We start from the raw sequence: 91,065 nt of genomic DNA on the forward strand, positions 1-91,065 counted from the left end.
TCCCTGGTGCGGCGCCAGTCGGTGAGGGCGGTCCGGACCACCATCCGGGCGGGCCGATCCGGGTCGACGTACCGGAAGATGAAGGAGGTGGTGACGATCGCCAGTGCGATCTCCCAGGCGGGGAAGAGCTCCACGGTGAAGGTGAACGCCCAGTGGATGAACATGTAGAGCGGTACGAGGAGGATGAAGACCCCGTACTGGGCATATGGCAGGTGGATCGGCAACGTGTAGCCGGGCGGGCCGAGGTAGACCAGCCGGGCGCGGTAGATGTCGTCGTCGGTACGCAGCCGCATCCTGTGCCCCGCGCTCTATTCGAACATCAGGTTGATGAGGTAGTCGCCGACGAAGAAGAGCGTCGCCGCTCCGGCGATGAACGCCAAACCCACGATCGCGATCGCGGAGCTGGTCAGGACCTTGGAGATCTCACCTTTGCTGGCCCGGCCGATGAAGATCACGCCCAGCACCGCCAGCAGGATCGGCGCGACCTTGCTGGCAAGGAAGGAGACAACGCCCTCGGTGTTGAAGCCGGTCGGTGCCGGGTCCGGCTCACCGGCCGGCGCGGCCAGTAGCGGCAGCGTGTCGACAACGGAGGCCATGGCGGCGTTGACCGTGTCGACGAGCGTTGTTTCGATCATGGGAACCTCCCCGGTGTGCGGCCGGCGAAGCCGGGGCACTGCAGTTGTCCAGCCTCACGGACGTGTCGGGTCGTGCCGCGAGTTTCGACCCTGCGTCCGGCGATCACCGCGTACGGTGAAGATTTGTGGGCTTTTTGTCCAACTTCAGCCCTTCTCCTCGGCGTTGCCCTCGCTGACCACCAGCAACTGCAAAGCGTACGGGCCACCCCTGTCTGGTACAAGCTGCGTGCAACTCGACCGACAGCGCCGCCGTGCCGCCGTTGTCTGGTTCGAGAGTACCCAGCATGCCCTCTGCCGGCCGACACCGAGCCGCGCCGGTACCGTCCTACCCGTGACCGATCTGCTGCGGCCGGCCCGGCCGGTCGTGATGGGCGTTCTCAACGTCACGCCTGACTCCTTTTCCGACGGCGGGCGGTACGCCGACCTCGACGCCGCCGTCGCCCACGGCGTCCGGCTGCACCGCGACGGCGCCGACCTGATCGACGTCGGCGGTGAGTCGACCCGGCCGGGCGCGGTGCGGATCGACGCCGCGACCGAGGCGGCCCGGGTGCTTCCGGTCGTCCGGGCGCTCGCCGCCGCCGGCGTACCGATGAGCATCGACACCACCCGGGCGACGGTCGCCGCCGCCGCGCTGGCCGCCGGGGCGGTGGTGGTGAACGACGTCTCCGGCGGTCTGGCGGATCCACGGATGGCCGAGGTGGTCGCCGAGGCCGGCTGCCCGTGGATTCTGATGCACTGGCGCGGGCACTCCGACCGGATGCAGGACCTGGCGCACTACCGCGACGTGGTCGGCGAGGTCCGCGCCGAGCTCGCCGCCCGGATCGACGCCGCGCTGACCGCCGGGGTGGCCGCCGACCGGCTCGTCGTTGACCCCGGTCTTGGCTTCGCCAAGCGGGCGGAGCACAACTGGCAGCTCACCGTCCGTCTGCCCGAGCTGCTCGACCTCGGTTGCCCGTTGCTCTTCGCGGCCAGCCGCAAGTCCTACCTGGGCCAACTGCTCGCCGACCCGGCAGGCCAGCCACGGCCGGTCGACCAACGGGCTGCGGCGACCATCGCCACCAGTCTGTTGGCGGTCGCCGCCGGCGCCTGGGGAGTCCGGGTACACGACGTCCGGGACACCGTCGACGCGCTGGCGGTGTGGCAGGCCAGCGGACGCCCCAGGATCGTCCCGGACGCCGACGAGCCGCCGGGGAGCCGTCAATGACCGACCACCAGCCCGCCGCAGGGCCGTCGCCCAATCTGGGTGCCGTGCGGCCGTCAACGACCGACCGGATCGTGCTGACCGGGCTGCGTGCCCGTGGTCGGCACGGCGTCTACCCGCAGGAACGGGCCACCGGGCAGGACTTCGTCGTCGACGTCGAGCTCACCGTCGACCTCGCGCCGGCGGCCGCCTCGGATGACGTCACCAACACCGTGCACTACGGCGAGCTGGCCGACCGGCTGGTCGCGATCGTCAGCGGCGAGCCGGTGAACCTGATCGAGACGCTGGCCGACCGGCTGGCCGCCCAGTGCCTGGCGGACCACCGGGTCTGTTCGGTCACGGTGACCGTGCACAAGCCGCAGGCGCCGATTCCGCACCCGTTCACCGACGTCGCGGTCGTGCTGACCCGGAGCCGACCGTGACCCGGGCGGTGCTTGCGCTGGGCAGCAATCTCGGTGACCGGTACGGGCGGTTGCGCGCGGCGGTACGGTCGCTGGACGACGTACTGCTGGTCGTCTCCGGGGTTTACGAAACCCCGCCATGGGGCGACCCGGCGCAGCCCGACTACCTCAACGCGGTCGCGCTGGCGGCCGACCCGGGTGCCGCGCCGGCCGATTGGCTCGACCGGTGCCGCGGCCTCGAACGGGCCGCCGGGCGGGTGCGTGACCCGGACCGGCCGTACGGGCCCCGCAGCCTGGACGTGGACGTCGTCGCCGTGTGGACCGACGACGACACCCCCGTGTTCAGCGACGATCCTGAGCTGGTGCTGCCTCACCCCCGGGCACGGCTGCGGGCGTTCGTGCTGCGACCGTGGATCGACATCCAGCCGTACGGCCACCTGCCCGGCCACGGCTGGCTGACCGACCTGCTCAACCACGATCCGGTCGCCGGGGACCTGCTCGAACTGCGCCCCCGACCGGATCTGCCGCTAGAGTCGACCCAGTGAACGTGCGTCTGTCGATCACCTTGCCGGGGTTGATGCTGCCGTGACCGGACCGGGAGTCAGTCCGCGTGGACGGGAGCCTGACGAGCCGCGGATGGGGCCTACCAGGTCGTCCACCCTGGTGGTGGCGGCGCTGGCCGCCGCGGCGGTCGGCTGGCTGGTGATCAGCAGCTGGTACGTACGGATGCCGGTCCTACCCTGGCTACCCTCCGTGACTTTGGCGGCATTGGCCGTGTTCGAAGGGTACGCGGCGCTGAACACCCGGGCCCGGGTCGACCGCCAGCCTGGGCACGATCCGGTCAACCCGCTGCTCGCCGCCCGCTTCGTGGTGTTGGCCAAGGCGTCCTCCCTCGCCGGGGCGATCTTCGCCGGCTTCTACGCCGGTCTGGTGCTGTGGCTGTTCATCCAGCCGACCCGGGCGGCGAGCAACGACCTGCCGACCGCCGGCAGCGGTCTGGTCGCCGCAGTCGCGCTGGTGGCGGCGGCGCTCTGGCTGGAGCGGGCCTGCCGGGTCCCGAACCGCCCGGAGGACTCCGACGCCCCGGACCAGCCGGCCGACTGACCCCTTCCGCTGCCTGACTGACCAGTCTGTCAGGCCGGTCCGCCGGGCCGGTGCCAACCCGGCATCGACCCGGTCCCGGGCATCTCGGCCGGATACGGGGGGTGACGGCCGGACCCGGTCGCGGGTACGGTGCCTGCGACCGGTACGGCTGCCCGGGCCACCGCGCGGACGCCACACGCTGGTCGATTGAGCGACCAGAGGAGACGCGGTATGGCGTACGACGATTCGCCTTATCGCCGGCGGAACGCGAGCACCTCGGATCCGACCGGCCACCGTCAGCCCGGCGACACCCGCTACGGCGACACCCGCTACGGCGACACCCGCTACGGCGACACCCGCTACGGCGACGCGCGGTATCCGGCGGCCGAGCCCGGTCGGCGCGGCCCGGCCGGCCACTCGACGAGCTCCTTCTCCACCGTTGCGGACTTCTCCACCACCGGACGCTCCACCACTGCGGACTTTGCCGCGACCGGGAACTCGCCCGCTGCCGCGGACCGGCCCACGCATGGCTCCTCTACCACCCGGCACAGCCGCCGTCGCCTGACGTCCACCGCGCTCGACGACGTCTTCGACGACCCCTACCACGGCGAACGCGGCCGGGACCGACTCGGCGTGCACCTCGTCTGGGAACTGATCCTGCTGCTGGCGGTCGGTGGGATCGGCTATCTCCTCTACCAGGTCGACCCGGGCCTCACCAGCGCCGGCACCCGCGATCCGCTGCTGGTCTACGCGACCGGGCTCGGCCTGTTCGCGCTCGCCGCCGGGATCACGCTGCGCGCCGGGGCGCCGAACCTGGCCATCGGACCGGTGGCGGTGGCCGCCGCGCTGCACTTCGCCGAGAACGGCGACAACGGCGTGGTGCCGGTGCTGGTCACCGGCACCATCTGGGCGGTGGTGCTCGGCGCGGGGACGGCGCTGCTGGTCACCGGCCTGCAGGTGTCCGGTTGGGCGGGCAGTCTGGTCGCCGCCTGCGTGGCGGTCGTCTTCATCCAGCAGCGGTCCGGCCCGGTCGACCTGCAGGGTGCCTTCGACCCGACCGGCCAGGCGTTCGTGCTCTTCGGCGGCTTCGTCGTGCTGGCGTTGCTCGGTGGATCCCTCGGCACGATCAAGTCGATCCGGCGGGGGGTCGGGCGGTTCCGCCCGGTTGCCGATCCGGCCGATCGGCGGGGCGGCGTCGCCGCGCTGGTCACCAGCGGTGCGCTGATCCTGTCGATGGTCTTCGCGGTGGTCGGCGGGGTGCTGCTGGCCGCCGTCGGCAACGGCCCGGTCAGCCCGTCGGTGGGGCTGGAGTGGACGGCGGTGGCGATCGGTGCGGCGCTGCTCGGCGGGACCAGCGTATTCGGCCGCCGGGGCGGTGTCTTCGGGTCCGTGTTGGCGGTGATCGGCCTGACCCTCTTCATCAGGTACGCAGAGCTGCGCGACCTCGACATCGCGCTGTACGCCACCGGTGCCGTCGCGGTGGTGGTCGGGCTGGCGGTGACCCGTCTGGTGGAGACGTTCGGCCGGCCACGGTCGACGTCGGTCGACGACGCCGACGAGGCCCAGGAAGCCGAGCAGACCGCAGGCGAGTCGACTGGTGAACCCGAGCCGGTCTACTACGACGGTCAGCTGGCGGACTGGTCGGAGCCGGCCCGGGCCGAGGCCGGGTGGCCATCCGACCCGCCAACCGGCGGCCAGCAGTCCTGGTCGGCCTCCCTGCCCGCCCAGCCGGCGCCGGCCCGGGACCGCTGGGACACCAGCGACAACTGGGACACCAGCGACAACTGGGGCGCCGACGACCACTGGGGCACCGAGAGTCGCTGACCCACGCCGGCTCGCCTGGCCTGCCGCCGGCCTGTCTGACCCGCCGACAAGCCCGCTAGCTGCCGAGCCAGCGACGGGCCGGCGGGTTAGGCTCGCAGGCATGACCGAATCGCCGGCCGCGAACCACGCCACGCCGACCTTCGAGGAGCTCGATCAGCTCTCCACCGAGCAGTTGCGGGAGCAGGCGTTCGAGCTGGCCCGGCAGCGTAAGGACCTGGGCTTCTTCTGGTCGATAACTCAGCGGCTGTCCCGGGCCGACGACGCCAGTGAGCTGGACGGCGCGCCGAACTCGATCGGCCCGACCGTCGAGGACGCGGTGGCGCTGTGGCGGGAGTTCACCGGCCACGAGTACGGCGAGTCGGAGCCGTTGCTACGGGCAGCGTTCATCGACTACCTGCTAAGGCCCGGGCAGCGGAGCTGACGCAGGTCAGCCGGCATCGGGTCAGCTGGCGTCGAGGATCCGGCGTCGGCTCACCACGCCGATCGGCTGGTCGGCGTCGTCGACCACCCGGGCGTGCTCCGCGCCGGTGACCAGCAACCGGGCCAGCGCGTCGTAGAGCGAGGTACCCAAAGCGAGGGTGGGCAGCCCGGCCGGAACCGGGTCCGCCGGTTCGTCGTCGAGCAGTTCGCGGCTCACCGGGGTGACCGCGAGCCGGCGGATCGCCCGGTCGGCGCCGACGAACTCGGTCACGAACGGGGTCGCCGGCCCGCCGAGTAGTTCGGCCGGTGCCGCGTACTGCTCCAGCCGGCCGCCTTCGGACAGTACGGCGATCCGGTCGCCCAGCCGTACCGCCTCGTCCAGGTCGTGGGTGACCAGCACGATTGTCTTGCGTACCTCGGCCTGCAGCCGGAGGAACTCCTCCTGCAGCCGGCCGCGGGCGATCGGGTCGACCGCGGAGAACGGCTCGTCCATCAGCAGAACGACCGGGTCGGCGGCAAGCGCCCGGGCGACGCCGACCCGCTGGCGTTGTCCGCCGGACAGTTCGTGCGGGTAGCGCTTGCCGTACCGGCCCGGTTCCAGCCCGACCAGGTCGAGTAGTTCGTCGGCGCGGCGCCGGATCCGGTCCCGCTGCCAGCCGAGCAGCCGGGGGACCGTGCCGACGTTGGCCCGGATGGTCTGGTGCGGGAAGAGCCCCACGTGCTGGATCACGTACCCGATCCGGCGGCGCAGCAGTACCGGGTCGACCTGGGTGACGTCCTCGTCGCCGAGCATGATCCGCCCGGTGGTCGGCTCGATCAGCCTGTTGATCATCCGGAGCACGGTGGACTTGCCGCAGCCGGACGGGCCGATCAGCACCACCAACTGGCCGGCGGGGATCTCCAGGGAGAGGCTCTGTACGGCGCGTGTCCCGTCCGGGAACCGCTTGCCGATGTCGGTCAAGGTGATCGCTGCCGCGCCGTCGGCGTCGGTGTCCCGCACGGTACCGTCCACCTGTGTCCTTCCACCTGCTCGCCGGCCGGGCTGACCCGGGTAACCCGTGGTTCTCCGGTCAGTACATCCAGGACAACTGGTCGACGATCGTCGCCGCGTTGACCGAACATGTCGCCCTGACGGTACAGGCGGTGCTGATCGCCGCGCTGCTGGCGGTGCCGCTGGCGGTGGTCGCGTACTGGTTCCGGTCGCTGACCGGGCCGATCCTCGCCCTCACCGGCGTGCTCTACACCATCCCGTCGCTGGCGCTGCTCGCCTTCGTCGCACCCTACGTGGGTGCGACAAATCCCGCGTCGGTGCTGATCGCCCTGGTGCTGTACGCGTTGCTGCTGGTCGTGCGCAACTCGCTGGCCGGGCTGAGTCAGGTGCCGGCGGCGACCATCGAGGCGGCCGACGGGATGGGGTACGGCCGGTTCGGTCGGCTGCTGCGCATCGAACTGCCGTTGGCACTGCCCGGCATCATGACCGGCTTGCGGCTGGCCACGGTCTCCACGGTCGCGCTGGTCACCATCGGCTCGCTGATCGGCTACGGCGGCCTCGGTGATCTGATCTTCAGTGGCTTCCGGAACAACTTCTACAAGGCCCAGATCCTCACCGGTACGCTGCTGAGCGTGGCGCTGGCCCTGCTGCTCGACCTGCTCCTGGCGGGTGCCGGTCGGCTGCTGACGCCCTGGGCCCGGCGGGTCGCCCCGTGAGCCGGCGGACCGTGGCGGCGAACCCGATCGAGCAGGCGGTGACCTGGCTCAACGACCCGCTCAACTGGACCAACCCGGGTGGGGTGCTGGACCGCCTCGGTGAGCACCTGACCATCTCGGCCGCCGCGGTCGCGGTCGGCTGCCTGGTGGCCTGGCCGGTCGGACTGTGGCTCGGGCACATCGGCCGGGGCGGCGGCCTGGTGGTGCTGGTGTCGAACCTGACCCTGGCGGTGCCGACCATCGCCCTGCTGTCCATTCTGCCGTTGACCTTCCTGGGTTTCGGTAAGCCGCCGGTGATCCTGGCGTTGGCGGTGTTCGCCGTACCGCCGCTGCTGGCCAACGCGTTCACCGGGATCCGGCAGGTCGATCCGCAGGTGCGGGAGGCAGCTCGGGGGATGGGGCTGTCCGGCTGGCAGGTGCTGCGCCGGGTCGAGTTGCCGCTCGCGGTGCCGTACCTGGCGGCCGGGTTCCGGACCGCGGCGGTGCAGGTGGTGGCGACGGCGGCGCTGGCGGCGTTCGTCAACGGCGGAGGTCTCGGGCAGATCATCAGCGCGGGCTTCGGGTTGGGCATCTCGATCGGCGGCGGCCAGATCCTCGCCGGCGGTCTGTTGGTGGCGACCCTGGCGCTGATCACCGAAGGGCTGCTGGCGGTGCTCGAACGGGCGTTCACTCCGCGGCCGCTGCGCCGGCCCGGCCGGCGGGCGAACGAGCAGGCCAGCGCGGTCGGTTCGGGTTGAGCGCGTCGCTTTCCGTTTGGGCCGGATGACGATCCGGTGACAACCGATCTTCATCTGTTGTCGGACCCTACGTTGAGGATGTTCGGTAGAGGGAACGGGTGACGGCATGCCGGCACGGGCCGGGGCCCCGTCGCGGCTGCCGTGCTGCCCGCAGCACGCTCGCGCGGGCATGTGCCGCGCCCGTCGGACACGCGGCCGGCCCGATGGGGTCGCGCCGGGACACAGGAGGCGGGCAATCATGCATGCACGGACACGTATCGCCCTGAGCGCGGTCGGCGCGCTCACCGCGGCGGGGTTCCTCGCCGCATGTGGCGAGGCGGGGTCTTCCGGCACCGAGGCGCCGGATGCCGGCGCGTCCGGTGCTGGCTGCGCACCGGTAGCCGGAGACCAGCTAGTGGTGCTGACTGACGACAAAAAGCTGCAGAACACCGACAACATCGTGCCGGCGGTCAACGCCGACGCGGCATCGCCGCAGGTCGTCGCCGCCCTGAACAGGGTGTCGGCCGCGTTGGACACCGAGAAGCTGATCGGGCTCAACCGGGCGGTCGACGTCGACCGGCAGACGCCGCAGGCCGCGGCCGAGGAGTTCGCCGCCGCCGAGGCCCTGACCGACGGTATCGAGACCGGACCGGGCGGTGAGTTGATCGTCGGCGCGGCCAACTTCAGTGAGAGCGAGACCCTGGGCGAGTTGTACCGGATCGTGCTGACGGCGGCGGGTTACGACGTCACCGTGCAGCAGATCGGCAACCGTGAGCTGTACGAGCCGGCGCTGGAGACCGGGGAGATTCAGGTGGTGCCGGAGTACGCGGCCACCATGGCGGACTTCATCAACAACAAGGTCGCGGGGGAGAACGCCCCAGCGATCTCGTCGCCGGACCTGGACGAGACGATGACCGGGCTCCGCGAGGTCGGCGAGCAGGTCGGCATCGTCTTCGGCGAGCCGTCCGCGGCACAGGACCAGAACGCGTTCGCGGTGACCAGTGCCTTCGCCGACGAGTACGGCGTTCGTACGCTTTCCGACCTGGCGGAGAAATGCTCCGGTACGGCGACCGTCCTGGGCGGTCCGCCGGAGTGCCCGCAGCGTCCCAAGTGCCAGGAAGGGCTGGTCGAGGTGTACGACTTCCGGGCCGGCGAGTTCAGCTCCCTCGACGTCGGTGGGCCGCAGACCAAGACCGCGTTGACCACCGGCGAGATCAGTGTGGGTCTGGTGTTCTCGTCGGACGGGGCGTTGGCGACCGGCTGATTTTCCTGGCCGGCGCGGGCTTTCGCCGGCCACCCGGGCTGTGGAGCCTACCTTCTCGGACAGCAGGCGGTACCCGTTCCGTTGATCTGTAGTTGTCGGTAGGCTCCACAGCCATGTCCGCTCCCGAGGCCGAAGAGGAGCCGCGCCGCACGGTTCCGCTCAAGTGGCTTACCTGGGGTGGCCTGGGCCTGGCGCCGCTGGCTGCGCTTTTGCTGTTACTCGGCGACGGCGACGGCTCGTTGCGACTGGCGATGGTGATCGCTATCGCGTCGGTGGTGTTGATCGGATTGTCAATCACCTTGCGTGGCGGTGTGGAAACTATGCGCGCCGACATGGAGGATGCGCTCGTCGAGGAAATGGATGTGCTCCGCGAGGACGTGCGCAACGACATTTCCACCGCCGTCCGGGCGACGCACCGCGCCTTCGGCGAAAAGATGCAGGTGGTTCAGGACGACGTCGAGGCGCTTAGTGGCCAGCTGGACGTGGTCCGTGCCGAGATCGCCCGCAGTGAACCGGCCCGGGAAAAGCCGGGCGGTGACCGCGCCGGCTACGACCGGTTCGATCAGGCTGCTCCGGCGTCCGCCGTACCGGCGGCAGTGCCGGCCTCCGGCCCGACCGGGGCTGCTGGCTACGGCGGCCAGTACGGCTCCGGCAGCCAGTACTCATCCGGCGGCCAGGCCGGTCGCGCCTCGGTCCCGGCGGTCAGCGGCACCGTACTGCCCCGCCAGCAGGGGCCGAACGGCGTCGTTCGGCAGCCGGAGACCGTCCAGGTGAGCACCCGGCACGTTGTCGACCCACGGGCCGACGACGAACCCGCCGGCACGGTGTACGGCGGGACCCGGTACGGCGGCCGGGGCGGCGAGTCCATTGACGGTGAGTGGTCCGCACCGGCGACCCGTGGGCGGCGTTCCGCCGAGCCGGACGAGGAGTCGTGGGCCGAACGTCGGCTGCGCGACCAGCCGGAGGAGCGCTGGTCGTGGAGCGGCGGCCGGGACGACAGCGGCGAGCAACGGTACGGCGACCGACCCGTCGACCGGTGGGACGTCGGGCGGGCCGACGGCTTCAGCACCGGGTCGCCGGCCGAGCGGTGGCAGCCGGCCCGCGACGACGACTACCCGCCGGCCCGGTCCGGAGTCGGTGCCCGTAACGGCCGGTACCCGCAGGACCGGGGTGACCTGCCGGGGCCGGGCGGTGACCGGGTTGCGGACGAGCCGCCGTGGCGGGACGCCCGGTGGGACCAGCGGATGGCCGACCCGCCGCCGGACGGCCCGGGGATCAGCGGGACCGGCCGGCGTGCGGCGCTGCCGGCGTTGCCGGCCGGCAGCGGCGCCGAGTCGCCTCCAGCCTGGTCGTCGCCGGCCCGCGATCCACTCGACGACGAGCCGGTCCGGCGCAGTCGCCGGTACCGGGACGACGAGGACGACGTCGGTCGGCGGTTCCGCGACGAGGAACCGCCCCGCCGGTACCGGGACGACGAACCGGCGGATCCGGGCCGGCGCTACCGCGACGACGCGTCCGGCCGGCGCTACCGCGACGACGAACCGCCCCGCCGGTACGCGGAGGAGGGCACCGCCGGCCGCCGGTACCGCGACTACGACGACGAGCCGGGCCGCCGGTACCGCGACTACGACGACGGTGCCCCGGGCCGGCGCTACCGGGACCCGGACGACGGTGGCCGGCGGTACCGTGACGACGACGGCCGCGGCCGCTACCGTGACGACGTCGACTTCCCCGACGACCGCCGCTGGCGGTAGGCCGGCGTCACTTGTCGATGTCGCCGACCACGAAGAACATCGAACCGAGGATTGCCACCAGATCCGGCACCAGGCTGCCGGGGATCAGCGTCGCCAACGCCTGCACGTTGGCGTAGGAGGCAGTCCGCAGCTTGAGCCGCCACGGGGTCTTCTCCCCCCGGGAGACGAGGTAGTAGCCGTTGACCCCGAGCGGGTTCTCGGTCCACGCGTAGGTGTGGCCCTCGGGTGCCTTGACCACCTTCGGCAACCGTACGTTGACCGGCCCGCTCAGCTGGTCGACCCGGTCCAGACAGCGGCGGGCCAGGTCGAGTGAGGCGTACACCTGGTCGAGCAGCACCTCGAACCGGGCGTGGCAGTCGCCGGCCCGGCGGGTGACCACCGGCACGTCCAGCTCGCCGTAGGCGAGGTACGGCTCGTCGCGACGCAGGTCCAGGTCCAGCCCGCTGGCCCGGGCGACCGGTCCGGAGGCGCCGAACGCCGCGGCCGTCGCCGCGTCGAGCACCCCGACCCCGACCGTACGGGCGAGGAAGATCTCGTTGCGCCGAATCAGCCGGTCCAGGTCGGGCATCCGGGCCTCGACCTGGCCGATCGCCTCCCGGGCCCGGCGGGTCCAGCCGGCCGGCACCTCCTCCTTGAGGCCGCCCACCCGGTTGAACATGTAGTGCATCCGTCCGCCGGAGACCTCCTCCAGCACGGCCTGCAGCGTCTCCCGCTCCCGGAACGAGTAGAACACCGGGGTGAGCGCGCCGATCTCCAGTGGATACGAGCCGAGGAACATCAAGTGGTTGAGCACCCGGTTCAGTTCGGCCAGCGCGGTCCGCAGCCAGGTGGCCCGCTCCGGCACCTCGATGCCCATCATCCGTTCAACGGCGAGCGCCACACCCAGCTCGTTGGCGAACGCGGACAGCCAGTCGTGCCGGTTGGCCAGCATGATGATCTGCCGGTAGTCGCGGACCTCGAACAGTTTCTCGGCGCCACGGTGCATGTAGCCGATCACCGGCTCGCAGGAGACCACCCGCTCGCCGTCGAGGACCAGCTTGAGCCGGAGTACGCCGTGCGTGGACGGGTGCTGCGGGCCGATGTTGAGCACCATGTCGGCGGTGTCCAGCCCGGCGCCGGTGCCGACGGTCAGCTGGCGGAGTCCGTCGGCCGACCCGGCCGGGGGCAGCGAACCGGTGTCGGTGTCCATGCCGGCCATCGTCGCACGCCGGCTCCCCGCCGCGCGGTCAGCGGCGGCGCCGGGCCTGCCCTCCTGCCGGGCCTGCCCTCCTGCCGGGCCTGCCCTCCCGCCGGGCCTGCCACCTCAGACGGGACTCGGTTGTCAGGCCAGCAGGGATTCGACATCGACGGCCAGCCCGACGGGTTGGACCAGCCACCAGTGCCCGCCCAGCCCATCCGGGTCGGTGAGTTCAGCGGCGGTGCCGGCGGCGGCCAGCGCGGCCACGTAGCCACGCGGGTCGGTGCCGGCCAGGGCCAGCGGCGGTCGGCGGCCGTGCACCCCGAGTCGGTGCAGCGCGTCCCGTTGCTGGCACAGCAGGTGGCCGGCCCCGCCAGCGGCCGCCGATCCGGCGGCGGCGACCGCGTCGATCGCCACGTGGGCGGTGAGGTCGCAGGAGCCGTCGGGGACCGGGGCCACCGTACGGCCGGCCCGGAAACCGGCCAGGGTGCCGGTGACCGGGCGGTCGGCGTACCGGTGGCCGTAGTCGACCGCCACGGCGACGCCCCGGCGCAGGGTCCGTACCGCCGCGGCCCAGGCCTCGTCGCGGGGTCGACCGATCTCAGCCTGCGCCCCGTCCGGCAGCGGCGGCCACCAGCGGGCCAGCCAGGCGGAGTCGGCGGCTCCGAGTTCCCCGCCGGGGTGCTGCCGGCCGGTTGCCGGGTCGACCAGCAGACAGCGGAGCCGGTCACCGTCGCGAACGGCCAGATCGAGCGGTACGTTGTCCAGCCACTCGGTGGCGACGAGCAGCCCGGTGGTTCGCGTCGGCGGTGCGGCCCGCCATTGGACCGGTTCGGGCAGGCCGGCCGGCCGGGGTGCCGGGTCGACGCCGGTCAACCGGATCCGGTCGGCGAGCGTTCCGGGCGTGTCTGCGAAGGCGCCCGGCAGGTCGGTGAGTAGCCGGTGCACGGCGCCGAGCAGCTCACCGCCGCCGGCTCCGACGTCGACCAGGTCGACCGGGTCCGGGTGGCCGAGCAGGCGGTCGACCTGACCCAGCAGCCGCAGCACCGCCCGGGCGAACGGCGTACCGGTCTGCGCGCTGGTCGAGAAGTGCGCTGCGGGCACCGGGGTGCTGCCGGTCACATAGAAGCCCTCCGGCCCGTACAGCGCGGTGGAGATGGCGTCCTGCCAGGTCAGCACCGGGCCACCCTAGACCAGCGGGTGAAGGTTTTCACACACCGTTGTTTCCGGCCCGTTGCCCCGGCGCATACTGGCATCGACCGGTACCCCCGTTTCGAGGACTGGATCACATCATGAGCGCATCGGCGCGCCCGACGACGGTGGAGGTTCCCGCCGCCCGGGTGACCGGCCCTGCTGTCGGGGTCGTGGGCGCCGGTCGGGTCGGCGCGGTGCTCGCCGCCGCCCTGACCGCCGCCGGCCATCGAATCACCGCGGTCTCCGGCGCCAGCACGGCCAGCCGGGACCGGATCCGTCGGCTGCTGCCCGGCGTCGAGCCCCGGCCGGCGGCCGACGTCGCCGACGCCGCCGAGCTGCTGATCCTCGCGGTGCCCGACGACGTGCTGCCGACCGTGGTGACCGACCTGGTGACGGCCGGCGCGCTGCGGTCCGGCCAGGTCGTGGCACACACCTCGGGGTCGCACGGTCTCGCCGTGCTGGCCCCGGCCGCGGCGACCGGCGCCGCCCCGCTGGCGATGCACCCGGCGATGACCTTCACCGGCGAGCGCGGTGACCTGGACCGGCTGCCGGGGATCAGCTACGGGGTGACCGCCGTCCGGCCGCTGCGGCCGTTGGCCACCCGCCTGGTGGCGGCGCTGGGCGGCACCGTCGAGTGGGTCGCCGAGACGGACCGGGTGCTCTACCACGCCGCCCTGGCACACGGCGCGAACCATCTGGTCACCCTGGTCAACGAGGCCGGCGACCGGCTGCGCGACGCCGGGGTCACCGACCCTGCCCGGGTGCTCGCGCCGCTGCTGCGCGCCGCCCTGGACAACGCCCTGGCGCACGGCGACGCCGCGCTGACCGGGCCGGTGTCGCGCGGCGACGCCGGCACCGTGGCCCGGCACCTGGACCGGCTGGCCGAGACCGCTGCGGAGAGCCTGCCCAGCTATCTGGCGTTGGCCCGGCGTACCGCCGACCGGGCGATCGCCGCCGGCCGGCTGCCGGCCGCCGCCGCGGTGCCGCTGCTCGACGTGCTGGCCGGTCGGGAGCCGGCCGCCACGTCGGGCCGACGTCGGGAGCGGGTCCGATGAGTGCGATGAGCCAGGCCTCGGCCGCGCCGACCACCCCGACCGCGCCGGCCGGGCTGCAGGTCGTCTGGACCCGCGCCGAACTCGCCGCGCTGCGCGCCGGCTGGTCCGGCTCGGTGGCGGTGGTGATGACGATGGGCGCCCTGCACGACGGGCACGCCGCCCTGCTGCGTGCGGCGGCGGCCCGCGCCGACCAGGTGATCGCCACGATCTTCGTCAACCCGCTGCAGTTCGGGCCGACCGAGGACTTCGACCGGTACCCCCGCACCATCGACGACGACCTGGAGGTGTGCCGGCGGGCCGGGGTCCGGGCGGTCTTCGCGCCGGGCCGGGCCGAGGTCTACCCGGACGGTGCGCCGCAGGTTCGGGTCAACCCCGGGCCGGTGGGGGAGATTCTGGAGGGGGCGAGCCGCCCGGGCTTCTTCCACGGCGTGCTCACCGTGGTGCTGAAGCTGCTCCAGATCACCCGACCCGACCTGGCCTTCTTCGGTGAGAAGGACTACCAGCAGCTCACCCTGGTCCGGCGGATGGTGCGCGACCTGGATCTGCCGGTGACCATCGTCGGCGTGCCGACCGTCCGTGAGCCGGACGGGCTGGCCCGGTCCAGCCGCAACCGTTACCTGTCGCCCCGGCAGCGGCAGGTGGCGCTGGGGCTGGCCGGCGCACTGCGGGCCGGCGCGGCGGCGGCCGCCGCGGGCGCTTTGGCCGACGAGGTGCTGGCCGCCGGCCGGGCCGCCTTCGACCGGCACACCGGCGGTGTCGCCGAGCTCGACTACCTGGCGCTGACCGACCCCGAGCTGGGGCCGGCGGTGCCCGGTCCGGCCCGGCTGCTGATCGCCGCCCGGGTCGGTGACACCCGGTTGATCGACAACGCCCCGGTGGAGCTGACCGGCTCCCGATCGGAAGGATCCTGATGCTGCGCACCATGCTCAAGTCCAAGATCCACCGGGCCACGGTGACCCAGGCCGATCTGCACTACGTCGGTTCGGTCACCGTCGCCGCCGACCTGCTGGACGCCGCCGACCTGCTGCCCGGAGAGCAGGTGGCGATCGTCGACGTGACAAACGGTGCCCGGCTGGAGACGTACGTCATCGAGGGGGCCCGGGGTAGCGGGGTGATCGGCATCAACGGGGCGGCAGCCCACCTGGTGCATCCCGGCGATCTGGTGATCCTGATCGCGTACGGGCAGTTCACCGACGCCGAGGCCCGCGTATACCAGCCCCGGGTGGTGCACGTCGACGCCGCCAACCGGGTGATCCAGCTCGACGCCGACCCGGCCGGGGCACCCGCCGGGGTGGTCGGCGACCCGGTCCGCGGCGACACCGCCGTCGACTGGCCGGTGGTCGCCGGCAGGCCTTAGCGTGGTGATGGTTGCCGGTAGGCCTTAGCGTGGTAGTGCCGCCACGGCGGGGCGGACCGACGCCCCGGCCGGGTGGGCAGCCGTCGACCGGAAGCCGGGCGGTGACCGTACGGTCACCCGAAGGCGTCGTATGCTCGGCGGTCCGGACCGCCTGCCAGCCAGCCCGTGGGAGGGACTCGATGCGCCGATGGACCGCCGCTGTCGCGGTCGGTGGAGCGCTTGCGCTCGGCCTGACCGGGTGTGGCCTGCCCGCCGGGGTGGACGGTGAGCTGACCAACAGCTGGCAGCCGATTCCCGAACCGAGCCCGTTCGTGCCGCCGGCCGAGGTCTGCCACCCGGGGGACTTCGCCGAGACCGCCTACCTGTCGTCGTACAGCCCGGTCGACTGCGCGGCCCCGCACCGGGTGGAGACGGTCCACGTCGGCACGTTCGGCGCCGAGGCGGCGGAGGCGACCGCGCCGCCGGCGCAGGGTTCGCCCGAAATCCGCGTCGCGTACGCCGAGTGCGACTCCGCGACCAGCGAGTTCGTCGGTGCCGACTGGCGGCTCGGCCGGCTCTGGGTGGGGGTGGCGGTGCCGTCCCCGGCAGCCTGGGAAGGCGGCGCCCGCTGGTTCCGCTGCGACGTCACCGAGGTGACCGACGTCGAGGACAACGGCGGTACGGCGTCGCGCACCGCGAGCCTGCGGGACGCGCTGGCCGAGCCGTCGCCGCTGCACCTGACCTGCTACGCGGTCCGCAACGACGACAACGGCGCGATCGACACCATGCCGGCCGCGGAGTGCGACGAGCCGCACAACGCAGAGTTCGCCGGGGTCTGGCAGGCACCGGACATCGAGTATCCGACCCAGGACCGGGACTGGGCCCAGTTCCACACCGAGTGCCGCAAGGTGATCGGCCGGTACGCGGACGTACCGCTCGACGGCAACCTGCAGTTCCGGACCGGGGTGATCTCGCTGCCGGGCGGTGCCGCCGAGTGGGCGGCCGGCAACCGGGGCGTCCGCTGCTACCTGTGGCTCGACGAACGCAACGTCGAGCGGTCACTCAAGGACGCCGGCACCGAGGGCCTGCCCATCCAGTACGAGTAGTGACCGACCTCATGTCGGCCGCCGCCTGGCGCCCACCCGGGTGCACCGGCACACATCCGTCCGCCCCGGCTGCCCGCCACCGGGGCCGACGCGGTTGACTCTGCCCATGCGACTGCGTATCCCGGACCTGCCCGAGCTGCCCGGCCGGCTCGCCGCGCCGGACCCCGGCTGGGTGGAGACCACTGACGTGGTGGTCGTCGGCTCCGGTATCGCCGGTCTGACTGCCGCGCTCTATCTGCGGGAAGCCGGGCTGCACGTCACCGTCGTGACGAAGGTCAACATCGACGACGGGTCGACCCGGTGGGCGCAGGGCGGGATCGCCGCTGTGCTGGACCCGCTGGACACCCCGGCCGCGCACGCACAGGACACCGAGACGGCCGGCGTGGGGCTCTGCGACCCGGATGCGGTCCGGGTGCTGGTCGAGGAGGGACCGGCCAGGATCCGGGAGCTGATCCGGGTCGGCGCCGAGTTCGACCGGGACGCCGACGGTGTGCTGCTGCTCACCCGGGAGGGCGGTCACCGGGCCAACCGGATCGTGCATGCCGGCGGTGACGCCACCGGCGCCGAGGTGCAGCGGGCGTTGCACGCTGCGGTCCGTCGGGACCCGTGGATCCGGCTGGTCGAGCACGCCCTGGTGGTCGACCTGCTGCGCGCCGCGCCGGCCGCCGACGGGGAGCCGGCCCGGGCCTGCGGGGTCACGCTGCACGTGCTCGGCGAGGGCTCCCCGGACGGGGTGGGCGCGATCGTGGCCCGCGCCGTGGTGCTGGCCACCGGCGGGATGGGGCAGATCTTCGCCACCACCACCAATCCGGCGGTCTCCACCGGCGACGGGGTGGCGCTGGCGCTGCGGGCCGGCGCGGCAGTGGCCGACCTGGAGTTCGTCCAGTTCCATCCGACGGCCCTGGTGGTGCCGGGCGCCGCCGGCGGCAGCGGCCAGCAGCCGCTGGTGTCCGAGGCGCTGCGCGGCGAGGGCGCGCTGCTGCTCGACCCAGACGGCAAGCGGTTCATGCTCGGCCGGCACGAGCTCGCCGAGCTGGCACCGCGCGACGTGGTCGCCAAGGGCATCCACCGGGTGATGTCGGCGGTCGACGTCGACCACGTGCAGCTCGATGCCCGACATCTGGGCGGCGAGTTCCTGGCCCGGCGCTTCCCGACGATCGTGGCCTCCTGCCGGGCCATCGGGATCGACCCCGCCGAGGAGCTGATCCCGGTGGCACCGGCCGCCCACTACGCGTCCGGCGGCGTCCGCACCGATCTGCACGGCCGCACCACCATTCCCGGCCTGTACGCCTGCGGCGAGGTGGCCTGCACCGGGGTGCACGGCGCCAACCGGCTGGCCAGCAACTCGCTGCTGGAGGGCCTGGTCTTCGCCCGGCGGATCGCCCGGGACATCACCCGCGACCCGCCGCCGCAGCTGGAGCCGGCCGGCGCCGGCCGGGTGGCTGACCAGGCCGACGGCTGGTTGCTGCCGGAGCAGGCCCGGCAGCCGCTGCAACGGGCGATGAGCCGGGGCGCCGGGGTGCTACGTTCCGCCGCGACGCTCGACGGCACCGCCGCCGAGCTGCGCCGGCTCGCCGGTGGCCGGGGCACGCCGGGCACCGCCGGATGGGAGGCGACTAACCTGGTCACCGTCGCCACCGCGTTGGTGGCGGCGGCGTACGCCCGGCAGGAGACCCGGGGTTGTCACTGGCGTGACGATTTCCCGTCGGCGGCCGAGAGTTGGCTGGGGCATCTCATCAGCGCGCTCGGCCCGGTCGGGCAGCCCACTCTCACCTGGGAGCCGTCATGCGTAGCGAGGTGACCGTCGCCGCGTCGCGGGCCTGCGGTCTGGACCCGGACGTTGTCCACCGGGTGGTGGCCACCGCGTTGGCCGAGGATCTCGGCCCGGACCGGCTGGACGTGACGTCGGCGGCCATCATCGACCCGGGGCAGTTCGGCACGGCCGAACTGGTGGCCCGCTCCGCCGGGGTGGTGGCCGGTCTGCCGCTGGTCGCCGCCGTGTTCGACGCGGTGCCGTCGGCAGGCACGCCGGTCGAGGTGCGGCTGCACCGCTGCGACGGTGACCGGGTACCGGCCGGTACGGTGCTGGCCACGTTGACCGGCCCGGTCCGTACCCTGCTCACCGGCGAGCGGACCGCGCTCAACCTGATCAGCCGGCTCTCCGGGGTGGCCACCCACACCCGGGCCTGGGCGGACGCCCTCGCCGGGTCGAAGGCGACCGTGCTGGACACCCGCAAGACCACCCCCGGGCTGCGGCTGCTGGAGAAGTACGCGGTCCGGGTCGGCGGTGGTGGCAACAAGCGGATGGGTCTGTACGACGTGGCGATGGTCAAGGACAACCACAAGCTGGCCGCTGGCGGGGTGGGCGCCGCGTACCGCCGGGTGCGCGAGGCCTTTCCCGGCGTACCGGTGGAGGTCGAGGTGACCACATTGGCCGAAGCGGTCGAGGCGGTCGAGGCCGGGGCGTCGTTCCTGCTCTGCGACAACATGTCGCCGGAGCTGCTGAGCGCGGTCGTCGCCGAGGTGGGTGACCGGGTCGAGGTGGAGGCCACCGGCGGGTTGACCCTGGCCAATGCGGTCCGGTACGCGCGAACCGGGGTGGACTACCTGTCGGTCGGGGCGTTGACCCACTCTTCGCCGATCATGGACATCGCGTTGGATCTGCGACCGGCCGGTGCTGGCGCGTCGGCCGGTGCCGGCCGACGCGCCGGTTGACCGTCGAGGGGACGACATGCTGCTGTGCATCGACATCGGTAACACCAATACGGTGCTGGCCACGTTCAACGGGGACAAGCTGGTGCACTCGTGGCGGATCAAGACCGACGCCCGGTCGACCGCCGATGAGCTCGGCCTGATGTTCCGCGGGCTGCTCGCCGGGGACTCGGTGGAGCTCACCGGGGTGGCTGCCTGCTCGACCGTACCGGCGGCGTTGCGTTCGTTGCGGACGATGCTCGGCCGCTACTACGGCGACATTCCCAGCGTGATCGTGGAGCCGGGGGTGCGGACCGGGGTGCAGTTGGCGATCGACAACCCCAAGGAGGTCGGCTCGGACCGGGTGGTCAATACGCTCGCCGCGCACACCTTGTATGGTGGCCCGTCGATTGTCGTCGACTTCGGCACTACCACCAACTTCGACGTGATCAGCGCCCGGGGTGAGTTCCTCGGCGGGGCGTTCGCTCCCGGCATCGAGATATCCTTCGACGCGTTGTCGGCCCGCGCCGCCCAGCTGCGCAAGGTCGAGCCGACCCGGCCCCGGTCGGTGATTGGTAAGAACACCGTAGAGTGCCTGCAGTCCGGCATGTACTTCGGTTTCGCCGGCCAGGTGGACCGCATCGTGGAGCGGATGGCGGCAGAGTTGGGGCAGCTCAGCGCGGTTATCGCGACGGGTGGACTGGCCCCGGTGGTGATCGGTGAGTGTCGCACCATCACCCACCACGAACCGATGATCACCCTTATCGGCCTGCGGATGGTGTACGAGCGGAACACCTGATCCCCGTCGCGGCCTTGTCAGCTGCGTCACAGAACCTTGGTTGAGTACGCTCGTGGCCGGACCGTGACCACGAGGTCGCACCGTTGTCCGTACCCCCTGTGTTGAGGATGCCCACCGTGACCGAGCACGTGACCGTACCCGACGATTCCGCAGCGGATCTGCCCGAGCAGATGCGGGTGCGCCGGGAGAAGCGGGACCGGCTGCTGGCCCAGGGCACGGAGCCCTATCCGGTCGGGTTCCCCCGGACCACCTCGCTGGCGCAGCTGCGGGAGCGCTTCGGCGACCTGCCGACCGACACCGCCACCGGCGAGCAGGCGGCGGTCACCGGCCGGGTGATCTTCGTCCGGAACACCGGCAAGCTCTGTTTTGCCACTCTGCGTGAGGGTGACGGGACCGAGTTGCAGGTAATGCTGTCCCGGGACCGGGTCGGTGCCGAGCGGCTGGAGGACTGGAAGCGGCTGGTCGACATCGGCGACCACGTGGGGGTGGCCGGCGAGGTGATCACCAGCCGCCGGGGTGAGCTCTCGGTGCTCGCCGATTCGTGGCAGATCACCGCCAAGGCGCTGCGTCCGCTGCCGGTGGCGCACCGGCCGTTGAGCGAGGAGGCCCGGGTCCGGCAGCGGTACGTCGACCTGATCGTCCGCCCGGAGGCGCGCCGGACCGTGCGGACCCGGGCGACAGTGCTGCGTACCCTGCGCGACTCGTTCCACCAGCGGGGCTTCACCGAGGTGGAGACGCCGATGCTGCAGGTGCTCCATGGCGGCGCGGCGGCCCGGCCGTTCGTTACGCACAGCAACGCTCTTGATGTTGATCTGTATCTGCGAATCGCTCCTGAGCTATTCCTCAAGCGCTGTGTGGTCGGCGGCATCGACCGGGTGTTCGAAATCAACCGCAACTTCCGCAATGAGGGGGTTGACTCCTCGCACTCGCCCGAGTTCGCCATGTTGGAGACCTACGAGGCGTACGGGGACTACGACACCATGGCGCGGCTGACCCAGGATCTGGTCCAGGAGTGCGCGAGTGCGATCAGTGGGTCACATGTGGTCACCCATGCCGACGGGTCGGAGTTTGACCTTGGCGGCCAGTGGCGTACGGTGACTCTGTACGGAGTGTTGTCGGAAGCTCTCGGTGAGGAAGTCACTGTACGGACCGACCGAGCGCAGTTGCTGCGTTACGCCGAGAAGTTCGATGTAGCTGTGGACCCGAAGTGGGGTCTGGGCAAGCTGGCGGAGGAACTCTTCGAGGAATTGGTCGTGCCGACTCTGCTCCAGCCGACCTTCGTGCGGGACTACCCGGTGGAGACCAGCCCGCTGACCCGGGCGCACCGCGCCGAGCCGGAGCTGGCCGAGAAGTGGGACCTCTACGTGCGCGGGGTCGAGCTGGCGACCGCGTACAGCGAGTTGGTCGACCCGGTGGTGCAGAGGGAGCGGCTGGTGGCTCAGGCGCGGCTGGCCGCCGGCGGTGACCCGGAGGCGATGCGCCTCGACGAGGACTTCCTCCGGGCCATGGAGTACGGAATGCCGCCGGTCGGGGGCATGGGAATGGGAATCGACCGGTTGCTCATGGCCCTGACCGGCCTGGGTATTCGCGAAACCATCCTCTTCCCTCTGGTCCGTCCAGAGTAGTCGGCCAGATTTTTTCGGGGAGTTTGCGCGTCCTATTGACGGCTGGCGCATCTTTCGGGCTATTGTGCTCTTGATTGCGGGAGAACGTGCTCGGAAGGACAACGGCCTGTGGCCAAGCAGATCATTCACAAGCTGGTCGACGATCTGGACGGCGGAGACGCCGACGAGACCGTCAAGTTCGCCCTCGACGGCGTCCAGTACGAGATCGACCTCTCGGAGAAGAACGCGGACAAATTGCGGCAGGTTTTCGCTCCGTACGTGGCTGCTGGTACCAAGATCGGCCGCGGTGGCGTGGTCGTAGGTGGTCGGGCCGCGCGGGGTCGGGGCGGTGCCGCCGCCGACCGTGAGCAGAACCGGGCGATCCGGGCCTGGGCGAAGAAGGAAGGCAAGGAGATCTCCGACCGCGGGCGCATCCCGCAGGAGATCGTGGACGAGTACCACGCCAAAGCCGGGCGCTGATCGTCCCAGGTGTGCCGCTGCCGACCAGCCCTCGTCGGCCGGTCGGAGCCAGTGACACGAGGTACGGATGTCCCATCCGTACCTCGTGTACCTTTTTGAGCGAGTTTGGCGGTTGCGGCACAATCCTGCGGCGATACTGCCCTAGCCAGAGCGTGGCAGGTTGTCCACAGTCTGTGCGCCGGTTGTCCACAAGCCTGTGGACAACCGGTCGGGCGGTGGCGGTACGGACGGCGCGTCCCGGTGAGCCGACGCCGCGCCCGGTCACCGGACCGAGCGGATTTCGCTCACCGCGTAGCGCCGAAGCCTCGGGGAACAGCCAGCGACCCGGCACAGTTGGGGTAAACGTTGCGGATCGCCCCTGCTCCGGCCCGACACGGCAGGAGCGGAGTCGGCCCACGGCGATAGAGTGATGGCACGAGCTTCCGCCTGGAGGCTCGTGCGCTGGCCCGCCAAGACCACTGGCGCACGGCACGTGAGGAGCACGAGGGCATGTTCGAGCGGTTCACCGACCGAGCGCGACGGGTTGTCGTCCTGGCTCAGGAAGAAGCCCGGATGCTCAACCACAACTACATCGGCACGGAGCACATCCTGCTCGGCCTCATCCACGAGGGTGAGGGCGTGGCGGCGAAGGCCCTGGAGAGCCTGGGCATCTCGCTGGAAGGTGTGCGTCAACAGGTCGAGGAGATCATCGGCCAGGGTCAGCAGGCGCCGAGCGGGCACATCCCGTTCACGCCGCGGGCCAAGAAGGTGTTGGAGCTGTCGCTGCGGGAGGCGCTGCAGCTCGGCCACAACTACATCGGCACGGAGCACATCCTGCTCGGCCTGATCCGCGAGGGCGAGGGCGTCGCCGCCCAGGTGCTGGTCAAGCTCGGCGCCGACCTCAACCGGGTCCGCCAGCAGGTCATCCAGCTGCTGTCGGGCTACCAGGGCAAGGAGCCGGCGGCGGCGGGCGCGGCGGCGGGCGAGGCCGCCCCGTCGACCAGCCTGGTGCTGGACCAGTTCGGTCGTAACCTGACCCAGGCGGCCCGGGAGGGCAAGCTCGACCCGGTGATCGGCCGGGAGAAGGAGATCGAGCGGGTGATGCAGGTGCTCTCCCGCCGTACCAAGAACAACCCGGTGCTGATCGGTGAGCCCGGGGTCGGCAAGACGGCCGTGGTGGAGGGCCTGTCTCAAAAGATCATCAAGGGCGAGGTGCCCGAGACGCTGAAGGACAAGCAGCTCTACACCCTCGACCTCGGTGCGCTGGTCGCCGGCTCCCGCTACCGCGGTGACTTCGAGGAGCGTCTGAAGAAGGTGCTCAAGGAGATCCGCACCCGGGGCGACATCATCCTGTTCATCGACGAGATTCACACCCTGGTCGGCGCTGGCGCGGCCGAGGGCGCGATCGACGCGGCGAGTATCCTCAAGCCGATGCTGGCCCGCGGTGAGCTGCAGACCATCGGGGCGACCACCCTCGACGAGTACCGCAAGCACCTGGAGAAGGACGCCGCGCTGGAGCGCCGGTTCCAGCCGATTCAGGTGGGTGAGCCGTCGCTGGCCCACACCATCGAGATCCTCAAGGGCCTGCGGGACCGGTACGAGGCGCACCACCGGGTGAGCATCACCGACGCCGCCCTGGTCGCCGCCGCGACGCTGGCCGACCGGTACATCTCCGACCGGTTCCTGCCGGACAAGGCGATCGACCTGATCGACGAGGCCGGTGCCCGGATGCGGATTCGCCGGATGACCGCGCCGCCGGACCTGCGTGACTTCGACGAGCGGATCGCCCAGGTGCGTCGCGACAAGGAGTCCGCGATCGACGCGCAGGACTTCGAGCGGGCCGCGCAGCTGCGGGACAAGGAGAAGCAGCTGCTCGGCCAGAAGGCGCAGCGGGAGAAGGAGTGGAAGGCCGGCGACCTCGACGTGGTCAGCGAGGTCGACGACGAGCAGATTGCCGAGGTGCTCGGCAACTGGACCGGTATCCCGGTCTACAAGTTGACCGAGGAGGAGACCTCCCGGCTGCTGCGCATGGAGGACGAGCTGCACAAGCGGGTCGTCGGCCAGTCCGACGCGGTCCGGGCGGTGTCGAAGGCGATCCGGCGGACCCGGGCCGGCCTGAAGGACCCGAAGCGGCCGTCCGGCTCGTTCATCTTCGCCGGCCCGTCCGGTGTCGGTAAGACCGAGCTGTCCAAGGCGCTCGCCGAGTTCCTGTTCGGCAGCGAGGACGCGCTGATCCAGCTGGACATGTCCGAGTTCCACGACCGGTACACGGTGTCCCGGCTGGTCGGTGCCCCGCCCGGGTACGTCGGCTACGACGAGGGCGGCCAGCTGACCGAGAAGGTCCGGCGTCGGCCGTTCTCGGTGGTGCTGTTCGACGAGATCGAGAAGGCCCACCCGGACGTGTTCAACACGTTGCTGCAGATCCTGGAGGACGGGCGGCTCACCGACGGCCAAGGTCGGATCGTCGACTTCAAGAACACCGTGATCATCCTGACCACGAACCTGGGCACCCGGGACGTGGCCAAGGCGGTGTCGCTGGGCTTCCAGGCGTCGGAGGACAACGACTCGAACTACGACCGGATGAAGCAGAAGGTCAACGACGAGCTGAAGCAGCACTTCCGGCCGGAGTTCCTCAACCGGATCGACGACACCATCGTGTTCCACCAGCTGAACCCGACCGAGATCCTGTCGATCGTGGACATCATGATCTCCCGGATCGAGACCCAGCTGCGGAACAAGGACATGAGCATGGAGCTCACCGACAACGCCAAGAAGTACCTGGCGAACAAGGGCTTCGACCCGGTGCTGGGGGCCCGGCCGCTGCGCCGGACCATCCAGCGCGACATCGAGGACAACCTGTCGGAGCGGATTCTGTTCAACGAGCTCAAGCCGGGTCAGATCGTGGTCATCGACTGCGAGGGTGATCCGGACGACATCGACAAGTCCAAGCTCGTCTTCCAGGGCGCCGACCGGCCGGTCGCCGTACCGGACGCGGTTCCCGCCGACCTCGGCGGTGCCGCGGCGGCCGGCGCGGACGAGTAAGACCGGCAGCCGATTGAGCAGTGCGGCACCGGCGGCGCGCGCCGCCGGTGCCGCACTGCGTTGGCTGCGCCAGTCGTCAGCCCCGGAAAGCCGTCCAGCCCGGTCGGGCCGCCGTCAGCCCGGAGGCCGTCAGCCCTGACCGGCCAGCGTGTACCCGGTCGGCGGCGCGCCGTCGCGGGCCACCGGCTCCACCAGACCGTCCTCGATCAGGCTGGCCAGGGCCCGACGGCGCTGCAGATCGTCGCCCCACACCACGTCCAGCCGCTGCTGCGGCACCGGCCCAATCGCCTCTCGCAGCACCGCCAGCAGCAGGCCACGGACCTGCCGATCGGTGCCGGCGTACCGCTGTGGTCGGCGGGTCGGCCCGCTCGGTACCGGCCGGCCGGCCGCCCGCCACGCGCAGCGGCCGGCCATCGGGCACACCTCGCAGCGCGGTGTCCGAGCCACGCAGACCACCGCACCCAGCTCCATGAACGCGGCGCTGGCCCGGGCCGCCCGAGCCGGCTCGGCCGGCAGCAACGCGGCGGTGGCAACGAGATCGGCCGGTCGGGTCGCCGGCCCGGCGTCGGCCGCCCCGTCGACCGCCCGCGCCACGAACCGCCGGACATTGGTGTCCACCACCGGGTGCCGCTGACCGTAGGCGAACGCGGCGACCGCTCGGGCGGTGTAGGTGCCGACTCCTGGCAGCGCCAGCAACTCGTCCAGACCGGTCGGCACCTTGCCGTCGTACCGCTCGGTCAGCACCGTGGCGCACTCATGCAGCCGCAACGCGCGACGCGGGTAGCCGAGCCGGTTCCACATCCGGATCGCCTCAGCCGGCGAGTCGGCGGCCAGCGCTGGCGGGTCCGGCCATCGGTCCAGCCAGGTGCGCCACGCCGGCAGCACCCGGACCACCGGAGTCTGCTGCAGCATCACCTCGCTCACCAGGATCGCCCAGGCACCAACCCCCGGCTCCCGCCAGGGCAGGTCACGGGCGTTGTCGTCGAACCACTCGATCGCCGTGTCGGCGAAACTCACGTCACGCATGGCGCCGCCGATCCTGCCATGCCACGTTGCCGGCTCCGCCCCAGGCCGTTCCCGTCCCCGCCCCAGGCCGTTCCTGTTCCCGTCCCCGGACGGGGCCCGGGTACCGGGCCGCCCGGTCGGGCCGGCACCCGGTCGGGCAGACTGCTGGCATGAACGAACTCGCGATCACCGTGATCGGGCGCGACCGGCCCGGCATCGTCGCGGACGTCGCGGAGGTGCTGGCCGGCGTCAGCGCCAACCTGACCGACTCGACGATGACCCGGCTGCGCGGCCACTTCGCGATGACCCTGGTCTGCGCCGGTCCGGCCGAGGCCGCGGTGCAACAGGCACTGCGGCCGCTCACCGCCGACGGCCAACTGCTGGCCACCGTACGGCCGGTTCCGGCGGACGGTCAGCAGCCGGCGGGTGGCGAACCGCATCTGCTCAGCGTGCACGGCGCCGATCGGCTGGGCATCGTCGCGGCGGTGACCCGGGTGGTCGCCGAGGCAGGCGGCAACGTCACCGACCTGACCACCCGGCTCACCGGCCCGCTCTACGTGCTGGTCGCCGAGGTCGAGCTGCCCACCGGTACGGCGGCCGAGGTCGGCCGGCGACTGTCCGAGACGGCTCGGGCGCTCGACGTCGAGGTGACCCTCCGGCCGGTCGATTCGGACGTGCTGTGAGCACGGTCAGCCGTACCCTGGCCGACTGGACCGAGACGGTACTCGGCGTACCGGGGCGGGTGGTTCCGGTGGTCGCCGCGCCCGACCAGGTGCTCAGCCGGGCCGGTGAGGCGGTGGACCCGTGCGCTGCCTGGACGGTCCAGGTCGCCGCCGACCTGGTCGCCACGATGCGGGTCTCGCCCGGCTGTGTCGGCCTGGCCGCACCGCAGATCGGGATCAGCGCGCAGGTTTTCGCCGTCGACGTGACCGGGCACCCGAAGACGGTCACCGGGCACGGCACATTCGTCCTGTGCAATGCCCGGCTACTCGAGGCCACCAGATGGCGGCCGGGCCGGGAGGGCTGCATGTCGGTGCCGGATCTCACCGGTGATGTCAAACGGGCCACCCGGGTCGTGGTGGAGGCGCAACTGCCCGGCACCGGTGAGCCGGTACGCCTGGTCACCGACGGGTTCGAGGCGCGGGCCGCCCAGCACGAGATCGACCACTGTGCCGGTCTGCTGTTCCTGGACCGGGTGGCCGGGGCGCACGCCGTCTTCCCCCGTAAGACATATCTCTGACCGGGTGCCCCGGGCCTCGGCGCGTCGCGGCCGATCGGTCCGGTCTTGCCGATACGGTGTGCCATCATGCGACTGACGGTTGGCCCGCTGCCACCCGCCATCTACTGGCGGCGACGTGCCGTCGTGCTCGGAGCGCTGCTGCTCCTGCTGTTCATCGTGGCCTACTCGTGCATCGGCTCCGACCAGACTGGCCGGTCGCAGGCCGATCCCACCCCGACCCCGTCCGGTGAGCTGCTCACCCCGACCACCTCGTCCCCGCAGCCGGCGGATGGTGACACCAACGACGGCGACGACCCCGACACCGTCGGCAACGGCGACGCTGGCGACGCAGGTGGTGGCAGCACCGGCGGTGGTTCGGGCGACGACGGCACGACCGGCGGCGGGCAGCCCGGCGTCGGCGACCAGAACCTCCCTGGCGGCCCGGCCGGTCCGGCCGCCGGCACCTGCACCGACGACGAGATCCTGCTGACTGCGGCAGCCTCGCAGGCCACCGCCCAGAAGGGCGTCACCCTGGCCTTGCGGTTGCGGGTGCAGAACGTGTCCAGCCGTACCTGCGACCGGGATGTGGGCGCCGACCCGCAGGAGCTGTACCTCAAGCGGGGCGCGGAGCTGATCTGGTCGTCGGACACCTGCGGAGCTGCCCGGGGCACCGACGTGCGCGCCTTCGGGCCCGGCGCCGCCCGCGACTACCAGGTGGCCTGGAACGGTAGGGCGGCGAGCGAGTGCGCCAACAACGTCGCGGCCGGTGAGCATCCGGCTGCCGGCGAGTATCAGCTATTCGCCCGACTCGGCTCGAAGGTCAGCGAGCCGTTTGTGATCACCATCACCGGCTGACGCCCGGGTACGTCCCTCGCGCAGTTACGCCGATTCCGGCACGGCCTGGACGTGGCGCTTCAGACGTGGCGCGTCAGACGTAGCGCTCCAGGATCGACGCTTCGGCCAGCCGGGACAGACCTTCCCGTACGCTGCGTGCCCGGGCGTCGCCGACGCCGTCGACGGCCTGCAGGTCCTCCACTGTCGCCCCGAGCAGCCGTTGCAGACTGCCGAAGTGGTTGACCAGCCGGTCCACCACCGACACCGGCAGCCGGGGCACCTTCGCCAGCAGCCGGAAACCGCGCGGGCTGACCGCCGCGTCGAGCGCCTCGGTGGAGGCGGCGTACCCGATCGCCTTGGCCACGGCGACCAGGTCGATCAGCTCGGTGGCGGTCAGCAGATCCAGCTCGACCAGGGCCTCGTCCAGGGTTCGCGCCTTGCGTACGGTGGGCAGGTAGTCGCGGATCACCAGGGTCCGGTCGGCGTCCACGCCGGCCATCAGCTCGTCGAGCTGCAGCGCCAACAGCCGGCCGTCGGTGCCCAGCTCGACGACGTACCCGGCGATTTCGTCGGCGATCCGTCGGACCATCTCCAGCCGCTGCACCACCGCGACCGCGTCGCGGACGGTGACCAGATCCTCGATCTCCAGGGCGGAGAGTGTGCCGGACACCTCGTCCAGCCGCAGCTTGTACCGCTCCAGGGTGGCCAACGCCTGGTTGGCCCGGGACAGGATGGCGGCCGAGTCGTCCAGCACATGCCGCTGACCGTTGACGTAGAGGCTGATGATCCGCATCGACTGGCTGACCGAGATCACCGGGTAGCCGGTCTGTCGGGCGACCCGTTCTGCGGTGCGGTGCCGGGTGCCCGACTCGTCGGTTGGAATGGACGGGTCCGGCATCAGATGCACGGCGGCCCGGACGATCCGGGTGCCGTCGCTGGACAGCACCACCGCGCCGTCCATCTTGCACAACTCGCGGACGCGGGTGGAGGAGAACTCGACGTCGAGCGGGAAGCCCCCGGTGCACAGCGAATCGACCTGCTTGTCGTGGCCGAGCACGATCAGCGCGCCGGTCCGGCCGCGCAGGATCCGTTCCAGCCCGTCACGCAGGGCGGTACCGGGCGCCATCAGCGCCAGGTTGGCCCGCAGCGGATCTCCGGTGGCCGCCGGGCTGGTCAGCGCCGAGGTGCCGGCGCTGATGGTGCGTGCCGGGGTGCCGACGGCACCGGTGCGCGCCGGCGTACCGACGGCACCGACCCGGCCGGCCGCGCCGGCACCGGGGCCGGCGTTGGCAGTCTTGTTCGCATCGCGGTCGATCGCCACGGGCAACAGTCTACGGACCGCCGTGCGGTGGGTGCTCCCGCGGTTACTGTCGTACCGGATCAGCCGGCTGAGGCGCGCGCTGCGGCCTGCAATGCCGCCCGTACGTCGTTGACCTCGCTGACCTGCATGTTCGGCGGCAGCGGGTCGCTGCCGGAACCGGCCGTACCGGGCGGTACCAGCGCGTACCGGAAGCCGAGCCGGGCAGCCTCGGCCAGCCGCCGGGCGACCGCGCCGACCCGGCGCACCTCACCGGTGAGCCCGACCTCGCCGATCGCCACCAGCTGCGGGGAGACGGCCAGGTTGAGCCCGCCGGAGGCGACCGCCAGCGCCACCGCGAGGTCGGCGGCCGGCTCCACCACCCGGATGCCGCCGACCGTCGCTGCGAACACCTCCCGGTCGTGCAGGGTGAGCCGTTCGGTACGCCGTTGCAGCACCGCCAGCACCATCGCCAGTCGGGCACCGTCGAGCCCGGACACGGTACGCCGGGGCGAGCCGGCGACGGTCGCCCCGATCAGCGCCTGGACCTCGGTGACCAGGGCCCGCCGGCCCTCCATCGCCACCGTGGCGCAGGTGCCGGGGACCGGTTCGGTGTAGCGGGTGAGGAACAGCCCGGACGGGTCGGGCAGGCTGCTGATGCCGCCTTCGTGCATCTCGAAGCAGCCGACCTCGTCGGCCGCACCGAACCGGTTCTTCATGCCGCGTACCATCCGCAGCGACGAGTGCTTGTCGCCTTCGAAGTGCAGCACCACGTCGACCAGGTGCTCCAGCACCCGGGGGCCGGCGACCTGGCCGTCCTTGGTGACGTGGCCGACCAGCACGGTGGCGATGTTGCGTTCCTTGGCCGCCGCGACCAGCGCGGCGGTGACCGCCCGGACCTGGGTGACGCCGCCGGGGATACCGTCCGAGCCGGGCATCGAGATGGTCTGCACCGAGTCGAGCACCAGCAGACCCGGCCGGACCGCGTCGAGGTGACCGAGGACCACCCCGAGGTCGCTCTCCGCCGCCAGGTAGAGCCGTTCGTGCAGTGCGCCGATCCGCTCGGCGCGCAGCCGTACCTGGCTGGTCGACTCCTCGCCGCTGACCACCAGTGACGGACTTCCGGCACCGGCGGCCCACTGTTGGGCGACGTCGAGCAGCAGGGTCGACTTGCCGACCCCGGGCTCACCGGCCAGCAGTACCACCGCGCCGGGCACCAGGCCGCCGCCGAGCACCCGGTCGAGCTCGCCGACGCCGGTCGGCCGGGCCTTGGCGGGTGCGGCGCTGATGGTGGCGATCGGCCGGGCCGGTTCGGTCGGCATCCGGGTGCTGACCACCCGGCCGGAGACCACCGGGCCGCTCACCACCGATTCGATCACCGATCCCCATTCACCGCATTCCGGGCACCGGCCCACCCATTTGGGCGGCTGGTGCCCGCACGCGTCGCATTCGTACGCGGGCCGGGGCTCACGCGACGCGGCCCGGCTGCGCGGCGCGGCGCCACCGCGCCCCGCTCCGGTGCCGCCGGCGCCCCGGGGGATCGACCGCGAGCTCAGTGCTCTTCCTCGTCGTGCTCGGCGGGCGCGCGGGGGGCCGGGGTGAGCGGCATGTCCACCGGCGCGGCGACCACCAGCGGCGCGCCGCCGGTGCTGAACTCGAAGGCCAGATTCACCGAGTACCCGGCGGCGAGTGGGCCGGCCAGCCCGGTCACCCGCAGCGGTTGGGTGTCGTCGGTGCTGAACAGCGCCCACTCGTTGGCCGGCAGTTGGACGATCGCGTCCCGGCCCGGGTCCGGCTGCGGCACTTCGACGGTGCCGGGCTCCGGCGACGGGGTCGGCCCGCTGGTCTGTTCGGAGCCGCCGATCACCACCGTCTCGGCCCCGACCACCGTCGCCCAGTCATCGTCGGTGACCGGGGCGGCGCTGATCCGTACCGTGACCGGGTCGTTGGTGTTGTTGAACAGCCCGACCTCGACCGGCGCGCTGCCGCCGGCCGGGTAGCCCTCCACTCCGGGGTAGGGCACCGAGAGGTCGCGTACCGACACCGCGCCGTCCGGCGACTCGAGGTTGACTCCGTTGATCGCCGTCGCCTTGGTCGCGGTCTCCGCGAGCTGGCCGGCACCGCAGCCGCTGAGCAGCAGGCCGCTGGCCACGGCAGCGCCGGCGAACAGCACCGCGACTCGGCGGTGTCCCCTGGTCGAGGGCGTCACGTCGGTCCTCCTTGTCACGGCGCGGCGACGAGCCCCGCGCAGGCCGGCTCCAGGGTAGTTGGCGGTGATCCGCGCCCCGCCACGGACCCGATAATCCGTGACCGGCGGCGCTCACCTGACCGGGCCGGCCCGGCGGCGCTCACCCGACCGGGCCGCTGGCCACCAGCAGCACCACGTCGATCACGGCGACCACCAGCACCGCCCGGAAGACGCCGTCCGACCGGCCGGCCCGCCGGGCGGCCCGCCGGGCCGCGTACCAGCCGGTCGGCAGAATGACCGCGGTGCCGGCGACCGCGGCGAGGCCGGCCCACGACGGCGGCCCGGGCGGGCCGACGACCAGCGTCACGGTGGCGGCGAAGAGCAACCCGGCCGCCGCGACCCCCGAACCGGTGGCCCCGAGCCGGTGCGGCAGGCCCCGCACGCCGGTGCGGGCGTCGTCGGCCAGATCCGGCAGTACGTTGGCGAAGTGCGCGCCGCCGCCGAGCAGCCCGGCGGCGGTGACCAGCCAGGCCGGTGGCGCGGGCGCGCCCGGCAGGGCCAGCACGATGAAGGCAGGCAGCGCCCCGAAGGAGAACGCGTACGGCAGCACCGACACGGCGGTGGACTTCAACGGCCAGTTGTAGGCCAGCGCGCTGAGCAGCGCGGCGGTGATGCACAACGTCGCCGCCGGCCCGGTCGGCGCGGCCAGCAACGGGGTGGCCAGCGCGGCGGCCAGACCGGCGACGCCCACCGTGCGCCGGCTGACCACGCCGGTCGCGATTGGCTTGTCGGCCCGTCCGGCCTGCCGGTCGCGACCGGCGTCCAGCCAGTCGTTGGTCCAGCCGACGGCGAGCTGGGTGGCCGCGACGGTGGCGGCGACCAGCACGATCCCGGCCGGACGGTGACCGACGCCCCAGGCCAGCAGGGCGGTCACGGTGGTGACCGCGACCGCCGGTTCGGGGTGGCTGGCCTTGATCAATGCGGACACGCGGCGCGACATATCCGCCAAGTGTGGCCGTTACCGGCTGGTCATGCCACGCTCAGTCAATGCCGGATCTGCCGCCGAACGATCCCCGCCAGTACGACGTGCTGGCCGACGAGTGGTGGCGGCCGGCGGGCGCGTTCGAGATGCTGCACTGGATCGCCGAGGCGCGGGCCCGGCTGATCCCACCGGCGGCCCGGCCCGGGGCGGTGCTGGTCGACGTCGGTTGCGGGGCCGGTCTGCTCGCCCCCCATCTGCGCGGCAAGGGCTACCGGCACGTCGGGGTCGACCTGGTCGGTTCGGCGCTGCGGCTGGCGGCCCGGCACGGTGTCGACCCGGTACGCGGTGACGCGACCCGGCTGCCGCTGGCCGACCGGGTGGCCGACGTGGTCTCCGCCGGGGAGCTGCTGGAGCACGTACCGGATCTGTCGGCGGCGGTCGCCGAGGCGTGCCGGGTGCTGCGGCCCGGCGGGCTGCTGGTGCTGGACACCCTGAACGCCACATTGGCCAGCCGGCTGATCGCGGTCGAGTTGGGCGAACGCCTGCCGGTCGCGCCGCGCGGTATCCACGACCCCGCGCTGTTCGTCCGTCCGCAGCGGCTGGTCGCCGAGTGCGCCCGGCACGGCGTACGGCTGGCGGTGCGCGGCCTGAGACCGAGCGTTTCCAGCCTGATCGATTGGCTGATGCGCGCGCCGTTGCACCGATCGGCTCCCGACCGGGCACTCTGGAAACCCCGGCGGCGGATGGTGCCGACCTGGTCCACCTCGGTGCTCTACCAAGGCAGGGGGGTCAAGGCGGGCTGAGCGGACGAGCAGGTGAGCAGGTCGACGGCGGAAGGGGCGGCAATGGTTGCGGATGCACTGGCGGCGGCGCGGCGGGTGGTGCCACGGTTGGCGGCGCGGGCGGGTGAACACGACCGGGCCGGCACCTTCCCGGTGGCGGACTTCGCCGACCTGCGGCAGGAGCAGCTGTTCGGGTTGATGGTCCCGCAGCGGCTGGGCGGGCGGGGCGCCGGCTTCGCCGACTACGCCGAGGTGGCGTACGAGCTGGCCCGGGGCAACGGCGCCACCGCGCTGGTGTTCAACATGCACGCCTCGGTGACCGGCGCGCTGGGTGCGGTCGACGACAACCTCGCCGAGGCGATGGGGCTGCCGGACGAGGCGTTGGCGGCCCGGGACCAGTTGCTCGCCGACGCGGCCGCCGGCGCCTGGTACGCGGTGGCGATGAGCGAGCGGGGCGCCGGCTCCCGGCTCTCCCAGTTGTCCACCGTCTACCACCGGGTGGACGGTGGATACCAGATCAAGGGGGCCAAGGCGTTCTGCTCCGGGGCCGGTCACGCCTGCGGGTACCTGGTCGCTGCCCGGCACGCCGACGACCAGTCGGTGGTGTCGCAGTTCCTGGTCCCGGCGGATACGCCCGGCCTGCGGGTGGAGCAGAGCTGGGATTCGCTCGGGATGCGGGCCACCTGCTCGCACGACCTGCACCTGGACGTGACCGTCGGCCCGCGGGCCCTGCTCGGCGGGGTGGAAGGGCTGGCCCTGGTGGTGGCCCAGCTGATGCCGCACTGGATGGTGGCCAGCTACGCGGCGGTCTACGCCGGGGTGGCCCGGGCGGCGGTGGACGCGGCGGTGGAGCATCTCACCGAGCGGGGGTTGACCCACCTGCCGGCGGTCCGGGCCCGGATCGGCCGGGCGGACGCGGCCGCCGCCGCAGCCCTGCTGACGGTACGGGAGGCGGCCCGTCGAGTGGACGCCGAACCGGGCGACCCGGCGACCAACCAGTGGGTGTGGCGGGCCAAACTGGTTGCCGGCGGCACGGCGGCCGAGGTGGCGTCGTCGATGCTGGAGGCGGCCGGGACCTCGGCGACCCGCCGGGGGCATCCGCTGGAACGGCTCTACCGGGACGCCCGCTGCGGTGCGCTGCATCCGCCGACGTCGGACGTCTGCGCCGACTGGCTCGGTGTGGCGACGATCGGCGGAGACCCGGACCGCGACGGATCGGCACCCCGGTGGTGAGCCGGTCGCCGGACCCGGTGGCGGGCCGGTCGTCGGCCGCGGTGGTCGGGCTCGGGCTGGCGTTGCCGCCGTCGGCCAGCCAGGACGAGCTGTGGCGGGACTTCTTCGCGGCTCGGTACGACGGCGGCACCCGGGCGCTCGCGGAGCGGATCTTCGCCAACTCCGGGGTACGTACCCGGCAGGCGGCGGTGAGCCCGTTGCTGGAGGACGTCGCGGACTGGCCGACCGAGCGGCGGATGCGCCGCTACCAGATCGAGGCGTTGCCGCTGGGCAAGGAGGCGGTGGACCGGGCGCTGACCCAGGCCGGGCTGACCGCCGGGGAGATCGGTCTGTTCGTGGTCTGCTCGTGCACCGGGTACGCCACGCCCGGCCTGGACATCATTCTGGCCCGGGACGTCGGCATGGCCGCCGACACCCAGCGGTTGTTCGTCGGGCACATGGGCTGCTACGCGGCGCTGCCCGGGTTGGGCGCGGCCGCCGATTTCGTCACCGCCCGGGGCCGGCCGGCGCTGCTGCTCTGCGCCGAGCTGACCAGCCTGCACATCCAGCCGCCGGCCCGCCGGGTGGACACTCAGCAGATCGTGGCGCACGCGTTGTTCTCCGACGCGGCGGCGGCGGTGGTGCTGACGCCGACCGACGGGCCGGGCGGCCCGCCGCCGCCCGGCGGTTACGCCGTACGGGAGGTCGTGTCGGCCACTGACGCCTCCACCGCCGACCACATGACCTGGGAGGTGACCGACCTCGGTTTCCGGATGGGTCTGTCGCCCCGGGTGCCGCAGGTGTTGTCGGTGCACGTACGGGCGCTGGTCGGTGATCTGCTGGCCCGGCACGGACTGGCCGTGTCGCAGGTGGACGGTTGGGCGGTGCACCCGGGTGGGCCGCGGATCCTCAACGTGGTGCAGCGGGAGCTGGGGTTGTCCGACGCGGCGATGTCGGCGTCCCGGGAGACGTTGGCGGCGTACGGCAACTGCTCGTCGCCGACCGTACTGCTGATCCTGGACCGGTTACGGCGGGCGGGACCGCCGCCGCGTCACGTGGTGATGCTGGCGTTCGGTCCGGGCCTGACGCTCTACGCCGCGCTGCTCAACCGCTGACCCGCCGCGCGCGGCAGCGGGCTGGGTCAGGGGCCGACCAGCAGGGCCAGATCGGCGCGGTACGTCTCGACCGAGTCGGCCTGCGGCACCAGCCGGATGACCTCGCCGGTCTCGGTGAGCAGCAGCACGGTGGCGGTGCCGACGGTTGCCGGGATGTCGACGAAGTTTCGGATCCCGGCGGCCGGGTCGGCCAGCAGATGGGTGCCGAGGCTGTCGGCGAGCGCCGGCGGCAGGGTGCCGGGGGAGGTGGCGCCGCTGGTGACGGCGATTACCGAGACCCCGGCCGGGACGGCGGCGGCCGCGGCGGTGATCTGGTCGGCGCACTCACAGCCCTCAACGAGCAGGATCGCCGCCGGCAGTAGCGAGCGGACCGGGACCGATGCGCCGGAGTCGTCGATCAGGTCGAGCGCGGGCAGCGGGCGGTCGGGCAGGGGAGCGGGAGCCGATGGTGTCGGGCTGGCGGTGGGCTGGGGCCGGTCGGACCAGGCGACGGAGAACATGCTGATCATTGCGGCGAGAACGGCCACCAGCATGATGATCAACGGCAGCCGGAGGGCGGCGATCTCGTGTGGCCGGTGCCCGCGGCCGCCGGCCCGGCCGGTGTCGCCGGGGTGGATGCCGAACCGCCGGTGCCAGTGGTCCCGCCGGCGGGTGCGGTGCAGCTCCCGGCGGACCTGCGCCGCTTCTTCGGCGAGCGCCCCGGGATCGTCCGGGATGACGATCGGGCCCCACTCGGGCGGGATCTCGGGCAGGTCGTCGGGCGCCCCGGCGCCGTCCGACCACCCATCACCGTTGTTGCCTGTCCTGCCCACAGCACCCCCAGCCGCTCGCCCACCGGGTCGATCGGGGTCTAGGTATCAGGGTCTCGCAACGAACGCGGTTCCGCCAGTGCCGGGGCGCGGGAAGCGGCCGGACGATATGCTGGAAGTGCCGAAACGCGTCCCATCTGGCACGTCCGACCAGTTAGCTGACTGCTGATCTGGTTGTTACTTAGCGTGTTCAAAATCTACTGGCGGTTGCGTGTCAAGCTCGAGAAAGACCTCTCACAGCCCCTCTGACCTGCGCTTACGGCTCAGACTGTGACGGGACATCGGTGCCTGAGCGTGTTACCCTAGACACAGCGAAAGGGGCTTCGAACCTATGGTTTTCAGTGTCGGCGAGACCGTTGTTTACCCCCACCACGGGGCCGCACTCATCGAGGCAATCGAGACTCGTGTCATCAAGGGCGAGGAGAAGCAGTACCTCGTCCTCAGGGTTGCGCAGGGTGACCTGACGGTGCGAGTTCCCGCCGAGAACGCCGAGATCGTCGGCGTGCGCGAAGTGGTTGGCGAAGAAGGCCTCGGCAAGGTCTTCGATGTCCTCCGCGCCCCGCACACCGAGGAGCCGACCAACTGGTCGCGGCGATACAAGGCCAACCTCGAAAAGCTGGCATCCGGAAACCCGCTCAAGGTCGCCGAGGTCGTTCGTGACCTGTGGCGTCGGGAGCGGGAGCGAGGGCTGTCCGCAGGCGAGAAGCGCATGCTCGCCAAGGCCAGGGACATCCTGGTCGGTGAGGTCGCGCTTGCGGAAAAGAGCACTAAGGACGAGGCAGAGACCTTGCTCGACAAGGTGCTCACCGACGCGTAGGCAACTCTCCACCCATAGATAGTCTGTTGCCACCTGCACCGAGGACCGCGACGTGACCGCGCACTTCCAGCAACGCGGTGACGTCGCGGTCCTCGTTCCTGCGGCGGGTTCCGGGGTACGGCTCGGACCCGGCGCACCCAAAGCACTCCGACCACTCGGCGGCGTACCGCTGCTGGTGCACGCGGTGCGTCGACTGGCCGCCGCCTCCTCGGTCGCAGTGATCGTGGTCGCCGCCCCACCCGACGACGTCGCCGCCGTCCGTGGCCTGCTCGCCCCGGTCGTCGCCGGTCTGCCGCTGATCGTGGTACCGGGCGGCGCACATCGGCAGGCCTCGGTGGCCGCCGCGCTCGCCGCCGTTCCCGCCGGCCCGCAGATCGTCCTGGTGCACGACGCGGCCCGCGCCCTCACCCCACCCGACCTGGTCGACTCGGTCGCCGCCGCGGTCCGGGCCGGCGCCGACGCCGTCATCCCGGTGCTCCCGGTCGTCGACACCATCAAGTCGGTGGACGCCGACGAGACCGTCCTGGCCACCGTCGACCGGTCGACGCTGCGGGCCGTGCAGACCCCGCAGGGGTTCCGGCGCGACGTGCTGGCCGCCGCCCACGCCGACGCCGTCGATCCGCACACCGACGACGCCGGTCTGGTGGAGAAGCTCGGCGTACCAGTGCTCTGCGTGCCCGGTTCAGAACGGGCGCTCAAGATCACCCGCCCGTTCGATCTGGTGATCGCCGAGCACCTGCTCGCCACCGAACCGGCGACCCGTACCCTGCCCTCATGATCGCCCTGCAGACCGAGCCAGCGCGATGATCGTTCCCCGGGTGGGTGTCGGCACCGACGTGCACGCCTTCGCCGCCGACCGGCCCTGCTGGGTCGCCGGCTTGCACTGGCCGGGCGAGACCGGGCTGGCCGGGCACTCCGACGGCGACGTCGCCGCGCACGCCGCCTGTGACGCGCTGTTCTCCGCCGCCGGCCTCGGCGACCTCGGCGCCAACTTCGGTGTCGCTGAACCGCAGTGGGCCGGTGCCGCCGGGGTCGACCTGCTGGCCGAGGCGGCCCGCCGGGTGGTCGCCGCCGGCTTCGTGATCGGCAACGTCTCGATCCAGGTGATCGGCGTACGGCCGAAGATCGGTCCCCGGCGGGCCGAGGCGCAGCAGCTGCTCAGCGCCGCCGCCGGCGCGCCGGTGACCGTCTCCGGCACCACCACCGACGGGCTCGGGCTGACCGGCCGGGGCGAGGGCCTCGCCGGCCTGGCGGTCGCGCTCGTCTATCCGTCCGGACCGCCCGGATAGGCTCGACAGGTGTCGAGCGAGTCTTCCCCCGAGCCGCCCACCGACGTCGACGGCTACCTGCAGCGCGCCGGGCTGCTGGCCGACCTGGGCCGCTACGACGAAGCCGCCGGTGAGATCGGGTTCGCGGTGGCCCTCGACCCGGACAGCGTGGCCGCCCGGATCATGCTGGCCCGGGTGCATCTCGCCGCCGACCGCCCGGAGCAGGCCCTCGCCGCGATCGACGCGTGGGCGGACGACGTGCCGAACCCGTGGTCGGCCGAGGCAGCGGCGGCGACCACACCGGCCGACGCCGATGACGCCGGCACCGGCGCCGCTGCCCGACCCGGCCCGCCGGACCGGGTCGCCCTGCTGGTGGTACGCGGGCTGGCGCTGATCGACCTGCTGCGGTACGCCGACGCCGCCCGGCTCGCCACCGACCTGCTGGCGACGTATCCGGACGACGCGTACGCCCAGCGCAGCGGGGCGGCGATCCTGGCCGGCTCGCGCAACGGCCAGCCGGCGCTCAACGCCGCCTGGCGGGGGGTGGAGCTGGCCCCGCAGGACGCCCAGGCACATCTGGTGCTGGGGCTGGTCGGGGCCCGGCTGGAGCTGTTCGACCTGGCACACCGGGCCTACGGGGAGGCGCTGCGGCTGGACCCGCTGATCGGTGAGGCGCAGCACGACGTCGGGGTGATCCACCTGGAACAGCGGCGGTACGCCGCCGAGCTGGCGGTGCTCGCCGAACGGGCCACCGCGATGGCACCGCCCCCACCGCCCGCGCCGGCCCGATCCCCTCGGTGGGCTCCGGCACCGCCCGGGTCGGCACCGATGGATCCCCGGCTCGACCGGCCGCCGACGCCCGAGGAGGAGCTGCGCCGGCTGGTGCTGATCGGTGCCGGCTACAGCATGATCGCGGCGGTGACGGTGGCCTGCCTGGCCGGCAGCGCGGCGTCGCGCGGCTGGGCGGTGGTCGCCGCGCTCGGCGGGTTCGTGCTGATCTGGATCCTGGCCCGGCGGGTGCCGGGTGGCCGGATCCTCGAGGTGGTGTCGCAGCTGGTGGACCGCCGGCTGGCGACGGCGGTGTACGCGGCGGCCGCCGCCCCGGTGCTGATCTTCTGCTACGCGGCGATCGCCACCCCGTGGCTGCTGGTGTCGGCGATCGTGGCGGCCGCCGTCGCCCAGTTCATGGTGCTGCGCCAGGCCAGCGGTCGGCGGTAGGGCCGGTCAGCGGGCGTTGCCGGCCCAGGTCCAGACGTACCCGGTGTCCTCAATGGACAGTGCCGCGTCGCTGAGGTCCAGCGGACGGAAGGTGTCGACCATGACGGCGAGTTCGTCGAAGTGCTCGGCACCGAGCGCCCGCTCGACGGCGCCGGGCTGCGGCCCGTGGGTGAACCCGGCCGGGTGCAGCGAGATCGAGCCCTGTTCGATGCCGGAGCCGCGCCGCGCCTCGTAGTTGCCGCCGGTGTAGAACAGCATCTCGTCGGAGTCGACGTTGTGGTGGTTGTACGGCACCGGGATCGCCTGCGGGTGGTAGTCGACCTTGCGCGGCACGAACGAGCAGATTACGAAGTTGGGGCCGGCGAAGGTCTGGTGCACCGGTGGCGGCTGGTGCAGCCGGCCGGTGATCGGCTCGAAGTCGTAGATGCTGAACGCCCACGGGTAGAGGTGGCCGTCCCAGCCGACCACGTCGAACGGGTGCTGGGCGTACACGTGGCGGGTCCAGCCCTGCCGGTGCCGCACGTAGACCTCGACGTCGGTGCCGTCGACCAGCAGTGGTTTGCCCGGCCCGCGGATGTCCCGTTCGCAGTACGGTGAGTGCTCCAGGAACTGGCCGCGCACCGACAGGTAGCGCTTGGGTGGTCCGATGTGGCCGGTCGCTTCGACGGTGAGCAGCCGCAGCGGTACGTCGTCGACGGGCACGATCCGGTGCACCACCGACGTCGGGATGATCACGTAGTCGCCGGAGGTGACGCCGAGCACCCCGAAGCTGGTTTCCACGCGGGCAGCACCGGATTCGACGTACAGGCACTCGTCGCCGGTGGCGTTGCGGTACAGCGGGGACGGCCGGTCGGCGACGACGTACGAGACGCGCACGTCGTCGTTGGCGAGCAGTGGTTGCCGGCCGAGGACGGCGTCGGTGTGCCCGGTGTCCAGCTTGTGGGTTCGCAGGTGGCGTGGGGTGAGCGGGTGGTTCGGTAGCCGGCGGTGTGCGGCCGGCTGGTACGGCTCGGCGGCGACGATGGCGGTCGGCAGGTGCTGGTGGTAGAGCAGGGACGAGTCGGACGAGAAGCCCTCCTGACCCATCAGCTCCTCGGCGTACAGGCTGCCGTCGGGCTGGCGGAACTGGGTGTGGCGCTTGCGGGGGATCTCGCCAACACTGCGGTAGTAGGGCATGATTACCCTCCGTATCTCCCCGTTGACCGGCCGGTAGTGTCCGATAATCGGACGCTGTTGTCCGTTAATCGTAGAATCCACTAGGTTCAGAGGCGTGTCAATGCAGGTACCCAGGATCTTCACCGGCCTCGTCGACGACGCTGCGGTCTTCCCGCCGGGCAACGCCGACCTGCCCGACGCGATCACCGCGCACCGCGGCCACCGCACCGCCTGGTACACCGACCTGGTCGGCCCGTTCCTGCTGCCCGCGTCCGAGATCGACGCGGCCCGGCGACTGGTCGGGCCGGGCGACGAACTGGAGATCGGCCTGATCGGCGACACCGGTGTGGCCGCGCTGCCGGCCGCTGTCGAAGCGCTGCCGACCGACCGGATCCGGCCCCGGCAGGTCGAGGTCGCCGTCGCCAAACGCGGCGAGGACCCGCAGCCCGGCCTGCGCGCGCTGCTCACCGCCCTGGCCGGCTGGCCCAAGATCAGCGGGTACGCGGAGGTGCCGCTCACCTGGGGGCTGCTCGCCGCCCTGGACAGCCTCGCCGAGGCGCGGGCCGGCGGCGTCGACGTCGCCGCCAAGTTCCGCACCGGCGGGCTGGCCGCCGAACTGTTCCCCACCCCGGTCGAGCTGGCCGCCGTCATCTGCGCCTGCCGCGACCGGGCGCTGCCGTTCAAACTGACCGCCGGGCTGCACCACGCCATCCGCGACACCGACCCGGAGACCGGCTTCACCCACCACGGCTTCCTCAACGTGCTCGCCGCCACGATCACCGCCGCCGAGGGCGCCGAGGTTGCCGAGGTCGCCGAGCTGCTCGCCACCGCCGACGCCGCCCGGCTGATCGAGCCGGCCCGTACGCGCGGCGGTGCCGACCGGCCGCTCTGGGTAGGTTTCGGGTCGTGCAGCATCACCGACCCGCTGACCGACCTGGTCCGGCTGGGGCTGATCAACGGAGGATTCGCGTGACGACCTGCTGGGTGCCCGGTGCCGACGGCTCACCGTACGGGGTGCAGACCTTGCCGTACGGTGCCTTCCGCCGCAGGGGCGCGCCCGGCGCGCCCGGTGGCGGGGAGCGGCGGCTCGGCGTACGGATCGCCGATTTCGTGCTCGACCTGCGCGGCGCGGAAGATGCCGATTTGATCCTCGCCGGCGGCGCCCTGTGCGAGCCGACCCTCAACGCCTTCCTGGCCCTCGGCCGGGCACAGTGGACGACGGTGCGGCGGCGGATCGTCCAGCTGCTCACCGAGACCGAACACCGGTCCACCGTCGAGCCACTGCTGATCCCGCTGTCCAAGGTGGACCTGGTGCTGCCGTTCGCGGTCGGCGACTACGTCGACTTCTACTCCTCCGAGCAGCACGCCAGCAACGTCGGGCAGATCTTCCGCCCCGGGCAGCCGCTGCTCACCCCCAACTGGCGGCACCTGCCGATCGGCTACCACGGCCGGGCCGGCACCGTCGTCGTCTCCGGTACGCCGATCGTGCGCCCCAGCGGCCAGCGGCGCAGCTCCGACGGCCCGGTCTTCGGCGCGTCCCGCCGGCTCGACATCGAAGCCGAGGTCGGCTTCGTCGTCGGGGTGCCGACCGCGCTCGGCGACCCGGTGCCGACCGACCGGTTCGCCGACCACGTGTTCGGGGTGACCCTGGTCAACGACTGGTCGGCCCGCGACATCCAGGCCTGGGAGTACCAGCCGCTCGGCCCGTTCCTGGGCAAGTCGTTCGCCACCTCGGTCGGCCCGTGGGTGGTGCCGCTGGAAGCCCTCGACCACGCCTGGGTGCCGGCCCCGCCGCAGGACCCGCCGGTGCTGGACTATCTGCGCGAGTCGTCACGGCGCGGCCTGGACCTGTCGATCGTCGTCGAGTGGAACGGCACCCGGGTCAGCGAGCCGCCGTTCGCCGGCATGTACTGGACCCCGGCGCAGCAGTTGGCGCACCTGACCGTCAACGGCGCGTCGCTGCGCACCGGCGACCTCTACGCCTCCGGCACCGTCTCCGGTGAACGGCGTGACCAGGTCGGCTCGTTCCTGGAGTTGACCTGGGGCGGCACCGAGCCGATCAAACTGGACGACGGGTCCGAGCGCACCTTCCTCGAAGACGGCGACACCGTCGCCATCTCGGCCACCGCCCCCGGCCCGGCCGGCACGACGATCGGCTTCGGCGAGGTCACCGGCACCGTCGCGCCCGCTGCCTGATCCGGTCGAGCCACCGCCGCCTCTGTCACCATCCCGGCAGACGTCACGATGTGAGGCTGAGATACCTATCCCACTCGCCGATAGGTATCTCAGCCTCACATCGCGACCCACGATCCAGGCTGGCCGCCCGCTGTGGCCGCGTCGTCCAGGTCCGCGACGGGCGGATCACGGAGGACACCGGGGCGCGAGCCAGCGCCGGCGGTGTTCGCCGGGCGTGGCCAGGGCGGTGCTCGGCCAGGGTGGCGCGGGTCAGGGCGGTGCCGGTCAGGGTGGGGTGAGGCCGGCGTACTGCAGGACGGCCCGGATGCGTCGGGCGGCGGCCTGGTCGCGCCGGTCCAGCACCGCGAGCGCCTCCAGGAACAGTTCGCAGTACGTGCCTCCGCAGTGCCGGCAGCCGCCGGTCCGGTCCGGCATGTGCCGCTCGGCCATCCGCTTGGCGATCTTGGCGACGAGCGCCAGGTCGCCGTCCGACTGCGGACCGTCGCCGTCGGCGTGACCGGGCTCGTCGTTGGCCTGGTCGGGCTCGCTGTCGACCCGGTCGTGACTGCCGTCGCGGGGTGCCGGGGCGACGCCGCGCGCCCCGACCAGGTTGAAGCGCGGGTCGGTGTCGATGTCGGTTTCGCCGGGCACCCGGCTCGGTAGCGGCGGGCGGCCCGCTGTGGGCCGTCGGTTGATCTGTTCCGACGGTTGCGGCCGGCGGGTGAACCGGTCGGGCTTGTCATTGCGGTACGCCATGATTCTCCTCGCGTCAGTATTGCCGTCTGAGATGGCCGTCTGAGAATTGCTGTGCTGCGGTCTGGCCGTGGAAATTGCACGCAGGTCGGCGGTGCTGCGGCGTTGGGGTCTAGGTGGGCGGGGGTGGCGGCTGCGGGTAGGTCATCGCTCCGCAGTCCGGACACCAGCGGCTCTTCACCTTGAAACTCAGCAGACCGGCGAGAAATCCGATCATGGCGGCGCTGATCATGGCGATCCCGAAGCCGATCGACGACATCGCTTCACCCTCTCGCGTAAGCGTGGTGAGCTGGGGTTTCTCCGGCGGCGTGGCGGCCGGACGGCTCGGGGGTGCCGTGCCGGCCGCCACGCCTGATTGGGGAGAACGGCGCTGACCGTTCGGATGGTTTGCCGGCCCACCGATCGGTCATGCCGTATTCGTCGACGAAAGGTCAGCGCCGATTTGCGGCGCTTCGATCCCGTTCCCGAACGAAGAGGAGTCTGTCGGTCAATCTGCGCCAACGCAACAGTGTCGGAGCCATGTGGTAGAGATATGGCCAGTCAGTCGAATAGACCTCGGTCGACCGAGAGTTGACCTGCCAGACGTGCATGATCAATCCGCAGGTGATCAATTCCAGGAGGTGGCACCAATGTCCTCGGCCCTGTTGAACTCGTCGGTACCGCGACGCCAGCTCGGTCGGGAGCTGCGTCGGCTGCGGGAGCGGCTGGCCCGGGTCCCACAGACCACGGCTGCCCGGGAGCTGGACTGGTCGGCGACCAAGCTGCTGCGGATGGAGCGCGGTGAGGTGCCGATCCGCGCCGAGGACGTGGTGCTGCTCTGCGAGCTGTACGGCGCTGACCTCAAGACCATCGAGGCGCTGGCCGCGCTGGCTCCGAAGACCAAGGAGAAGGGCTGGTGGCACGACTACGCGAGTATTCCGTCCTGGTTCGAGCTGTTCATCGGCCTGGAGGAGGCCGCCTCCCACCTCCGCGAGTACCACGTCGACCTCATCTCCGGCCCATTGCAGACCCGCGGGTACGCGACCGAGGTGTTCACGCGCAACCCGCTGCGCCTGTCGCCCGAGGTCATCGAGCAGCGGGTGGCGGCACGGCTGCAGCGTGCAAAGCTGCTCACCCGGATGGAGCCGCATCTACCCCGGTTCGACATCCTGCTGGACGAGGCAGCGATCCGTCGCCCGGTCGGCTCCGGGGTGGTGATGGCCGCCCAGCTGCGCCGGCTGATCCAGGTCGACGAACTGCCGAACGTCTCGATCCGACTGATCCCGTTCAGCGCCGGTGTCCACAGCGGATCTCTGACTGGCAGCTTCGTGATGCTCGACTTCCCCGCCGAGCTGGAGCCGACCACCGTCTACGTCGAGGGCCTCACCGGCGCGCTCTATTTGGACCGCCCTAATGAAGCCGATTCTTATACGATGGCCTTCGATGACCTGACGGCCGCCGCGCTGGGTCAGGCCGCGACACGTGACCTCCTCGCCCGGACCGCAAAGGAGTACGAGTCATGATCGATTTGTCCACCGCCACCTGGCGCAAGAGCACCCGTTCCAATGCCCAGGGCCACTGCGTCGAGGTGGCCGACGCCACCTGGCGCAAGAGCAGCCGCTCCAATGATCAGGGCGACTGTGTCGAGGTGGCCGATGCCACCTGGCGCAAAAGCACCCGTTCCAACGATCAGGGCCAGTGCGTCGAGGTGGCCGACGAGTTGGGCGGGGTGGTCGGCGTGCGGGACTCCAAGGACCCGGCCGGGCCGGTGCTGGTGATATCCCCGGCGAGCTGGTCCGCCTTCATCACCGCCACCAGAACCAGCACCTTCACCGCCTGACCGCTCGCTACCGGCGACGGCCCTCACGATGTGAGGCTGAGATACCTATCGGCAAACGGGATAGGTATCTCAGCCTCACATCGGCGTCAGCGCAGCGCGTTTTTGATCTTGCTAGCGGCCTAGTCCATGCCCTGCATCACCTTCTGCGCCGTACCGCTGCTGAGCTGCAGGAGCATGCTGGCGCTCAACGCCTTCTCGACCTCGGACAGGCCCTCCTGCGCCGACCCGCTGAGCCGGGTGGCAGCCGCCTGCATCACCTGCCTGGCCTGGCTGTCGCCGGCCTTCTCGGCGCAGTTCGTCAGCGACTGCGCGTTGAGTACGTCGAGTGACAGGGTGGCGAACGCGGCGTTGAGCCCGGCCGTCTCGAAGGTCAGCTCGTCACCGGAGCCGTTCAGCAGGAACGACGCGATGATCTTCTCGTCCATGCCGCCGGTCATCCGGGCGGTCGGGCTGACGTACTTGGGCATGCCGCCCAACTCGCCGATCAGCGCCTCCCAGGTCTGCATCCGCTCGGTCGCCGAGGTCCTGAGCCGGTTGTACAGCCCCGCCAGGATCGGGTTGGGGGTGCGCCGGGCCAGCATGCCGAACAGGCAGACCCCCATCAGGTCGTGGGTCATCCACGCGGAGAGCTGATCGGCCAGGAACGGGCCGTTCAGGCCGCTGCCGGCGGCGAAGGCGGCCAACTGCTCGTCGTCCACCGCCCGCTCCGGCGTGACCGTCGCCATCGGGCCCGGCTTGATCATCGCGCCGGTCTCGGTACGTAAGGCACTGCGCGTCATCGCACGACTTCCTCTCGAACCTTCTCGCGGGCGTACTGCTCGGCCGGGTACGGGCCGTCGGTGATATTGCGGTACTCGCGGCCGTTGCGCTGCGCGTTCTCGTCGATGACCTGCTCACTGGGTGCGCCACCGGCGTTGACCGTCGCCATGTGCTTGATGTAGCGCTCCGGCCACTCGGCGACGAAACCGGTGCCGAACGTGGTGATGTCCACCTGTTCGGCGATCACCTCGCGGATGAAGTCCTTGTTCGGCTGGAACTTCGTCGGCTGGGGCATCTCGGCGGGGAGGATCTGCTCCGGCTCCCGGCCGTCGTAGCGGCGCAGCAGGTCGGCCGCCACCTTGAGCTGCTCGATCTCCATCGCCAGGTTCAGCTCCCAGACCTGTTTGATCCGGCGGTCGTCCTCGTCCTGGGCGAACGACCAGTACATGTAGCACTCGTTGTACTCGTGGTGGACGAGCTGCTCCAGCCAGCTTTCCGCCGGGTCGAGCATCGATTCGTACTGCGTGACGTGCTCCTCCTCCACCATCGCGATCTCCAGGTAGAGGCCGCGGGCGATCGGCTCGACGAACTCCGGCCCCACGTTCATGTAGTAGTTCATCGTCTGCTGCTCGGCGGCGGTGATGGTGATGGCGTGCATCCGCGACAGCGGGTCGACGGTGTGCTTGTCGTAGTGCTTGCGGATGTTGTCCTCGGGGTGGCGGTGGTGGTGCGACGTCGGCCGCCCCGGCATGACCTCGGTCAGGTAGTCGACGATCGCCTCCGCCTTCTTGCCCTGAGTCAGCTCGTAGAGGTTGGAGTAGCGGTAGAGGTGGTCGAAGTCCTCCAGCAGGCCGAACTTGTAGTTCTGCCGCAGGTACGGGTCGGGCTCGTTGCGGGCGACCCAGGCGGTGATGTCGGTCGCCACCTGCTCGTACCCGAGCACGACCTCCAGCACCGACTCCTGGCCGGGGATCAGCCAGTTGACCGCCTTCTGCTGCTGTTGCTCGATGTAGCGCAGGTAGGCGAGCTTCTGCCGTAACTCGAGGTCGTCGACGTGCCGGTTCATCTGGTGGCTGAACATGATCGCCTCCACCTCGATCCCGTTCATCACGATCACCCGGCACCGGGTGTACGGATCGACCCCGTGCGGCTCGTACGGCTCGACGTTGAGTTCCGACCAGCTCCGCAGCTGTTTCTCCAGCGGGATACCGGTTTCTTCGAGCGGGTTGAAACGCATCGCCTCTCCTTCTCGGGGCCGTCCGACACATCGCCGGCTGCCTACTGCGCCGGCGATGGAACGAAGGCTGCCGACCCACACAAATCACACCATTTCCTGCGAGCTGTCTGCAGCGGAACGGCCGGATGGCGGCGGCCGAACCTCAACGGCGGCGGACGGTCAGCTGCCCGGGTTCGCGCCGACCCGGCGGGCGGTGGCGGCGGCAGCGGACAGCGACTCGTCGACCGTGCCGGCCCGTTGCCGTACCGCCGCCAGCGTCTCCTTGACGGTGCCGAGCGCACCGAGCAGCTGGGCCGGGTCGCCGCCGGCCAGCACCCGCGCCACCAGCGCCGCCGCCTCGTCGGCCTTCGCGGCGGCCGCGCCGATCCCGCCGTGGACGGTGCGCAGCTTGTCGCCGGCCAGACCCAGCGTGGTCAGCACCTCCGCCGGTGAGGCTTCCCTCGGCACCGGCACCACGGTGGCCGCCGCCTCGTCGAGCGTGCCGGCGGCCCCGGCCAGCCCGGCCTGCAGCTCCTTCAGCGTGTTGCGTACCTGGATCATGCCAGCCACGATGCCGCTGAAGCCGCCGGCCGCCGCCTGGCCAGCGACCCGCTCGGCCTCCTCCTGCGCCGCCGCGGCGGCCGACCGGGCCCGCTCGACGCCCGCCCGCATCGACTGCAGATCCTTGCCGACGCTGTCCACCGGTGCTGCCACGATCGCTCTCCTCACCCCGTCTGAGCTGCTGTTTCCCATGGTGCGGGGTGGCAGGCGGAAAAGCCGGCAGACTAGCCCTCGGCTGCGGTCGTGTCCGCCGCCTGGCCCTGGTACCAGGCGAGCTTCTCGCCGAGGCGGGCCCGCCAGCGGTGCAGCTGTTCGATCTGCTGCTCGACCGCGTCCGCGTGCTCGCGCAGCAGCGCGATCCGCTCCGGGATGGTCCGCGGGTCACGGCACAGCTCGCCGTAGCGGCGTAGCCGTTCAATCGGCATCCCGGTGTCCCGCAGGCAGCGCAGGAAGTCGAGCATGCCCAGGTCGTCGTCGCTGTAGACGCGGCGCCCGCTGGAGTTGCGGGCGACCGGCGACAGGATGCCCTCCCGTTCGTAGTAGCGCAGGGTGTCAATCGAGAAGCCGGACCGGGCCGCCGCCTCGGCGGGTGAGTAGGCCGTCATACCGCCGACGGTACCGCTTGACCTGGAGCGCGCTCCAGGTCGCAGGGTGGACCCATGACGTACGAAAACAGCACGCCGGCACCGGCCTCGCCGCTGGTCCTGGGCGCGATGATGTTCGGCACCCGGATCGACGAGGAGACCTCCTTCGCCCTGCTCGACCGGTTCGTCGAGCGGGGCGGCGAGTGGATCGACACCGCCGACTGTTACGCGTTCTGGGCAAGCAAGGACGGCCGGGGCGGCGACAGCGAACGGGTCATCGGGCGGTGGCTCGCCGCCCGCCCCGGCGTACGGCAGCGGGTGCGCATCGCGACGAAGGTCGGGGCCGAGCCGCTGTGGGCCGGATCGTGGCCGCGGGTGCGGGCCGGGCTGAGCCGCCGCGCCGTCGCCGACGCCGTCGCCGGCAGCCTGGACCGGCTTGGCGTGGACAGCGTCGACCTGCTCTGGCTGCACCAGGAGGACCGGGCCACCCCGATCGAGGAGACCGTCGACACGGTCGCCGGGCTGGTCGCGTCCGGTGCCGTACGCCGGGTCGGCGCGTCCAACCACCCAGCCTGGCGCATCGAGCGGGCCCGCTCCCACGCCGCCGCCACCGGCACCCGGCCGATCGACGCCCTGCAACTCAACGCCACCTACCTACGGGCCCGCCCCGGCACGCTGCCCGAGGGGGTGGTCCATCCGTTCGGCCTGCTCAGCGACGAGCAGCGGGACATCGCGCAGGCGTACCGGATGGAGGTGTGGGCGTACACGCCGCTGCTGACCGGTGCCTACGACGACCCGGCCAAGCCGATCCCGCCGGTGTACGACCATCCCGGCAGTACGCGGCGGCTCGCGGCGCTCGACGACGTCGCCCGGGACACCGGCGCGACCCGCGGCCAGGTGGTGCTGGCCTGGCTGGTGGCGCAGGGCATCCGCCCGATCCTCGGCGGCAGCAAGCCGTACCAGTTGGAGGCGGCGCTCGACGGCGTCACCCTCGCCCTCACCGACGAGCACCTCGCCCGCCTGGCCGTCGCCGGCTGACGATGCTGACAGGTTCCTGACGGTTGGCCGGGATTCTGGCTCGCATGAGCAGATATCGACAGATGCGTCCGATGAGCCGGCTGGCCGAACCGTTGCTGGCCGCGCTCGCCGTGACGGCGATCGGGCTGTCGGCCGCGTGCGGCGGCGGTGACGGGAGCGCGGGTGCCACCGGTGCCCAAGGGGCGGCCGGTGACACCGGCGACAGTGGCGTCGCCTCAATCGCGGGCAGCGCTGGGCCGGACGCGTCACCATCGCCGCAGGCCGAGCGTCCGTTGATCCGCCCCGACACGTCCGCCGAGGAACAGGAGCGGCTCACGAACCTCTGGCTGCAGTGCTTCGAGGACAACGGGGTATCGGACACGGAGCGGAAGACGAGAGCGGACACCCCGCAGGTGCGGCAGGTCGCCGAGGACTGCGCACCGCTGGAACCCGAACGGCTGTGGCAGCGTTCCCTGCGCCTGGACCCCGAGTATCCGGACAAGCTGCTGGCCTGGGCGGAATGTCTGCAGGACCGGGGCATCGACGCGTTCGTCGACGGAGACTTCCTGTCACTCGCCGACGGACTGCCGGCCGGCACCGAGGTCGAGGACTGCGAAGCGGAGGCGTTCAGCGGGAGCTGACCGGCGACCGGGCCGGGAGGCGTACGGTGACGTGCGTGCCCCGGCCCGGCTCGCTGGCCACGGTGATGTCACCGCCGTGTGCGCGGGCCAGCTGCCGGGCGATCGGCAGACCCAGCCCGCTGCCGCCGGTACGCCGGCTGCGCGAGGCGTCGGCCCGCCAGAACCGGTCGAACAACTTCGGCAGGTCGGTGGCGGCGATCCCGATCCCGGTGTCGACCACCTCGATGGTCAGCCAGTCGTCGCGTACCGCGCACTCGACGGTGACCGAACCCCCGGCCGGGGTGTGCCGCACGGCGTTGCCCACCAGGTTGCCGACGAGTTGCCGCAGCCGTACCGCGTCGAGGACGACCTGCGGATCGCCGTGCACCGTCCCGGTCAGGGTGACCCCGACGGTGGCAGCGGCCCCGCGGTTGGCCTCGACGACCTGGCTGAGTACGTCGCCGACGAAGGTCGGCTCCGGATGCACCGCGAAGGTGCCGTCGTCAGCCGCGGCCAGGTCCCGCAGGTCGTCGATGACATGCTGCAACAGGGCCGCCTCCTCGGTGAGCAGTTCGAGGGTGTGGGTGTCGGCCGGTGCCAGCCCGTCCTGGGCGGCCTCCAGCCAGGCCCGGATGTTGGTCAGCGGCGACCGCAGCTCGTGGGCGACGTCGCTGACCATCGCCCGGCGTTGCCGCTCCAGCTGGTCCCGCCGGCGTGCCAGGTCGTTGAAGGCGGTGGCGAGACTGCCGATCTCGTCCCGGGTGGTGACCGGGACCGGGCGTTGCCTGTCCACCGGCGCACGGGCCGCTGCGGCCAGTGCCCGCAACGGCCGGACCAGCCGCATTCCGACTCCGACGGTGACCGCCACGGTGAGCAGCAGGACCAGCCCGGCGATACCGGCGATTCGCAGCAGGTTCCCGGTGGACAGGTCGGCCGTCGGTAACCCGGGGTCGGTGGCCGTCGCATCGGTGACGAACAACAGCACCGGCGGTGCCACGTACGCCCGGAGCTGGTCGTGCAGACTCGTCCCGACGCAGGCGCGGGCGGCGGCTTCGGTCGGCGCACCCGGCAGGGTACGCAGCACCTCGACCTCCAGGCTCGGAGTGATCGCCAGATCGATGCTCGCCGCGGCCGGGCCGAGGCAGGTCTCGGTCCGATCGAGAAGCTCGGCCAGCGGGGCGACCTCGCTGGGGAACGGTTCGCGCAGCAGCGCCGGCTCCGGGCAGACCAGCGACCGGCCACGGTCGGCGTCGGCGTCGGCGTCGAGGATCGCAACCGTCGACCGGCCGCCCGGCAGCTCGACGATCTCGGCAGTGAGTCCCGCCCTGTTGACCAGACAGCCCCGATGGTCCTCGGCTGTCTTGCGGATGCCGGCGCGTTGGTCGTCGCCCAGCTGGTACGGCCCGACGACCCGGCTGTCGATGCTGGACCCCTGACGGCTGGCGGCGAGCGCCGGGTCGAGGTCGAGCGGGTCGACGATGGCCGACGGGCGGGCGTCGCGCAGTGCCGGCCCGGGTGCCGACTCGGCGACCGGGTCGCGGGTCACCGGGTCGAGCAGCACGATCCGCCGGCCGGTACGCGACGCGAGGTCGTCGACGACCGGCGTGACCGCCGACCAGTCGCGGTGGTCGATCGCGTACGTGATCATCTCGTCGTAGACGCTGACGTCGTCGGCGAGGGACTGGCCCTGCTCCTTCTCGATCGCCCGGGTGGTCGTCGCCACCGTCAGCCAGGCGGTGGCGACGACCGCGCAGACCGTCAATAGCACCGACGTGCCGAGTAGCCGCAGCATCAGGCTGTGCCGCAGCGGCACCCGCGCGGCCGGGGTCGGCTCACCCACCGGCGGGGTCGCGCAGCTTGTAGCCGACGCCGTACACCGTCACCAGGTACGCCGGTCGGCGTACGTCCGGTTCGATCTTGCGGCGTAGGTTGACCATGTGGGTGTCGATGGCCCGCTCGGTCGAGTCCCGGTCCACGCCCCGGGTGTGCTCCAGCAGCTGGGCCCGGGTGAAGGCCCGTTCCGGCTGTTCGACCAGGGCGGCCAGGATCGCGAACTCGCCCGGCGTGCAATTGACCGGTCGTCCGTCGACGGTGACCTCCCGGCGGACCGGGTCGACGGCGAGTGCACCGACCCGTCGTACCCCGTCGATGGTGCGCGGCACCCGGTCGACCCGGCGCAGCAGCGTCCGGACCCGGGCCATCAGCTCCCGCGGCGAGTACGGCTTCGTCAGGTAGTCGTCCGCACCCAGGTCGAGCCCGCGCAGCAGGTCGTCCTCGTCTGCACGGGCGGTGAGCATCAGCACCAGCAGGTCCGATTCGCGCCGCAGGATCCGGCACACGTTCAGCCCGTCCAGGCCGGGCATCATCACGTCGAGCACCAGCAGTTGCGGCCGGTGCCGGCGGGCCTGGTCGAGCGCGTCGCGCCCGTCGTGGACCACTGTGGTCCGGTGTCCGTCGGACTCGACGTAGCGGCGCAGCACCTCGGCCTGCCGCCGGTCGTCCTCGGCGATCAGCACATGGGCAACCACGGGGCGAACCATACTGCGTGTCAGCGTCGGCGCGGCGGTGGGAAATCGCACCAGACCGGCCTGACAGGTTCCTCACAATTGCCGGCGACGCTGGCCGGCATGGTGTTCTTCCTGCGAAGGGTCGCCGGTCGCCGGTGGCGTCGGCCGCTGGTGTACGGCCTGCCGGTCGTGGTCGTGGTGGCCGGATTGGTGGTGACCGGGACGATGGCCCGCTGGGGCTGGCCGGGTCGGGGCGCGACGGCCGAGGCGGACGCCGCGACGGCGGAGCCGGTCTGGGTGGCGACGACCGAGGTGGTTCGGATGGACATCTCCGACGCCCGGGAGCTGGTCGGCACCCTCGGCTACGGTGCCGCCCGACCGGTGCGGGGCTCCAGCGACGGGGTGCTGACCTGGCTGCCTGAGCAGGGATCCGTGATCGAACGCGGTGAGCAGCTGTACCGGGTGGACGATCAGCCGGTGCTGCTGTTCTACGGCGGTACGCCGTTGTTCCGTTCCCTCGATCAGCCGAATCTGGTCGGTCGCGACGTGCGGGTGGTCGCTGACAACCTGAAAGCGTTGGGCTACCAGATCGGCTGGCAGCCGCCGGTCGGCAGCGCCGTCGCGGTGCCGGCGGCGCCGCCGTCGGACCAGGACGGTGCGGCGGAGCCGACCGGCGAGAGCGATGCGGCGGCGTCGCCGGACGAGGGGGATGTGGCGCCGACCCCGAGCGGCGGCACGGCCATCGTCCGGTCCGGAGACGCCGTTCTCACCCCGGAGCTGATCTCGGCCATCGAGAGCTGGCAGCGGGACCGTGACGCGCCGGCCACCGGGGTCGTTCAGGCCGGGGACGTCGCCGTACTGCGGGGCGAGGTCCGGGTCGGCTCGGTCGCCGCGCTGCCCGGCGACAGCGCCGCGACGGACATCATGTCGGTCACCCCTACCGACAAGGTGATCACGGTACGGGTGGAAGCTGGCGAGGCGACCGGGATGGCGCCCGACGCGTCGGTGACGATCACCCTGCCCGACGGCGCGGCCGCCCCCGGCACGGTGACCGCGGTCGGCACCGTCGCCGAGGAGTCAGAAGGTCCGCCGGGGCAGGGTCCGACGGTGGACGTCACCGTCGTGCCCGACGATCCGGCGGTGCTCGGCGGGCTGGAGTCCGCGCCGGTCCGGGTGCAGTTCCGCACTGAGCTGCGGGAGCAGGTTCTCGCAGTGCCGGTCGGCGCGCTGCTCGCGCTCGCCGAGGGCGGGTACGCGGTGCAGCTGACCGACGGCGCACTGATCGCCGTCGAGACCGGGCTGTTCACCAAGGGCATGGTCGAGGTCACCGGCGCCGGTCTCGACGAGGGACTGACGGTGGTGACCACGTCGTGAGCGTTCCGGTGCTGTCGGTCGTCCGGGCCGGGATGCGCTACCCCGGCGGTGTCGCCGCGTTGACCGACGTTGACCTCGACATCCACGCCGGTGAGCTGGTCGCCATCGTCGGCCCGTCCGGCTCCGGCAAGTCCACTCTGCTCAACATCATGGGCACCCTGGACCGTCCGACCAGCGGTACGGTCCGGCTCGGCGGGCACGACGTGACCACCTTGTCCGACCGGCAGCTGTCGGCGCTGCGTGGGCGCTGGCTCGGCTTCGTCTTCCAGCAGTTCCACCTCACCGACGGGTTGACCGCGGCGGAGAACGTCGCCACCGGGCTGCTCTACGCGGGCGTACCGCGCCGTCGCCGTCGGCCGTTGGCCGCCGAGGCGCTGGCCCGGGTCGGTCTCGCGCACCGGGTCGGGCACCTGCCCCGGCAGCTGTCCGGCGGGGAACGGCAGCGGGTCGCGATCGCCCGTGCACTCGTCAACGGGCCGGCGTTGGTGCTGGCCGACGAGCCGACCGGTGCGTTGGACACCGCCACCGGTCGTGCCGTGCTCGATCTGCTCATCACGCTCAACGCCGACGGCACCACCATCGCGGTAATCACCCATGACCGGGACGTCGCGGCGCGGTTGCCGCGCCGGGTGGAGATTCGCGACGGCCGGCTGGTCGGCGACGTCCGTCAGCAGCCGGTGGCCGTGCCGTGAGCCGGATGGAATCCCCCCAACTGGTCGGAGCTGCGCCGGTGCAGCTGCCGCGCCCGGTGCGGATCACCCCGCTGGACCTGCTCCGACTCGGGCTGGTCGGGATCCGGACCCGCCGATTGCGGGCGGCGCTGTCGGCGCTGGGTATCTCGATCGGTATCGCCACGATGATCGTGGTCACCGGCATCCCGGCGGCCAGTGAGCGGGCGTTGCTGGCCGAGCTGTCCGCCCTCGGGGTGAACCTGCTACAGGCGACGGCCCAGCCTGACGAGGACGGGGTCACCCGGCTGCCGGTGGAGGCCCCGGCGATGGTGGCCCGGATCGGTCCGGTGACCGCGACCAGCGCGGTCGCCAACACCAACACGGTGATCCGCCGTTCCGACTGGATCGACCCACGCGACGGCTCCGGGTTGACGGTGCTGGCCAGCGAGAAGAGTTTGCCGGTGACGCTCGACGCGCGGCTGCGGACCGGCCGCTACCTTGACGCCGCCACCGAACGGCTGCCGACGGTGGTGCTCGGCGCGGTCGCCGCGACCCGGCTGGGCATCGTCGACCTGGGCCCGGCGGACTCCCCGACACAGGTCCGCGTCGGCGACGAGTGGTTCACCGTGATCGGCATTCTGGAGCCGCTGCCGTTGGCCCCGGAAATCGACCGGTCGGCGCTGGTCGGCTGGCCGGCTGCCGAGGAGAGGCTGGGCTTCGGCGGGCATCCGACGGTGATTTACCTGCGGGCGCACGAGCCGGCGATCGAGGCGGTGCGGGCGGTGCTGCCGGCGACGATCGACCCGCAGCGGCCGAGCAAGGTGCAGGTGACCAGGCCGTCGGACGCGTTGGCGGCCAAGCGCGCCACCGAGAGCAGTTTCGCGTCGTTGTTCCTGGCGCTGGCCGGGGTCGCGCTGCTGGTTGGCGGGATCGGGGTGGCGAACACGATGGTGATCTCGGTGCTGGAACGCCGGTCGGAGATCGGGCTGCGTCGGGCGCTGGGTGCGAGCCGGGGCCAGATCCGGGCGCAGTTCCTCACTGAGTCGGTGGCGTTGTCGCTGCTCGGCGGCCTCGCCGGTATGGTGCTCGGCCTGGCCGCCACCGCCGGCTACGCGATCGCCAACGGCTGGCCGGTGGTGGTGCCGCCCGGGGCGACCCTCGCCGGGCTGGGTGGGGCGCTGCTGGTCGGCGTCGTCGCCGGCGGCTATCCGGCGTTGCAGGCCGCCCGGCTGCCACCGACCCGGGCCCTGGCCACCGCCTGACCGCCCGTAGCGTCTGACCCTTGCCGAGCGGGCGGTCGCCGAGCCCACGGTCAGTTTGTGCGACGTCCAGCAGATCTTCACCCAACTGGCCCCGGAACCAGCGCAGGTACGGCGTACGACATGGCCGCCGGTGGCTCGGTCGACGCGACGCTACTGGTCCGGCGCTGGTAGTCCTCCTCCGCGAGGTGTTCACCCTTCAACCACGGGTAAGTGCTGTAAATCCATCCGACCCGGGTGGAGTCGAAGGGGGTGTCCGTATGCAGGCGCAACACACGACGTCGCCACCCGGCGGGGGCGGCCCGCACCAGATGCGGGAACAAGCAGGTCAGGCGGGCCACGAAGCGGCGCAGGAGGGCCGCCAGTTGGCCAGCCAGGCGACCGAGCAGGGCAAGAAGGTGGTGAACGAAACCGGCCGGCAGGCTCGCAACCTCGTCGGCGAGGCGACCTCGCAGCTTCGGGAGCAGGCCAGCACCCAGCAGCGCCGAGCCGCCGACGGGCTGCGGACGATCGGCAACGAACTGCAGGAGATGGCGGACAAGGGCCAGCCGGACGGCCTGGCGGGCGATTTGGCGCGCCGCGCCTCCGACGCCGCCCAGCAGGCCGCCGGCTGGCTGGAGAACCGGCAGCCGGGTGAGCTGGTCGACGAGGTGCGGCAGTACGCCCGACGGCACCCGGGAACCTTCCTCGCCGGAGCGGCCTTCGCCGGGCTGCTCGTTGGCCGGCTCAGCCGCAGTCTCAGCGGCGGTCAGACCGGCTCCGGCCAGCAGAACCAGCAGGACAGGGGCGGTGACGGGCACCGGCTGGGCGCTGGCGACGGGTTCGCCGCGCCTTCGCCAGTCGCCCCAATCGGTGGCGAGTACGGGCAACCGCTCGCGGGCGAGCGCCATCCGAGCGTGAGGTACGGCGATGGCCGCTACCCCGATGGGGACGGCTACCCGGGCTCGTTCGGCGGTGGGGTGAACCGATGAAGTCGATGCAGCGAGACCAGGCTGTGGTTGGGGACGGACGTGCGCAGGCCTCCCTCGGCGAGTTGCTGGGCGAGGTTTCTACCGATCTGTCCACTTTGTTACGTCAGGAAGTCGAGCTGGCAAAGGCAGAGCTGCGGCAGGAGGCAGGTAAGGCAGGCCGGGCCGGGGGGATGTTCGCCGGGGCGGCGATCGCCGGCCTGCTGACCCTGTTCTTCCTCTCACATGCGCTCTGGTGGGGGCTGTCGAACGTGATGGACCAGAGCTGGGCCGCGTTGATCGTGGCGGCGGTGTGGGCGGTGATCGCGGCGGCCCTGCTGACGATGGCGCGCGGCCGGGCCCGGGAGATCCGTGGACTGCCTCGCACGATGCAGACCGCTCGGGAGATACCCGACGCGGTCCGGGGCCACTAGGTCCGGGAACTACCAGCGGGACCGTCGACCACAACAGGTGAGGGAGTCTGACATGTACGACGATCCAGAGCAGATCCGCCAGCGGATCGAGGCAACTCGTGGCGAACTGAGCGACGATGTCGACGCGTTGGCGTACCGCGCTCGGCCCCGACAGATCGCCAACGACCAGATGGACCGGGTCCGCAGCCGGGTCCGGGGCCGGATCGCCCGGCTGCGGGACCGGGTGATGGGCAGCGCGGTCGACGTCCGCGACACCACCACCCACCGGGCGTCCGACCTTGGCCATCAGGTCGCCGGGCAGGCGCAACACGTAGGCTCAGCGACGAAGGATACGGCGCAGCATGCCGGTGCGGCGACCAGGAACATGGGGCACCAGGCCGCGGAGGGCCTCTCGCACACCGCCGAGGCGGCGGCAGACCGGGTCCGGCACGTGCCGCAGATGACCCGGGAGCGGACCGAGGGCAGTCCGTTGACGGCCGGGCTGGTGGCGTTCGGGGTCGGGGCGCTCGCTGCCGCGTTGCTGCCCGCCAGCGGCAAGGAACGGCAGCTGGCCCAGCAGGCGAACCAGCAGGCGATGGAGCACTCCGGGCAGGTCAAGCAGAAGCTCGGCGAGATGGCGCATCAAATGGGGGACAATCTGCGGGAACCGACCCAGCAGGCGGCCGAATCGGTTCGTTCAACGGCTACCCAGGGCGCGTCGTCGGTGCGGGACCAAGGCATGGCCGCCGCGCAGCACGTGCAGGGCCAGGTGCGCCACGGCGGCGACGGTCACCAGTAGGGGGTGGCCGTCGGCGGGTCGGCCGGAGGTGTTGCGCAGGAGGCCGGCGACCGTTGTCCGGTTCGGTATGGTGCGGGGGGAGGTGCCCGATGGCCGAGCCGGCGAGCAACACCCAGCACCCAGCGGACGCAGCGGACCTGTCGGCGCACCGCGCCGACGGGCAGGCGAACCCGGACGAGACGCAGCCCGACGGGCGACGCCCATGGTGGCGGTCCCGCCCACGCTGGCAGCTGGTCACCGCCGGGTTGCTGGCCGGGGTGGTCGTCATCGCCGCCGTGACGGTCGTCGCCTGGCGGGTGCTGGCCCCGGCCGAGGTGGTCACCCCGGCCGGCTACCAGCCGTCCCCGCCGACCGCCGAGCCCGGCCCGGTGGCCGAGCTCTCCGCCGCGCCGCTGCTGGTCGACGGACGGTTCCGGGTGTACGCCACCACCCGTCAGGTGCGCGCCGACGGCCCGATCGACATGCGTACCCAGGTGACCCCGGCCTGGTCGTTCCGGCGCTGGCCGGAGCAGCTGACTGGTGTCGTCGCGACCGGCACCACCGTGGTGAGCCGCTGGACGGACGGCGGACTCGTGGCGATCGACGCGGTCAGCGGCGAGGTGGCGTGGCGGTCCGCCGGCCCACAGCCAGCCGACTCCGGGTACGCCGGTCGGCGTACCGGGGCGCAGACCGTCTACGCGCCGTCCGGGCTGCACACCGCGGTCAGCGGCACCGACGGCCGGTCGGTGGTGGTGGCGCACGGCGAGTCCCAGCTGACCGGGTTCGACGCCGCGACCGGTCGGGAACTGTGGCGAACCATGCTGCCCGGCCAGGGCGACGCCTGCCGGAACGCCGGTTTCAGCACCACCGGCGGCCGGTTCGCCCTGGTCAACAACTGCGCCGCCCCGCCGACGGTGGAGTTCTACGCCGTGGCGACCGGGCGGCTGGCCGCGACCTGGCAGCCGGAGGGGGCCGGTCCGGGGCTGGCCGTGGAGCCGATCGGCTGTGCGGCCGCCCGTTCCACCTGCGGTGCGCTGCGTACCACCGGGGCGGGACAGTCCCGGGGCTGGCTGGTTGACGGCCCGGAGCCGGTGCCGGCGCCGCCGCTCGACCCGGTCGACGCGATGCTGGTCGACGGGATGGCGATCCGACTGGACGCGGCCGGGGACACGCCGGCGGTGGTGGCCGAAGCGGTACGGACCGGTGAGCAGGTGTGGCGGCGGCCGATTCCGTCGACGGCGGCACCCGGTCCGGGCGGCACCGGTAACCGGTTGCTCGCGGTGCAGCCGGGTCGGGCGCACCTGCTGACCGCCACCCGGGAGTTGATCACCCTGGACGCGGCGACCGGCGCCGAGTTGTCCAGCTTCGTGCTGATCCTGCTGAGCGAACTGTCGACCGACTGGGTACCCGGCTACGTCTACGCGCAGGACGGCTTCGTGGCCGTCGAACGGCTACGGCTGCCGGTCGACCCGGACGCCGACGACGGCCGCTACTACCGGCTGCAGGAGGCGGTGATCATCGCCCGCACCTGAGATGCCGACCCCCGGACGGCTTTCACCCGTACCGTCAGAGCGCCGCTTCGGCGGCCGCCAGGAACGCGTCGTTCTCGGCCGGCGTACCGATGGTCACCCGGACCCCGTCGCCCGCGAACGGGCGCACGATCACCCCGCGTGACTCGCAGGCCGCGCCGAACGGCACCGCACGCTCACCCAGCGGCAGCCAGACGAAGTTGGCCTGACTGTCCGGCACGTCCGGCACCAGTCTGCGCACCACGTCGGTGACCCGGGTCCGCTCGGCGATCACCAGATCGCACCGGCGGCGTACCTCGTCGGCCTGGTCGAGCGCGGCCAGCGCCGCCGCCTGCGCCAGCGCGTTGGTGCCGAACGGGGTGGCCACCTTGCGTACCGCCGACGCGACCTCGGGATGTGCGACCAGGTAGCCGACCCGCAGCCCGGCCAGCCCCCACGCCTTGGACAACGTGCGCAGCACCACCACGTTCGGCCGGTCACCGTAGACGGCCAGGCCGTCGGGTACCTCGGCGTCGGTGACGAACTCCCGGTACGCCTCGTCCAGCACCACCAGTACGTCGTCGGGCACCGCGTCGAGGAACCGGTCCAGCTCGGCCCGGCGAACGCTGGTGCCGGTCGGGTTGTTCGGGTTGCAGACCAGCATCAACCGGGTCTGCCCGGTGACCGCCGCAGCCATCGCCGGCAGGTCGTGGCCGTGGGTCGCGGTGTTCGGCACCCGCCGGCTGCTCGCCGCCGTGGTAGCCGCGATGATCGGGTACGCCTCGAACGACCGCCACGAGTAGACGACCTCGTCTCCGGGCAGGCAGGTGGCCCGGACCAGATGCTCGCAGAGCGCCACCGACCCGCAGCCGGTGACCACCCGCTCCGCGGCCACCCCGAGCCGTTCGGCGAGCGCTGCCCGCAGCGCCAGTACTCCCATGTCCGGGTAGCGGTGCGTCGACGTCGCCGCCTGCGTCACCGCCTCGACGACGCCGGGCAGTGGCCCGTACGGCACCTCGTTGCTGGCCAGCTTGATCGCCTCTGGCAGGCCGAGCTCCCGGGCCAGGTCGACCGGGCTGCGCCCCGGCACGTAGCTGGGCAGCGCGTCAAGGTCGGCGCGGGTCAAACCGAGCGAGGGGGGCATCGGGGGGCCTCCTGTCATGCGGAGCTTCCGGGGGTGTCGCGGTCCGTGCCCGGACCGCCGGTCCGGCCGCCGCCGGGGCCGGCGGCGGCCGCCGGCACGCCGGGCGGCAGCTGCACCACCACGGTCTGCGCCGACTTGTCGTGCAGCGCCTGCCGCAGCGGCCGGTCGAACAGCAGGTAGACGCAGTCGATCAGCTGAAGGATGAAGCCGACGCAGCAGATCCACAACAGGGTGGGCAGGCCGAGGGTGTTCCACCGGCGGAACGACCGGGCGAAACCGAGCTGGCCACCCGGCTCGACCGGCACCACCTTGATCCCGGCCAGCCGCTTGCCGAGGGTCTGGCCGGTGTTCGCGACCGCCGGCACCTCGTACGCCCACCAGATCGCCGCCGCCAGCAGGATGATCACCATCTGCAGCCCGGAGGCACGCTCGGTGACCTGCGGTAGCCCTTCGGTCGACCGGTCATTGGCCAGCGATCGCCGCCAAATTTCGCTGAACGTGGGCCAGGTCTCCACCACGTACTGCCAGACGAACCAGCCGTTGATGAAGATGTTGAGCAGCAGCACCGCGCCGATGTCGATCAGCCGGGCGGCCAGCCGCGCGCCGAGCGGCGCCAACGCCATCCCCTGCGGCCGGGGCTCCGGCGGCGGCAACTGGTAGCCCGCCCAACCCGGCGGCGGCGCCGCCGGGTAGTCCGGCGGCGGAGGTGGGTAGCTCTGCGCCGGGTAGCTCGGCGGTTGCGCCTCCGGCTCGGCCGGTGACGGCGGCCCGGCGGATGCCGGTGGCTCCTCGGCCGGTGGCGGCCCGTCCGGCGGGGTGACGTCGGCCGGCAACGGCGCACCGATCCACCCGCCGCCGTCCCAGTAACGCTGGGTGGTCGGGTCTGCGGGGTCCTTGTACCAGCCGGGCGAGATCGACGTCACCGGGCGGACCCCGCGGTGCAGCCGGTCGACCGGGGCGGACTGTGCATGCTCACCCTGGCACCTTAACGACCGGCCCGGCCGGCACCGCAGCCTGTCGACGGTCCACCGGCCGCCCATCCGAGTTCCTGGGTCGCCGGTTCGGGTTCAGAGGTTGCCCCGGCTCTCCTGCTCCCGTTCGATCGCCTCGAACAGCGCCTTGAAGTTGCCCTTGCCGAAGCCGAGTGACCCGTGCCGTTCGATCAGCTCGAAGAAGACCGTCGGCCGGTCCTGCACCGGCTTGGTGAAGATTTGCAGCAGGTAGCCGTCCTCGTCCCGGTCGACCAGGATCCGGCGGGCCTTCAACTGCTCGATCGGGGCGCGGACCTCACCGATGCGGGCCCGCAGCGCGGGGTCGTCGTAGTACGAGTCCGGGGTGTCCAGGAACTCCACCCCGGCGGCCCGCATCGCGTCCACCGACGCCAGGATGTCGTTGGTGGCCAATGCGATGTGCTGCACCCCCGGCCCGCCGTAGAACTCCAGGTACTCGTCGATCTGCGAGCGGCGGCGGGCCACCGCCGGCTCGTTGAGCGGGAACTTCACCTTGCGGCTGCCGTTGGCGACGACCTTGCTCATCAACGCCGAGTAGTCGGTGGCGATGTCGTCACCGATGAACTCGGCCATGTTGGTGAAGCCCATCACCCGCTGGTAGAACGCCACCCACTCGTCCATCCGGCCCAGCTCGACGTTGCCGACCACGTGGTCGACCGCCTGGAAGAACCGCTTCGGCTGCAGGCCGGCGTCGACCAACGGCGTACGGTCGACGATCGGTGGCCGGGCCACGAAGCCGGGCAGGAACGGGCCGTCGTAGCCGGACCGGTCGACCAGGGTGTGCCGGGTGTCGCCGTACGCGGCGATGCTGGCCATCCGTACGGTGCCGGCGCTGTCGGTGAGGTCGGCCGGGGCGGCCAGCCCGGTCGCGCCCTGTGCCAGGGCGTGCGCGTACGCGGCGTCCACGTCCGGTACGGCGAGCGCGATGTCGGCCACCCCGTCGCTGTGTCGGGCGACGTGCGCGGCGGCTGAGGCGTCGGCGTGCCCCGCCCCACGCAGCACGAACCGGGCGGCGCCGCTGGTCAACACGTACTCGGCGTGGTCGCGGAAACCCTGCTCCGGGCCCCGGTAGGCGACGCAGGTCATGCCGAACGCGGTGGAGTAGAAGTGCGCCGCCTGCTTGGCGTTGCCGACCAGGAAGGTCAGGTGGTCGACGTCGTGCACCGGGAACGGGTCGCGGCTCTCAGCGGCAACGGTGGCGGCGGTGTCACCGGTCGTGGCGGTGTCACCGGTCGTGGCGGTGTCACCGGTCGTGGCGGTGTCACCGGTCGCGGTGGAGGTGGCGTCGCGGGAATCGGTCAGGTAGGTCATGATCGTCCTCCCTTGGGGCCGGCCGATCGGGTCGCCATGGCCGGTAACGGCAGGATGGGCGATTCATCCCCACTGGGCAACCGCCTCGTCAACGGCTGGGCAGGCTGACCACTCGGTAGGGTCGAGGCCCATGGACACTGAACAGAATGTCCAGCTCGATCAGCTGGACGCTGAGCTGATCGCCCTACTGACCACCGAGCCGCGGATCGGGGTGCTGGAATGCTCCCGGCGGCTGCGGGTGGCCCGCGGCACCGTGCAGGCCCGGCTCGACAAGCTGATCGACCGAGGGGTGATCAACGGCTTCGCCCCGCAGGTGTCACCGGCCGCGATCGGTTTCGTGGTGACGTCGTTCGTCACCCTGGAGATCGGCCAGCGGCACGGGCACGACCCGGTCGCCGAGCACCTGCGCGCCATCCCGGAGGTGCTGGAGGCGCACACCATCAGCGGCTCCGGTGATCTGATGTGCCGGATCGTGGCCAGGTCTAACGCCGACCTGCAGCGGGTGCTGGACCAGATCCTGGCGTACGACGGGATCCGCCGGGCGTCAACGATCATCGCCCTGGCCGAGCAGATCCCGTACCGCGTCCTGCCGTTGGTGCAGGCGGCGGCTGACGTCACGGGTCGGCGCTGAGCGCAGCGCCCAGCGCGGTCCGCTCGTAGCGGACCTCGCGGCCGGTGCGGGTCCGGCGCACCAGACCGGCCTCCCGCAGCACCGCGAGCTGCCCGCCGACGGTGCCCACCGCCACGCCGAGCTGGGCGGCCAGCTGGCTGGTGGTGGCCGGCACGGCGAGCGCCCGCAGCACGGCAGCCCGCCCCGACCCGGTCAGCCGGTCCAGCCCGTCGGCGGCCCGGTCGGCGCTCGGCAGGCCGAACAGGCCGGCGACGCCGCGCGCCCGGTAGCCGATCGCGTACGGCCACGGTGGATCGAGGTGCAGGCTCAGCGCACCGAACACGGTCGGGGTGCGGGGGATCTCGTCCCGGGCCCGGTCGTTCGGGGTACGGCGGACCACGGCGAGCTGGTCGGCGAAGGTCAGCCCGACCCCGTCCGGCGGCGGCTGGACGAAGTCGGCGTTGTAGCCGTTGCGGTGGGTACAGCGCCGTGATCGCGGCGATGCCCGGCCGGGTGCGGCGCAACGCGGCGTACCGGTCGCGGTGCCGGTGCACCCAGGGCAGCAGCGGTCCGGCGGTCTGGACCCCGGCCAACAAGCACAGCGCGGTCATCGTCTCGCCCAGCGGGGAGATCGCAAACCGGCTGGCCGCGACGTCGGCCGGGCTCACCTCGATCCGCATCCGGCCGCTGTCCACCTCCCGCGACTTTTCGCCCTGCGCCGAAAGGTTACCGCCGGTCGGCGTACCGGCGGCATGCTTCGACGGTGACCACTCCCACCACCACCACCACCAGCGCACCGCCGATCGACCGGGCCACCTTCCGGGACCTGTTCGCGGTCGGCGAGTTCCGGGCGCTCTTCGCCAGCTACGGCATCTTCATGATCGGCGAGACGGTGAAGATGCTCGCCCTGTCCGTGCTGGTCTACCAGCGGACGAACTCGCCGCTGTTGGCCGCGCTGGCCTACGTCGCCGGATTCCTGCCCAGCGTGGTCGGTGGGATGTTCCTGCTGGCGTACGCCGACCGCTGGCGGCCCCGGGCGGTGATGGTCGGCTACGACCTGATCCGGGTGGTCACGGTGGTGGTGCTGGCGATCGGGGTGCTGCCGCCGGTCGGCGCGCTGGCGTTGGTGTTCACCGTCGGGCTGGTGTCGCCGGTGGCGGCGGCGGCCCGTACCGCGCTGCTGCCGGATCTGCTGGCCGGCGACCGGTACGTGCTGGGCCGGGCGTTGTTCACCATCACCGCCGGGGCCACCCAGGTCCTCGGGTTCGCCGTCGGTGGCGCGCTGATCGGCCTGCTCGGGCCGTACGGCGCGCTCTGGGCCACCGCGGTGACCTGCCTGACCTCGGCGGTGCTGATCCGGTTCGGGTTGTCCGACCGGCCGGCCCGGGTGGTGGGGGCCGCCGCGACCGGTGGCGCGGTTCGCGAGACCTGGCGGGTGAACCGGCGGCTGCTCGCCGACCCGCCGGTACGCGGTCTGCTGCTGGCCACCTGGCTGCCAGGCGCGCTGCTGGTCGGCGCGGAAGGGGTGGTGGTGCCATACGCGGGTGGCGAGGCTGCCGCCGGGGCGCTGTTCATGGCCGGCGCCGGCGGGATGCTGCTCGGTGACCTGGTGGTCGGGCGCTGGGTGGCGCCGGCCCGGCGGGAGTCGTTGACCCCGTGGCTGGCGCTGCTGCTCGGGGTGCCGATGCTGGCCTTCGTGGCCGATCTCGGGCTGCTGGTGGCGGCGGTGCTGTTCGGGGCGGCGACGTTCGGGTTCTCGTACCATCTGGGGTTGGCCCGGCGGTTCCTGGACGCGGTGCCGGCGGACCGGCGCGGCCAGGCGTTCGGGTTGTCCCACATGGGGATGATGACCGGGCAGGGGCTGGCCGCCGGGGCGGCCGGGCTGGTCGCCGAGTGGGTCACGCCGGGGCTGGTGATGGCCGGTTTCGGGGCGCTGTCGCTGGTCGCCACGCTGCTGCTGTGGCGACAACTCCGGGTACCACGCATGAATGTCCCCCGACACGCCTAAAAGCCGCATTTCGGTCGGCCGGCTGTTCTGCTGGTCAGGCCCGGCTACGGTGGCCCGATGGCGAAGGGGAGCGCGCCGTGCGTGAAGTGCTACCTGGCCTTCGCGCTCGTCGTGGTCATCGTGCTCGCCGCCACCGGCGTCTGGAACCCGTTCCCCGGCCTGTGGGACTGGGTCAACCGCAGCCAGCCACTGGCCGACCCGGACGTCACCTGGCAACAGCGGGTCGGTGGTACGCCGCGCGCCGTCACCATCACCGAGCGCGCCGTCATCGTCGAGCACCGGCTCAAGGTCGAAGGACGCAGCATCACCTCCGGCAACCAGGTCTGGGAACACAAGGCCGACTGGGCGGCGGTCGCCGGTGACGGATCGGATCAGGTGGTCGCCACCGGCGAGCTGCTCACCGACGGCTACCAGGTGCTCAACCCGGCCACCGGTGCCGTGCTGCGCGCCGACGACGCCGCCATCGCCGTCTGGACCTACCGCGACGCGCTGCTAGACGTACGCTGCGCCGGCCCACGCGACTGCACGCTGACCGCCTGGGACCCGCGCGGCAAAACTCCACGGTGGACCGCTCAGCTGCCCGGCATGGGCTTCGTACTGTTCGCCGACAACCCGAAACTGGCCACCAGCCGGCCGTTGACCGCCGCCGACGTCGCCGACGACGCCGGCGGCCCGCAGACCATGCCGACCGTGCTCGGCTTCCCGATCGACGGCAAGATCCACGTCGTCGAGACCCGCACCGGGCAGGTCCTGCAGGAGCTGGAAGAGGACCGGCACGAACGGATCGTGGTCTTCGCCGGCCGGGTGTTCAGCCTGGTCGCCACCCCACGCGACGGTGCCTGCTACTACACCGCGCGGGGCATCGACCCGGTGACCGACCTGCCCGTGTGGCAGCGAACCGGGATCAACCTGCGCACCGCCGACCGGATCGGCTGCGCCCAGCGGGACAACCCGACCGGCGGCGCCAACGTCCTCGCCGGCATCGCCCCCGACATGCGGGAGACCGTCATCGACGCCTACGACGGGCGGGTGCTGTGGACCGGCGCCGCCGGGCAGGAGCTACGCGCCGTAGACGACCGGTACGCGCTGACCCGCTCCGCCGACGGCGAGACCCTCCAGGCGTACGTGCTGCCCACCCCGACACCCCGGTGGACCCGCCCGATGCACCCGGACGCGCAGCTGGCCCTCACCCGGCACGCGGCCCTGGTCGTCGACCGCAAACCGGACCGGGTCGTCGCCCTCGACCCGGCCACCGGCACCGAGCTGGTCAACCTGCGTACCTCGGCGGAGGTGCTGGCCGTCGGACCGCGCGGCATGGTCATCGGCGACGGCCGGGAGATCGGCTACGTCCGGTTCGCCGGCGCCGCCGCCACCCCGCCGGCCGGCGGCCCGGACGACCCCGCCGATCCCGGCGGCCCCGACCCCGGCCTTACCTGCGGCGGCGCCAAGCAGGAGGACTGCCCGGCCAAGGGCTGACCCACCCGGGGGTTGGGAAGTCGGGTCACCTCTGGCCTAGGCTTGCCGGTCATGAGCAGTGCCGCCCCGTTCTCCCACACCCCGCTGCTACCGACCGGCGACGACCTGACGGAATACCGCCTGATCAGCGACGAAGGCGTCGACGTCGTGCACGGGCCGGGCGGGCGACGGTTCCTCACCATCGAGCCGGCGGTGCTGACCGCGTTGACCGCCGAGGCGATGCATGACATCGCTCACTACCTGCGCCCGGCGCACCTGGCCCAGCTGCGGGCGATCCTCGACGACCCGGCCGCATCACCCAACGACCGGTTCGTCGCCCTCGACCTGCTGCGCAACGCCAACATCGCCGCCGGCGGGGTGCTGCCGATGTGCCAGGACACCGGCACCGCGATCGTGATGGGCAAACGCGGCCGGCACGTGCTCACCGACGGCACCGACGAGCGGGCCATCGCCCGGGGCGTGTACGAGGCGTACACCAAACTGAACCTGCGCTACTCGCAGCTCGCGCCGATCACCATGTGGGAGGAGCGCAACACCGGGTCCAACCTGCCGGCCCAGATCGAGCTGTACGCCGAGGATCCGGGCGGACAGCCGGACGCGTACAAGTTCCTGTTCATGGCCAAGGGCGGCGGCTCGGCCAACAAGTCGTACCTCTACCAGGAAACCAAGGCGCTGCTGAACCCGACCAGGATGATGAAGTTCCTGGAGGAGAAGCTGCGGCTGATCGGTACGTCCGCCTGCCCGCCGTACCACCTGGCGATCGTCGTCGGCGGCACGTCGGCTGAGTTCGCGCTCAAGACCGCCAAGTACGCCAGCGCCAAGTACCTGGACAACCTGCCGACCAGCGGCAGCATCGGCGCGCACGGCTTCCGCGACGTCGAGCTGGAGGCGCAGGTCCTCGAACTGACCCGGCAGTTCGGCATCGGCGCGCAGTTCGGCGGCCGCTACTTCTGCCACGACGTACGGGTGGTCCGGCTGCCCCGGCACGGCGCCTCCTGCCCGGTGGCGATCGCCGTCTCCTGCTCCGCCGACCGGCAGGCCGTCGCCAAGATCACCCCGAGTGGGGTGTGGCTGGAGAAGCTGGAGACCGACCCGGCCCGCTTCCTGCCCGACGTCACCGACGAAACCCTCGCCGCCGATCAGTCCGTCGACGCCGACGCGGTCCGGGTCGACCTGAACCGGCCGATGGCCGAGATCCGCGCTGAGCTGTCGAAGTACCCGGTGAAGACCCGGCTGTCGCTGACCGGCCCGCTGGTCGTCGCCCGCGACATCGCGCACGCGAAGATCGCCGAACGGCTGGACGCCGGTGAGCCGATGCCGCAGTACCTGCGCGACCACGCCGTCTACTACGCCGGCCCGGCGAAGACCCCGGAGGGGTACGCGTCCGGCTCGTTCGGCCCGACCACGGCCGGGCGGATGGACGCGTACGTGGAGAAGTTCCAGGCTGCCGGCGGCTCGCACGTCATGCTCGCCAAGGGCAACCGGTCCGCGCAGGTCACCCGCTCCTGCGGTACGCACGGCGGCTTCTACCTCGGCTCGATCGGCGGCCCGGCGGCCCGGCTGGCGCAGGACTGCATCCGGCACGTCGAGGTTCTGGAATACCCGGAGCTGGGCATGGAAGCGATCTGGAAGATCGAGGTGGAGGACTTCCCGGCGTTCATCGTCGTCGACGACAAGGGCAACGATTTTTACGCCGAGGTCACCAAACCCGTCCTCACCGTCGGCCGCCGCTGACCCCATGGGTTCCGCACAACGACGGAACTGGGCATCGCTTCTCGAACCCGTCGGCTACTTTGCATCACTGTTCTTGAGCGCACGGTAACCCTCCTGGGTGGGGGGCCGGTTGGGCTTGATGCACCTGTGGCATCAAGCCTGCGGAGGCATCTTGGGTTCCCCGCCCCAACCCGAGAAACACCAACCCGGAGCAAATTCGAAGCCCTCGGCTGCGGTCGAGGGCGTCGTCCGTGTCGGGGTGTTCGGGTCAGCCCCGACGGTCAATAGTGCGAAGTTCGTAGATGGCGCGGGAGCCCTGGCCGCTGTCGCGGTCGGACAGCGTCAGGTGCTCGGTCCGAACGGTGACCTCATGGCCCCCGCCCGATCCTGCTTCCATCCACACCCTGACCCGGCTGTGCTCGGGCAGTGGACGCGGGCCGACCACCAGTACGCCGCTCGTTTGGATCTCAGACATCGGACCTCCCTGGTTGGGGCGGGTCAGTACCGGGAGTGCCGATCAGGACCCACCGTCTCCGAATGCCAACTATCACAACCTTAGTTTGGCCAAACGTCAAGTATTCAAGTTGGCCTACTCTGCGGATACGTGAGTTGGCCTAGTGTCTGACCTGCTGAAATGGCCAAGTGGCGGACCTGGAGGCGGCGGTACGAAAGTTGCGCACGGCGCAAGCTGCGGTGCCTCGTGCTGAAGAACGGGCCGCCCGCCTCGTGGCCGAGGCCCGGGTGAAGGTGGACCGGGCACGTGCCGATCTGGCCGAAGCGATCAGGGCCGCCGATCGGGACGGTGTGCGCCAGGTGGACATCGTGGCGGCCACCGGCTACAGCCGGGAGCGGGTCCGGCAGATCATCCGCGACGGCGAGACCTGACGTTGTCCGCCGGGGTACCCGTCGTCTGCCGGCGGCGGCCTGATCTCAAGGGGCGGCCCACGGCGTCACTGACCAGCGGCGGGTGGGACCGGTCGGTCCCACCCGCCGTGCAGAGCGATCGGGTCAGCCCAGGTACTTCTCCCACGGGCCGGTGATGGCCAGGGTGAGACCGGGGTCCTGCATGTTGACGAAGAGCACCTTGCCGTCGTCGGTGAAGACCGGCCCGCAGAACTCCGAGTCGTTGAGCTGGTTGCGGGCGATCGCGTAGGTCGGGCCGCCCGGGACCGAGCTGAGCACGTGGGACGCGCCCGAGCCGTCCTCGGCCAGCACCAGGCTGCCCCACGGGGTGACGGTCACGTTGTCCGGACCGTCGAAGGTCAGATCGCTGTACCTCGCCGGCGTACCCTCCTCCGACGAGGTCTGGTGCGGGAAGTACGTGACCAGCTGGATGGTCTCGGCCCGGTAGTCGTAGAACCAGACCATGCCGTCGTGCGGGGCGGCGTCCGCCGGCAGGTCACCGTCCTCCCAGGCGTACGAGTTGACCACGTACACGCCCTGGTCGGTGCCCCACACACCTTCGAACTTGCGGCCCCGAGTGACCTGACCGTCGGCGAACTGCTCGCGCAGGGGAGTGGTCCGGGCGTCGCGTTCCGGCACCTCGATCCACCGTACGGGGAACGGGCGGCCCAGCTGGGCGGAGGTCAGGTAGGCGACGTCCGGCAGCACCGAGCCGTCGTCCATGATGATCTGCATCGCGGCGAGGGTGCCGGCGTCCGGGGCGAGCCGGGTCAGCACGCCGGGGCCGAGCTTGACGCGGCGCGGCGCGGTCCACCGGTAGAACAGACCGTTCGGCCCGCTGGCGTCCTCGGACAGGTAGATCTTCGTACGGTCGGCGTCGACCGCCAGCGCCTCGTGGGCGTACCGGCCCAGGCATTTGATCGGCGTCGGGTCGGCGCGGCCGTCGGCCCGGACCTCGAAGACGTAGCCGTGGTCCTTCTGGTACGTGCCGGTGCGGCCGTCCTCGTCCCACTCGTCGCCGGCCCGGTCGTCGGTCTCCTCGCAGGTCAGCCAGGTCCCCCACGGGGTCGGCCCGCCCGCGCAGTTGTCGACGGTGCCGGAGATGGCGACGAACTCGCCGAGGTTGCGGCCCGCCCGGTCGGTCCTGATCACCGTGCAGCCGCCGGCGTCGACCGCGCCCGGGTCGTAGACGGTGCCCGCGACGTGCGGTACGCCGAACTCGGCCCCCGGGCCGAGCTCGTGGTTCTGGATCAAGGTGTACCGGCCGCGTCCGGCATCGAAGACGGCCATGCCGTCGTGCTCGGCCGGGGTCAGGCCCTGGCCGCGGTCGAGCCGGGTGACGCCGGTGCGGGTGACCACGGTGTAGCGGAACCCCTCCGGCAGGGCGAGGATGCCGGCGGGGTCGTCCACCAGCGGCGGGAACGGTACGTGGCCGCCGCCTCTCGGCGGGTGGCTTCGGCCGGGGTGGGCCTGGGCCAGCGACGGAAGGCCACCGGCGACGGCGAGGCCGACGCCAGCGGCGCCGGCGACACCACCGGCGAGCAAGGTACGACGGGAGGAAGGCACGTCGATCGGGCTCCTGTTCAGCTCGAGGGTGTTGACGTAACGCAACCCCCGCGGACCGACGGCCACCCGTCCGTACGGTGATGATTCGGCGACATTGATGTAAAGAATCGAGGTCGCCGCTGTCGGTGAACTCAGTGCGGGCTCGGCCAGGGTCGGTACCGACGGCGGACTTCGCCGATCCACCGCCGGCACCTGGCTGCCGACCGCGAGACGATCGTCCGGCTGCTCAGACTCATGTCGCCTACGGCTGCCAACTGGGTCGTCACACACGACCGAGTGCCTGAGGTGCTCGCCCGGCGGTCTGCTGTCATCGGTGGGGCAGCGTCACCCAGTTTCTGGTCGCGAGGAGTGTGGTATGCCGCATATTAGGTAGACGAGGAAACCGCCCTCATCGCCTGGTGGTTACGCCGCCACGGGCTGACCCGCCGAAATCTCGGCCTGACCTCGCGGCACTGGCGGCGGGACATGCTGATCGCGGTGGCCACCGTTCCACCCCGCCTGCTACTGGAGTTCGGGGTGCTGATGCCGGCGGCCGGCGGCGAAGCCAACCCCGAGGTCCAGGAGATCCTGCGCATGTCCGCCGCCGGGCCGGCCGCGTTGACCGCCACCCTCTTCCTGGGGATCGTCGGCGGCGGCATCGCCGAGGAGCTGTACTTCCGCGGGTTCCTGCTCGGGGCGATCCCGCAGCGGTCCGCCCGCCCCCGGGTGGCGCTGTGGGTGGCGGCGGTCGTCTCGGTGGTCCTGTTCGGCGTGCTGCACCTGCCGGCCAGCGCGCTGGACGGGCTGTCCATCACCGTCGCCGGTCTGGTCTACACCGGGCTGTTCCTGGCCACCCGCCGGCTGACCGCGCCCATGGTGGCCCACGCGCTGTGGAACGCCGCCGCGCTCGGCACGGTCCTGGTCAGCTACGGCTGATCACAGCTGGGTGGCGGTCCGGACGAGCCCGGCGACGGCACGGGAGCGGTTGTCCGGCAGCCAGGCGAGCACGGTGGTGACGTGCGGCGCGTCGGTCAGCGGCACTGCCGTGTGCGCGCTCCACAGCCACGACCGGGACGAGGCGCACAGCACGGCCATGGTGTGCCCGAGGGCGATCAGCTGGGCCAGCTGCGACTGGTCGTGGATCTCCGGCCCGGGTCCGGGTTCGTACGTACCGTCGGGGCGCGGCCAGCGGGCGACCGGCAGCCCCGGCACGTCGCCGATGTCGGCCATGGTCAACGACGTACGGGTGGCGAGCGGATGCCCGGCCGGGAGGATCGCGACCTGCTGCTCGGTCAGCAGATCCTCAGTGTCGAAGCCGGTGAGCGAGTCGAACGGCCGCTGCATCAGGGCGGCGTCGGCGCGGCCGTCGCGCAGCATCCGCGCCTGGTCGCCCATGCCGCACAGCAGCACGTCGATCTCGGCCGCGTCCGGCTCGACGGCGTGCGCGTCGAGCAGCTTCTGCAGCAGTTCGTGGCCCGCGCCGGCCTTGGTGACCAGGGTCAGCCGGTTCGCGCCGGCGGCGGCGCGGCGGGTACGCCGGGCCGCCGCCGCGGTGGCGGCCAGGATGACGCGGGCCTCGTCGAGCAGCACCTGACCGGCGTCGGTGAGTGCCACTCTTCGGCGGTCGCGGTCGAGCAGGGTGACGCCGAGGCGGCGTTCGAGCTGGGCGATCGCCCGGGACAGCGGCGGCTGGGCGATGCCGAGCCGTTCGGCCGCCCGGCTGAAGTGCAGCTCCTCGGCGACCGTGACGAAGTACCGCAGCTCACGGGTCTCCAGCGTCTCCACGCCGACAACGATACGTCGGTGATACCCGCCGGGTATGACAGCGGAACTCAACTGGTGTAACGACGGCGGCTACCGCCGCGCCACCATCGGCGTCATGACCGAAACGAAGGCTACGACCGGAACGAAGACCGCGCTGGTCACCGGCGCGAACAAGGGACTCGGCTACGAGATCGCCGCAGGGCTCGGCGCGAAGGGCTACCGGGTGGCGGTGGGAGCGCGCGACGCCGCCCGCGGCGAAGCGGCCGTCAAGACGCTGTACGCCGCCGGCGTCGACGCGTTCGCCGTACCGCTGGACGTCACCGACGACCGCAGCGTCACCGAGGCCGCGCAGCTGATCGAACGCACCGCTGGAGGACTTGACGTCCTGGTCAACAACGCCGGCATCGCCGGCGAGACCGGGCCGGGGTGGGAGCAGGACCCGACCACGCTCGACCTCGACGTGGTCCGCCAGGTTGTCGACACCAACGTGTACGGCGTGATCCGCGTGACCAACGCGATGCTGCCGCTGCTGCGCCGGTCGCCGTCGCCGCGCATCGTCAACATCTCCAGCAGCGTCGGCTCACTGACCTGGCAGTCCGACCCGGAGATCAACGTCGGCCCGATCATGGCGGCCTACTCGCCGACGAAGACGTACCTCAACGCGATCACCGTGCACTACGTGCGGCAACTCGCCGGCACCGACTTCCTGATCAACACGGCCTGTCCGGGGCTGGTCGCCACCGACTTCACCGGCGGTGTCGGGCGTCCGGTCCAGGAGGCCGCTGCCACCCCGATCCGGCTGGCCACCCTGCCCGACGGCGGCCCGACCGGCACGTTCGTCAACGACGACGGCAGCATCCCCTGGTGATCTCCCGGTCCTGTCGGTGACTCCGCCTTTCTGGTGACCGGGCTGGACCAGCCCGGTCACCAGAGGGGGACCGGCGCGGCGGGCGGCGGGGACGGGCAGCGCCGACGGTTCAGCGTCCGGGCCGTCGGCTACGACGCCGGCCCCACCGTTTGTCGCCCCCATCACTGCCGTTGTCACCGGATCCGCTGTTGTCGCCGCTGCCCGGCCCGAGCAAGGTGCAGGACGCCAGCCGGGTCAGCCCGGTCGGCCGCGCCGCGTGCCGGCCGGTCGCGATCTCGATCCGTTCGAGGGCGGTCAGCCGCTTGTCCCGCAGCGTCCCCACGATCGCGTTCTGGGCGAAGTTCGGGCCGCCCTCGCCGGCTGTGGTCAACAACCGTTCGTTGGCCTCGGCGATCTGCCGGTCGAGCAGGTTCAGATTCTGGTCGACCTCGGCCGCTGCCTGCGCCGGTACGGCCGGCAGCCGGTCCCGTACGGTCGGGCACTCGACCATCGGGTTGGCCTGCGTCCGACCGTCCGTGCTGTGCCCGGCATGGAGGGCGTCGTAGCTGACCGCGCAGTCGACCAGCGACATCAGATCGGTCGGTCGGGTCGCCCGGTCACAGGCCCGCGATGTCCGCGGGTGACCTTCGACATCGGCCGGTCCACGCAGGTGGGCAGGCAGCCGTCGGCCCGCTGCCGTGGGGTGAGGCAGTTCGGTTCGTGCTGCTTGACCTGGTGCCGCAGGTGTCTCGGTAGCCGAAGGCCGCGATCGGGCAGCGGCCAGGATGCTCCGGCAGCCCTCGTCGAGGGCTGGTCACCTCCACCACCGGGCCGGCGAGCGCGTTCCGCGCTGCAGCATCCGGCGCGGCAACCACGAGCCCGCTGTGCGTCGTGGTCCGATCCGGGTCTGCGATGATGGCGGGATGTCCACCGGTACCTCACCGGCCGTCCAGCCGTTCGCGCACCTGCAGGCGCAGAACGTCACCCTGTACCGGGACGTGCTGGACGCCTTCGTCCGGGCGAAACGTCGGTTCACCGTGCATCTGCGGCCGGAGGACGTCCTGGCGGAGATCGGCCCCGGGGCGTCGCTGGAGGCCGTCGCGGCGGCGCTGGCCCAGCTCGCCGAGTGGGGCAACCTGCGGGCCGACCCGGACACCGGGCGGGTCACCACCGTAGAAGACTTTCACCGCGCTCGCTACCTCTACCAGTTGAGCGCGCACGGCCACGCCGCCGAGCAGGCCATCGCCACGTACGAGGAGGCGATCGGCCGACGCGGCGCCCTGCAGTCGGTGGCGCTGTCCGACATCGCCGACCAGCTGCGCGCCCTGCTGGGCATCGCCGCCGAGGCCGCCGCCGGGTCCGCTCCCGACCCGGCGAAGACCCACCTGCTGATGCTGAGCCTGGTCGACCGGTTCACCGGGCTGGCCGACAACGCGCAGGCGTTCATGGCGTCGCTGCGGCGGGCCGTCGACTTCGCCGACGCGGATGTGGCGGCCTTCCTCGCGTACAAGGAACAGCTGATCGCGTACCTCGAACGGTTCATCGCCGATCTCGCCAACCGGGGCGCGGAGATCGCCAACCTGGCCCACCGGATCGAGGCGACCGGGGTACGCCCGCTGCTGGAGATCGTGGCCCGCCGGGAGGCCGTCGACGCCGCACCCGGCGAGGACGCCGACGACCGGGCACTGCATCAGGCGCGGGTGGTCTGGCAGCAACGCTGGGACGGGCTGCGGGACTGGTTCGTCAGCGGCGACGCCAGCCGGCAGTCCCAGGCACGGCTGCTGCGTACCGCCGCCATCGGCGCGATCCGGCAGCTGCTCGGCGCGGTGGCGTCGATCAACGAACGCCGGGCCGGCCGGTCGGACCGGTCGGCCGACTTCCGGTCGCTGGCGCTGTGGTTCGCGCAGGCCCCCGACGACGAGGCCGCGCACCGGCTGTGGCACACCGCGTTCGGCCTGTCGCCGGTGCGGCACCTGACCGTCACCGGGGAGACCCTGGCTGCGGCCGAGCAGCGACCGGTGCCGGCGTCGACGTCGTGGGCCCAGGCACCCCGGCTGGAGATCAGCCCTCGACTGCGCAAGACCGGATCGTACGAGCGGCGCGGCTCGCCGAGCCGGGTGCTGGACCGATCCGCGCAGCGGCGGCAGTTGGCCGAACGTGCCGAGCGGGAGACGGCCCAGACGGCCCGCGCCCGAGCGGCGTTGGCCACCGATGGGCCCGTCCCACTGTCGCGCCTCGGTGAACTGGACACCGCCGAGTTCCGGCTCTTTCTCCATCTGCTGGGCGACGCGCTGGCGGCCCGGCGGCCGGACGCCACGGAGGTGACCACCACCACTTCCGACGGCACGCTACGGGTACGCCTGGTCCGCGTCGACGGGGCGCCGCCGGTGCGGATCGTCACCGCCGACGGGGTGCTCACCGGGCCGGAACATCTGGTCGACATCACCGACCTGACTCCGACCGGAGCCGACCTGGTCTCGGCCGGTCTGGTCTCTGCCGGAGCCGATCTCGCGGCGGTCGGGGTGGCCGGGTGAGGGCGCGCGGCCCTGCCGAGGGCGACTCCTCGGGCCGCCTGCAGCGGGCCGCCCGGCTGCTGCTCGCCCGCCCGCTGCTGGTCGCCGGGCTGACCCCGGACGGCGAGTTCCGGCTGGTCCGCACGTACGCCGCAGAGCTGCGCGAGTGGTTCGACCGGGAGACCGGGTGGCGGCTGGTCGCCGACGCCCAGACGATCCGGCTGATGAAGCTGACCGCCGACCCACAGGACCAGACCCACCCGGCTCGGGACCCGAAGGCCAGGACCCCGTTCTCCCGGCAACGGTACGTGTTGACCTGCCTCGCCCTGGCCGCGCTGGAACGCGCCGACGGGCAGATCACCCTGGGCCGGCTGGCCGAGGACGTGGTGCTGGCCGCCGCCGATCCGGCGCTGGCCGCCACCGGGTTCACGTTCGCCCTGGACCGGCGGGAACGGCGGGCCGACATGGTGGCGGTGGTCCGGCTGCTGCTGCACTGGGGGGTGCTGCGTCGGGTGGCCGGCCACGAGGACGCGTACCTCGGCACCAGCGGTGACGTGCTCTACGACGTGGACCGGCGGGTGATCGCCGGCCTGCTGGCCAGCAGCCGCGGCCCGTCGATGATCGGTGACGTGGCGCCGGACGGCCGGTTGGCGGCGCTGACCGTCGAGGTGGTGCCCGATGTCGAGGATGCCCGCAACCGGGCGCTGCGGCACCGGCTCACCCGGCTGCTGCTCGAACAGCCGGTCGTCTACTACGACGAGCTGACCGAGGCCGAGCTGGCCTATCTGACCAGCCAGCGATACGCCATCCTGAACCGGATCACCCAACTGACCGGGCTGGTCGGCGAGGTACGGGCCGAAGGGGTCGCGATGGTGGACCCGGCCGACGAGCTGACCGACGTCCGGATGCCGGCCGAGGGGATGCAGAGCCACCTGACGCTGCTGTTGGCGGAGCGGATCGCGGCGGCCGGCACGGCAGGTGCGGCGAGCGCGGGCGGCCTGCGGGTCAGCGAGCTGCACCGGCACACCCGCGAGCTGGCCCGGGCGCACCGGTCGTACTGGCGTAAACACGCCACCGATCCGGGCGCCGAGGTCGAGTTGGTCGCCACCGCGTTGGACGCGCTGCGTGCCCTGAAGCTGATCACTGTCGAGCCGGCCGAGGATCCGCTGGTCGTAGCCCGCCCGGCGATCGCGCGTTACTCCCTGGCAGAGCCGACGATCCGGGAGACCCGGACCGTCGCCCAGGGGACCCAAACCGCCGCCCGTTGACACGCCCGTTACGCCGACGAGAGGAAGTACCCGTCACCGTGACCGCCGCCGCGATCGAATCCGCACCGACGTCGACACCGGACCGGGAGCTGCCGGTGCCGGACCGGGAACGGTGGCAGCCGCTGCGGGCCGGGCTGGTGGACATCTTCTACTACGACCAGGAGGAGTTCCACTTCCACGGCGGGAGTCTGCTGCTGCGGGGCAACAACGGCACCGGCAAGTCGAAGGTCCTCGCGTTGACCGTACCGTTCCTGTTGGACGGTGAGTTGGCACCGTACCGAGTGGAGCCCGACGGGGATCCGCACAAGCGGATGGAGTGGAACCTGCTGCTCGGCGGCCGGCACCCGCACCCGGAGCGGACCGGCTACACCTGGCTGGAGTTCGGCCGCCGCGACGCCGACGGCACCGCCCGCTACCTGACCATCGGCTGCGGACTGAAGGCGGTGGCCGGGCGCGGCATCGCCCGGCACTGGTACTTCGTCACCAGCCAACGGGTCGGCGCCGATCTGCAGCTGCTCACCCCCACCGGTACGGCGGCGACCCGGGACCGGCTGCGGGACGCGATCGGCCCGGCGGGGATGCTCTACGACCGGGCCGTCGACTACCGGCGGGCGGTCGACGAGGCACTGTTCGGCCTGGGGGACCGGTACGACGCGCTGGTGTCCCTGCTGATCAAACTGCGGCAGCCGCAGCTGTCCAAGCGCCCGGACGAGAAGACCCTGTCCCGGGCGCTCGGCGACGCGCTGCCGCCGCTGGACGAGAACCTGATCGCCCAGGTCGCCGAGGCGTTCCGGGGTCTCGACGACGAACGGGAGACGCTGACCGAGCTGCGCGAGACGAAGAAGGCCGCCGACGACTTCCTCACCCGCTACCGGCAGTACGCGCGGATCGCGACGAAACGCAAGGCCGCGGTGCTGCGGCAGCAGCACAGCCGGTACGAGCAACTGGGCCGCGAGCTGGGCGACGCGCAGCGCGCGCACGAGCAGGCCGACCAGGCGGTACGCCAGGCCGAGGTCAAACTGGCCGAGCTGGACGCGCGCGCCACCGAGCTGCAGGCGCGCCGACGGGCGCTGGCGGAAAGCCCCGAGGCGCGTACCGCCGAGCATCTGCGTCGGCTGCGGGAGGCGGCCGATCAGCGGGCGACGTTCGCCGACCAGCAGGCCAAACGCCTGCGTGACGTCGAGGCGGAGGCGGCCCGGACCCGGCGTACCGCCGAGCAGACGGCGCAGGAGCTGCAGGCGGCGCAGGAGGACGAGGCGGCGGCCCGTACCCGGGTGGCCGGCGGTGCGGTGGCGGCGCGGGTCGCCGACCGGCACCGTGACCGGGTCCTCGCCGCCCTGCCGGACGACTCCGCCCATGGGCTCGACGAGGCGCGCCGCGCCGCCGGCCAGCTGGTCCAGGACCGGCGGGCCGCGCTGCGTACCCTCGATCGACTCCGCGCGGCCGCCGAGTCGGCCCGGACCCTCGCAGACCGCGCCCGGGAGGAGGTCGACCGGCTGGACGCCGAGGTCGCGGCGGCCGACGAAGCGGTCACCGACGCCGAGACCGCCGCCGCCGAACAGGGCGAGACCCTGGTACGGCGCACCGGGGAGTACCTGACCGGCCTGGTCGAGCTGTCAATCGCCGACCCGGAGGCGGTGCTCGGCCGGCTCGACTCCTGGGTGAGCACCCTGGACGGGGACAACCCGGCCGCCCGGGAGGTGACCGCCGCCAGCCGGGCGGCCGCCGAGGCGATCGCCCGAGCCGACGCGGCGGTGGAGACCGAGCAACGGCGGGTCGCCGATCGGGTCGGGGAGATCGACGCCGAGCTGCGTCGGCTGACCGACGGGGCGCACCAGCCGCCGCCGGCACCGCACACCCGGTCCCCGCAGCTGCGCCTCGACCGGCCCGGCGCACCACTGTGGCGGGTCGTCGACTTCGTTGAAGACGTGCCGTCGCAGGTGCGTGCCGGCATCGAGGCGGCGCTGGAAGCCGCCGGGGTGCTCGACGCGTGGATCGACCCGGACGGCACGGTCCGCCACCCGGACAGCGGCGACGCGCTGCTGCGGCCCACCGACGAGGTGGCGACGAACCTCGGGACGCTGCTGCGTCCGGTGATCGACGACGCCGACCCGCACGCCACCGCGCTGACCGGGCCGACCGTCGCCGCCGTCCTCGCCGCGATCGGCCTCGGCGCGGACTCCGGTGCGGCGACCTGGGTCGACACCGACGGCGGCTTCGGCATCGGCGTCGTCACCGGGCGGTGGACCAAACCGGACGCGGAGCACATCGGCGACGGCGCCCGGGAAGCGGCCCGGCGGGCCCGGATCGCCGCGCTGCGGGCCGAGGCCGACGAACTCGCCGCCGTGTCGGCCGACCTCGCCGAGCAACGCACCACACTGGACGAACGTCGGCGGGCGGTCGGCCAGGAAATTGAGAACCTCCCCTCCGACCAGCCACTGCGCGAGGCGCACACCCTGGTCCGTGGCGCCCACCAGCTGCGCCGGGACACCGCCGGCCGGCGTGACGAGGCGGCGGCGAGGCACCGTACGGCGGTCTCGGCGGCGCAGACGGCGTTGGCCGAGGCGACCGACTTCGCCGACGACGTGGGTCTGCCCCACGACGCCGACGGGCTGGCGGAGGTTCGCGACGGGCTGCAGGACTACCAGGTGACGTTGGCCGCCTGGTGGCCCACCCTGACCGGGGTACGCGACGCGACGCGACGCCGCGCCGAGGCGTCCCGCACCTACGATGAGAAGCAGGGGCAACTCGAACCGGCCGCGATCGAGGCGGCCGAGGCCGCCGAGACGGCCCGGCTGGCCCGGGTGGAGTTCGAGACGTTGGACGCGACCGCCGGCGCGACCGTCGCCGACCTGGAACGCCAGCTCCGCGAGGTGGCCGACGCCGAGCAGGAGTGCCAGCGGGAAAGCCGGGAGACCCGGCAGCGCGAACGCGACGCCTGGGGCGCCCGGGGCGACGCCGACGGGCGACGGGACCGGCTGACCGGGGACCTTGCGGAGGCCACCGCCACCCGGGACGCCGCCGTCGAAGTGCTGCGGGCCTTCGCCGACACCGGCCTGATCGCCCTGGCCTGCCCCGAGCAGGAACTACCGGACACCCGACAGCCGTGGGCGACGACCCCGGCGGTGGCCGTGGCGCGCGGCGTCGACCGGCTGCTCGCCGACGTCGACGACGGTGACCGCCCCTGGGAACGGATCCAGCACCAGGTCAGCCTGGACATGAAGGTGCTCACCGACAGCCTGTCCCGGCACGGACACCAGGTGCTGCCCGCCGTCCGCGAGGACACCATGATCGTGGAGGTGGTGTTCCAGGGGCACAGCCGCTCCGTCGCGGACCTGTCCGCCGCCCTGGTCACTGAGATCGACGAACGGCAGCGGGTGCTCTCCGCCCACGAGCGGGAGGTGCTGGAGACCCACCTGGTCAACGAGGTCGCCGGAGCGTTGCAGGAGCTGGTCGCCGGCGCCGAGCAGCAGGTTGCGACGATGAACGGCGAGCTGGAGGAGCGGCCCACCTCCACCGGCATGCGGCTGCGGCTGCTGTGGCGGCCCACCCGCGACGCCCCGCCCGGCCTGGCCGAGCTGCGCGCCCGGCAGCTGCGGCAGAGCACCGACGTCTGGAACGACGCCGACCGTCGAGCGATCGGCGCGTTCCTGCAGGAGCAGATCAGCCGGGAACGGCTGCGCGACGAGGCGGCGACCTGGCACGAGCAGCTCACCCGGGCGTTGGACTACCGGGCCTGGCACGAGTTCGCGATCCAACGCCACCAGGACGGGCAGTGGCGGCCGGCCACCGGCCCGGCCTCCGGTGGTGAACGTGTGCTGGCCGCCAGCATCCCACTGTTCGCCGCCGCGTCCTCGTACTACGGGTCGGCGGGCAATGCGCACGCGCCGCGGCTGATCGCCCTCGACGAGGCGTTCGCCGGGGTCGACGACGACTCCCGGGCCAAGTGCCTCGGGCTGCTCGCCACCTTCGACCTGGACGTGGTGATGACCAGCGAACGGGAGTGGGGCTGCTATCCGCAGGTGCCCGGACTGGGCATCGCGCAGCTGGCCCGGCACGACGGCATCGACGCCGTCCTGGTCACCCCGTGGCGGTGGGACGGGCGGGAACGGCACCGGATGCCTCGGGTCGAGCTGGCGGTACCGCAGCAGCGACCGACCCGCCCGGCCGGCGAACCCGACCCGACCCGACCGGACCCAACCGGACCTGACGGCTCGGAGCAGCCCGCTCTGTGGTCCGCCGAGTGACCGGACCGGACGGCGCGGTGGTCGGGCCTGATCTCGATGTGGTCGGGCCGGATCTTGATCGGCTGCGCCGGCAGCTCGGCGGGGCCGACACCGAACGGGTCGTGCAGCGGGTCCGCCAGCGGATAACCCACGGCCGGCCGCTGACCGGCACGATCTCGCTGAGCCAGCCGACACCGGCCGAGCGGCTGGCGGTGCAACGGCTGCTTGGGCGGCCACCCGGCCGGGGCACCTCGCTGACGGTCAACCTCGACGACCTCGACCAGGTGGTCCGCCGCAGCGGCCTGCACCCGGACGGGCTGGCCGCCGCCGTCGAGACCCTCCTCGGGCCGGTGCCGGTGACCGCCGAGGTCCGCGCCGCCGCCGACGCCGCCTGGCGTACCGTGCTGGCGCCGTTGGACCGGCTCGGCCGCCGCGCGCCGCACCTGGCCGACTGGTGCGGCGATCGCGGTACGGTGGCGCTGGCCCGCCGACTGTCCGGTACGCCGGACGCGGCGGCCCGGCTCGTCGAGCACCTGGTGGCGGTGCTGGCGGCGTTGCCTGCCGACGGTGCTCCGTTGGCCCGGCTCGCCGCGCACACCACCGGCGACGCGCACGCCCTCGACGCCGACCGTCCACTGGCCACCCTCGTACTGTCGGCGGTGCGGGCCGTCTGGTGGCCCGGGGACGACGAACCGACGTCCCCGGCGCAGCGGCGGCGGGCGCTGTGGGACAGCGCCGGTGTCCTTGTCGACGAACTATCGTCGACCGTACTGACGCTCAACGTCGTGGCGAGTCCGGGCAGCCGGCTGTCCGCCCTGACGGCGCCCGCCGCGACGGCCGGTGAGCCGCTCGTGCTGACCCTGCGCCAACTCGGCCGGGAGCGGTCGACTTTCCCGGCCGGCACCGTCCACGTCTGCGAGAACCCGACGGTGCTGGCCGCGGCGGCCGACCTGCTCGGTCCGGAGTGTCCGCCGCTGGTCTGCGTCAACGGCCAGCCGAGCACGGCGGCGCTGCGGCTGCTGACCGGCCTGACGGCCGGCGGCGCGCGGTTGCGCTACCACGGCGACTTCGACTGGGGCGGGGTACGGATCGCCAACCTGTTGCGCTCCCGGGTGCCGTGGCAGCCGTGGCGCTACGACGCCGCCGCGTACCGGGCGGCGGTGGCGGGCGCGGCCGTGGTGGGCGCCGTGTCGGGGACGCTGACCGGCCGGCCGGTCGACGCCGGCTGGGACGCGGAGCTGACCGCTGCGATGAGCCGGCACGGTACGCGGGTCGAGGAGGAGCTGGTCCTCGACACCCTCCTCGCCGACCTGTCCGGTGCCCAGTAGCGCGTGATCATCCTGCCCATAGTCGACTGTCGCACCGGTTGTCCGCTGAACGGGCGTGCGAGTGGCCCAACCGGGTTGTCTGGCCTAGAGTCTGCGCGTGCCAGCATCCCCCGTTACCCCGCCTGACCGACTGGCCGCGCTACTGGGCACCGTTGGCCCGGCTGGCGCGTTCAGCGCACGTCGTACCGCGTCACCCCATGGTCTGAGGCTCGCGGTGCGCGGTGTCGGGCCGATCGCCTTGCCGGCGGCCGCCGAGCAGGCGAAGCAGCTGTGCTCAGTTGGCCGGCCGGCCAGGTTCGGCAAGGGTGAGCAGACGCTGACGGACGCCGGGGTCCGCGACACGTGGGAAGTCCCGACGAGCCTCGTCGACATCGACGAACAGCGGTGGCACGAGACGCTCCACCCGATGCTGGACCAGCTCCGGGCCGACCTCGGCCTGCCGCAGGGGTGCGAGCTGGTCGCCGAGCTGCACTCGATGCTGGTGTACGCGCCCGGCCAGTTCTTCGCGCCACATCAGGATTCGGAGAAGGCCGATGCCATGATCGGCACCCTGGTGGTGACGTTGCCGTCGGAGTCGGCCGGCGGCGTGCTGTCGATTGAGCACGCCGGCCGGACCGGGAGCTACGAATCGTCACCGGACGAGCTGACCTTCGTCGCGTTCTACGCCGACTGTCGGCATCAGGTGTCGCCGGTGACGGCGGGCCACCGGATCGTGTTGACCTACAACCTGTTGCTCGCCGGTGACCCGGTCACCCTGGCCGCCGGCTCGCTGGGCCAGGACCTGGTCACCGGACTGGCCGGCTGCCTGGACGATCACTTCGCGGAACCGACCGACGGGCCCGCCCGGCTGGTCTACCTGCTGGATCACGAGTACACCCAGCGGGCGTTGGGCTGGGACCGGCTCAAGGGCGACGACGTCGGCCGTGCCGCAGCGGTGCGGGCGGCCGCGCAGACAGCCGGTTGTGAGGTCACTCTGGCGTTGGCGGAGCTGCAGGAGACCTGGAGCGCCCTCGACCCCGAGGAATCATGGGGCCGCTGGGGTCGGGGCCGGAGTCGGTACGGCCGGTATCGAAACGACGAGGAACCCAGCGGCGGGAGCGGGTCGGGCGAGTACGAGCTCGAAGAGCTCATCGACTCGTCGATGACCCTCGACTGCTGGCTGGACGAGTCCGGCGAGGTGGTGCCGACGTCGCTGCGGATCTCCGACGACGAGGTGTGTGCCACGACGCCCACCGCGGACCTGTCGCCCCAATCGTCGGAGTACGAGGGGTACATGGGCAACTACGGCAACACGTTGGACCGGTGGTACCGCCGGGCGGCGATCGTCGTGTGGCCACGTCGGTGGACCTTCGCGATCCGTGCGCAGGCGTCGCCAGGCTGGGCCCTCGACCGGCTCGCCGATCTGCTGCGGGCCGGGGACGTCGCCGGTGCCCGGAGCAGCGCCGCCACGCTCGCCTCGTTCTGGCGGGTCACCCCGGCGGCCGGTGAACTTGTCGTCGGGCGGGCGTTGGCGGTCGCCTGGGAGCTCGACGAGCCGGACCTGGCCGCCATGCTGCTCGCGCCGCTGCGGGTGGAGACGCTGGTGCCGGCCGACGCCCCGGTGCTCGCCCGCCTCGCCACCTGCTACGGCGAGTCCTGGACCCGGGATCGGGTCAACGGCTGGTTCGGCCGGAACTGGCTGTCCCGTTCGTCGCTGTTCGACAAGCAGACCCCGGACTGGCTGGCATCGCTGCCCGCGATGTGCGCGGCGCTGCGTGCCACCTCCGACACCGGGGGTGTGCTGGTCGGCCGGCTGCTGGTGGCCGGCGTCTGGTCCGAACTGCACGGCCGGGCCCGAGGAATGCTCGCCTACCCGGCGGCCCGCGACCGGCGCAGGTACCTCGCGGACCTGGGGCCGCAGATCGCCGTCGTCCTGGCCGGTGCCGCCAGCCTCGGTACGGCGGACCTGGCTGACCCGGCGGTCGAGTTCCTCTGCCAGGACGAGGACGACGTGCTTGCCTGCGCGATGTCGACGCTGCGGGCCGCCCGCGCGACCGCACCGGACCAGGCGGGGCAGCAGGTGGCCGGCATCGACACCCTCGCCGCGCACGTCGCCCGGCGGCTTGAGCGGCAGCTCGCCCGGCCGGCTCGGGCCGACGACGACTGGTCGGTGGAACTGCCCAAGGGATGCGACTGTGAGCTGTGCGCCACCCTGGTGGCGTTCCTCGGCGATCCGGCGCGCCGCACCTTCGAGTGGCCGCTGGCCGAGCAGCGCCGCCGCCATGTCCACTCCCGCGTCGACCAGGCTGACCTGCCCGTCGACCATCAGACCCGGCGCAGCGGGCGACCGTACACTCTGGTCCTGCGCAAGACCGACGCGCTCTTCGACCGCGAACGCGAGGCCCGCCGCCGCGCCCAGGAAGACCTGGCCTGGCTCTCCCTGGGCCCGGAGGACCTCGGCTGAGCGTTAATCGCGTCGGGGACGTCACGCCTGGAAGTAGTGCCCGTCGTGCAGGTCGGCGATGAGGCCGGGGCGGCTGGGGGACCAGCCCAGGAGTTCCCGGGTGATCGCGGCCGACGTCGGATTGTCCAGTTGGGCGAACGGCCCGAGGAAGCCGAAGTAGTCGTCGGCTTCCTCGGGGCTGATGCTGCGGACCGGCACGTCGAGGTTGCGGGCGATGGCGGCGGCGATCTCGCGGAAGGGGACTCCTTCGTCGGCGGCGGCGTGCAGGCGGGAGCCGGCCGGGGCCTTTTCGAGGGCGAGCCGGTAGAGGTCGGCCGCGTCGAGCGTGTGCACGGCCGGCCACCGGTTTGTGCCTTCGCCGACGTACGCCGCGTACCCGTGCTGCCGGGCGGCGGCGACGAGGACGGTGACGAAACCGTTGCGGTCGAGCGGGCTGTGCACCGTCGGAGCGAGCCGGACGACGCAGGAGCGCACGTCGTGGGAGGCGAGGCCGACCACGAAGTTCTCCGCGTCGACCCGGTAGCCGCTCGGGAGAGCGTCGTGTTCAGTGCCGGGGCGGTCGACGATTCCGCCCATCGCGAGCATGGCTGTGCCGCCCGTGCCGACCAGCGGCTTGCCGGAGCCGCTCAGACCGTCGGCGAGTGCGTGGAGGGCGGCCAGGTCGGCACCGGCGGCGCCGGTCAGGTCGCCGGTGAGCAGGAGGTCGTGACGGAACGCCAGGTGGATGACGCCGTCGGCGGCGTTCGCTTCGGTGCGCAGCACGTCGAGGTCGGACAGGTCGGCGCGACGCGTCCCGGCGCCCAGTTTCTCGATCGCGGCAGCGGATGCTTCGGAGCGGGCCAGGCCGACGACGTCGTGGCCGGCGGAGATCAGGGCCGGCACGACCGCCGAGCCGAGGTGGCCGGAGGCGCCTGTGACGAATACGCGCATGTTGGTGTTCCTTCGTGAGTACCGATGTCGCCTTGTGACATCACCCTACCTTGTGATGTCACCATGCGACATGGCTTGGATCAAGAAGATGTCGTAGTGTGACATCGGATACCATCGCGGCATGGCCCGCTGGCAACCGGACGCACGCGGCCGCCTGGAGGCGGCCGCCTTCGAGCTGTTCCGTGAACGCGGCTTCGAACAGACCACGGTCACCGACATCGCCACCCGCGCCGGCCTCGACAAACGCACCTTCTACCGGCTCTTCGGCGACAAACGCGAGGCGCTGTTCGGCGGCAGCGAGCAACTGGAGGACCTGCTCGTCAAGGCGGTGACCGAGACGGACGCCGCCCCCTTCGAAGCGGTCGTCGCCGCGTTCCGTCAAGTGGCGGAGGAGATCTTCGCCGACCGTCTCGAGCTGGTCCGGGTGCGCCAGACCATCATCGAGAGCAGTCCCGAGCTGCAGGAACGTGAGCTGCGTAAGATGGGCTCGCTGGCGGCCGCGGTCGTTGCCGCGCTGTGCGCCAAGGGCCTTGACCAGACCGCGGCGACCCTGGCCACCGAGTCGGGTGTCACCGTGTTCCGGGTCGCGTACACCCGCTGGGTCGAGCCCGGCAACCGCGATTCGCTCACCGACCTGATCGCCGAGGTCGCCAGCGAACTACAGGCGATCACCTCGCCTGTTCGACGGTAGTTGCCGCGCGGTACGCTGCCGGCTTGACGGCTGTCGCGGGACGACGGTGCGCCCGCCGGGCCAGCGCACAGTGAACCGTCCAGTAAGCTCGGTCGCCCGTTGGCCGTCGGCGCGACGGCCGACGGCCCGGCGTACTCAACTGGGTTCCGGAGGTTCTCATGGCCGACCACGACGCAACGCTGTTCGACCGGCTCGACACCTCGGTGCCGCATCCGGCCCGCCGATACAACTACTGGCTCGGTGGGAAGGACAACTTCGCCGTCGATCGGGCCTCGGCGGACCAGATCGCGGCGGCCTGGCCGAGCGCGCCGATCGCGGCGCGAGAGAACCGCCGCTTCCTCGGCCGGGCGACCCGGTTCCTGGCCGCCGAGGCCGGGATCAGGCAGTTCCTCGACATCGGCACCGGCCTGCCCACCGCAGACAACACGCACGAGATCGCCCAGGCGATCGCGCCGGAGTCGCGGGTGGTGTACGTCGACAACGATCCGATGGTGATGGTGCACGCCAGGGCCCTGCTGACCAGCACCACCCAGGGTAGAACGTCCTACATCGAGGCCGATCTGCGCGAGCCCGGCAAGATCCTCAACCATCCCGACCTGCTCGCCACTCTGGACCTGTCCAAGCCGGTCGGGCTGATGCTCGTCGCGGTACTGCACTTCCTGCCGGGTCGAGGGGCGGCCGCACCGGTCGTCGCCGAGCTTGTCGACGCGCTGCCGCCGGGCAGCTACCTGGTCGTCAGCAATGCGACCAAGGACTTCCTCCCGGCACCGATCGCAGCGGTCTACGACCGGATGCTGGCTGCCGGGCAGACCGACATCTGGCCCCGGGAACGCGCCGAGTTCGCCGCGCTGGTGGAGGGCCTGGACCTCGTACCACCCGGGATCGGGGTGGTGAGCGACTGGCGCGCCGACGAGCAGGACCAGCCACGTCCGGCGGCAGCCGACGTGTCGGTGTACGGTGCGGTCGCCCGAATTCCCTGACCGCCACACCGGGCAGTGCCATCGCCGGAGGCGAGCCGCCCGCAGCACGCCGGAAAGGGCGACCTGGGCGGTAGCGTCGTCCGGGTGAACCTGGACGAGACCGCCGCCCGGCTCGGGGTACCCGTCGCCGACGTCGAGCGGGTGCACCGGCTCGCCGGTGACCGGCCGTCAGCTCCACTGCCGGCCAGGGCCGACGCGCCCGCAATCCTGGACCGGCTCGCGGTGCGGCCGGACGACGCCGCCGAAATCATGGCCGGCTGGCCGGATCCCGACTCGCCGCTGTGGACGCCGGAGCTGCGCTGGCTGCTCGACCGGACGATCGCCCTGGTCCGGGCCGACCTCGGCGGCTACGGCTGGCTGGCACCCGGCCCGGAGCTGCCCCGCGACCGGGGACCCGCCTGGCGGCACCTCTACGCGTACGCGTACCTGGCCCTGGTCGACGTCGTCCGGGCGTACCACCGCGCCCACGGCATCGCCGACGCCGTGTCCTGGGCGACCCTCGCGGACCTGGGCCGCAACCTCGCCATCGACCGGCGGATGCGTGGCGAGGGCTGGCCGGTGATGCAGGCCTGGCTGACCCTGCACGTGCGCGGCAGCCTCTACGAGCTGGGCCGGCTGCAGCACCACCGCAGCGACAGCGCCATCGAACTGCACATCCCCGACGCGGGGCCGCTGACCCCGGAGGCGGTCAGCGCGTCACTCGACGCGGCCCGCGCGTTCTTCCCCCGACACTTCCCCGACGAGCGGTACGCGGCGTTCGCCTGCGGGTCGTGGCTGCTCGACCCGCAGCTGCGGGAGTACCTGCCGGCGGACTCGAACATCGTCCGGTTCCAGCGTCGGTTCGAGCTGGAGCCGTACCAGGAGCCGGACGGGCCGGACGCCGACGTCGAGGTGCTGCGGTTCGTGTTCCGCACGCTGACCACGCCGCTCGACGCGCTACCGCGCCGTACCGTGCTGCAACGTGCCGTCGTCGACCACCTGACGGCCGGCCGCCACTGGCAGTGGCGCCGCGGCCGATTCCCGATCTGACCACGCCTGCTCTGCGCCCGGCTCGGTAACCGCGACGGCCGAGGCGGAAACGAGGCGGTGACGGCCGACCGGCTGTCTGCTGTCGCCGGATCACCAGGAGCTGGAAGCGTAGAACATCTAGTTCTACACTCGTGTCCATGGAGCGCATCGGTGTCCGAGAGCTGAATCAGAACACGAGTCAGGTGTTGGCTCGGGTGAGTGGTGGCGAGACTGTCGAGATCACCGACCGCGGACACCCGATCGCCCGACTCGTCCCGGTAGGCGACGACCGGTCGGTGTTGGCGAAGCTGGTAGCGGCGGGGCGAGCCGTCGCCCCCACCGGCGGCGGTTCTGTGCCGCTTCCCCCGAAGCTTGGTGACGAGGATGTGGACGTGGCCGCCTCGCTTGTCGCGATGCGTGACGAGGAGCGCTGGTGATCTATCTCGATTCAGCTGCCGTCGTCAAGCTGGTTCGGCAGGAGGTGTGCAGCGCCGACCTTGTCTCCTGGCTCAACAAGCACGACGATGTGCCGCTGGTCTCCTCCGCTCTCGTCGAGGTGGAAGTGCCCAGAGCGCTGCGCCGAGCAGCTCCGCAAGCGTTGATCGGCGTGCCGGCTGCCGTCGGACGGCTGTTCCGACTCGAGATCGACAGCACGATTCGGGCGACCGCAGCCGCGTTCGCCGAGCCGACGCTCCGCAGCCTCGACGCCATCCACCTGGCCACCGCCCAGGTGCTGACCAACGAGTCCGGCACGGCACTCACTGCCTTCGTGACCTACGACCGGCGGCTGCTCGACCATGCCAAGGAAGCAGGACTACCCGTAGCAAGCCCCGGCCAGAACTGACCCACGAAGGCGAGGTACCGCCACCACCGTTACCCAGGGTGTACCGACTTTGCCGGGTCCGCCTTCGCCGCCGCATGGTGGCGTTGCCAGACGCAGGCGATTTAGCCGAGATCTAGGGCGTGTATCAAAGTCGGCCGTGGGCGGGTGACGACTTTCGGCGTGTCGCTGCCCGG

At 72.0% G+C, this 91,065-nt stretch carries 88 protein-coding genes and 2 pseudogenes (1 of these 90 cut by a window edge); 61 read left to right on the forward strand and 29 right to left on the reverse strand.

Annotated features, from left to right (window positions below; translation table 11 throughout):
• Both ACFHWS_RS08210 and ACFHWS_RS08215 read right to left on the reverse strand, forming a co-directional pair.
• Positions 1–293, reverse strand: the 5' portion of a protein-coding gene (locus tag ACFHWS_RS08210) for a hypothetical protein (RefSeq protein ID WP_416552045.1). Its footprint begins 70 nt before the window's first position; 293 of the gene's 363 nt are visible here — the first part of the coding sequence; its start codon is at positions 291–293; its stop codon lies beyond the left edge, outside the window.
• A 15-nt stretch (positions 294–308) separates the two neighbouring features.
• The gene (locus ACFHWS_RS08215; protein ID WP_233606437.1) at positions 309–596 is read right to left on the reverse strand and encodes a hypothetical protein; all 288 of its coding nucleotides are present in this window, start codon (positions 594–596) and stop codon (positions 309–311) included.
• A gap of 370 nt (positions 597–966) precedes the next feature.
• Here ACFHWS_RS08215 and folP point away from each other — a divergent pair, with 370 nt between their 5' ends.
• The 6 genes from folP to ACFHWS_RS08245 all read left to right on the forward strand — a co-directional run bounded on the left by folP (position 967) and on the right by ACFHWS_RS08245 (position 5,565).
• Positions 967–1,839: a dihydropteroate synthase gene (gene folP, locus ACFHWS_RS08220; protein WP_416552044.1), complete on the forward strand. Its 873-nt coding sequence runs from the start codon at positions 967–969 to the stop codon at positions 1,837–1,839.
• Positions 1,836–2,258: a dihydroneopterin aldolase gene (gene folB / locus ACFHWS_RS08225; protein WP_416552043.1), complete on the forward strand. Its 423-nt coding sequence runs from the start codon at positions 1,836–1,838 to the stop codon at positions 2,256–2,258. The genes folP and folB overlap by 4 nt, the downstream gene beginning before the upstream one ends.
• Entirely contained in the window at positions 2,255–2,782 is a 528-nt protein-coding gene (folK, locus tag ACFHWS_RS08230) for a 2-amino-4-hydroxy-6-hydroxymethyldihydropteridine diphosphokinase (RefSeq protein WP_416567930.1), read from the forward strand. The genes folB and folK overlap by 4 nt, the downstream gene beginning before the upstream one ends.
• Before the next feature lie 91 nt (positions 2,783–2,873).
• Positions 2,874–3,341 carry a DUF3180 domain-containing protein gene (locus ACFHWS_RS08235; RefSeq protein ID WP_416552041.1) on the forward strand — a complete coding sequence of 156 codons (468 nt, stop codon included), beginning with the start codon at positions 2,874–2,876 and terminating at the stop codon, positions 3,339–3,341.
• A gap of 210 nt (positions 3,342–3,551) precedes the next feature.
• Positions 3,552–5,144, forward strand: coding sequence for an ABC transporter permease (locus tag ACFHWS_RS08240; protein WP_416567931.1), 1,593 nt, complete (start codon positions 3,552–3,554; stop codon positions 5,142–5,144).
• A 100-nt stretch (positions 5,145–5,244) separates the two neighbouring features.
• Positions 5,245–5,565: a hypothetical protein gene (locus tag ACFHWS_RS08245; RefSeq protein WP_416552038.1), complete on the forward strand. Its 321-nt coding sequence runs from the start codon at positions 5,245–5,247 to the stop codon at positions 5,563–5,565.
• Between the two features lie 21 nt (positions 5,566–5,586).
• On the opposite strand, the gene ACFHWS_RS08250 is transcribed toward ACFHWS_RS08245, so the two are convergent.
• A complete protein-coding gene (locus ACFHWS_RS08250) occupies positions 5,587–6,576 on the reverse strand; it encodes an ABC transporter ATP-binding protein (protein WP_416552037.1) in 990 nt (329 codons plus the stop codon).
• A 2-nt stretch (positions 6,577–6,578) separates the two neighbouring features.
• Between ACFHWS_RS08250 and ACFHWS_RS08255 the strand changes: the two genes are divergently transcribed.
• The 4 genes from ACFHWS_RS08255 (at position 6,579) to ACFHWS_RS08270 (ending at position 11,005) form a co-directional block, all read left to right on the forward strand.
• Complete coding sequence (locus ACFHWS_RS08255) at positions 6,579–7,271, forward strand: ABC transporter permease (protein WP_416552036.1); 693 nt, start codon at positions 6,579–6,581, stop codon at positions 7,269–7,271.
• Complete coding sequence (locus tag ACFHWS_RS08260; RefSeq protein ID WP_416552035.1) at positions 7,268–8,008, forward strand: ABC transporter permease; 741 nt, start codon at positions 7,268–7,270, stop codon at positions 8,006–8,008. Before ACFHWS_RS08255 ends, ACFHWS_RS08260 begins: the two co-directional genes overlap by 4 nt.
• A gap of 238 nt (positions 8,009–8,246) precedes the next feature.
• The gene (locus ACFHWS_RS08265) at positions 8,247–9,251 is read left to right on the forward strand and encodes a glycine betaine ABC transporter substrate-binding protein (RefSeq protein WP_416567932.1); all 1,005 of its coding nucleotides are present in this window, start codon (positions 8,247–8,249) and stop codon (positions 9,249–9,251) included.
• A 113-nt stretch (positions 9,252–9,364) separates the two neighbouring features.
• Entirely contained in the window at positions 9,365–11,005 is a 1,641-nt protein-coding gene (locus tag ACFHWS_RS08270) for a hypothetical protein (protein WP_416567933.1), read from the forward strand.
• Between the two features lie 7 nt (positions 11,006–11,012).
• Here ACFHWS_RS08270 and ACFHWS_RS08275 read toward each other — a convergent pair whose 3' ends face one another.
• A complete protein-coding gene (locus ACFHWS_RS08275; protein WP_416552032.1) occupies positions 11,013–12,203 on the reverse strand; it encodes an NADH-quinone oxidoreductase subunit D in 1,191 nt (396 codons plus the stop codon).
• A 123-nt stretch (positions 12,204–12,326) separates the two neighbouring features.
• Positions 12,327–13,358, reverse strand: a complete 1,032-nt coding sequence (locus ACFHWS_RS08280; RefSeq protein WP_416567961.1) for an SAM-dependent methyltransferase — start codon at positions 13,356–13,358, stop codon at positions 12,327–12,329.
• A gap of 116 nt (positions 13,359–13,474) precedes the next feature.
• On the opposite strand from ACFHWS_RS08280, the gene ACFHWS_RS08285 reads away from it, so the two are divergent.
• The 10 genes from ACFHWS_RS08285 (at position 13,475) to ACFHWS_RS08330 (ending at position 25,468) form a co-directional block, all read left to right on the forward strand.
• Positions 13,475–14,431, forward strand: a complete 957-nt coding sequence (locus tag ACFHWS_RS08285) for a Rossmann-like and DUF2520 domain-containing protein (RefSeq protein ID WP_416552031.1) — start codon at positions 13,475–13,477, stop codon at positions 14,429–14,431.
• Between the two features lie 5 nt (positions 14,432–14,436).
• Positions 14,437–15,342 carry a pantoate--beta-alanine ligase gene (panC, locus tag ACFHWS_RS08290; RefSeq protein ID WP_416552030.1) on the forward strand — a complete coding sequence of 302 codons (906 nt, stop codon included), beginning with the start codon at positions 14,437–14,439 and terminating at the stop codon, positions 15,340–15,342.
• Positions 15,342–15,788 carry an aspartate 1-decarboxylase gene (gene panD / locus ACFHWS_RS08295; RefSeq protein ID WP_416567934.1) on the forward strand — a complete coding sequence of 149 codons (447 nt, stop codon included), beginning with the start codon at positions 15,342–15,344 and terminating at the stop codon, positions 15,786–15,788. The genes panC and panD overlap by 1 nt, the downstream gene beginning before the upstream one ends.
• Before the next feature lie 179 nt (positions 15,789–15,967).
• Entirely contained in the window at positions 15,968–16,873 is a 906-nt protein-coding gene (locus tag ACFHWS_RS08300; protein ID WP_416567935.1) for a septum formation family protein, read from the forward strand.
• A 106-nt stretch (positions 16,874–16,979) separates the two neighbouring features.
• Positions 16,980–18,674: an L-aspartate oxidase gene (locus ACFHWS_RS08305; RefSeq protein WP_416552027.1), complete on the forward strand. Its 1,695-nt coding sequence runs from the start codon at positions 16,980–16,982 to the stop codon at positions 18,672–18,674.
• Complete coding sequence (gene nadC, locus ACFHWS_RS08310; protein ID WP_416552026.1) at positions 18,659–19,588, forward strand: carboxylating nicotinate-nucleotide diphosphorylase; 930 nt, start codon at positions 18,659–18,661, stop codon at positions 19,586–19,588. Before ACFHWS_RS08305 ends, nadC begins: the two co-directional genes overlap by 16 nt.
• A 16-nt stretch (positions 19,589–19,604) precedes the next feature.
• Entirely contained in the window at positions 19,605–20,363 is a 759-nt protein-coding gene (locus ACFHWS_RS08315; RefSeq protein ID WP_278172014.1) for a type III pantothenate kinase, read from the forward strand.
• 107 nt (positions 20,364–20,470) lie between these two features.
• Positions 20,471–21,988 carry a lysine--tRNA ligase gene (lysS, locus tag ACFHWS_RS08320; protein WP_416552025.1) on the forward strand — a complete coding sequence of 506 codons (1,518 nt, stop codon included), beginning with the start codon at positions 20,471–20,473 and terminating at the stop codon, positions 21,986–21,988.
• Positions 21,989–22,096: 108 nt separating this feature from the next.
• Positions 22,097–22,447 carry a histone-like nucleoid-structuring protein Lsr2 gene (locus ACFHWS_RS08325; RefSeq protein WP_123603817.1) on the forward strand — a complete coding sequence of 117 codons (351 nt, stop codon included), beginning with the start codon at positions 22,097–22,099 and terminating at the stop codon, positions 22,445–22,447.
• Between the two features lie 489 nt (positions 22,448–22,936).
• Complete coding sequence (locus tag ACFHWS_RS08330; RefSeq protein ID WP_416552024.1) at positions 22,937–25,468, forward strand: ATP-dependent Clp protease ATP-binding subunit; 2,532 nt, start codon at positions 22,937–22,939, stop codon at positions 25,466–25,468.
• A gap of 129 nt (positions 25,469–25,597) precedes the next feature.
• Here the strand turns inward: ACFHWS_RS08330 and ACFHWS_RS08335 are convergent, their stop codons facing one another.
• On the reverse strand, positions 25,598–26,494 hold the full coding sequence (locus ACFHWS_RS08335) for an A/G-specific adenine glycosylase (protein ID WP_416552023.1): 897 nt from the start codon (positions 26,492–26,494) through the stop codon (positions 25,598–25,600).
• A 149-nt stretch (positions 26,495–26,643) separates the two neighbouring features.
• On the opposite strand from ACFHWS_RS08335, the gene ACFHWS_RS08340 reads away from it, so the two are divergent.
• From ACFHWS_RS08340 to ACFHWS_RS08350, 3 genes are all read left to right on the forward strand, one after another.
• Positions 26,644–27,156, forward strand: coding sequence for a glycine cleavage system protein R (locus ACFHWS_RS08340; protein WP_416552022.1), 513 nt, complete (start codon positions 26,644–26,646; stop codon positions 27,154–27,156).
• The gene (locus tag ACFHWS_RS08345; RefSeq protein ID WP_416552021.1) at positions 27,153–27,713 is read left to right on the forward strand and encodes a peptide deformylase; all 561 of its coding nucleotides are present in this window, start codon (positions 27,153–27,155) and stop codon (positions 27,711–27,713) included. The genes ACFHWS_RS08340 and ACFHWS_RS08345 overlap by 4 nt, the downstream gene beginning before the upstream one ends.
• Before the next feature lie 66 nt (positions 27,714–27,779).
• The gene (locus ACFHWS_RS08350) at positions 27,780–28,547 is read left to right on the forward strand and encodes a hypothetical protein (RefSeq protein WP_416552020.1); all 768 of its coding nucleotides are present in this window, start codon (positions 27,780–27,782) and stop codon (positions 28,545–28,547) included.
• Between the two features lie 73 nt (positions 28,548–28,620).
• Here ACFHWS_RS08350 and disA read toward each other — a convergent pair whose 3' ends face one another.
• The 4 genes from disA to ACFHWS_RS08370 all read right to left on the reverse strand — a co-directional run bounded on the left by disA (position 28,621) and on the right by ACFHWS_RS08370 (position 33,011).
• Entirely contained in the window at positions 28,621–29,847 is a 1,227-nt protein-coding gene (gene disA / locus ACFHWS_RS08355; protein WP_416552019.1) for a DNA integrity scanning diadenylate cyclase DisA, read from the reverse strand.
• 59 nt (positions 29,848–29,906) lie between these two features.
• Positions 29,907–31,364, reverse strand: a complete 1,458-nt coding sequence (gene radA / locus ACFHWS_RS08360; RefSeq protein WP_416552095.1) for a DNA repair protein RadA — start codon at positions 31,362–31,364, stop codon at positions 29,907–29,909.
• A gap of 11 nt (positions 31,365–31,375) precedes the next feature.
• A complete protein-coding gene (locus ACFHWS_RS08365; protein ID WP_416567936.1) occupies positions 31,376–32,032 on the reverse strand; it encodes a hypothetical protein in 657 nt (218 codons plus the stop codon).
• Positions 32,033–32,171: 139 nt separating this feature from the next.
• On the reverse strand, positions 32,172–33,011 hold the full coding sequence (locus ACFHWS_RS08370) for a UbiA family prenyltransferase (protein WP_416552017.1): 840 nt from the start codon (positions 33,009–33,011) through the stop codon (positions 32,172–32,174).
• 47 nt (positions 33,012–33,058) lie between these two features.
• Between ACFHWS_RS08370 and ACFHWS_RS08375 the strand changes: the two genes are divergently transcribed.
• Genes ACFHWS_RS08375 through ACFHWS_RS08385 form a run of 3 tightly spaced genes read left to right on the forward strand, consistent with a single transcriptional unit; the run spans position 33,059 to position 36,102 of the window.
• Positions 33,059–33,796, forward strand: a complete 738-nt coding sequence (locus ACFHWS_RS08375) for a methyltransferase domain-containing protein (RefSeq protein ID WP_416552016.1) — start codon at positions 33,059–33,061, stop codon at positions 33,794–33,796.
• A 42-nt stretch (positions 33,797–33,838) separates the two neighbouring features.
• Positions 33,839–35,008, forward strand: a complete 1,170-nt coding sequence (locus tag ACFHWS_RS08380) for an acyl-CoA dehydrogenase family protein (RefSeq protein WP_416552015.1) — start codon at positions 33,839–33,841, stop codon at positions 35,006–35,008.
• Positions 35,005–36,102 (forward strand): type III polyketide synthase, encoded by a 1,098-nt coding sequence (locus ACFHWS_RS08385; protein ID WP_416567937.1) that lies wholly within the window; start codon positions 35,005–35,007, stop codon positions 36,100–36,102. The genes ACFHWS_RS08380 and ACFHWS_RS08385 overlap by 4 nt, the downstream gene beginning before the upstream one ends.
• 26 nt (positions 36,103–36,128) lie before the next feature.
• Here ACFHWS_RS08385 and ACFHWS_RS08390 read toward each other — a convergent pair whose 3' ends face one another.
• Positions 36,129–36,914: a hypothetical protein gene (locus tag ACFHWS_RS08390; RefSeq protein WP_416567938.1), complete on the reverse strand. Its 786-nt coding sequence runs from the start codon at positions 36,912–36,914 to the stop codon at positions 36,129–36,131.
• Between the two features lie 328 nt (positions 36,915–37,242).
• On the opposite strand from ACFHWS_RS08390, the gene ACFHWS_RS08395 reads away from it, so the two are divergent.
• Genes ACFHWS_RS08395 through ACFHWS_RS08410 form a run of 4 tightly spaced genes read left to right on the forward strand, consistent with a single transcriptional unit; the run spans position 37,243 to position 40,214 of the window.
• Positions 37,243–37,728 (forward strand): CarD family transcriptional regulator, encoded by a 486-nt coding sequence (locus ACFHWS_RS08395; RefSeq protein ID WP_123603804.1) that lies wholly within the window; start codon positions 37,243–37,245, stop codon positions 37,726–37,728.
• Positions 37,729–37,780: 52 nt separating this feature from the next.
• Positions 37,781–38,506, forward strand: a complete 726-nt coding sequence (gene ispD / locus ACFHWS_RS08400) for a 2-C-methyl-D-erythritol 4-phosphate cytidylyltransferase (RefSeq protein WP_416552013.1) — start codon at positions 37,781–37,783, stop codon at positions 38,504–38,506.
• Positions 38,507–38,531: 25 nt separating this feature from the next.
• On the forward strand, positions 38,532–39,017 hold the full coding sequence (gene ispF, locus ACFHWS_RS08405; RefSeq protein WP_123603802.1) for a 2-C-methyl-D-erythritol 2,4-cyclodiphosphate synthase: 486 nt from the start codon (positions 38,532–38,534) through the stop codon (positions 39,015–39,017).
• A gap of 9 nt (positions 39,018–39,026) precedes the next feature.
• Positions 39,027–40,214, forward strand: coding sequence for a tetratricopeptide repeat protein (locus ACFHWS_RS08410; RefSeq protein WP_416552012.1), 1,188 nt, complete (start codon positions 39,027–39,029; stop codon positions 40,212–40,214).
• Between the two features lie 6 nt (positions 40,215–40,220).
• On the opposite strand, the gene ACFHWS_RS08415 is transcribed toward ACFHWS_RS08410, so the two are convergent.
• On the reverse strand, positions 40,221–41,390 hold the full coding sequence (locus ACFHWS_RS08415) for a homogentisate 1,2-dioxygenase (protein ID WP_416567939.1): 1,170 nt from the start codon (positions 41,388–41,390) through the stop codon (positions 40,221–40,223).
• Positions 41,391–41,484: 94 nt separating this feature from the next.
• Here ACFHWS_RS08415 and ACFHWS_RS08420 point away from each other — a divergent pair, with 94 nt between their 5' ends.
• Together ACFHWS_RS08420 and fahA are read left to right on the forward strand one after the other, a co-directional pair.
• Positions 41,485–42,342, forward strand: coding sequence for a hypothetical protein (locus ACFHWS_RS08420; RefSeq protein ID WP_416552010.1), 858 nt, complete (start codon positions 41,485–41,487; stop codon positions 42,340–42,342).
• Complete coding sequence (fahA, locus tag ACFHWS_RS08425; RefSeq protein WP_416567940.1) at positions 42,339–43,565, forward strand: fumarylacetoacetase; 1,227 nt, start codon at positions 42,339–42,341, stop codon at positions 43,563–43,565. Before ACFHWS_RS08420 ends, fahA begins: the two co-directional genes overlap by 4 nt.
• A 264-nt stretch (positions 43,566–43,829) precedes the next feature.
• Here the strand turns inward: fahA and ACFHWS_RS08430 are convergent, their stop codons facing one another.
• Positions 43,830–44,300, reverse strand: coding sequence for a hypothetical protein (locus tag ACFHWS_RS08430; RefSeq protein ID WP_416567941.1), 471 nt, complete (start codon positions 44,298–44,300; stop codon positions 43,830–43,832).
• A 109-nt stretch (positions 44,301–44,409) separates the two neighbouring features.
• On the reverse strand, positions 44,410–44,556 hold the full coding sequence (locus ACFHWS_RS08435) for a hypothetical protein (protein ID WP_416567942.1): 147 nt from the start codon (positions 44,554–44,556) through the stop codon (positions 44,410–44,412).
• Between the two features lie 370 nt (positions 44,557–44,926).
• Here ACFHWS_RS08435 and ACFHWS_RS08440 point away from each other — a divergent pair, with 370 nt between their 5' ends.
• From ACFHWS_RS08440 to ACFHWS_RS08450, 3 genes and pseudogenes are all read left to right on the forward strand, one after another.
• On the forward strand, positions 44,927–45,799 hold the full coding sequence (locus ACFHWS_RS08440; RefSeq protein WP_416567943.1) for a helix-turn-helix domain-containing protein: 873 nt from the start codon (positions 44,927–44,929) through the stop codon (positions 45,797–45,799).
• Positions 45,796–45,870, forward strand: a pseudogene (locus ACFHWS_RS08445) (DUF397 domain-containing protein); the annotation flags it as partial. The gene ACFHWS_RS08440 and the pseudogene ACFHWS_RS08445, both read left to right, overlap by 4 nt.
• A complete protein-coding gene (locus tag ACFHWS_RS08450; protein ID WP_416567962.1) occupies positions 45,865–46,116 on the forward strand; it encodes a DUF397 domain-containing protein in 252 nt (83 codons plus the stop codon). The pseudogene ACFHWS_RS08445 and the gene ACFHWS_RS08450, both read left to right, overlap by 6 nt.
• A 119-nt stretch (positions 46,117–46,235) precedes the next feature.
• On the opposite strand, the gene ACFHWS_RS08455 is transcribed toward ACFHWS_RS08450, so the two are convergent.
• From ACFHWS_RS08455 to ACFHWS_RS08470, 4 genes are all read right to left on the reverse strand, one after another.
• The gene (locus ACFHWS_RS08455; protein WP_416567944.1) at positions 46,236–46,895 is read right to left on the reverse strand and encodes a hypothetical protein; all 660 of its coding nucleotides are present in this window, start codon (positions 46,893–46,895) and stop codon (positions 46,236–46,238) included.
• The gene (locus ACFHWS_RS08460; protein ID WP_416552003.1) at positions 46,892–48,112 is read right to left on the reverse strand and encodes a hypothetical protein; all 1,221 of its coding nucleotides are present in this window, start codon (positions 48,110–48,112) and stop codon (positions 46,892–46,894) included. Before ACFHWS_RS08460 ends, ACFHWS_RS08455 begins: the two co-directional genes overlap by 4 nt.
• Before the next feature lie 159 nt (positions 48,113–48,271).
• Positions 48,272–48,805, reverse strand: a complete 534-nt coding sequence (locus tag ACFHWS_RS08465; protein ID WP_416552002.1) for a DUF6244 family protein — start codon at positions 48,803–48,805, stop codon at positions 48,272–48,274.
• A gap of 71 nt (positions 48,806–48,876) precedes the next feature.
• Positions 48,877–49,257, reverse strand: a complete 381-nt coding sequence (locus ACFHWS_RS08470) for a MerR family transcriptional regulator (RefSeq protein WP_416552001.1) — start codon at positions 49,255–49,257, stop codon at positions 48,877–48,879.
• 54 nt (positions 49,258–49,311) lie between these two features.
• Between ACFHWS_RS08470 and ACFHWS_RS08475 the strand changes: the two genes are divergently transcribed.
• Together ACFHWS_RS08475 and ACFHWS_RS08480 are read left to right on the forward strand one after the other, a co-directional pair.
• Complete coding sequence (locus ACFHWS_RS08475; protein ID WP_416567945.1) at positions 49,312–50,274, forward strand: aldo/keto reductase; 963 nt, start codon at positions 49,312–49,314, stop codon at positions 50,272–50,274.
• 44 nt (positions 50,275–50,318) lie between these two features.
• Positions 50,319–50,894 carry a hypothetical protein gene (locus ACFHWS_RS08480; RefSeq protein ID WP_416567946.1) on the forward strand — a complete coding sequence of 192 codons (576 nt, stop codon included), beginning with the start codon at positions 50,319–50,321 and terminating at the stop codon, positions 50,892–50,894.
• Here ACFHWS_RS08480 and ACFHWS_RS08485 read toward each other — a convergent pair.
• Both ACFHWS_RS08485 and ACFHWS_RS08490 read right to left on the reverse strand, forming a co-directional pair.
• Complete coding sequence (locus ACFHWS_RS08485; RefSeq protein ID WP_416567947.1) at positions 50,881–52,713, reverse strand: sensor histidine kinase; 1,833 nt, start codon at positions 52,711–52,713, stop codon at positions 50,881–50,883. The genes ACFHWS_RS08480 and ACFHWS_RS08485 overlap by 14 nt on opposite strands.
• Complete coding sequence (locus ACFHWS_RS08490) at positions 52,706–53,401, reverse strand: response regulator transcription factor (protein WP_416551997.1); 696 nt, start codon at positions 53,399–53,401, stop codon at positions 52,706–52,708. Before ACFHWS_RS08490 ends, ACFHWS_RS08485 begins: the two co-directional genes overlap by 8 nt.
• A gap of 99 nt (positions 53,402–53,500) precedes the next feature.
• On the opposite strand from ACFHWS_RS08490, the gene ACFHWS_RS08495 reads away from it, so the two are divergent.
• The 7 genes from ACFHWS_RS08495 (at position 53,501) to ACFHWS_RS08525 (ending at position 60,354) form a co-directional block, all read left to right on the forward strand.
• The gene (locus ACFHWS_RS08495; RefSeq protein ID WP_416551996.1) at positions 53,501–54,754 is read left to right on the forward strand and encodes an efflux RND transporter periplasmic adaptor subunit; all 1,254 of its coding nucleotides are present in this window, start codon (positions 53,501–53,503) and stop codon (positions 54,752–54,754) included.
• A gap of 32 nt (positions 54,755–54,786) precedes the next feature.
• Positions 54,787–55,446 (forward strand): ABC transporter ATP-binding protein, encoded by a 660-nt coding sequence (locus ACFHWS_RS08500; protein ID WP_416552092.1) that lies wholly within the window; start codon positions 54,787–54,789, stop codon positions 55,444–55,446.
• Positions 55,447–55,451: 5 nt separating this feature from the next.
• Positions 55,452–56,687 (forward strand): ABC transporter permease, encoded by a 1,236-nt coding sequence (locus tag ACFHWS_RS08505; protein ID WP_416551995.1) that lies wholly within the window; start codon positions 55,452–55,454, stop codon positions 56,685–56,687.
• 257 nt (positions 56,688–56,944) lie between these two features.
• Positions 56,945–57,655 (forward strand): hypothetical protein, encoded by a 711-nt coding sequence (locus tag ACFHWS_RS08510; RefSeq protein ID WP_416551994.1) that lies wholly within the window; start codon positions 56,945–56,947, stop codon positions 57,653–57,655.
• Complete coding sequence (locus ACFHWS_RS08515) at positions 57,652–58,065, forward strand: phage holin family protein (RefSeq protein ID WP_416551993.1); 414 nt, start codon at positions 57,652–57,654, stop codon at positions 58,063–58,065. The genes ACFHWS_RS08510 and ACFHWS_RS08515 overlap by 4 nt, the downstream gene beginning before the upstream one ends.
• A 52-nt stretch (positions 58,066–58,117) precedes the next feature.
• Positions 58,118–58,843 (forward strand): DUF3618 domain-containing protein, encoded by a 726-nt coding sequence (locus ACFHWS_RS08520; protein WP_416551992.1) that lies wholly within the window; start codon positions 58,118–58,120, stop codon positions 58,841–58,843.
• An 89-nt stretch (positions 58,844–58,932) separates the two neighbouring features.
• A complete protein-coding gene (locus ACFHWS_RS08525) occupies positions 58,933–60,354 on the forward strand; it encodes a PQQ-binding-like beta-propeller repeat protein (RefSeq protein WP_416551991.1) in 1,422 nt (473 codons plus the stop codon).
• 34 nt (positions 60,355–60,388) lie between these two features.
• Here ACFHWS_RS08525 and hisC read toward each other — a convergent pair whose 3' ends face one another.
• From hisC to hppD, 3 genes are all read right to left on the reverse strand, one after another.
• Positions 60,389–61,474, reverse strand: coding sequence for a histidinol-phosphate transaminase (gene hisC / locus ACFHWS_RS08530; RefSeq protein WP_416567948.1), 1,086 nt, complete (start codon positions 61,472–61,474; stop codon positions 60,389–60,391).
• Positions 61,475–61,488: 14 nt separating this feature from the next.
• Positions 61,489–62,397 (reverse strand): RDD family protein, encoded by a 909-nt coding sequence (locus tag ACFHWS_RS08535; protein ID WP_416551989.1) that lies wholly within the window; start codon positions 62,395–62,397, stop codon positions 61,489–61,491.
• A gap of 144 nt (positions 62,398–62,541) precedes the next feature.
• On the reverse strand, positions 62,542–63,795 hold the full coding sequence (gene hppD / locus ACFHWS_RS08540; protein WP_416567949.1) for a 4-hydroxyphenylpyruvate dioxygenase: 1,254 nt from the start codon (positions 63,793–63,795) through the stop codon (positions 62,542–62,544).
• Between the two features lie 130 nt (positions 63,796–63,925).
• On the opposite strand from hppD, the gene ACFHWS_RS08545 reads away from it, so the two are divergent.
• Positions 63,926–64,426, forward strand: a complete 501-nt coding sequence (locus ACFHWS_RS08545) for an Lrp/AsnC family transcriptional regulator (RefSeq protein WP_416551987.1) — start codon at positions 63,926–63,928, stop codon at positions 64,424–64,426.
• Here the strand turns inward: ACFHWS_RS08545 and ACFHWS_RS08550 are convergent.
• Positions 64,410–65,085 (reverse strand): annotated as a pseudogene (locus ACFHWS_RS08550) (ArsR/SmtB family transcription factor). The gene ACFHWS_RS08545 and the pseudogene ACFHWS_RS08550 overlap by 17 nt on opposite strands.
• 83 nt (positions 65,086–65,168) lie before the next feature.
• Here ACFHWS_RS08550 and ACFHWS_RS08555 point away from each other — a divergent pair.
• From ACFHWS_RS08555 to ACFHWS_RS08565, 3 genes are read left to right on the forward strand one after another with little or no spacing between them, the layout of a single operon-like run.
• A complete protein-coding gene (locus tag ACFHWS_RS08555) occupies positions 65,169–66,413 on the forward strand; it encodes an MFS transporter (RefSeq protein WP_416551985.1) in 1,245 nt (414 codons plus the stop codon).
• A 57-nt stretch (positions 66,414–66,470) separates the two neighbouring features.
• The gene (locus ACFHWS_RS08560) at positions 66,471–67,889 is read left to right on the forward strand and encodes a hypothetical protein (protein ID WP_416551984.1); all 1,419 of its coding nucleotides are present in this window, start codon (positions 66,471–66,473) and stop codon (positions 67,887–67,889) included.
• 51 nt (positions 67,890–67,940) lie between these two features.
• On the forward strand, positions 67,941–69,623 hold the full coding sequence (locus ACFHWS_RS08565) for a fumarate hydratase (RefSeq protein ID WP_416551983.1): 1,683 nt from the start codon (positions 67,941–67,943) through the stop codon (positions 69,621–69,623).
• 247 nt (positions 69,624–69,870) lie between these two features.
• Here the strand turns inward: ACFHWS_RS08565 and ACFHWS_RS08570 are convergent, their stop codons facing one another.
• Positions 69,871–70,077: a hypothetical protein gene (locus tag ACFHWS_RS08570; protein ID WP_416551982.1), complete on the reverse strand. Its 207-nt coding sequence runs from the start codon at positions 70,075–70,077 to the stop codon at positions 69,871–69,873.
• 218 nt (positions 70,078–70,295) lie between these two features.
• Here ACFHWS_RS08570 and ACFHWS_RS08575 point away from each other — a divergent pair, with 218 nt between their 5' ends.
• Positions 70,296–70,487 (forward strand): hypothetical protein, encoded by a 192-nt coding sequence (locus tag ACFHWS_RS08575; protein WP_289208252.1) that lies wholly within the window; start codon positions 70,296–70,298, stop codon positions 70,485–70,487.
• 123 nt (positions 70,488–70,610) lie between these two features.
• On the opposite strand, the gene ACFHWS_RS08580 is transcribed toward ACFHWS_RS08575, so the two are convergent.
• Positions 70,611–72,071 carry an alkaline phosphatase PhoX gene (locus ACFHWS_RS08580; RefSeq protein WP_416551981.1) on the reverse strand — a complete coding sequence of 487 codons (1,461 nt, stop codon included), beginning with the start codon at positions 72,069–72,071 and terminating at the stop codon, positions 70,611–70,613.
• Between the two features lie 477 nt (positions 72,072–72,548).
• On the opposite strand from ACFHWS_RS08580, the gene ACFHWS_RS08585 reads away from it, so the two are divergent.
• Positions 72,549–72,986 carry a CPBP family intramembrane glutamic endopeptidase gene (locus ACFHWS_RS08585; protein ID WP_416567950.1) on the forward strand — a complete coding sequence of 146 codons (438 nt, stop codon included), beginning with the start codon at positions 72,549–72,551 and terminating at the stop codon, positions 72,984–72,986.
• Here ACFHWS_RS08585 and ACFHWS_RS08590 read toward each other — a convergent pair whose 3' ends face one another.
• The gene (locus tag ACFHWS_RS08590; protein ID WP_416567963.1) at positions 72,987–73,826 is read right to left on the reverse strand and encodes a LysR family transcriptional regulator; all 840 of its coding nucleotides are present in this window, start codon (positions 73,824–73,826) and stop codon (positions 72,987–72,989) included. It abuts the gene before it with no gap.
• A gap of 103 nt (positions 73,827–73,929) precedes the next feature.
• On the opposite strand from ACFHWS_RS08590, the gene ACFHWS_RS08595 reads away from it, so the two are divergent.
• Positions 73,930–74,682, forward strand: coding sequence for an SDR family oxidoreductase (locus ACFHWS_RS08595; protein WP_416567951.1), 753 nt, complete (start codon positions 73,930–73,932; stop codon positions 74,680–74,682).
• Positions 74,683–74,791: 109 nt separating this feature from the next.
• Here ACFHWS_RS08595 and ACFHWS_RS08600 read toward each other — a convergent pair whose 3' ends face one another.
• Complete coding sequence (locus ACFHWS_RS08600) at positions 74,792–75,253, reverse strand: hypothetical protein (RefSeq protein ID WP_416567952.1); 462 nt, start codon at positions 75,251–75,253, stop codon at positions 74,792–74,794.
• Between the two features lie 331 nt (positions 75,254–75,584).
• Here ACFHWS_RS08600 and ACFHWS_RS08605 point away from each other — a divergent pair, with 331 nt between their 5' ends.
• The 5 genes from ACFHWS_RS08605 (at position 75,585) to ACFHWS_RS08625 (ending at position 86,439) form a co-directional block, all read left to right on the forward strand.
• The gene (locus ACFHWS_RS08605; protein ID WP_416567953.1) at positions 75,585–77,195 is read left to right on the forward strand and encodes a TIGR02677 family protein; all 1,611 of its coding nucleotides are present in this window, start codon (positions 75,585–75,587) and stop codon (positions 77,193–77,195) included.
• Complete coding sequence (locus ACFHWS_RS08610; RefSeq protein WP_416567954.1) at positions 77,192–78,442, forward strand: TIGR02678 family protein; 1,251 nt, start codon at positions 77,192–77,194, stop codon at positions 78,440–78,442. Before ACFHWS_RS08605 ends, ACFHWS_RS08610 begins: the two co-directional genes overlap by 4 nt.
• A 38-nt stretch (positions 78,443–78,480) precedes the next feature.
• A complete protein-coding gene (locus ACFHWS_RS08615) occupies positions 78,481–82,689 on the forward strand; it encodes a TIGR02680 family protein (RefSeq protein WP_416551973.1) in 4,209 nt (1,402 codons plus the stop codon).
• Positions 82,686–83,996 carry a TIGR02679 family protein gene (locus ACFHWS_RS08620; protein WP_416567955.1) on the forward strand — a complete coding sequence of 437 codons (1,311 nt, stop codon included), beginning with the start codon at positions 82,686–82,688 and terminating at the stop codon, positions 83,994–83,996. Before ACFHWS_RS08615 ends, ACFHWS_RS08620 begins: the two co-directional genes overlap by 4 nt.
• Before the next feature lie 97 nt (positions 83,997–84,093).
• Positions 84,094–86,439 (forward strand): 2OG-Fe(II) oxygenase, encoded by a 2,346-nt coding sequence (locus ACFHWS_RS08625; RefSeq protein WP_416567956.1) that lies wholly within the window; start codon positions 84,094–84,096, stop codon positions 86,437–86,439.
• Positions 86,440–86,460: 21 nt separating this feature from the next.
• Here ACFHWS_RS08625 and ACFHWS_RS08630 read toward each other — a convergent pair whose 3' ends face one another.
• Positions 86,461–87,369, reverse strand: coding sequence for an SDR family oxidoreductase (locus ACFHWS_RS08630; RefSeq protein ID WP_282232527.1), 909 nt, complete (start codon positions 87,367–87,369; stop codon positions 86,461–86,463).
• Between the two features lie 121 nt (positions 87,370–87,490).
• On the opposite strand from ACFHWS_RS08630, the gene ACFHWS_RS08635 reads away from it, so the two are divergent.
• The 5 genes from ACFHWS_RS08635 to ACFHWS_RS08655 all read left to right on the forward strand — a co-directional run bounded on the left by ACFHWS_RS08635 (position 87,491) and on the right by ACFHWS_RS08655 (position 90,892).
• Entirely contained in the window at positions 87,491–88,060 is a 570-nt protein-coding gene (locus ACFHWS_RS08635; RefSeq protein ID WP_281552872.1) for a TetR family transcriptional regulator, read from the forward strand.
• Between the two features lie 158 nt (positions 88,061–88,218).
• Entirely contained in the window at positions 88,219–89,040 is an 822-nt protein-coding gene (locus tag ACFHWS_RS08640) for an SAM-dependent methyltransferase (RefSeq protein WP_281552873.1), read from the forward strand.
• An 84-nt stretch (positions 89,041–89,124) separates the two neighbouring features.
• Positions 89,125–90,069 carry an acyltransferase domain-containing protein gene (locus ACFHWS_RS08645; protein WP_416567957.1) on the forward strand — a complete coding sequence of 315 codons (945 nt, stop codon included), beginning with the start codon at positions 89,125–89,127 and terminating at the stop codon, positions 90,067–90,069.
• 137 nt (positions 90,070–90,206) lie between these two features.
• Positions 90,207–90,485, forward strand: coding sequence for a type II toxin-antitoxin system Phd/YefM family antitoxin (locus tag ACFHWS_RS08650; protein WP_281552875.1), 279 nt, complete (start codon positions 90,207–90,209; stop codon positions 90,483–90,485).
• Complete coding sequence (locus ACFHWS_RS08655) at positions 90,482–90,892, forward strand: type II toxin-antitoxin system VapC family toxin (protein ID WP_281552877.1); 411 nt, start codon at positions 90,482–90,484, stop codon at positions 90,890–90,892. The genes ACFHWS_RS08650 and ACFHWS_RS08655 overlap by 4 nt, the downstream gene beginning before the upstream one ends.
• Positions 90,893–91,065: the final 173 nt, after the last annotated feature.

Origin of the sequence: Micromonospora sp. LOL_013, from assembly GCF_048060315.1 — a bacterium.
GTDB lineage: Bacteria > Actinomycetota > Actinomycetes > Mycobacteriales > Micromonosporaceae > Micromonospora_E.

Coding starts and splice junctions, on each gene's coding strand:
- ACFHWS_RS08525 (WP_416551991.1), top strand. CDS start 58,933: ATGGCCGAGCCGGCGAGCAACACCCAGCACCCAGCGGACGCAGCGGAC.
- ACFHWS_RS08380 (WP_416552015.1), top strand. CDS start 33,839: ATGGTTGCGGATGCACTGGCGGCGGCGCGGCGGGTGGTGCCACGGTTG.
- ACFHWS_RS08460 (WP_416552003.1), bottom strand. CDS start 48,112: ATGCGTTTCAACCCGCTCGAAGAAACCGGTATCCCGCTGGAGAAACAG.
- ACFHWS_RS08595 (WP_416567951.1), top strand. CDS start 73,930: ATGACCGAAACGAAGGCTACGACCGGAACGAAGACCGCGCTGGTCACC.
- ACFHWS_RS08245 (WP_416552038.1), top strand. CDS start 5,245: ATGACCGAATCGCCGGCCGCGAACCACGCCACGCCGACCTTCGAGGAG.
- ACFHWS_RS08275 (WP_416552032.1), bottom strand. CDS start 12,203: ATGGCCGGCATGGACACCGACACCGGTTCGCTGCCCCCGGCCGGGTCG.
- ACFHWS_RS08455 (WP_416567944.1), bottom strand. CDS start 46,895: ATGACGCGCAGTGCCTTACGTACCGAGACCGGCGCGATGATCAAGCCG.
- ACFHWS_RS08375 (WP_416552016.1), top strand. CDS start 33,059: ATGCCGGATCTGCCGCCGAACGATCCCCGCCAGTACGACGTGCTGGCC.
- ACFHWS_RS08215 (WP_233606437.1), bottom strand. CDS start 596: ATGGCCTCCGTTGTCGACACGCTGCCGCTACTGGCCGCGCCGGCCGGT.
- ACFHWS_RS08300 (WP_416567935.1), top strand. CDS start 15,968: ATGCGCCGATGGACCGCCGCTGTCGCGGTCGGTGGAGCGCTTGCGCTC.
- ACFHWS_RS08515 (WP_416551993.1), top strand. CDS start 57,652: ATGAAGTCGATGCAGCGAGACCAGGCTGTGGTTGGGGACGGACGTGCG.
- ACFHWS_RS08565 (WP_416551983.1), top strand. CDS start 67,941: ATGAGCAGTGCCGCCCCGTTCTCCCACACCCCGCTGCTACCGACCGGC.
- ACFHWS_RS08265 (WP_416567932.1), top strand. CDS start 8,247: ATGCATGCACGGACACGTATCGCCCTGAGCGCGGTCGGCGCGCTCACC.
- ACFHWS_RS08395 (WP_123603804.1), top strand. CDS start 37,243: ATGGTTTTCAGTGTCGGCGAGACCGTTGTTTACCCCCACCACGGGGCC.
- ACFHWS_RS08630 (WP_282232527.1), bottom strand. CDS start 87,369: ATGCGCGTATTCGTCACAGGCGCCTCCGGCCACCTCGGCTCGGCGGTC.
- ACFHWS_RS08330 (WP_416552024.1), top strand. CDS start 22,937: ATGTTCGAGCGGTTCACCGACCGAGCGCGACGGGTTGTCGTCCTGGCT.
- ACFHWS_RS08470 (WP_416552001.1), bottom strand. CDS start 49,257: ATGACGGCCTACTCACCCGCCGAGGCGGCGGCCCGGTCCGGCTTCTCG.
- ACFHWS_RS08340 (WP_416552022.1), top strand. CDS start 26,644: ATGAACGAACTCGCGATCACCGTGATCGGGCGCGACCGGCCCGGCATC.
- ACFHWS_RS08650 (WP_281552875.1), top strand. CDS start 90,207: ATGGAGCGCATCGGTGTCCGAGAGCTGAATCAGAACACGAGTCAGGTG.
- lysS (WP_416552025.1), top strand. CDS start 20,471: ATGCCCACCGTGACCGAGCACGTGACCGTACCCGACGATTCCGCAGCG.
- ACFHWS_RS08305 (WP_416552027.1), top strand. CDS start 16,980: ATGCGACTGCGTATCCCGGACCTGCCCGAGCTGCCCGGCCGGCTCGCC.
- ACFHWS_RS08520 (WP_416551992.1), top strand. CDS start 58,118: ATGTACGACGATCCAGAGCAGATCCGCCAGCGGATCGAGGCAACTCGT.
- ACFHWS_RS08510 (WP_416551994.1), top strand. CDS start 56,945: ATGCAGGCGCAACACACGACGTCGCCACCCGGCGGGGGCGGCCCGCAC.
- ACFHWS_RS08495 (WP_416551996.1), top strand. CDS start 53,501: ATGGTGTTCTTCCTGCGAAGGGTCGCCGGTCGCCGGTGGCGTCGGCCG.
- ACFHWS_RS08430 (WP_416567941.1), bottom strand. CDS start 44,300: ATGGCGTACCGCAATGACAAGCCCGACCGGTTCACCCGCCGGCCGCAA.
- ACFHWS_RS08600 (WP_416567952.1), bottom strand. CDS start 75,253: ATGTCGCTGGTCGACTGCGCGGTCAGCTACGACGCCCTCCATGCCGGG.
- panC (WP_416552030.1), top strand. CDS start 14,437: ATGAGCCAGGCCTCGGCCGCGCCGACCACCCCGACCGCGCCGGCCGGG.
- ACFHWS_RS08235 (WP_416552041.1), top strand. CDS start 2,874: ATGGGGCCTACCAGGTCGTCCACCCTGGTGGTGGCGGCGCTGGCCGCC.
- hisC (WP_416567948.1), bottom strand. CDS start 61,474: ATGCCCCCCTCGCTCGGTTTGACCCGCGCCGACCTTGACGCGCTGCCC.
- ACFHWS_RS08505 (WP_416551995.1), top strand. CDS start 55,452: ATGGAATCCCCCCAACTGGTCGGAGCTGCGCCGGTGCAGCTGCCGCGC.
- ACFHWS_RS08635 (WP_281552872.1), top strand. CDS start 87,491: ATGGCCCGCTGGCAACCGGACGCACGCGGCCGCCTGGAGGCGGCCGCC.
- folB (WP_416552043.1), top strand. CDS start 1,836: ATGACCGACCACCAGCCCGCCGCAGGGCCGTCGCCCAATCTGGGTGCC.
- ACFHWS_RS08440 (WP_416567943.1), top strand. CDS start 44,927: ATGTCCTCGGCCCTGTTGAACTCGTCGGTACCGCGACGCCAGCTCGGT.
- ACFHWS_RS08480 (WP_416567946.1), top strand. CDS start 50,319: ATGAGCAGATATCGACAGATGCGTCCGATGAGCCGGCTGGCCGAACCG.
- ACFHWS_RS08475 (WP_416567945.1), top strand. CDS start 49,312: ATGACGTACGAAAACAGCACGCCGGCACCGGCCTCGCCGCTGGTCCTG.
- ACFHWS_RS08500 (WP_416552092.1), top strand. CDS start 54,787: ATGCGCTACCCCGGCGGTGTCGCCGCGTTGACCGACGTTGACCTCGAC.
- ACFHWS_RS08415 (WP_416567939.1), bottom strand. CDS start 41,390: ATGCCCTACTACCGCAGTGTTGGCGAGATCCCCCGCAAGCGCCACACC.
- ACFHWS_RS08605 (WP_416567953.1), top strand. CDS start 75,585: ATGTCCACCGGTACCTCACCGGCCGTCCAGCCGTTCGCGCACCTGCAG.
- ispF (WP_123603802.1), top strand. CDS start 38,532: ATGATCGTTCCCCGGGTGGGTGTCGGCACCGACGTGCACGCCTTCGCC.
- hppD (WP_416567949.1), bottom strand. CDS start 63,795: ATGACCTACCTGACCGATTCCCGCGACGCCACCTCCACCGCGACCGGT.
- ACFHWS_RS08315 (WP_278172014.1), top strand. CDS start 19,605: ATGCTGCTGTGCATCGACATCGGTAACACCAATACGGTGCTGGCCACG.
- ACFHWS_RS08270 (WP_416567933.1), top strand. CDS start 9,365: ATGTCCGCTCCCGAGGCCGAAGAGGAGCCGCGCCGCACGGTTCCGCTC.
- ACFHWS_RS08285 (WP_416552031.1), top strand. CDS start 13,475: ATGAGCGCATCGGCGCGCCCGACGACGGTGGAGGTTCCCGCCGCCCGG.
- nadC (WP_416552026.1), top strand. CDS start 18,659: ATGCGTAGCGAGGTGACCGTCGCCGCGTCGCGGGCCTGCGGTCTGGAC.
- ACFHWS_RS08545 (WP_416551987.1), top strand. CDS start 63,926: ATGGACACTGAACAGAATGTCCAGCTCGATCAGCTGGACGCTGAGCTG.
- ACFHWS_RS08335 (WP_416552023.1), bottom strand. CDS start 26,494: ATGCGTGACGTGAGTTTCGCCGACACGGCGATCGAGTGGTTCGACGAC.
- ACFHWS_RS08350 (WP_416552020.1), top strand. CDS start 27,780: ATGCGACTGACGGTTGGCCCGCTGCCACCCGCCATCTACTGGCGGCGA.
- ACFHWS_RS08570 (WP_416551982.1), bottom strand. CDS start 70,077: ATGTCTGAGATCCAAACGAGCGGCGTACTGGTGGTCGGCCCGCGTCCA.
- ACFHWS_RS08560 (WP_416551984.1), top strand. CDS start 66,471: ATGGCGAAGGGGAGCGCGCCGTGCGTGAAGTGCTACCTGGCCTTCGCG.
- ACFHWS_RS08640 (WP_281552873.1), top strand. CDS start 88,219: ATGGCCGACCACGACGCAACGCTGTTCGACCGGCTCGACACCTCGGTG.
- ACFHWS_RS08435 (WP_416567942.1), bottom strand. CDS start 44,556: ATGTCGTCGATCGGCTTCGGGATCGCCATGATCAGCGCCGCCATGATC.
- ACFHWS_RS08240 (WP_416567931.1), top strand. CDS start 3,552: ATGGCGTACGACGATTCGCCTTATCGCCGGCGGAACGCGAGCACCTCG.
- panD (WP_416567934.1), top strand. CDS start 15,342: ATGCTGCGCACCATGCTCAAGTCCAAGATCCACCGGGCCACGGTGACC.
- ACFHWS_RS08370 (WP_416552017.1), bottom strand. CDS start 33,011: ATGTCGCGCCGCGTGTCCGCATTGATCAAGGCCAGCCACCCCGAACCG.